This window comes from Acinetobacter sp. 226-1, from assembly GCF_030329325.1.
GTDB classification, from domain to species: Bacteria; Pseudomonadota; Gammaproteobacteria; order Pseudomonadales; family Moraxellaceae; genus Acinetobacter; species Acinetobacter sichuanensis.
On the sequence record NZ_JACANU010000003.1, the window covers coordinates 115,344 to 230,686 of the forward strand.

At 38.1% G+C, this 115,343-nt stretch carries 122 protein-coding genes (2 of these 122 cut by a window edge); 61 read left to right on the top strand and 61 right to left on the bottom strand.

The window, feature by feature from the left end:
• The 8 genes from HX124_RS06530 to rdgB all read left to right on the top strand — a co-directional run.
• On the top strand, positions 1-461 hold the 3' portion of the coding sequence (locus HX124_RS06530; RefSeq protein ID WP_286382701.1) for a Fe2+-dependent dioxygenase. Its footprint begins 223 nt before the window's first position; the window shows 461 of its 684 coding nt (coding positions 224-684); its start codon lies beyond the left edge, outside the window; the stop codon is at positions 459-461.
• Complete coding sequence (locus HX124_RS06535; RefSeq protein WP_286382703.1) at positions 458-1,561, top strand: alpha-hydroxy acid oxidase; 1,104 nt, start codon at positions 458-460, stop codon at positions 1,559-1,561. The genes HX124_RS06530 and HX124_RS06535 overlap by 4 nt, the downstream gene beginning before the upstream one ends.
• 279 nt (positions 1,562-1,840) lie before the next feature.
• Positions 1,841-3,538, top strand: coding sequence for a 2-isopropylmalate synthase (leuA, locus tag HX124_RS06540; protein ID WP_286382705.1), 1,698 nt, complete (start codon positions 1,841-1,843; stop codon positions 3,536-3,538).
• Positions 3,539-3,918: 380 nt separating this feature from the next.
• The gene (metX, locus tag HX124_RS06545; protein WP_286382706.1) at positions 3,919-5,079 is read left to right on the top strand and encodes a homoserine O-succinyltransferase MetX; all 1,161 of its coding nucleotides are present in this window, start codon (positions 3,919-3,921) and stop codon (positions 5,077-5,079) included.
• Positions 5,079-5,672: a methionine biosynthesis protein MetW gene (gene metW / locus HX124_RS06550; protein ID WP_107006761.1), complete on the top strand. Its 594-nt coding sequence runs from the start codon at positions 5,079-5,081 to the stop codon at positions 5,670-5,672. The genes metX and metW overlap by 1 nt, the downstream gene beginning before the upstream one ends.
• Positions 5,669-6,262, top strand: a complete 594-nt coding sequence (locus HX124_RS06555; protein ID WP_107006762.1) for a tetratricopeptide repeat protein — start codon at positions 5,669-5,671, stop codon at positions 6,260-6,262. Before metW ends, HX124_RS06555 begins: the two co-directional genes overlap by 4 nt.
• Positions 6,263-6,482: 220 nt before the next feature.
• Positions 6,483-7,658, top strand: a complete 1,176-nt coding sequence (locus tag HX124_RS06560) for a zinc-binding dehydrogenase (RefSeq protein ID WP_286382708.1) — start codon at positions 6,483-6,485, stop codon at positions 7,656-7,658.
• Positions 7,659-7,821: 163 nt separating this feature from the next.
• A complete protein-coding gene (gene rdgB, locus HX124_RS06565) occupies positions 7,822-8,448 on the top strand; it encodes an RdgB/HAM1 family non-canonical purine NTP pyrophosphatase (protein ID WP_107006764.1) in 627 nt (208 codons plus the stop codon).
• A gap of 109 nt (positions 8,449-8,557) precedes the next feature.
• Here rdgB and HX124_RS06570 read toward each other — a convergent pair whose 3' ends face one another.
• Positions 8,558-9,433, bottom strand: a complete 876-nt coding sequence (locus HX124_RS06570) for an AEC family transporter (protein WP_286382710.1) — start codon at positions 9,431-9,433, stop codon at positions 8,558-8,560.
• 163 nt (positions 9,434-9,596) lie between these two features.
• Between HX124_RS06570 and tatA the strand changes: the two genes are divergently transcribed.
• The 4 genes from tatA to HX124_RS06590 all read left to right on the top strand — a co-directional run bounded on the left by tatA (position 9,597) and on the right by HX124_RS06590 (position 13,426).
• Positions 9,597-9,818 (top strand): Sec-independent protein translocase subunit TatA, encoded by a 222-nt coding sequence (gene tatA, locus HX124_RS06575; RefSeq protein WP_107006765.1) that lies wholly within the window; start codon positions 9,597-9,599, stop codon positions 9,816-9,818.
• An 18-nt stretch (positions 9,819-9,836) separates the two neighbouring features.
• Positions 9,837-10,301, top strand: a complete 465-nt coding sequence (gene tatB, locus HX124_RS06580) for a Sec-independent protein translocase protein TatB (protein ID WP_107006766.1) — start codon at positions 9,837-9,839, stop codon at positions 10,299-10,301.
• The gene (gene tatC / locus HX124_RS06585) at positions 10,298-11,077 is read left to right on the top strand and encodes a twin-arginine translocase subunit TatC (RefSeq protein ID WP_286382713.1); all 780 of its coding nucleotides are present in this window, start codon (positions 10,298-10,300) and stop codon (positions 11,075-11,077) included. Before tatB ends, tatC begins: the two co-directional genes overlap by 4 nt.
• A gap of 153 nt (positions 11,078-11,230) precedes the next feature.
• Positions 11,231-13,426 (top strand): PhoX family protein, encoded by a 2,196-nt coding sequence (locus tag HX124_RS06590; protein WP_286382715.1) that lies wholly within the window; start codon positions 11,231-11,233, stop codon positions 13,424-13,426.
• Between the two features lie 86 nt (positions 13,427-13,512).
• On the opposite strand, the gene HX124_RS06595 is transcribed toward HX124_RS06590, so the two are convergent.
• Positions 13,513-14,277, bottom strand: a complete 765-nt coding sequence (locus tag HX124_RS06595) for an NRDE family protein (protein ID WP_286382717.1) — start codon at positions 14,275-14,277, stop codon at positions 13,513-13,515.
• A 105-nt stretch (positions 14,278-14,382) separates the two neighbouring features.
• On the opposite strand from HX124_RS06595, the gene lgt reads away from it, so the two are divergent.
• Positions 14,383-15,201, top strand: coding sequence for a prolipoprotein diacylglyceryl transferase (lgt, locus tag HX124_RS06600; RefSeq protein WP_107006770.1), 819 nt, complete (start codon positions 14,383-14,385; stop codon positions 15,199-15,201).
• Positions 15,202-15,263: 62 nt separating this feature from the next.
• Here the strand turns inward: lgt and HX124_RS06605 are convergent, their stop codons facing one another.
• Positions 15,264-16,094: a YwqG family protein gene (locus HX124_RS06605; RefSeq protein ID WP_286382719.1), complete on the bottom strand. Its 831-nt coding sequence runs from the start codon at positions 16,092-16,094 to the stop codon at positions 15,264-15,266.
• 101 nt (positions 16,095-16,195) lie between these two features.
• On the opposite strand from HX124_RS06605, the gene HX124_RS06610 reads away from it, so the two are divergent.
• Positions 16,196-16,579, top strand: a complete 384-nt coding sequence (locus tag HX124_RS06610; protein ID WP_286382721.1) for a hypothetical protein — start codon at positions 16,196-16,198, stop codon at positions 16,577-16,579.
• A 2-nt stretch (positions 16,580-16,581) separates the two neighbouring features.
• Entirely contained in the window at positions 16,582-16,956 is a 375-nt protein-coding gene (locus HX124_RS06615) for a hypothetical protein (RefSeq protein ID WP_286382723.1), read from the top strand.
• A 64-nt stretch (positions 16,957-17,020) separates the two neighbouring features.
• On the opposite strand, the gene HX124_RS06620 is transcribed toward HX124_RS06615, so the two are convergent.
• Together HX124_RS06620 and HX124_RS06625 are read right to left on the bottom strand one after the other, a co-directional pair.
• Positions 17,021-17,563 (bottom strand): hypothetical protein, encoded by a 543-nt coding sequence (locus tag HX124_RS06620; RefSeq protein ID WP_353619597.1) that lies wholly within the window; start codon positions 17,561-17,563, stop codon positions 17,021-17,023.
• Between the two features lie 306 nt (positions 17,564-17,869).
• Positions 17,870-18,670 (bottom strand): YwqG family protein, encoded by an 801-nt coding sequence (locus tag HX124_RS06625; RefSeq protein ID WP_286382725.1) that lies wholly within the window; start codon positions 18,668-18,670, stop codon positions 17,870-17,872.
• A 157-nt stretch (positions 18,671-18,827) separates the two neighbouring features.
• Between HX124_RS06625 and thyA the strand changes: the two genes are divergently transcribed.
• The 5 genes from thyA (at position 18,828) to msrA (ending at position 22,552) form a co-directional block, all read left to right on the top strand.
• Entirely contained in the window at positions 18,828-19,670 is an 843-nt protein-coding gene (gene thyA / locus HX124_RS06630; RefSeq protein ID WP_107006776.1) for a thymidylate synthase, read from the top strand.
• A gap of 102 nt (positions 19,671-19,772) precedes the next feature.
• Entirely contained in the window at positions 19,773-20,285 is a 513-nt protein-coding gene (locus tag HX124_RS06635; protein ID WP_286375935.1) for a dihydrofolate reductase, read from the top strand.
• A 28-nt stretch (positions 20,286-20,313) separates the two neighbouring features.
• Positions 20,314-21,378 carry an Lnb N-terminal periplasmic domain-containing protein gene (locus tag HX124_RS06640; RefSeq protein ID WP_286382727.1) on the top strand — a complete coding sequence of 355 codons (1,065 nt, stop codon included), beginning with the start codon at positions 20,314-20,316 and terminating at the stop codon, positions 21,376-21,378.
• 95 nt (positions 21,379-21,473) lie between these two features.
• Positions 21,474-21,902, top strand: coding sequence for an META domain-containing protein (locus tag HX124_RS06645; protein ID WP_286382729.1), 429 nt, complete (start codon positions 21,474-21,476; stop codon positions 21,900-21,902).
• Positions 21,903-22,021: 119 nt separating this feature from the next.
• Positions 22,022-22,552 carry a peptide-methionine (S)-S-oxide reductase MsrA gene (msrA, locus tag HX124_RS06650; protein ID WP_286382731.1) on the top strand — a complete coding sequence of 177 codons (531 nt, stop codon included), beginning with the start codon at positions 22,022-22,024 and terminating at the stop codon, positions 22,550-22,552.
• 79 nt (positions 22,553-22,631) lie between these two features.
• On the opposite strand, the gene HX124_RS06655 is transcribed toward msrA, so the two are convergent.
• From HX124_RS06655 to HX124_RS06675, 5 genes are all read right to left on the bottom strand, one after another.
• The gene (locus tag HX124_RS06655) at positions 22,632-23,036 is read right to left on the bottom strand and encodes an ExbD/TolR family protein (RefSeq protein ID WP_107006781.1); all 405 of its coding nucleotides are present in this window, start codon (positions 23,034-23,036) and stop codon (positions 22,632-22,634) included.
• Positions 23,036-23,656: a MotA/TolQ/ExbB proton channel family protein gene (locus HX124_RS06660; protein ID WP_107006782.1), complete on the bottom strand. Its 621-nt coding sequence runs from the start codon at positions 23,654-23,656 to the stop codon at positions 23,036-23,038. The genes HX124_RS06655 and HX124_RS06660 overlap by 1 nt, the downstream gene beginning before the upstream one ends.
• Before the next feature lie 32 nt (positions 23,657-23,688).
• Entirely contained in the window at positions 23,689-24,555 is an 867-nt protein-coding gene (locus tag HX124_RS06665; RefSeq protein ID WP_286382733.1) for an energy transducer TonB, read from the bottom strand.
• Positions 24,556-24,769: 214 nt separating this feature from the next.
• Positions 24,770-25,636, bottom strand: coding sequence for a formyltetrahydrofolate deformylase (purU, locus tag HX124_RS06670; RefSeq protein ID WP_107006784.1), 867 nt, complete (start codon positions 25,634-25,636; stop codon positions 24,770-24,772).
• An 85-nt stretch (positions 25,637-25,721) separates the two neighbouring features.
• Positions 25,722-26,414, bottom strand: a complete 693-nt coding sequence (locus tag HX124_RS06675; RefSeq protein WP_286382735.1) for a TetR/AcrR family transcriptional regulator — start codon at positions 26,412-26,414, stop codon at positions 25,722-25,724.
• A 112-nt stretch (positions 26,415-26,526) separates the two neighbouring features.
• Here HX124_RS06675 and HX124_RS06680 point away from each other — a divergent pair, with 112 nt between their 5' ends.
• The 5 genes from HX124_RS06680 (at position 26,527) to HX124_RS06700 (ending at position 30,804) form a co-directional block, all read left to right on the top strand.
• Positions 26,527-27,975 carry a coniferyl aldehyde dehydrogenase gene (locus HX124_RS06680; protein ID WP_107006786.1) on the top strand — a complete coding sequence of 483 codons (1,449 nt, stop codon included), beginning with the start codon at positions 26,527-26,529 and terminating at the stop codon, positions 27,973-27,975.
• Between the two features lie 165 nt (positions 27,976-28,140).
• Positions 28,141-28,377: a 50S ribosomal protein L28 gene (gene rpmB / locus HX124_RS06685; protein ID WP_000048256.1), complete on the top strand. Its 237-nt coding sequence runs from the start codon at positions 28,141-28,143 to the stop codon at positions 28,375-28,377.
• A 12-nt stretch (positions 28,378-28,389) separates the two neighbouring features.
• Positions 28,390-28,545, top strand: coding sequence for a 50S ribosomal protein L33 (gene rpmG / locus HX124_RS06690; protein ID WP_003654787.1), 156 nt, complete (start codon positions 28,390-28,392; stop codon positions 28,543-28,545).
• 147 nt (positions 28,546-28,692) lie between these two features.
• Entirely contained in the window at positions 28,693-30,411 is a 1,719-nt protein-coding gene (locus HX124_RS06695) for a cation:proton antiporter (RefSeq protein WP_286382737.1), read from the top strand.
• Between the two features lie 150 nt (positions 30,412-30,561).
• Positions 30,562-30,804, top strand: coding sequence for a hypothetical protein (locus tag HX124_RS06700; protein ID WP_286382739.1), 243 nt, complete (start codon positions 30,562-30,564; stop codon positions 30,802-30,804).
• A gap of 75 nt (positions 30,805-30,879) precedes the next feature.
• On the opposite strand, the gene HX124_RS06705 is transcribed toward HX124_RS06700, so the two are convergent.
• The 3 genes from HX124_RS06705 to HX124_RS06715 all read right to left on the bottom strand — a co-directional run bounded on the left by HX124_RS06705 (position 30,880) and on the right by HX124_RS06715 (position 32,221).
• Positions 30,880-31,158, bottom strand: a complete 279-nt coding sequence (locus HX124_RS06705; protein WP_107006789.1) for a hypothetical protein — start codon at positions 31,156-31,158, stop codon at positions 30,880-30,882.
• 111 nt (positions 31,159-31,269) lie between these two features.
• Complete coding sequence (locus HX124_RS06710; protein ID WP_107006790.1) at positions 31,270-31,773, bottom strand: DUF6586 family protein; 504 nt, start codon at positions 31,771-31,773, stop codon at positions 31,270-31,272.
• 193 nt (positions 31,774-31,966) lie between these two features.
• Positions 31,967-32,221, bottom strand: a complete 255-nt coding sequence (locus tag HX124_RS06715) for an RNA recognition motif domain-containing protein (protein ID WP_107006792.1) — start codon at positions 32,219-32,221, stop codon at positions 31,967-31,969.
• Between the two features lie 391 nt (positions 32,222-32,612).
• On the opposite strand from HX124_RS06715, the gene HX124_RS06720 reads away from it, so the two are divergent.
• From HX124_RS06720 to HX124_RS06740, 5 genes are read left to right on the top strand one after another with little or no spacing between them, the layout of a single operon-like run.
• Positions 32,613-33,056 (top strand): type IV pilin protein, encoded by a 444-nt coding sequence (locus tag HX124_RS06720; RefSeq protein ID WP_286382741.1) that lies wholly within the window; start codon positions 32,613-32,615, stop codon positions 33,054-33,056.
• Positions 33,050-33,541 (top strand): pilus assembly FimT family protein, encoded by a 492-nt coding sequence (locus HX124_RS06725; protein ID WP_286375943.1) that lies wholly within the window; start codon positions 33,050-33,052, stop codon positions 33,539-33,541. The genes HX124_RS06720 and HX124_RS06725 overlap by 7 nt, the downstream gene beginning before the upstream one ends.
• On the top strand, positions 33,519-33,944 hold the full coding sequence (locus tag HX124_RS06730) for a PilW family protein (protein WP_286382742.1): 426 nt from the start codon (positions 33,519-33,521) through the stop codon (positions 33,942-33,944). The genes HX124_RS06725 and HX124_RS06730 overlap by 23 nt, the downstream gene beginning before the upstream one ends.
• Complete coding sequence (locus HX124_RS06735) at positions 33,941-34,609, top strand: PilW family protein (protein ID WP_286382743.1); 669 nt, start codon at positions 33,941-33,943, stop codon at positions 34,607-34,609. The genes HX124_RS06730 and HX124_RS06735 overlap by 4 nt, the downstream gene beginning before the upstream one ends.
• Positions 34,610-34,620: 11 nt before the next feature.
• A complete protein-coding gene (locus HX124_RS06740; RefSeq protein ID WP_286382744.1) occupies positions 34,621-36,645 on the top strand; it encodes a hypothetical protein in 2,025 nt (674 codons plus the stop codon).
• Positions 36,646-36,698: 53 nt separating this feature from the next.
• On the opposite strand, the gene HX124_RS06745 is transcribed toward HX124_RS06740, so the two are convergent.
• On the bottom strand, positions 36,699-38,690 hold the full coding sequence (locus HX124_RS06745) for an ATP-dependent helicase (protein ID WP_286382745.1): 1,992 nt from the start codon (positions 38,688-38,690) through the stop codon (positions 36,699-36,701).
• Positions 38,691-38,799: 109 nt separating this feature from the next.
• On the opposite strand from HX124_RS06745, the gene HX124_RS06750 reads away from it, so the two are divergent.
• Positions 38,800-39,198 carry a hypothetical protein gene (locus tag HX124_RS06750; RefSeq protein WP_286382746.1) on the top strand — a complete coding sequence of 133 codons (399 nt, stop codon included), beginning with the start codon at positions 38,800-38,802 and terminating at the stop codon, positions 39,196-39,198.
• 121 nt (positions 39,199-39,319) lie between these two features.
• Positions 39,320-39,739 (top strand): hypothetical protein, encoded by a 420-nt coding sequence (locus HX124_RS06755; protein WP_286382747.1) that lies wholly within the window; start codon positions 39,320-39,322, stop codon positions 39,737-39,739.
• A gap of 55 nt (positions 39,740-39,794) precedes the next feature.
• On the opposite strand, the gene HX124_RS06760 is transcribed toward HX124_RS06755, so the two are convergent.
• The gene (locus tag HX124_RS06760) at positions 39,795-40,931 is read right to left on the bottom strand and encodes a glycerate kinase family protein (RefSeq protein ID WP_286382837.1); all 1,137 of its coding nucleotides are present in this window, start codon (positions 40,929-40,931) and stop codon (positions 39,795-39,797) included.
• A gap of 93 nt (positions 40,932-41,024) precedes the next feature.
• Here HX124_RS06760 and HX124_RS06765 point away from each other — a divergent pair, with 93 nt between their 5' ends.
• Positions 41,025-41,474, top strand: a complete 450-nt coding sequence (locus HX124_RS06765) for a carboxymuconolactone decarboxylase family protein (protein ID WP_286382748.1) — start codon at positions 41,025-41,027, stop codon at positions 41,472-41,474.
• A 133-nt stretch (positions 41,475-41,607) separates the two neighbouring features.
• On the opposite strand, the gene HX124_RS06770 is transcribed toward HX124_RS06765, so the two are convergent.
• The 5 genes from HX124_RS06770 to HX124_RS06790 all read right to left on the bottom strand — a co-directional run bounded on the left by HX124_RS06770 (position 41,608) and on the right by HX124_RS06790 (position 46,908).
• Positions 41,608-42,171: an HdeD family acid-resistance protein gene (locus HX124_RS06770; protein WP_286382749.1), complete on the bottom strand. Its 564-nt coding sequence runs from the start codon at positions 42,169-42,171 to the stop codon at positions 41,608-41,610.
• 217 nt (positions 42,172-42,388) lie between these two features.
• Positions 42,389-43,147 carry a hypothetical protein gene (locus tag HX124_RS06775; protein ID WP_286382750.1) on the bottom strand — a complete coding sequence of 253 codons (759 nt, stop codon included), beginning with the start codon at positions 43,145-43,147 and terminating at the stop codon, positions 42,389-42,391.
• Positions 43,148-43,248: 101 nt separating this feature from the next.
• Positions 43,249-43,695, bottom strand: coding sequence for an NUDIX hydrolase (locus HX124_RS06780; RefSeq protein ID WP_286382751.1), 447 nt, complete (start codon positions 43,693-43,695; stop codon positions 43,249-43,251).
• Between the two features lie 88 nt (positions 43,696-43,783).
• Positions 43,784-46,429 carry a type I DNA topoisomerase gene (topA, locus tag HX124_RS06785; RefSeq protein ID WP_107006806.1) on the bottom strand — a complete coding sequence of 882 codons (2,646 nt, stop codon included), beginning with the start codon at positions 46,427-46,429 and terminating at the stop codon, positions 43,784-43,786.
• Between the two features lie 29 nt (positions 46,430-46,458).
• Entirely contained in the window at positions 46,459-46,908 is a 450-nt protein-coding gene (locus tag HX124_RS06790; protein ID WP_107006807.1) for a hypothetical protein, read from the bottom strand.
• Positions 46,909-47,283: 375 nt separating this feature from the next.
• Between HX124_RS06790 and HX124_RS06795 the strand changes: the two genes are divergently transcribed.
• Positions 47,284-48,186 carry a hypothetical protein gene (locus HX124_RS06795; RefSeq protein ID WP_286382752.1) on the top strand — a complete coding sequence of 301 codons (903 nt, stop codon included), beginning with the start codon at positions 47,284-47,286 and terminating at the stop codon, positions 48,184-48,186.
• Positions 48,187-48,197: 11 nt separating this feature from the next.
• Here the strand turns inward: HX124_RS06795 and HX124_RS06800 are convergent, their stop codons facing one another.
• Together HX124_RS06800 and HX124_RS06805 are read right to left on the bottom strand one after the other, a co-directional pair.
• On the bottom strand, positions 48,198-49,199 hold the full coding sequence (locus tag HX124_RS06800; RefSeq protein WP_286382753.1) for a hypothetical protein: 1,002 nt from the start codon (positions 49,197-49,199) through the stop codon (positions 48,198-48,200).
• 138 nt (positions 49,200-49,337) lie between these two features.
• Positions 49,338-49,583: a SlyX family protein gene (locus HX124_RS06805; RefSeq protein ID WP_286375956.1), complete on the bottom strand. Its 246-nt coding sequence runs from the start codon at positions 49,581-49,583 to the stop codon at positions 49,338-49,340.
• Positions 49,584-49,619: 36 nt separating this feature from the next.
• Here HX124_RS06805 and HX124_RS06810 point away from each other — a divergent pair, with 36 nt between their 5' ends.
• The 4 genes from HX124_RS06810 (at position 49,620) to HX124_RS06825 (ending at position 54,536) form a co-directional block, all read left to right on the top strand.
• Positions 49,620-51,524, top strand: a complete 1,905-nt coding sequence (locus HX124_RS06810) for an ATP-binding cassette domain-containing protein (protein WP_286382754.1) — start codon at positions 49,620-49,622, stop codon at positions 51,522-51,524.
• Positions 51,525-51,675: 151 nt separating this feature from the next.
• Positions 51,676-52,188 (top strand): FUSC family protein, encoded by a 513-nt coding sequence (locus HX124_RS06815; protein ID WP_286382755.1) that lies wholly within the window; start codon positions 51,676-51,678, stop codon positions 52,186-52,188.
• Between the two features lie 210 nt (positions 52,189-52,398).
• Positions 52,399-52,608 carry a hypothetical protein gene (locus HX124_RS06820; RefSeq protein ID WP_286382756.1) on the top strand — a complete coding sequence of 70 codons (210 nt, stop codon included), beginning with the start codon at positions 52,399-52,401 and terminating at the stop codon, positions 52,606-52,608.
• Between the two features lie 317 nt (positions 52,609-52,925).
• Positions 52,926-54,536 carry a purine-cytosine permease family protein gene (locus HX124_RS06825; protein ID WP_286382757.1) on the top strand — a complete coding sequence of 537 codons (1,611 nt, stop codon included), beginning with the start codon at positions 52,926-52,928 and terminating at the stop codon, positions 54,534-54,536.
• 547 nt (positions 54,537-55,083) lie between these two features.
• Here the strand turns inward: HX124_RS06825 and HX124_RS06830 are convergent.
• The 12 genes from HX124_RS06830 to HX124_RS06885 all read right to left on the bottom strand — a co-directional run bounded on the left by HX124_RS06830 (position 55,084) and on the right by HX124_RS06885 (position 63,753).
• Complete coding sequence (locus HX124_RS06830) at positions 55,084-55,656, bottom strand: HupE/UreJ family protein (RefSeq protein ID WP_286382758.1); 573 nt, start codon at positions 55,654-55,656, stop codon at positions 55,084-55,086.
• A gap of 12 nt (positions 55,657-55,668) precedes the next feature.
• Positions 55,669-56,283 (bottom strand): urease accessory protein UreG, encoded by a 615-nt coding sequence (ureG, locus tag HX124_RS06835; protein ID WP_286382759.1) that lies wholly within the window; start codon positions 56,281-56,283, stop codon positions 55,669-55,671.
• Positions 56,284-56,331: 48 nt separating this feature from the next.
• On the bottom strand, positions 56,332-56,994 hold the full coding sequence (locus HX124_RS06840) for an urease accessory protein UreF (RefSeq protein WP_286375961.1): 663 nt from the start codon (positions 56,992-56,994) through the stop codon (positions 56,332-56,334).
• Positions 56,984-57,490, bottom strand: a complete 507-nt coding sequence (ureE, locus tag HX124_RS06845) for an urease accessory protein UreE (RefSeq protein WP_286382760.1) — start codon at positions 57,488-57,490, stop codon at positions 56,984-56,986. The genes HX124_RS06840 and ureE overlap by 11 nt, the downstream gene beginning before the upstream one ends.
• A 7-nt stretch (positions 57,491-57,497) precedes the next feature.
• Positions 57,498-58,079 carry a histidine phosphatase family protein gene (locus HX124_RS06850; protein WP_286382761.1) on the bottom strand — a complete coding sequence of 194 codons (582 nt, stop codon included), beginning with the start codon at positions 58,077-58,079 and terminating at the stop codon, positions 57,498-57,500.
• Positions 58,080-58,091: 12 nt separating this feature from the next.
• Positions 58,092-59,792, bottom strand: a complete 1,701-nt coding sequence (gene ureC / locus HX124_RS06855) for an urease subunit alpha (RefSeq protein WP_286382762.1) — start codon at positions 59,790-59,792, stop codon at positions 58,092-58,094.
• A 33-nt stretch (positions 59,793-59,825) separates the two neighbouring features.
• Entirely contained in the window at positions 59,826-60,149 is a 324-nt protein-coding gene (locus HX124_RS06860; RefSeq protein ID WP_107006819.1) for an urease subunit beta, read from the bottom strand.
• Positions 60,150-60,162: 13 nt separating this feature from the next.
• Positions 60,163-60,465, bottom strand: a complete 303-nt coding sequence (ureA, locus tag HX124_RS06865; RefSeq protein ID WP_130072125.1) for an urease subunit gamma — start codon at positions 60,463-60,465, stop codon at positions 60,163-60,165.
• A 47-nt stretch (positions 60,466-60,512) separates the two neighbouring features.
• Positions 60,513-61,136: a hypothetical protein gene (locus HX124_RS06870; RefSeq protein ID WP_286382763.1), complete on the bottom strand. Its 624-nt coding sequence runs from the start codon at positions 61,134-61,136 to the stop codon at positions 60,513-60,515.
• Between the two features lie 88 nt (positions 61,137-61,224).
• Positions 61,225-62,100, bottom strand: coding sequence for an urease accessory protein UreD (locus HX124_RS06875; RefSeq protein ID WP_286382764.1), 876 nt, complete (start codon positions 62,098-62,100; stop codon positions 61,225-61,227).
• Positions 62,101-62,181: 81 nt separating this feature from the next.
• Positions 62,182-63,171 (bottom strand): acyltransferase family protein, encoded by a 990-nt coding sequence (locus HX124_RS06880; protein ID WP_286382766.1) that lies wholly within the window; start codon positions 63,169-63,171, stop codon positions 62,182-62,184.
• Between the two features lie 30 nt (positions 63,172-63,201).
• Entirely contained in the window at positions 63,202-63,753 is a 552-nt protein-coding gene (locus HX124_RS06885; RefSeq protein ID WP_286375969.1) for an O-acetyl-ADP-ribose deacetylase, read from the bottom strand.
• Between the two features lie 121 nt (positions 63,754-63,874).
• On the opposite strand from HX124_RS06885, the gene HX124_RS06890 reads away from it, so the two are divergent.
• Entirely contained in the window at positions 63,875-64,810 is a 936-nt protein-coding gene (locus HX124_RS06890; protein WP_286382768.1) for an LpxL/LpxP family acyltransferase, read from the top strand.
• A 69-nt stretch (positions 64,811-64,879) separates the two neighbouring features.
• Positions 64,880-65,983 (top strand): glycosyltransferase family 4 protein, encoded by a 1,104-nt coding sequence (locus HX124_RS06895; protein ID WP_286382770.1) that lies wholly within the window; start codon positions 64,880-64,882, stop codon positions 65,981-65,983.
• Positions 65,984-66,081: 98 nt separating this feature from the next.
• Here HX124_RS06895 and HX124_RS06900 read toward each other — a convergent pair whose 3' ends face one another.
• Positions 66,082-67,527 (bottom strand): DUF2252 domain-containing protein, encoded by a 1,446-nt coding sequence (locus HX124_RS06900; RefSeq protein ID WP_107006828.1) that lies wholly within the window; start codon positions 67,525-67,527, stop codon positions 66,082-66,084.
• A gap of 402 nt (positions 67,528-67,929) precedes the next feature.
• On the bottom strand, positions 67,930-69,057 hold the full coding sequence (locus tag HX124_RS06905; protein ID WP_286382771.1) for an endonuclease/exonuclease/phosphatase family protein: 1,128 nt from the start codon (positions 69,055-69,057) through the stop codon (positions 67,930-67,932).
• A 186-nt stretch (positions 69,058-69,243) separates the two neighbouring features.
• Here HX124_RS06905 and asd point away from each other — a divergent pair, with 186 nt between their 5' ends.
• From asd to truA, 5 genes are all read left to right on the top strand, one after another.
• Complete coding sequence (gene asd / locus HX124_RS06910; RefSeq protein WP_286375974.1) at positions 69,244-70,362, top strand: aspartate-semialdehyde dehydrogenase; 1,119 nt, start codon at positions 69,244-69,246, stop codon at positions 70,360-70,362.
• Positions 70,363-70,510: 148 nt separating this feature from the next.
• On the top strand, positions 70,511-71,860 hold the full coding sequence (locus tag HX124_RS06915) for a type IV pilus assembly protein FimV (RefSeq protein WP_286382772.1): 1,350 nt from the start codon (positions 70,511-70,513) through the stop codon (positions 71,858-71,860).
• A gap of 55 nt (positions 71,861-71,915) precedes the next feature.
• Positions 71,916-73,307, top strand: coding sequence for a T4P machinery localization factor FimV (gene fimV / locus HX124_RS06920; RefSeq protein WP_286382773.1), 1,392 nt, complete (start codon positions 71,916-71,918; stop codon positions 73,305-73,307).
• A 63-nt stretch (positions 73,308-73,370) separates the two neighbouring features.
• The gene (locus tag HX124_RS06925; RefSeq protein WP_286382774.1) at positions 73,371-74,357 is read left to right on the top strand and encodes an asparaginase domain-containing protein; all 987 of its coding nucleotides are present in this window, start codon (positions 73,371-73,373) and stop codon (positions 74,355-74,357) included.
• Positions 74,358-74,365: 8 nt separating this feature from the next.
• Positions 74,366-75,163 (top strand): tRNA pseudouridine(38-40) synthase TruA, encoded by a 798-nt coding sequence (truA, locus tag HX124_RS06930; RefSeq protein ID WP_286375978.1) that lies wholly within the window; start codon positions 74,366-74,368, stop codon positions 75,161-75,163.
• A 97-nt stretch (positions 75,164-75,260) separates the two neighbouring features.
• On the opposite strand, the gene HX124_RS06935 is transcribed toward truA, so the two are convergent.
• Together HX124_RS06935 and HX124_RS06940 are read right to left on the bottom strand one after the other, a co-directional pair.
• Positions 75,261-75,881, bottom strand: a complete 621-nt coding sequence (locus HX124_RS06935) for an SMI1/KNR4 family protein (RefSeq protein ID WP_286382775.1) — start codon at positions 75,879-75,881, stop codon at positions 75,261-75,263.
• A 102-nt stretch (positions 75,882-75,983) separates the two neighbouring features.
• Positions 75,984-76,994, bottom strand: a complete 1,011-nt coding sequence (locus tag HX124_RS06940; RefSeq protein ID WP_107006836.1) for an AraC family transcriptional regulator — start codon at positions 76,992-76,994, stop codon at positions 75,984-75,986.
• Between the two features lie 229 nt (positions 76,995-77,223).
• On the opposite strand from HX124_RS06940, the gene infA reads away from it, so the two are divergent.
• Positions 77,224-77,445 carry a translation initiation factor IF-1 gene (gene infA, locus HX124_RS06945; protein ID WP_001284370.1) on the top strand — a complete coding sequence of 74 codons (222 nt, stop codon included), beginning with the start codon at positions 77,224-77,226 and terminating at the stop codon, positions 77,443-77,445.
• 43 nt (positions 77,446-77,488) lie between these two features.
• On the opposite strand, the gene HX124_RS06950 is transcribed toward infA, so the two are convergent.
• A complete protein-coding gene (locus HX124_RS06950; RefSeq protein ID WP_107006837.1) occupies positions 77,489-77,857 on the bottom strand; it encodes a lysozyme inhibitor LprI family protein in 369 nt (122 codons plus the stop codon).
• A gap of 153 nt (positions 77,858-78,010) precedes the next feature.
• Between HX124_RS06950 and HX124_RS06955 the strand changes: the two genes are divergently transcribed.
• Together HX124_RS06955 and HX124_RS06960 are read left to right on the top strand one after the other, a co-directional pair.
• Entirely contained in the window at positions 78,011-78,385 is a 375-nt protein-coding gene (locus HX124_RS06955) for a hypothetical protein (protein WP_286382777.1), read from the top strand.
• A 205-nt stretch (positions 78,386-78,590) separates the two neighbouring features.
• The gene (locus tag HX124_RS06960) at positions 78,591-78,902 is read left to right on the top strand and encodes a hypothetical protein (protein ID WP_107006838.1); all 312 of its coding nucleotides are present in this window, start codon (positions 78,591-78,593) and stop codon (positions 78,900-78,902) included.
• Positions 78,903-78,975: 73 nt separating this feature from the next.
• On the opposite strand, the gene leuB is transcribed toward HX124_RS06960, so the two are convergent.
• The 5 genes from leuB to HX124_RS06985 form a co-directional block, all read right to left on the bottom strand.
• Complete coding sequence (gene leuB / locus HX124_RS06965) at positions 78,976-80,055, bottom strand: 3-isopropylmalate dehydrogenase (protein WP_286382779.1); 1,080 nt, start codon at positions 80,053-80,055, stop codon at positions 78,976-78,978.
• A gap of 45 nt (positions 80,056-80,100) precedes the next feature.
• Positions 80,101-80,664 (bottom strand): hypothetical protein, encoded by a 564-nt coding sequence (locus tag HX124_RS06970; RefSeq protein ID WP_286382782.1) that lies wholly within the window; start codon positions 80,662-80,664, stop codon positions 80,101-80,103.
• A 92-nt stretch (positions 80,665-80,756) separates the two neighbouring features.
• Positions 80,757-81,407, bottom strand: coding sequence for a 3-isopropylmalate dehydratase small subunit (gene leuD / locus HX124_RS06975; protein ID WP_107006841.1), 651 nt, complete (start codon positions 81,405-81,407; stop codon positions 80,757-80,759).
• Positions 81,408-81,522: 115 nt separating this feature from the next.
• The gene (gene leuC, locus HX124_RS06980) at positions 81,523-82,956 is read right to left on the bottom strand and encodes a 3-isopropylmalate dehydratase large subunit (RefSeq protein WP_286382783.1); all 1,434 of its coding nucleotides are present in this window, start codon (positions 82,954-82,956) and stop codon (positions 81,523-81,525) included.
• 237 nt (positions 82,957-83,193) lie between these two features.
• The gene (locus HX124_RS06985) at positions 83,194-83,766 is read right to left on the bottom strand and encodes a hypothetical protein (RefSeq protein WP_286382785.1); all 573 of its coding nucleotides are present in this window, start codon (positions 83,764-83,766) and stop codon (positions 83,194-83,196) included.
• 136 nt (positions 83,767-83,902) lie between these two features.
• On the opposite strand from HX124_RS06985, the gene HX124_RS06990 reads away from it, so the two are divergent.
• Positions 83,903-84,157, top strand: a complete 255-nt coding sequence (locus HX124_RS06990; protein WP_286382839.1) for a DUF2061 domain-containing protein — start codon at positions 83,903-83,905, stop codon at positions 84,155-84,157.
• Positions 84,158-84,183: 26 nt separating this feature from the next.
• Here HX124_RS06990 and HX124_RS06995 read toward each other — a convergent pair whose 3' ends face one another.
• Positions 84,184-84,834: a UCP032817 domain-containing protein gene (locus tag HX124_RS06995; RefSeq protein WP_286382788.1), complete on the bottom strand. Its 651-nt coding sequence runs from the start codon at positions 84,832-84,834 to the stop codon at positions 84,184-84,186.
• Between the two features lie 440 nt (positions 84,835-85,274).
• Between HX124_RS06995 and HX124_RS07000 the strand changes: the two genes are divergently transcribed.
• Positions 85,275-86,132 carry a LysR family transcriptional regulator gene (locus HX124_RS07000; RefSeq protein WP_107006845.1) on the top strand — a complete coding sequence of 286 codons (858 nt, stop codon included), beginning with the start codon at positions 85,275-85,277 and terminating at the stop codon, positions 86,130-86,132.
• A 58-nt stretch (positions 86,133-86,190) separates the two neighbouring features.
• Here the strand turns inward: HX124_RS07000 and HX124_RS07005 are convergent, their stop codons facing one another.
• Together HX124_RS07005 and HX124_RS07010 are read right to left on the bottom strand one after the other, a co-directional pair.
• Positions 86,191-86,439: a DUF2789 family protein gene (locus HX124_RS07005; protein WP_107006846.1), complete on the bottom strand. Its 249-nt coding sequence runs from the start codon at positions 86,437-86,439 to the stop codon at positions 86,191-86,193.
• A gap of 202 nt (positions 86,440-86,641) precedes the next feature.
• On the bottom strand, positions 86,642-87,292 hold the full coding sequence (locus tag HX124_RS07010) for an HAD family hydrolase (protein ID WP_286382791.1): 651 nt from the start codon (positions 87,290-87,292) through the stop codon (positions 86,642-86,644).
• A 183-nt stretch (positions 87,293-87,475) separates the two neighbouring features.
• On the opposite strand from HX124_RS07010, the gene HX124_RS07015 reads away from it, so the two are divergent.
• Both HX124_RS07015 and ptsP read left to right on the top strand, forming a co-directional pair.
• Positions 87,476-87,976 carry an RNA pyrophosphohydrolase gene (locus HX124_RS07015; protein ID WP_107006848.1) on the top strand — a complete coding sequence of 167 codons (501 nt, stop codon included), beginning with the start codon at positions 87,476-87,478 and terminating at the stop codon, positions 87,974-87,976.
• A gap of 82 nt (positions 87,977-88,058) precedes the next feature.
• The gene (gene ptsP / locus HX124_RS07020) at positions 88,059-90,359 is read left to right on the top strand and encodes a phosphoenolpyruvate--protein phosphotransferase (protein WP_107006849.1); all 2,301 of its coding nucleotides are present in this window, start codon (positions 88,059-88,061) and stop codon (positions 90,357-90,359) included.
• Positions 90,360-90,362: 3 nt separating this feature from the next.
• On the opposite strand, the gene HX124_RS07025 is transcribed toward ptsP, so the two are convergent.
• Complete coding sequence (locus HX124_RS07025) at positions 90,363-90,548, bottom strand: DUF7230 family protein (RefSeq protein WP_286382793.1); 186 nt, start codon at positions 90,546-90,548, stop codon at positions 90,363-90,365.
• Between the two features lie 313 nt (positions 90,549-90,861).
• Here HX124_RS07025 and HX124_RS07030 point away from each other — a divergent pair, with 313 nt between their 5' ends.
• Positions 90,862-91,056, top strand: a complete 195-nt coding sequence (locus HX124_RS07030; RefSeq protein ID WP_107006853.1) for a hypothetical protein — start codon at positions 90,862-90,864, stop codon at positions 91,054-91,056.
• Between the two features lie 228 nt (positions 91,057-91,284).
• On the opposite strand, the gene HX124_RS07035 is transcribed toward HX124_RS07030, so the two are convergent.
• Positions 91,285-92,961: an acyl-CoA dehydrogenase family protein gene (locus tag HX124_RS07035; protein ID WP_286382796.1), complete on the bottom strand. Its 1,677-nt coding sequence runs from the start codon at positions 92,959-92,961 to the stop codon at positions 91,285-91,287.
• 80 nt (positions 92,962-93,041) lie between these two features.
• On the opposite strand from HX124_RS07035, the gene HX124_RS07040 reads away from it, so the two are divergent.
• Together HX124_RS07040 and HX124_RS07045 are read left to right on the top strand one after the other, a co-directional pair.
• Complete coding sequence (locus HX124_RS07040) at positions 93,042-93,671, top strand: TetR/AcrR family transcriptional regulator (protein ID WP_286382841.1); 630 nt, start codon at positions 93,042-93,044, stop codon at positions 93,669-93,671.
• A 252-nt stretch (positions 93,672-93,923) separates the two neighbouring features.
• Positions 93,924-94,946 carry an SEL1-like repeat protein gene (locus HX124_RS07045; protein WP_286382798.1) on the top strand — a complete coding sequence of 341 codons (1,023 nt, stop codon included), beginning with the start codon at positions 93,924-93,926 and terminating at the stop codon, positions 94,944-94,946.
• Positions 94,947-95,079: 133 nt separating this feature from the next.
• Here HX124_RS07045 and katG read toward each other — a convergent pair whose 3' ends face one another.
• Complete coding sequence (katG, locus tag HX124_RS07050; protein WP_286382800.1) at positions 95,080-97,269, bottom strand: catalase/peroxidase HPI; 2,190 nt, start codon at positions 97,267-97,269, stop codon at positions 95,080-95,082.
• A gap of 313 nt (positions 97,270-97,582) precedes the next feature.
• On the opposite strand from katG, the gene HX124_RS07055 reads away from it, so the two are divergent.
• Complete coding sequence (locus HX124_RS07055; RefSeq protein ID WP_286382802.1) at positions 97,583-98,065, top strand: thiol-disulfide oxidoreductase DCC family protein; 483 nt, start codon at positions 97,583-97,585, stop codon at positions 98,063-98,065.
• Positions 98,043-98,444: a DoxX-like family protein gene (locus HX124_RS07060; RefSeq protein WP_286382804.1), complete on the top strand. Its 402-nt coding sequence runs from the start codon at positions 98,043-98,045 to the stop codon at positions 98,442-98,444. Before HX124_RS07055 ends, HX124_RS07060 begins: the two co-directional genes overlap by 23 nt.
• A gap of 140 nt (positions 98,445-98,584) precedes the next feature.
• Here the strand turns inward: HX124_RS07060 and HX124_RS07065 are convergent, their stop codons facing one another.
• From HX124_RS07065 to hcaE, 8 genes are all read right to left on the bottom strand, one after another.
• Positions 98,585-99,703 carry an MBL fold metallo-hydrolase gene (locus tag HX124_RS07065; protein ID WP_286382806.1) on the bottom strand — a complete coding sequence of 373 codons (1,119 nt, stop codon included), beginning with the start codon at positions 99,701-99,703 and terminating at the stop codon, positions 98,585-98,587.
• Positions 99,703-100,644: a cation diffusion facilitator family transporter gene (locus HX124_RS07070; RefSeq protein ID WP_107006861.1), complete on the bottom strand. Its 942-nt coding sequence runs from the start codon at positions 100,642-100,644 to the stop codon at positions 99,703-99,705. Before HX124_RS07070 ends, HX124_RS07065 begins: the two co-directional genes overlap by 1 nt.
• 197 nt (positions 100,645-100,841) lie before the next feature.
• Complete coding sequence (gene hcaD, locus HX124_RS07075; protein ID WP_286382808.1) at positions 100,842-102,071, bottom strand: 3-phenylpropionate/cinnamic acid dioxygenase ferredoxin--NAD(+) reductase subunit; 1,230 nt, start codon at positions 102,069-102,071, stop codon at positions 100,842-100,844.
• Between the two features lies 1 nt (position 102,072).
• Complete coding sequence (locus tag HX124_RS07080; RefSeq protein WP_286382810.1) at positions 102,073-103,041, bottom strand: 3-carboxyethylcatechol 2,3-dioxygenase; 969 nt, start codon at positions 103,039-103,041, stop codon at positions 102,073-102,075.
• A gap of 326 nt (positions 103,042-103,367) precedes the next feature.
• Positions 103,368-104,183: a 3-phenylpropionate-dihydrodiol/cinnamic acid-dihydrodiol dehydrogenase gene (gene hcaB / locus HX124_RS07085; RefSeq protein ID WP_107006864.1), complete on the bottom strand. Its 816-nt coding sequence runs from the start codon at positions 104,181-104,183 to the stop codon at positions 103,368-103,370.
• Between the two features lie 2 nt (positions 104,184-104,185).
• Entirely contained in the window at positions 104,186-104,512 is a 327-nt protein-coding gene (hcaC, locus tag HX124_RS07090) for a 3-phenylpropionate/cinnamic acid dioxygenase ferredoxin subunit (RefSeq protein WP_107006865.1), read from the bottom strand.
• On the bottom strand, positions 104,512-105,030 hold the full coding sequence (gene hcaF, locus HX124_RS07095; protein ID WP_286382813.1) for a 3-phenylpropionate/cinnamic acid dioxygenase subunit beta: 519 nt from the start codon (positions 105,028-105,030) through the stop codon (positions 104,512-104,514). Before hcaF ends, hcaC begins: the two co-directional genes overlap by 1 nt.
• A complete protein-coding gene (hcaE, locus tag HX124_RS07100) occupies positions 105,027-106,394 on the bottom strand; it encodes a 3-phenylpropionate/cinnamic acid dioxygenase subunit alpha (RefSeq protein WP_107006867.1) in 1,368 nt (455 codons plus the stop codon). The genes hcaF and hcaE overlap by 4 nt, the downstream gene beginning before the upstream one ends.
• Before the next feature lie 281 nt (positions 106,395-106,675).
• Here hcaE and hcaR point away from each other — a divergent pair, with 281 nt between their 5' ends.
• On the top strand, positions 106,676-107,581 hold the full coding sequence (gene hcaR / locus HX124_RS07105; protein ID WP_107006868.1) for a DNA-binding transcriptional regulator HcaR: 906 nt from the start codon (positions 106,676-106,678) through the stop codon (positions 107,579-107,581).
• 296 nt (positions 107,582-107,877) lie between these two features.
• On the top strand, positions 107,878-108,549 hold the full coding sequence (locus tag HX124_RS07110; protein WP_286382815.1) for a DUF1345 domain-containing protein: 672 nt from the start codon (positions 107,878-107,880) through the stop codon (positions 108,547-108,549).
• 394 nt (positions 108,550-108,943) lie between these two features.
• Here HX124_RS07110 and HX124_RS07115 read toward each other — a convergent pair whose 3' ends face one another.
• Positions 108,944-109,801, bottom strand: coding sequence for an alpha/beta fold hydrolase (locus tag HX124_RS07115; protein WP_286382818.1), 858 nt, complete (start codon positions 109,799-109,801; stop codon positions 108,944-108,946).
• Between the two features lie 238 nt (positions 109,802-110,039).
• Positions 110,040-111,281, bottom strand: a complete 1,242-nt coding sequence (locus HX124_RS07120) for an OprD family outer membrane porin (protein WP_286382820.1) — start codon at positions 111,279-111,281, stop codon at positions 110,040-110,042.
• 507 nt (positions 111,282-111,788) lie between these two features.
• Here HX124_RS07120 and HX124_RS07125 point away from each other — a divergent pair.
• Positions 111,789-113,132, top strand: coding sequence for an amidohydrolase (locus HX124_RS07125; protein ID WP_286382821.1), 1,344 nt, complete (start codon positions 111,789-111,791; stop codon positions 113,130-113,132).
• Between the two features lie 155 nt (positions 113,133-113,287).
• Positions 113,288-114,475 (top strand): porin, encoded by a 1,188-nt coding sequence (locus HX124_RS07130; protein ID WP_286382823.1) that lies wholly within the window; start codon positions 113,288-113,290, stop codon positions 114,473-114,475.
• A gap of 247 nt (positions 114,476-114,722) precedes the next feature.
• On the opposite strand, the gene mhpD is transcribed toward HX124_RS07130, so the two are convergent.
• On the bottom strand, positions 114,723-115,343 hold the 3' portion of the coding sequence (gene mhpD, locus HX124_RS07135; RefSeq protein WP_286382825.1) for a 2-keto-4-pentenoate hydratase. It continues 189 nt past the right edge of the window; only the last 621 of its 810 coding nucleotides appear in the window; its start codon lies off the right edge, out of view — the gene reads right to left on this strand; it ends in the stop codon at positions 114,723-114,725.

Here is a 115,343-nt window from a genome sequence, read left to right on the forward strand (position 1 = left end):
CACTGCCTAAACATATTTTAAGACCTTTAATTAACTGCTACCAAGATGTAGGCAATTATGGCAATCATGTTGATAACGCAATCCAAACATGCTCAGACACAGGGCAACTTATTCGTACAGATGTATCTCTTACTTTATTTTTATCAAATCCTGAAGAGTATGAAGGCGGTGAATTAGTCATTGAAGATCATTATGGAACACACGAAGTTAAACTGGATGCAGGCGATGCTATTCTCTACCCTGCAACAAGTTTACACCGTGTCGAACCTGTGACTTCAGGAAAAAGATTAGCTGCATTTACATGGATGCAAAGCATGATCAAAGATGATTGGCAACGTAATACGATGTTTAACCTAGATATGACCATCATTAAACTACGCCAACAGCTTGGTGATTCTGAAGAAGTGTTAAGTTTAACCAACCATTATCATAACCTATTACGTCAATGGGGCGAGTTATGATCAACAAACCACCATTAACAGCACTCACACAAATTCCTCCTCATTTACAAACCATTGCAGATTATGAACAACAGGCTGAATTACATTTGTCTGAAAATACTTGGCACTACTTACAAGGTGGTGCAATGGATGAAAAAAGTGTCCGCAACAATTTAAGTCAGTTTGATGAAATTCAACTCGTTCCACGATTACTCAATGATCTGACTCAAGGCTCCACTCAAGTTGAAATTTTAGGGCAAACATTTCCACATCCGATTTTTCTGGCACCGATTGGGCACCAACAACAATTCCATCCTGAAGCAGAAGCAGCAACTGCACTTGCTGCTGAAGTTCTAGGCAGTAACTTACTCCTCAGTACCTTTACCAATACTGACATTCGTCAGTTAAAAAAAGAAAATCCATTGAAATGGTTTCAGTTATATTGGCAAGGTGATCGTGAAAAATCATTGGCTTTGGTACGACTTGCAGAACAGCAAAATTTTCAAGCCATTGTGATTACAGTTGACTCACCACATACAGGCATTCGCGACCGTGAACGTCGTGTGCATTTTCAACTGCCTGAAGGTATGCAACATCCACATACACCAACGCACATTCCTCTACCTGAACTCAGAGCAGATCAACACCCTGTTTTTGAAGGTTTAATGCAGATTGCACCGAAATGGGCAGATATCGAGTTTATTATTGCCAACACTGATTTACCTGTGATTTTAAAAGGTGTGTTACATCCGTTGGATGCAAAAAAAGCAGTGGAAATTGGTGTCAAAGGGTTAATTATTTCCAATCATGGCGGACGGGTTTTAGATACCACCATTTGCCCCTTGCATGCTTTACAAAATATTAAAGCGATTGTGCCAAATGAATTTCCACTGTTACTTGATGGTGGCATTCGGCGTGGTACAGATGTATTTAAGGCTTTGGCAATGGGTGCATCCGCAATACTCATTGGACGCCCCTATATTTATGGTTTGGCTGTAGCAGGGGCTTTAGGTGTAGCGCATGTCATTAAAATTTTAAAGGAAGAATTTGAGATTACGATGGCTTTAATGGGAACATCTACCATCCCCGAGATTAATAAAGATTATATTTCTCAAAAATAGATGTTTTTATGAAAATATTTTTCTTATTGTTATAAATTGATGTAAATTAAGGAAAATATTTCCAGAAGCTCTGTTTTAGAATTAGTCTTAAGTTAATCCATTTACAAGCGTCAAAGGCTGACTTTATGTCGTGTTACATCCACACATAATTTAATGCCACTTTAGGCGAATATACTCCAAAAACGACTTGTAAATAGAACGCATAGACACAATCTATATTTGTAGTAAGTTGCCTTTATCCAAGAAACGAGCAACGACAACTACACAAGGAGTTACCTCATGATGTTGGCTGATCCAAGTAAAAAATACCGTCGCATGTATCAACGTGTAGACTTGCCTGACCGTCAATGGCCAGATAAAGAAATCAATAAAGCACCAATCTGGATGAGTACCGACCTACGTGATGGTAACCAAGCAATTTTTGAGCCGATGAACATTGAACAAAAATTTAAAATGTTCCAAATGTTGGTGAAAATTGGCTTTAAACATATTGAAATTGGCTTCCCTTCTGCATCTCAGGTGGACTTTGACTTCACCCGTAAATTGATCGAAGAAAATCATATTCCTGAAGATGTGTATATCGAAGTTTTGGTTCAAGCACGTGATCATTTGATTCAGCGTACCTTTGAATCTTTACAAGGTGCAAAACGTGCCATTGTGCATATCTACAACTCAAACTCTCCAACCTTCCGTCAGAAAGTCTTGAATGTAGATGTTGAAGGTGCCAAACAATTGGCAATCAATGCTGCAACCAAAGTCAAAGAATATGCAGCAAAACAGCCTGAAACAGATTTTATTTTCCAATACAGCCCTGAATGTTTTACCGCAACAGAATTAGAAGTTGCTAAAGATGTGTGTGATGCTGTGACTGAAATCTGGGAAGCATCTCCTGACAATAAAGTGATTTTGAACTTGCCTGCAACGGTTGAAGTGTCGGGTCCGCATGTCTATGCCGACCAAATCGAATGGATGCACCGTAACTTACAACGTCGTGATGGCGTGATCATTTCTGTTCACTGTCACAATGACCGTGGTTGTGGGATCGCCGCTTCTGAATTGGCAATCATGGCAGGTGCTGACCGTGTCGAAGGTTGTGTGTTTGGTAATGGTGAACGTACAGGTAACGTTGATGTTGCCGCGATTGCCTTGAACATGTACACCCAAGGTGTTGCACCTGAATTGGATTTCTCGAACATCAACGAAATCATTGCCACTGTTGAAGAATGTACAGGTTTGCCTGTACACCCACGTCATCCGTATGCAGGTGACTTAGTCTTTACTGCGTTCTCAGGTTCACACCAAGATGCAATTAAAAAAGGTTTTGAGTTCCAAAAAGACCAAGAAATCTGGGATATGCCTTACTTGCCAATCGACCCGAAAGATTTAGGTCGTGACTATGACGCAGTGATTCGTGTCAACTCACAATCAGGTAAAGGTGGTATCGCTTATTTGTTAGAGTCAAACTATAACGTGGTTTTACCGCGTCGTTTACAAGTTGAATTTTCACAAGTGGTACAACAAGTTGCTGACGATGAAGGTGTAGAAGTCTCTGCACAACAAATCTGGACTTTGTTTAAAGATACTTATGTTGCGGCAAAAGATGCGCATTATTCAGCAAAAAACTATAAATTGTCAGATGACAATGGCAATCAAGTGATTGAACTTGATGTGGTAGTCAATGGTGAAACTCAGCATTTGCGTGGTGAAGGTAACGGTCCAATTTCAGCCATTTTAAATGCACTTCAATTGCCGATTGATGTCTTAAACTATGAAGAACGCAGCATTAGTGCTGGTGCGCATGCAAAAGCTTTGGCATTGATTGAACTTCAGGTTCAAGGTACAGGCAAATCCGCATTTGGCGCAGGTGTGCATGACAATATTGTCACCTCTTCTATTGAAGCAATTATTGCCGCGACCAACCGTTTGATTGATCAAGGTGTATTAAGCACAGATCAGGTCATTGCCGCTGCTGTTTAAACAGTTGCTTTGCAAATAAAAGACTTTAGAAAGGATGCCCCAAGTGGTATCCTTTCTTTTATGTATTTATTGAATAGAGCACTTTCACACATCAAAAAATGAACAGCTTTACAGATTAAAGTGCTATTAAAATCGTTATAAAAGTCCTTTTTCTCTGAGCAAAACAAAGCACTGCTTTGTTGAAATACAAAACGTAGTGGAGAAAATTAGGATGAGGGTAAATCTCAAATGATGACCTCATCCTTACCCTCTCCTACAAGGAGAGGGAACTTTTTTGCGAAATATAGCGAAGTTCAAATGATCAAAATCTGCCATTTTCTGATCAAAAAAACGGTTAATGAAAGTTATCTATTCCTCAAAATTTAAGGCGAACATTTCCTGTGTCTTTTCCAGCTGATTCTGTGGGGCTTGTTACTCCGCAAAAGTTTGAATTTGAAGAACCTTTAGAACTTGAATGTGGTCGAGTGCTGCCACGTTTTGAAATCATGATGGAAACCTACGGTACGCTCAATGCGGACAAATCCAATGCGATTTTAATCTGTCATGCGCTTTCAGGTCATCACCATGCCGCAGGCTATCATCATGAAGATGATAAAAAAGCGGGTTGGTGGGATGCCTGTATTGGACCAGGAAAAGCCATTGATACTTCAAAATTCTTTGTGGTGGCACTCAATAATATTGGCGGATGCAGTGGTTCAACAGGACCGATCTCACCCAACCCTGAAAATGAAAATCGTCCTTATGGTCCAGACTTTCCTTTGGTGACTGTGCGTGATTGGGTAAAAACTCAAACTATGCTTTCTGATCGCTTAGGGATCGATGTCTGGTATGCTGTTATTGGCGGCTCACTAGGTGGAATGCAGGCATTGCAATGGTCGGTGGATTATCCTGACCGTTTAAAAAATTGCGTGATTATTGCTTCAGCACCCAAGCTTTCAGCACAAAATATTGCCTTTAACGAAGTGGCACGTCAGTCCATTTTATCAGACCCAGACTTTCATCATGGTCGTTATCTAGAACAAGACAGCTATCCAAAACGTGGCTTAATTTTAGCGCGTATGGTGGGTCATATTACCTATTTGTCTGAAGAAGCCATGAAGCAAAAATTTGGTCGTGATTTAAAATCTGGCAAATTTATGTATGGCTTTGATGTCGAATTCCAAGTCGAAAGCTATTTGCGTTATCAAGGTGAGCAATTCAGTCGTAACTTTGACGCTAATACCTATTTGATCATGACCAAAGCTTTGGATTATTTTGATCCATCCCGTGAATATGAACACTCTCTGACCAAAGCATTATCAAATACTCAATGTCGTTTCATGGTGGTGTCATTTACCACAGACTGGCGCTTCAGTCCTCAGCGTTCGCAAGAAATTGTCGATGCCTTAATTACCAATCATAAACCTATCAGCTATTTAGATATTGATGCTGAACAAGGTCATGATTCATTTCTATTCCCTATTCCGCTGTACGTTAAGTCCTTACGTGCATTTTTAGGTGGCGAAGAACACCTTAAAACCACACCGAAGGAGGCAATCTAATGCGTATTGACCAACAACTTGCTGAAAAATGGATCAGCCCTGGGGCAAGTGTGCTCGATTTGGGTTGTGGTGATGGCGAATTATTGTCACAAATGAGCAAAAAACATCAAATTCGCGCTTATGGATTAGAAATTGATCAAGAAAAGATTGCAATTGCCGTAAGCAAAGGGTTAAATATTATACAACAAGACTTGAACCTCGGTTTGGAACGCTTTGCAGACCAGTCTTTTGACTATGTGGTTATGGCACAAGCTTTACAAGCTGTAGATGCACCTGATGTGCTTCTGCGCGATATGGTGCGTGTAGGGAAACAAGCCATTATTACATTTCCTAATTTTGCACATTGGAAGACTCGCTCTTTCCTTGCGCTTAAAGGGATGATGCCTGTTTCTGATGCATTACCGTATATGTGGTACAATACACCCAATATCCACCTATGCACCTTCCGTGATTTCGAAGCACTGTGTGCAGAAAATCAGATTAAAATTATTGATCGACTCGCTGTAAATGGGAATCAACAAGGCAGCTTTTTAAGTAAAGCTGTACCAAACTTGTTTGGCGAAGTCGCGATCTATAGAGTGAGCGCTATATGAAGAAAATCTTATTAGGCAGTACCCTATTTTTTGGGCTGCTCAGTTTTCAAGCCCATGCGGACTATATTCCTCAACAACAAAAATCAACGTCTGCATTAGCAGCACAATATGCGCAAATGAACGTTGCTGATTTAGAAAAAGCGGCTAAGTCAGGACAAGCTGCTGCTCAGTTCTATTTAGCTACACGTTATCAATCAGGTACAGGTGTTGCAAAAGATTTAAAACATGCTTTTAGTTTGTTTAAATCTGCGGCTGACCAAGGTATTTCTGCGGCTCAGTTAAATGTAGGTCGTATGTATGCTGATGGTCTTGGGGTATCTAAAAACGAAACAGCAGCACGCCAATATTTTGAGAAAGCTGCAAGTCATGGTGATAACCGTGCTAGCTTTAATTTGGCAGTGATGGAAGAGCAAAAGAAAAATTACATTGGTGCTTATCAGTGGTATGAACTTTCAACGCGTGATGGCATGTTAGACAATAAAGTCATTAATATGTCTGAAACTAAAAAAACAGCTTTAGCTGCAAACTTAACACCTGAACAAATCCGTACTGCGCGTGACCGTGCTGATCGTTGGATTCAAACTCAATAAGTTTTATTTGTCGTTATATAAGGAAGCACCATAAGGTGCTTTTTTTTATTGTTTGAAAATATAACTATGATGATGACAATTTAAGAGATTTTAATTCAGCTAATTTAATACAAAAAAATTACTGGCATCTTTACAGCTTAGAACCACGATCACAGCCATATTTTTATACGACTAGAACTGCAATGATCAACAAGAGTCAAATAAAAACAGGGGGTATTCCATGAAATCTGTAGTTTGCCAAAATGCTGAATTAAGAATAGAAAAACTAGCTGAACTTGTACCCTCAAAAGGTCAAGTGCTACTTGAAGTTGTTCGGTGCGGGATCTGCGGTAGTGACTTACATATGCAACATAACTGCGACCACATGCATAATCTTGCAGCAAAAGTTGGGTTTCAAGGTATTGCCAAGAATGCTGATCAATTTGTTATGGGACATGAATTTTGTGGAAAAATCATAGATTATGGTCCCAAGACACGTAAAAAATTCAAAAAAGATACCTTAGTCTGTGCGATGCCTTTATTAAAGTTTGATGATTTAGGCTACCAATCTACAGGGCTTTCACCCAATGCTTCAGGTGGCTATGCAGAACAAGTTCTAGTTCAATCTAGCCTGATGTTTGAAGTACCAAATGGTTTAGATGTTGATAGTGCAACAATGACTGAACCTATGGCAGTTGCTTTACATGCTGTTCGACGTAGTCGGATCAAAACCAATGAACCTGCGATTGTCATTGGCTGTGGTCCTGTTGGGCTTGGCATTATTTTAATGCTAAAAGCAGCAGGTGTTAAAAAAGTCATTGCCAGTGATTTCTCTGCTAATCGTAGAAAGTTGGCTGAGCGCTGTGGTGCTGACAGTGTCATTAATCCTGCAAGCAACTCCCCTTTCGAAAACTGGAAAGAACTGGGTTTATTGGGCAATGCTGCCGATGCACTCAATTATGGTTTGGATATTTTTGACAAAATTCAAGCCACTGGAATGCCTTGGTGGCATGCATGGCGAGTTGCAGATAAATTGGGTGCATTGCCAAAACGTGCAGTAATTTTTGAATGTGTTGGTGTACCAGGAATTCTGCAACAAATCATTGATGGTGCACCATTATTTTCCAAAATTATTGGTGTGGGTGTATGTATGCAAAGTGATCGCATTGAACCTGCACTTGCGATCAATAAAGAAATCGAAATGCAATTTGTTTTAGGTTATACCCCTTTAGAGTTTCGTGATGCCTTACATATGATTGCAGAGGGTAAAATTGATTGTTCTCCACTCATTACGGGAATTGTTGGCTTGGATGGCGTAACGAATGCTTTTTCTGCACTACGTGATCCTGAGCAACATGCCAAAATTTTAATTGATCCAAAGAAAGTTGGAACTGATATTACGATGATAAAAAAATAACTTATTTTAAATCTCTTTGATCAAAGCATCTTCGGGTGCTTTTTTTATTGGGGAATAAAATTAAAATAATCTCGATTAAATTAAACTGATAAAACTCATCTTCTCAAATGATGTACATAATCAGTTAAAATACCCACCAATATTCAAAATCAGAGCAATTGCAATGTCTGCACAAGATTGGTTATCCCAAGGAACACTAGTACTCGCAAGTAATAACAAAGGCAAAATTGCTGAATTTGAAAAAATGTTTGCTGAGTTAAAGCTACCAGTCGAAGTGATTCCACAAGGAAAACTCAATATCGAAGATGCCATAGAAGATGGTTTAAGTTTTATTGAAAATGCCATCATCAAAGCACGTCATGCTAGCCGTATTTCTGGCAAACCTGCAATTGCAGATGATTCAGGCATTTGCGTTCCTGTTCTTGGTGGTGCTCCTGGCATCTATTCTGCACGTTATGCAGGTGAACACGGTGATGATGCTGCCAATAATGCAAAACTATTAGCTGACCTAAAACCTTTGCGCAAAGATGGTCAACCAATTGATGGTATGTTCGTTTGTGTATTAGCTTTGGTACAACATGCTGATGACCCACTTCCACAAATTTTCCAAGGGATTTGGGCAGGTGAAGTCTTAGAACAAGCACGTGGTGAAAATGGTTTTGGTTATGATCCACTGTTTTTGTTGCCTGAACTCGGTATTTCAAGCGCTGAAATGAGTAAAGAAGAAAAAAATAAAATCAGTCATCGTGGGCAAGCAATGCAATTATTTAAAGCAAGTTTGGAAAAATAAGTTTCTATAAAAAGTCCCTCTCCTTTTTCAAAAGTGAGGGGCTTGTTCCGCAAGGGAAGGATTCAAATCCATGATCAAAAAAGATTTACGATGATTTGAATGACTACAACTACGATAAATGCACTACTGCGCCATACAACACACAGATCACACAACTGACAATTGTTCCTGAAGCAATATATTTGGCTGAAACACCAGTGCCTTGATAATGTGTTTCCAAAGCAACAATATTAGCAGCAGGAGGTAAGCAAAATAATAAAAACATCACGCCAATATATTCGTGAATATTTGCAATCGCTAAAAAATAATAAGCAAAGCTACAAAAAACCAAGCCACAAAAAACTTTTAATAATGCAATTTTAAAGCTATAAATCAAATCAACCCAATGAACTTTTGTTTTACGTAACCACATGCCTAAAACAGACATTCCTGTAAAAACCATTCCCCACTTAGAAAACTGATAAATAGCATCAATCCATTGATGATCTTCTAACGCCTGTAACTGTAGAACACGAAATAAAGCTGCAAGTAACAAAGCCACGACAGGAGGAGATTTTAAAACTTTTTTGAACATATCCCCTAAAGCCAAAGGTGTCGTACTCACAGAAGCAACTGCCCAAACATTACCAAAAATTGAGCCACCTACATAAATTGCAATCATTGCTGAACTTATTTCTTCACCAAATAAAGCAATCGCGATCGGAAAACCTAGCCAAGCCATATTGGTATAGCTAAAACATAGTGCCTGTAAACGATCCTTAGACAGCAGAAAATAAATAAAAAATAATAAAATGGCAGAGAAAAAACTAAAAAGCATCAAACTTAAACTGCCAGCTTGATAAAAAACCATATTGTAAATAATCACAATAGGAATAAATAAACGTGATAAAAAAGCAGAAAAAACAGCTCTAAGCTGAGGAGAAAATGAACTGTTTGCCAAAATTAAGCCACTAAAAAACCCTAAAAGCGGTAATAAAGCCGACACACGCATTCACCTAAAATAATTTCCTGAAATATTAACACGTACAAGCTTTACATCGCTTTGAAAATATCAAGACTGCACATTGTCTTTAAATTGAAATATAGACGTCACCTTTTTGTCATAGATACCTGTTGAGATAGGCTGTAATAAAAGAGGAGATTTTATCATGGCTGGATTATCGATTTGGCACGTACTGATTTTTGCAATTGTGGTCATTTTATTGTTTGGTACATCTAAACTTAAAAACTTAGGCAAAGATGTAGGTGGTGCAGTAAAAGATTTTAAAAAATCAATCAAAGATGATGATGCTACCAAAGCAGCAATTGCTGAACCTCGTACTTTAGAACATCAAAATACCAGTGATGTGAATTCTACAGTAAAGCACTAACACGCGGAGAGATTAGTCATGCTCGATGTGGGTTTTTCTGAATTACTGGTTTTTGGCATCATTGCTTTATTGGTTTTAGGACCTGAAAAGCTTCCTGTAGCTGCACGCTTTGCAGGAAAATGGTACTCCAAAATAAAACGTACTGTAAGTAATGTTCAAAATGACATTGATCGTGAACTTCGTCTCTCAGAACTACGAGAACAAATGCAGCTCGAGATGAAACGTATTGAAGAACTTGAGCAAAAAATGCAAACTCAAATGCAAGAGTTACAACAACAATCTATAGCCGCTGAAGAAAAACAAAAACATACAGCAATGACAGACAATAAAAGTTTGATGTGTACGTATGAATTGGTCAAAACATCTATTCCAAGCCCTTATATCTCAGAGGTTTGGCTTAAACAATTAAAATTTGTCGTACACCCCATTCAGCGACTTGAAACTCCAGTTTTTGAGCCGTCTATCTTAAAGGTTGCAGTATGAACAGCTCTTTTAGCCCTCAAATTCAATCACCTGAACCTAACCCTCAGCCTGAATTAGAGTCCATGCCGATTACTAAACATTTGATCGTTTTAAGACGTCATTTATTTAAAATCATGACATTGTTAATTCTTTTATTTTTTTGCTTACTGCCCTTTGCCAATAAAACCTATGTTGCCTTATCTGAACCTTTAAGAGCACAACTGCCCGCAACATCAACCATGATTGCGACTGATGTCACCGCAACATTTATGGCACCCTTTAAGTTGAATTTTTTCATTGCTTTAATGTTGGCAATGCCTTTTATTATTTATCAAATTTGGTCGTTTGTTAAACCTGCGCTGTATGCCAAAGAAAAAAGTTTAGCACTGCCCTTGCTCATCGGTAGCATTAGCCTGTTTTATGCAGGAATTGCTTTTGCATATTTTGTGGCTTTGCCCTCGATTTTACATTTTTTTATTAGTGTATCGCCTGAAACAGTAGCACCCATGACGGATATTAATAGTTATCTGACATTCTGTTTAAAGCTATTTTTAGTCTTTGGATTAACCTTTGAAATTCCGATTATCACTTTACTGCTGATTTTAATTGGTGTGGTTTCAACGCAAGACCTTGTCGAAAAACGTCGCTATATTATTGTGGGCTGTTTTTTTGTCTCTATGTTTATTACGCCACCCGATGCTATTTCAATGATTATGCTTGCTATTCCAATGTGGTTACTCTTTGAACTCGGTTTGTTTTTTGGCAAAGTCATCGAAAAAAGACGAGCAACAACATAAAGTTGCTCTTTATTTGACTTATATTGTGATTTTCATCATTTTGACTTTTTATCTTCACCAGACTGTCACCTTACTGTCAAAGCTTCGTCATATTTATTATCTAAGTTAATAACAACTTTTGAGAACCATCAATTAACTTTAGGGAATACTTCCATGACCGAGCTGACGCCATATCATGAAGATCAAGAACTTGATAATAACACTTCAGACAATATACATTTTCGTGATATTTTAGAACAACATATTACTCGTCGTAGCTTAATTGCAAAAACTGCAAGTGGTGCAGCAGCTCTGGCTTTAGCGTCAACTTTGACTGGTTGTGGCAATGACAAAGACTCATCAAATAATGTCACTCCACCAACACCAAACCCTGAACCAACAGACCCAAATAAAAAACCTGAAAAATTAACCTTTAAACCTGTTGCTAAAAACCTCAATGATATTGTGACTGTACCTGAAGGTTATGAAGCAACTGTACTCTATGCAATGGGTGACTCGATTAACCCTGCTTATGCAGAATGGAATGATAATGCTGTGCCTTCTGGTCCAAGTTTCCAGTATCGCTCAGGTGACTGCCATGATGGTATGAGTTATTTTGGTTTAAATACAACAAATAAAAACTATGATCCAAAAGCATCTGAAAATGGCTTATTGGTGATGAACCATGAATATATCAATCCGACATTTTTACACCCTAAAGGTCCAACGAAAACCGCTGATGGTCGCCGCCCTGAAGATGAAGTGATTCGTGAAATGAATGCTCACGGTGTTTCAATCATTGAGTTGAAAAAAGATAAAACGACACAAAAAGTTGAAATTGTTAAAAATTCACTCTTTAACCGCCGTATTACAGCATCAACAGTGATGGATTTTGCAGGTGTTGTTGCAAACTCAGCTTTAGTCACCACCAAGTATTCACCAGCAGGCAAGCAAACGCGTGGTACCCATAATAACTGTGGTAATGGTTATACACCTTGGGGAACCTATTTAACGACTGAAGAAAACTATATTGGTTACTTTATCCGTAACAAAGGTGATGATGAAAAACGTACACCAGAAGAAATCATTGCTTTAAAACGTTATGGTTTAAAAGATGGTGCAAGCTCACGTTACCAATGGGAAACAGCGCTTGGCAAAGTTGAAAGCCAAGACTTATACGATCGCTGGAACTCGTCAGTTACGGGTGCTTCTGCTGCACAAGACTACCGTAACAGTGCCAATACTTTTGGTTGGATCGTTGAAATTGACCCATTTGATGGTCGTCAAAATCCTGTAAAACGTACATCTTTAGGTCGTTTTGCGCATGAAGACTGCCGTGCAAGTCGTTTACGTGAAGATGACAATTTAGCGTTCTATATGGGCGATGACTCACGTGGCGAATACATCTATAAATTTGTATCTGATGCAAAATGGTCTGCAAAAGATATCAATGGTGGCTATAAAGCAGGTGATAAATATATGAACTCAGGCAAACTTTATGCTGCTAAGTTCAATAGTGATGGTACAGGTCAATGGATTGAATTGGCTTATGGTAAAAATGGTTTAAATGCATCAAGTACAGTTTATCCATTTAAATCACAAGCGGAAGTCACAACTTTTGCTCGTCTTGCAGGTGATGCAGTCGGTGCAACAAAAATGGATCGCCCTGAATGGGTTGCTGTAAACCCTGAAAATGGCGAAGTCTATGTGACTTTAACCAATAACTCAAATCGTGGTACAGCCTATCCAACAGATGCCGCTAACCCTCGTAACTATGAAGATCCTGAGGGTGGTAAAGGTAATGTGAATGGTCATATTATTCGCTTCCATGAAGATGGTGACACTACAACTGCTACCACATTTAAATGGGATATTTATCTCTTTGGTGCTGAAGCGAAAATGGCAAGCAATATCAACCTTTCTGGCTTAAATGACAATAATGACTTGTCTTCTCCAGATGGTATGTGGTTTGACCCACGCGGTGTGCTTTGGATTCAAACAGATGATGGCGCTTATACTGACGTTACCAACTGTATGATGCTTGCAGCTCTACCAGGTAAAGTCGGTGATGGTACCAAAGCAAAAAGCTCTACAGGACAAGAAACCATTGTTGGTGCAAAAATGACGGATGATAATCTACGTCGTTTCCTCACAGGTCCAACAGAATGTGAGATCACAGGTGTTACGATGACACCTGACCACAAAGCAATCTTTATTAATGTACAACATCCAGGTGAAGACTCTGAAAGCTATGACAAGCCAACGAGTCATTGGCCAGCTACGCAAAAAGATAGCAGTAATAAAACAGCACGTCCGCGTTCAGCAACGGTTGTTATCACCCGTAAAGATGGCGGTACGATTGCAGGTTAATTCAACCTTATTTATCGTATAACAATGATCCACAAATGTTTCTTAACATTTGTGGATTTTTTATCATTTCATTTTTATAAAAAAAGCTAAATCTTAACTACCTCTCCCGCATGCTCACCCTGCTGAGTTTTCTCAAACCAAGAAATTTCTGACTGACTTATTCTTAAAAAATTTGAACATCGTGTGCCATAAACAGGACTTTGAATAAAAGTTGATGACAATAAATGCTCCATCTCTTGATTGATTCCTGTTTCAGGCAATAAATCAACAATCACTTTGCGTTCATCTTCTAAAATATCCCAAGCTGTGTGTTCTAAATCTTGTTCGGGTATAGATGGCAGTTGTAACATCGGTAAAAATTCTTGCGTAAAACGTTTACGTAAATGTTTGGTCTTTTCCCAATCTTCAGACATCAATCCATTAGAAACAACAAACACACCTTTGGCTAAAACTTGCGGTGCTTCACCACGATTACTTAAATATACTGCCTGTTCTCGATCACCTAAAAATAAATTAAACCCTGCATAGTCTCTTTGTTTTTCTTCAAGTTGTTGTGCAAAACGAATAGGTGTTTGTTCAGATTCTAAAAAAGACTGAATCAAATGTCCTCTGGAAGTTGGATATAAATTTTTATCCTGCCCTTCTCTGAAGTTGGTGACAATTGCCCAGCGACCCTGTGCTGTTATCCCCATCCATGTGCCCCCAGATTGTAAATCCTGCCCTGCAATAATTGGGCTATTTTCCCAGACCTGTAATTGCGATGCGGGTCGATGATAAAACTCATCTCGATTTGAAATTAAACACAGTGATACATCTTCCAAGACTTGCCATGCTAAAGCCACAATACACATATTTTTATTCCATAGCTTATTACTTTAAGTTTACACATTGAATGTACAACATTTTTCATGTCTTTCAGATAAAATCTGTGCAAAACAGAATACAAAGGAAGAGCGATGCTGACCTACCCAAATATAGACCCAGTTGCAATATCACTGGGACCACTCCAAGTGCATTGGTATGGAATCATGTATCTTCTGGCATTTTTATGTGCTTGGGGGCTTGCAACTTATCGTGCTAAACAACGTACAAACTGGAATTCGGAAATGGTTTCAGATCTTGTATTTTATGGTGCTTTGGGTGTGGTATTGGGTGGACGTATTGGTTATGTCCTATTTTATGAGTTTAGTAAGTTCCTTGCAGATCCAATCTGGTTATTTAAAGTTTGGACAGGTGGAATGAGCTTTCATGGTGGCTTCTTAGGTGTCATGATCGCCATGCTTTTATGGTGCCATAAATATAAGAAAACATGGTTTGAAACTTTAGATTTTATTGCACCTTGTGTCCCTACAGGTTTAATGTTTGGTCGTATTGGTAACTTTATTGGTGGTGAACTTTATGGTCGTCAAGTTTCCGATCCAAACTTTGCTTTGGGTATGATATTCCCAACTGATCCATTACACTTAATACGCCATCCTTCACAAATTTATCAAGCACTGTGCGAAGGCTTATTATTATTTCTTATTCTTTGGTTTTATAGTGCAAAACCACGTCCACGTTATGCAGTATCTGCAATATTTTTAATGGGTTATGGCTGTGCTCGCTTCTTTATGGAGTTCTTCCGCGAACCTGATGCAGATCAAGGCTATATCTTATTTGGTTGGATGACCAAAGGGCAAATTTTATCTTTTCCAATGATTTTGATTGGTTTATGGATGATTTGGTATGCTTATCAAAAGAAAATTTTCGATTGGGGACCGCATAAAAATACCTAATTAAACCCTGTCAAAGCGGATGATCACTCATCCGCTTTTTTATTTTTCAGCTCTCAATTAACTCAATGACATGCCCACAAAAAAACAACTTTAGAAAAATCTCTTTTTTTCAAATCTTGGGGGGCAATATACCACTGCGCAACTCCACCATCACACCATTCCAAACCCTCATCTGTATCTAACTGCATTAACAACACATAGTCTTCAATTCCAAATTCAGTTCGGTTATCTGTAGAGTGTAGATAATTTGCATATCCTCCGATACGATGCCCACCTTCATACTGAAATTGTTCTGTATACGGTTTTTCATATTCGGTATAAGCCCACATTAGATCATCATAATCTTGGCTTAAAGCAACTTGCTCACGCCCAAATATGAGGGGTGCAAAACGATAATCATGAAATGTCATATATTGCTCAACTTTTTTAAAAGTTAAACCACATTCTTCAACCCATAATTGCTGCTCATCCTCAGAAATTTCATAAATTTTTTTCAATGTTTCACGAGTTTTGAGTAAAGTTTCATCTTCTTTTACTTCAGGAAAATACAGCACACGATGATTAAATTGGATGTGTTCAAGGCTTTCATCCACTCCCAAATCCAACTCTTTCATATTCAAATAAAACTGTAAAATTCCTTGTTCAGGAAAATCAGTTAAATGCGGCATTTCAGCAAAATTGATTTGTGCTAAAAATTGCAAAGGTTCATTGCTCAGCTTAGAGCAAGGATATTCACCCTCTAAAGGAAAATAAGGCGACATACCTAAATTACTTTGCCATAAATCCACATGACTTTTTAACTCCCGATCAAATTCAACACAGGTTTGTAAGGTAGATTCGATGGTTTGGATGAAGGGAAAAAACTGTTCTGGCAATTGCGTTATTTTTGACATTATTATGTTCCCATCTTATTTTGCATGACTATGTAACTAAAACTCATCTTTTCAACAAGTTCATTTATACTGCAAGCATCCTTTGAATATATACCAACATTATGCTTGAATTTTGGTTTGATCCACAAACACCTATCTTCAAAAAGATATTTATCTTCATTGCGATTGCCATTGCAACCATCTTGTTATATCGCATGCAACCCTTAGCATATAGCGCGATTTTAATGTTTGTCGCAACAGGTGTGATCTTCCTGATTTGTCGTTACTGTAAGCTCCATTTTGCAGCAAAAAACCCAACTGGAATTGTATATCGTATTTTGACATGGGTACCCATCGCACTCTTATTGGCGTTGATTTTTAAAAATATGACACAAGGTGAAATTTTAATTCCGGGAGCACAAGGCATCGGATTTATGGCATTGGCTGTTTGTTTATTTTCGCCTTTGTCTTTACTTCATCAAAACAACACGAAACAAGTCTCTTAATCATGTTAGATTTTTGGTATTCAGAACGCTGCACTCGTCAAGTTAAGCTGATCGTCAGCATCATGCTCTGTATTGTGATTTTTTATTGCTCTAACATTGAAAAACTCAGCCCAATTTTTGTAGGTATTGGTTTAGTTTTAGGTATGGCATTACATGTGCTGTATCGGGCTGCAAGTCAACAGGCAGCACAAAATCCTCAGAAAAAATGGATGAAAATTGCAGCAGTTTATCTTCCTATTTTTATTCAAATCACGATCATTTACTGGTTTTTAAAACAATCGAATTTTGTCTATTTAGCCATTCAAGCTTTAGGCTTTATGATGCTTGGACTTGTGCTGATTTCAAATTATCAAAACCGCAGTAAACGCTCAGATTAAAAAGGAAGGTTTTTTGTTCAAGCTTCCTTTTTAATCGTCTGCTTTTTGACACATAGAAGACAAATCAACCTAAACGATAGTATTTATAAGTGACATTACTATCTTTATAAACATCATAACTACGTTGTTTAAAGTCAGAAACCCATTCTGAACCTGTATAACCTGCAATATGCCCATAACGATGTTTACGAGTACGGTCAATAATATAAATATCTCCTTCTTGTGGAGCATCAAAAGCAGGTTGTATTTGTTTATAACCAATTTCTTCTAAAGTATCGCCCCAATCTGCTGCTGCAATGGGATGATCAATAAACTTTGCACCTGCTGTTTGTAATGCAATACGAATACTACGTGCACAACGTGCTGAGCTTGTACGTGCTGAAATACTATCTAATTTATTGATAAATTTATCAATATCAATTTGAAAAGCATTCGTTAAAGAAAAATTATTGGCTTGGGCTTGTTTTAATTTATTTTGTTGAATAATCGCTGTTGGATTAAAGTCCTGTTTTGGGTAAAAAGATCCATTTTCATTTTGAAAAATGTATTGACTAACAGATACGCTATTGACGTCTTGTACAGGTTGAGTATTTAAATCAACAATCATTGCTCAACCCCAAACTGACTCACTAAACTCTGTCTTACCATACCAAAGTACCGCTACCATAAATTACGAAGTTGCAATACTAAGCATACATTCTTAAAATTTGTTTAACGTAAATGTAATAAAATTTGTGATTGTAAATGAGAATCTTTTAAGTTGCTCTTTCTTGGTTTATTTTTAAAATAAAAAATCAATATCACTTTTAATTATATATTTATAATTTTTTATGCAATAGATTAATAACGTGAAGCCTATCACAAAAAACCCATTCTATCGAATGGGTCTTTTATTTCATAAGATGATCTAATTTTAAGAACAATCCCAGTTATAAAGCACTTTAGAAAAATCTCTTTTCTTTAAATCATCAGGGTGAATAAAGAAATTGGCAACACCGCAATCACCCCATAAAATTTCAACATCTTCTTGCCCTGAACTGTCCAGTTGAAAGAGTAAAATATAGTCCTTAAAACGACTCGTGCTTCGAGGGTCATCTTGCGTGAAATATGGATAGCCGCCTAAATGATGCCCATTTGCTGAAAATGCATCATCATATTCATCATAGATGTCTTCTGCGGCATCATCTTCCATTTCATAAGGATCAAAAATTTTATCAGCAAATTCATGATCTCCCATAGAAATATAACGTTCTGACGCAACAAATTGCACAGCATATTGCCCTGTTACAGGGTTCATATCATGATCTAAATCTTGTGTAGGAAATGCTTGTAGCAACTGCGTTGTATCTTCAATCACTTGATCATAGTAAATGACCCGAAAGTTATTTTGCTTTTGTGGTTCGTCAAAATCTAAACCCCATAAATCATCTTCAATATCAATAAAAAACTGTAAAATTCCTGTACTTGGATAGAGCTCATTTTGAGGCAGTTCAGCAAAATTGATCTGTGCTAAAAGCACCAAAGGTCGCTCTTCAGCATTGTGCGGGTATTTAGCCGTTAAAGGTAAATAAGGCTCACCCCCCACTTTGCTTTGCCACAATGATAACGTCTGTGCAGGGGACAAATTTAACTCGATTGCTGACTTTTTTGTTGCTAAAATTTGTGCTTTATATTGCTGAATAAATTCAGAAAGTTCATTCCAGTTGACTTGCATCTTTCTTCTCTCTTGTTATCTCTAGTTAAAATAAATCAGTGTTTAGTATAAACTGAGAAGTTCAGTAAAAATATGACACGCTCAAAGTTAAACGTCATGAAATGTCGTGATCTACGTCACTTCAAAACGGACATGATGAGCCTAATTTGGAATTAATATGAAAGCGTATTTAGACCTTCTACAACATATCCTCGACAATGGTGGCGATAAAGGCGACCGTACAGGCACAGGAACTCGTTCTGTATTTGGTCATCAAATGCGTTTTGATTTGTCCAAAGGTTTTCCTCTTCTAACCACCAAAAAAGTTCACTTCCGTTCAATCGTGATAGAACTCTTATGGTTTTTAAAAGGCGACACCAACGTTCAGTATTTAAAAGACAATAAAGTCAGTATCTGGGATGAATGGTCTACGGCTGAACAAACTGCACGTTTTGGTCGTCCAGAAGGCGAGCTTGGACCTGTGTATGGTCATCAATGGCGTAATTTTGGTGCAACAAAACTGGAAAATGGCTTATATGAACATGATGGTTTCGATCAAATTCAATGGCTCATTAATGAAATTAAGACCAACCCAAACTCACGTCGTTTGATTGTTTCAGGTTGGAACCCGCAAGAAGCAGGTCAAGTTGCATTACCACCTTGTCATACGTTATTTCAATTTTTTGTACAAGATGGAAAATTATCTTGTCAGCTTTATCAACGTAGTGCAGACGTATTTTTAGGTGTACCTTTTAATATTGCAAGTTATGCCTTACTAACGCACATGATCGCGCAAGTATGTGGTCTAGCTGTGGGTGATTTTGTTTGGACAGGTGGTGACACACATTTATATGCAAACCATTTTGAACAAGCTCAATTGCAATTAACACGTCAACCTTTAGCACTTTGTCAGCTTAAATTAAACCCTGAAATCACAGATATTTTTGATTTTAAATTTGAAGATATTGAAATTGTAGGTTATGAATCACATCCTGCGATTAAAGCCCCTGTTGCGGTTTAATTTTACAAAACCACTTTCAATAAAGCCCCTAAATTCCCCCTTTCAAATATTCGCCTCTCTTTAAAAGGAGAGGTAGAGAGGAATTAAAAAAATGAGCTCACTATGACATTTAAAAATTTAGAAGTTGTTCATGTTGTTGCAATGGATCAACAACGCTGTATTGGTAAAGGTAATGATCTTCCTTGGCATATTTCAGCCGACCTAAAACACTTTAAAGAAATCACTCAAGGCGGTGTTGTGGTGATGGGACGAAAAACCCTCGAATCGATGGGACGTGCTTTACCTAAACGTGTTAACTGGGTCATTACTCGTGATCCAAACTGGTCTTTTGAGGGTGTTAAAACAGCAACCAGTATTGAACAGGCTTTAACTTTAGCAATTGCTGATGTTCAAGCTTCAGAAAAACCTGAAACTCTATTTATTATTGGTGGTGGTGAAATTTTCACACAAACCATTGCTATTGCTGATCGCTTGGAGCTTACTCATGTAGAGCTTAATGTACAAGGAGATGCACATTATCCAGAAATTCCAAATGAATTTAAGAAAATAGCGTCTGAGCAACATATTGATGACAAAACTGGGATTGCTTTTGAGTTCGCAACTTATCAAAAATAAGCTTGATCTCAGTTTATAATTTAAATATATGCAAAAAATTAAAAAAAAATCGCTTTTTCATGCACTTGGAATGGGGCTAATCCATTCCATTTTTAGCATTTTTGTCATTTTTTCTTCTATTTGGCTGTGCTGTGCACTTTGGTTTCAAGCACCTTTTGGTCTGTTCAGTCGTATTATGATTGGTCTTTGGATTTTATTTGCTTTCAGTATTTTAGGCATTTATATCAAACAAAATCTTTTTAGCCGTCATAAAGATATTCTAATTTATATCCTTGCATTTTTGTGTAGTCTACTTTGGTACTTTAATATTCCTGCCAAACAAGACCGTGAATGGAACCCTGAAGTAGACCGTCTTTTTACCTATAAGAAACAAGATAATATTGTCACCATTCATAATATACGTAACTTTAATTGGCATACAGAAAATAAATACGATGTGCATTGGGATACCCGCAGCTATAACCTAGAGCATATTACAGGCGTCAATATTATTACTTCTTATTGGATGGGACCACAAATTGCACATACGCTGGTTAGTTTTGATTTTTCTGATCAAAAACCCTTAGTATTTTCAATCGAAATTCGCAAAGAGAAAACGGAAAGTTTTTCTGCAATTAGTGGCTTTTTTAGAAAATATGAATTAAGTCTGATTGCTGCTGATGAAAAAGATTTGATCTATACACGTAGTAACATTCGAAATGAACAAGTGTATTTCTTCCCTGTCAAAATGCCAAAAACTGAAATGAAGGCTTTATTTGCAGAATACTTAGAAAAAACCGATGAACTTGCTCAACAAGCCAAATGGTACAATACACTCAGTAGCAACTGTACAACGCTAGTTTTTGACATGGTACAAGCGATTTCACCGCATGAGTTACCTTTGGACTATCGCTTATTGGCTTCTGGCTATCTGCCAAACTATTTATATGATTTAGGTGCTTTAAATCAGCAATGGACAATCAAGCAATGGTATCAACGTGCGCATGTTAATCCTCGTACAGACCAATTCAAACATTTTGAATATCAAAGCAGTGAAAACTACTCTAAAGTCATTCGTGAAGGTTTAACTGAAAATATCCACAACGGTTTATGATTTAAGCATTTTTTTAATGCTTAGATACATTGTTAATCTAGTGATTTGCATCATTTTTTGCTTATATAGACCCAATTTATATTTTTGAGAAAGTCATGTTAAAAAATATTTTGTTGATCGGTTTAATTCCAGCAACACTTGCAGTTGTTAGCTGTACAACAGCTCCAACGGTTAAACAACAAGAAAATTTAAACCTCTTACAAAATAAAACGTGGGTACTGACACATATTGGTAGCACAGAATATCCAAGTCAAACAAACTCACCGATGATTCAATTTAGTAGTGACTTACGTGTGAGCGGCTCAGATGGCTGTAATCGTATTATGGGCAACTATGCAGTTAAAGATCATCATCTAAACTTAGGCTCACTCGCATCTACAAAAATGTATTGTCAGGATATGACACTCGTAGAAAAATATACGACTGCTTTGCACAAAGTCACAGGCTATCAAAGTTATGATCGTACACTCAAACTAGTCGATCAATATGGTAATGTTGTTTTACAATATAAAACTACGCCATAACATCTTGTATTTACTTTAAAATAGATAAAAACCTGAAATCTCAGGTTTTTTATTCCATACAATTGATTTACTTTAAGATGGTTTTTTCTCTAGAAAATAAAATAGAAAGGAGGTCTTCGATGCAACAAGCATTATTTGGTGGCGGTTGTTTTTGGTGTACGGAAGCAGTATTTCTTCAACTTAAAGGCGTTGAAAAAGTAACGAGCGGTTATGCTGGTGGCAATACCCTACAACCCACTTATGAACAAATTTGTACAGGTACTACTCAGCATGCTGAAGTCATTTTGATTGATTTTGATGACAGTCAGATCAGCTATGCGCAACTTCTGCATGTATTTTTTACCACACATGATCCAACTACACTCAACCGTCAAGGCAATGATATTGGCACACAATATCGCTCGGTGATTTATTATTTTAACGATGAACAAAAAGCACAAGCTGAGCAACTGATTAGCGAATTAAAAGCACAGGACTTAGATATTGTCACAGAGCTATCTCCTGCTCCAACGTTCTACGCTGCTGAAGAATATCATCAAAATTTTTATGCAAAAAACCCATCACAAGGTTATTGTAACTTTGCCATTCCACCAAAATTAATGAAATTACAAAGTCAGTTTAAAGACTTGCTTAAAGAAAGCGAATTGTAAAATAAAAAATACTGAAAAAAACCATAAAAAAAGCGATCTATCAAGATCGCTTTTTAAATTTTTAATGCGTAATTAACGCTTAATTATCGCTCATAAAGGCAAGATCGTTCAGTCCGGCTTCACTGGCACGAGACATGACTTGAGCAACTGTGTCATAACGAGCATCTTGATCTGCTCGTAACTGCACAGCAGGTTTTACAGTTTGCTGAGCCGCTTCACCAAAGCGCTTTTCTAGTTCAGGTAAACCAATCACCTGATCATTCCAAGCCACTTCACCCTCTTTATTAATACTGATTGTGATTGCTTCAGGTGGAGGATCAATAATTTCTGCTGTTGTTTTTGGTAAGGTTAATGGTATTGATGGGTTAGCAACGGTTGCAGTCACCAAAAAGATGATCATCAATACCAACATAATGTCGATGAGCGGAATGAGATTCATCTCATTCATGCCAGCATCGTTGTCTTCACCCAATTGAAAAGCCATTAAGCTTGACCTCCAACTAAACCTTTTTGTGTTGTTTGCGCTTCAACTTTCACAGTTGAATCTTGTTGCAACATGGTGTCAATCAATAAACCGTGTGCTTGATCTTGTAGCTCATTTGACAAAGTACGATTAAAACGTACACAAATGTTATAAGCCAATACAGCAGGAATCGCGACTGCTAGACCTAAACCTGTCATGATCAATGCTTCACCTACAGGTGTTGCTACTTGTGCTAAACCTGCTTGACCACTTTTGCCCACAGCAACCAAAGCATGGAAAATCCCCCAAACAGTACCAAATAAACCGACAAATGGTGCGATTGAAGCGATTGTACCGAGTACAGATACCCCTTTCTCAGCATTGGCTTTTTCAACCGAGATTTGACGTAATAAAGCTTGTTCTGCAACAGCTTTACGTTGATCAAAACCTAAAGGCGCTAATTTTGCTTTCAGTTGACTCAATGCCTGAGCAAGGTGAGCTTGAGCTTGCTGTTTAAGTTGACGTGTACCCATCAAACGTAGAATGAATACTGTCCATGTTGCAATAGACATTGCCAACAACACGAAATACAGTGTTTTACTGATGGCATCAGCATGTTGCCAATAAACGGAAAAGTTCATACTCGAACTCCTAATTATGTTAGCCGGTTAAATTATTGCCCAGAGGTTTGAAGATTTACAGGTAAGTCAGCAACCATGGCACGTCCATCATTTGACGGATTCATTCTTGCAGAACGTACAGCACTTCGCACTTCACGATCAAGGTTAGGCAATCCACTCGATTTAATCACAGTGACATCTGTAATTTTACCTGCTGGATTAATTTGAATACGTACAACCAACGATCTAGCTTGATTTCTCAGTAGGTCGTCGTCAAACTCAAAACTTGGACGATTTTTCCAAGAAATCTCACCTGCTGTTAATTTACGAGGTTGATTTGCTTCTTCTTGCTGACGACGTTGTTGTTCTAAACGTTGTTGCTCTTGACGTTGCTGTTCTTGCTGCTGACGCAATTGCTCTTGACGCTGCTGTTCTTGCTGCTGACGCAATTGCTCTTGACGCTGTTGTTCTTGTTGCTGACGCAATTGCTCTTGACGCTGCTGTTCTTGCTGCTGGCGTTGCTGTTCTTGTTCACGTTTAATTTTTTCATGATCAATCTTTTCTTCAGGCTGTTGAATTGCTTTCTTTTCAACTACAGGCTGCTTTTGAGTAATCAATTTTGGTTTTTCAATAGGTGGCGGCGGAGGTATCACCTTTTTTTCCACTACAGGCTTAGGCTCAACTTTAGGTTTAACTGGTGGAGGTGGCGGCGGCGGTGGAGGCGGTGGTACATCCTCTTTAATCTGTACAAATTTGACCTGAATAGGTTTCTTTTCAATTGGTTGCAATTCAGGAGTTTTTAGATGACTCAATGCCCATAAAGCACCCAAATGTCCTACAAGAACGGCTATTACAGCAGTAATCACCTTTTTCTTCATTGGATTTGGAGCCTGCATATTTGAAGTGGAAGATTGACTCATATGAATCTAAATACCTAAATCTCTGAGAGAATCACATACAAGATGGCTTGCTTAGATTAAACTCATCGGATAGAACAATTAAAGTGCAACAATAATAAATGAGAAGTGTTTTCATTTGCAACTACTTTTTAGAGAGTTTTTATTGATTTTATAAATTAAAAATGCAAAAAGGATGCCTAATTGCATCCTTTTTACTGATTAAAGCAAAGACAATTTATTGGAAAACAACCGTTTTATTTCCATCCACAATAATACGATCTTCCAAATGCCATTTTACTGCACGTGCTAAGACATTACGTTCCACGTCTTGACCTAGTTCACGCAATTGTTCAACTGTAAAGTCATGGCTTACACGCTCTACATCTTGCTCAATAATCGGACCTTGGTCTAAGTCAGCAGTCACATAGTGTGCCGTTGCACCAATCAATTTCACACCTTTTTCATGTGCTTGTTTGTATGGATTTGCACCCACAAATGCAGGTAAGAAAGAATGATGAATATTAATAATCTTCATTTCCCATTTAGAAACAAATTCTTCATCTAAAATCTGCATATAACGTGCAAGAACAAGTAAATCATCGCCTTGAACTAACTCATCAATTTTTGCATAAGCTTCACGTTTATTTTCTTTATTTACAGGTACAACATGGAATGGAATACCAAAATTTTCAACTGCGCTGCGTAAATCTTCATGGTTCGAAACGACTTGTGTAATTTGGCAAGCCAAACCACCACGCGCATGACGCCAAAGCAACTCAAGTAAAGCATGGTCGACTTTTGAAACCAAAATACCGACTTTTTTCAAATCACTTACAAAAGCAAGACGCCAATGCATCTCATAACGTTCAGCGACATTTTGCGAAAAAGTTTGCAATAACGTTTCTTTACGGCTTTGCAAATTTTCAAGTTCAAACTCAACACGCATGAAATACCGTCCGCCCTGAGCTTCAGTTGCATATTGATCAAGCGCAGTAATATTTGCTCCTTGATGATACAAAAAGCTCGATACAGCTTGCACAATGCCTGGTTTATCTTCACAAGTAATCAGGAGACGTGCTGTGTTGGCAGTGGTCATGTTCATTTAATTGATATCACTTATACGTTAAATTGAAAAACAGCCAAATATTCTAACGCTTTTTAAAAAGCTTTCAATGATTGTGCGCTATTCAATCATGTTTTAATGTCGATAAACTCGCAAATAGCTCAGAAGAACCAAAACTTTCCAATAAGCGCTCATAAGTTTCTCGACTTTCACCCCGTAAATATGGACCTTCTAAAAATACCATTTGACGTAATGCTTGCCAGATCCATTTTTCATCTAAATGATTTGAATTACTCAAATGCCCTGACATATATAAAAAATTTGTCCAGTTGGTTAAAACAATCCAAATATTAATAATTAAAGCTTCAATTTCTGAGGCTGTCATTTGCATTAAACCTGCATCGACAAAGGCATGATAAATTTTTTGCCCTTGTTGCATCACTTTTCCTGCAAAGCGCGGGTAAATCTTTCTAAAATCATCATTATTTTCAATTAAATGGTAAACATCACGGTGTAAAAAACGATATTCCCAAAGTTGACTGCTCAAAACTTGAAAATAACGAATTTTATCGTTGGCATTGACTACACGGTCATCGGGTAATGCGAGCATGTCTAGCGTTTCTTTTTGATAACGCTCCATGAGCTCTTTAATGATCTCTTGTTTGTTTCGAAAGTGATAATACAAATTCCCAGGACTGATCCCAAGCTCAGCAGCGATATGGTTGGTCGTGATTGAACGCTCGCCACGTTCATTGAACAACTGCAAGCTGATTTGCAAAATTCGATCTTTGGTTTTTACCGTTTTGGAGTGCGACATCCTAATACCATCTTTCAGCGTTAACATAGGCTAACATATAAAGTGACTTGACTAATTAGAGCTTTTACTCTAAAAATTATCATAAATCAGCTCCTCTCTAAAGGTGTTCGAGATGAACAGTCAAACAAAAACAAATTCAATGACTTCTTATTCCCCTGAAGTTCAACATTTACATGATACGCTCACTCAGCAAAAACAAGCGTATCAACGTTATCCCGTTCCAACTGCGAAAGAACGCATTGAACGTTTAGCACGTCTAAAAAAAGTGTTACTAAAATATCAAGATCAAATTGCAGAAGCAATTAATCAAGATTATGGTAATCGCTCTATTACTGAAACAAAAATCGGTGAACTCATCACCTGTTTAGAACAAATCAAATATTATAGTAAAAATCTAAGTACATGGATGAAGCCATCTAAACGTCATGTTGGCATCATGCATCAACCTTCAAAAGCGTGGGTACAATACCAACCTTTAGGGGTCATTGGTATTATTGCACCATGGAATTACCCATTAGTTCTTTCCGTTGGTCCGCTCATTTGTGCCTTGGCTGCGGGTAACCATGCCATGATCAAAATTTCAAGTTCATCAATGAATTTTGGTTATGTGTTGGAAAATGCACTTTCAGAAGCATTTCCACGTGAATTGGTTTCTGTAGTCACAGGCGGTGGCGTTATTTCTGATGCCTTTTCACATTTAGCTTTTGATAAAATTATTTTCACAGGTTCAACCAATATCGGTAAAACTGTGATGGCGGCTGCGTCAGAGAACCTAGTGCCTGTCATTTTAGAACTTGGAGGTAAATCACCTGCTATTGTTCATCCATCTACCGATCTCAAAGACGTTGCTCAGCGTTTAGCTTTTGGAAAGCTATGGAATGCTGGACAAACATGTGTGGCTCCTGACCATTTATTTTTACCTAAAGGCACAACTGCTGAGTTTGTTGAACAATTCAAAACTATTGTCAGTTCAATGTATCCTCATCTTGCACACAATCAAGATTACACATCTATCATTAATGATAAACAATTTAATCGTGTGCAAAGTTACTTAGAAGATGCTCAAGCACAAGGTGCTCAACTGGTAGAAATCAATCCTAAACATGAAGACCTCAACCAAGTCCGTAAAATTGCACCAACATTAGTCACAGGTGTAACGACTGAAATGGACATTATGAAAAATGAAATTTTTGGTCCTGTATTACCGATTATGGAATATGATCAAATTGATGATGTGATTGACTTTATTAATAGCAGACCTCGCCCACTTGCATTATACTATTTCGACTTTGACGATGCGCGAGCACAATATGTCGCTCAGCGTACCCATTCAGGGCACTTTGGTCAAAATGCATTATTGACCCACGTTGCACAAGATGACCTACCATTTGGTGGTGTTGGTGCATCAGGTATGGGGAAATATCATGGTCCAGAAGGTTTTTTCAACTTGTCGCATGAACGCTCTATGATGTCTATGCCAAAACTATTTAGCATAAAATTCATCCTACCGCCATTTGGCGGCGCTGTTCATAAAATTTTAGAGAAAACTTTTATCCGCTAAATGATCAAGGCATGATCTATCGTCAAAGATCATGCAGTGTTTTCACCGATTCCGCTTGTCTTTTAAGCGGAATTTTGGTATAAAACGCCCCTTGAAAGAATTCAATCCGTTTTATTTTGACTGGCCATACAGATTTGCTGTTGGCTAAATCAATGGAGTTACACCATGTCTAAGGTTTGCCAAGTTACCGGCAAGCGTCCAGTCGTTGGTAACAACGTCTCACACGCCAACAACAAAACTAAACGCCGGTTCGAGCCGAACCTGCACCACCACCGTTTCTGGTTAGAAAGCGAAAAACGTTTTGTACGTCTTCGTTTAACCACTAAAGGTATGCGTATTATCGACAAATTGGGTATCGAAAAGGTTGTTGCTGACCTACGTGCTCAAGGTCAAAAGATCTAAGGAGTCCGAACCATGCGTGATAAAATTCGCCTAGTTTCTACTGCTGGTACAGGTTATTTCTATACCACAACTAAAAACAAACGTACTATGCCGGAAAAAATGGAAATCAAAAAATTTGATCCAAAAATCCGTCAACACGTAATTTTCAAAGAAGCTAAAATTAAATAATTTTAGTTTTCTAAAAAATACGACCCTTTTGGGTCGTTTTTTTTGCCTTTTTTTTATGCAAATTGTTAAAATTGTCCCACTTTATCTTTGGCACTCTTTGTGCTTTTCCTTTTTATTTACGTTATCCCATCTTTCAAGGAGTGTTTAGTGCCTCATGATGTAGACTTGATTATTTTACTCGCCGTGGGTTTTGGTATTGCCCTCATTTTTGGCTATATCGCTGCTCGATTACGCCTCCCCCCTCTGATTGGTTATCTGATTGCTGGCATTATTATTAGTCCAAATACGCCAGGCATAGTGGCAGATCTGGCACTTGCTAACCAACTTGCTGAACTTGGTGTCATGTTTTTGATGTTTGGTGTTGGGATGCATTTTTCATTAAATGATTTAATGCAAGTACGCCGCATTGCCTTACCGGGTGCGATCTTACAAATTACTGTTGCCACATGCTTAGGCATGATCGTATCTCATTTTTGGGGCTGGAGTTGGGGTTCATCTCTCGTTTTTGGTTTAAGTTTATCTTGTGCAAGTACTGTCGTTTTGCTTAAAGCACTTGGAGATAAAGGCTTACTTGACTCCGTCAACGGTAAAATCGCAGTAGGTTGGTTACTTGTTGAAGACCTTGTAATGGTTTTAGTCTTGGTACTTTTACCTGCGACAGCGGTTTTATTAGGTGGACATGCGCTTGCAGGACAAGCATCAGATGAAAATATTTGGCTCACCCTTGGTATTACTTTATTAAAAGTTTCAGGCTTTATTGCTTTCATGCTCATCATTGGGAAACGTCTGGTTCCAATGATCATGCAATATGTTGCTCGTTTGGGTTCTAGAGAGCTTTTTACGCTAACAGTCGTGGCAGCAGCCGTTTCAATTGCTTATGGCTCATATGCGATTTTTGGCGTATCTATGGCACTTGGCGCTTTCTTTGCGGGCATGGTTGTTAAAGAGTCTGATTTTAGCCATCGAGCAGAGGAAGAAACGCTACCTTTAAGAGAAATTTTCTCTATTTTATTCTTTGTCTCTGTCGGGATGCTGTTTGATCCTCGTATTATTATTGAGCAACCTTTACATATTTTAGCTGTGATTGCCATCATCATGATTGGTAAAACCATCGCTGCAATGGCATTGGTTTTATTCTTTCGTTATCCAATGAATACAGCATTGACCGTCGGTGCAAGTTTAGCGCAAATCGGGGAATTCTCTTTTATTTTAGCAACATTGGGATTGTCACTGGGTTTGCTTACTCCTGAAGCACAAAACTTGATTTTAGCAGGGGCTTTATTTTCAATTACCTTAAATTCATTTTTATTTTCGGCAATTGAACCTGTACAAATTTGGATTCGAGAGCATTCACATCTTGCTCGTTTACTAGAACGCAGTGGCGACCCTCTGGCGATGTTACCCGATGAAGTGGATCAAGATTATCTACGTGATCAAGTCGTTATCGTTGGGCATGGTGAAGTTGGACGTCGTATTACTAAAACCCTAATGAATGATGGTATTAAAGTCGTTATTGCTGAAGAAAACCGTGAAATTGTTGAAAATCTGCGTGAAAAAGGTATTGCTGCTGTTTCTGGTCGCGCCACTGAACCCAGTGTACTCATTCAAGCTCATATTCAACATGCTCGTTTGTTGGTGATTTCTCCAATGGATATCTTAGATATTCATAAAATTGTCGATACGGCAAAACTACTCAACCCTCAAATTCAGGTTTTAGTTTGTGCTGAAAGCAAAGAAGAAGCTGAAATTATTCGTCGAGATCAGATTGGTCAGGTTTATTTTGCTAAAGAAGAAATGGCGAAAAATATGAGTAATCATATTTTAAATCAGATTCAAATTGCACATCATCACGAACCAACACATTGATTCATTCCAACAGACTATCAAATATGGTAGTCTGTTTTTGCTTGATTAAAGTCATGATAAACAGAAATCACAACTTCATAAAATACGCTTTACTCTGCACACTTTAATGATAAATGTAATTGAAATATAAAAGATCAATAAGAGGACAACATGTTTTTATTTTATTTTGGGCTACTCATTCTCGTCATTGCTTCGATTGGCTTTCTCATCGCTGCATTCAAAGAAAGTATTTGGTGGGGCTTAGGCTGTTTATTGCTTTCTCCAGTTTCTCTGATTTTTCTCATCTTGCATTGGCATCAAGCTAAAAATCCATTTTTTCTACAACTGATTGGCTTAGCCATTATATTTGCAGGTGGATACTTTTTTGCGCCACAGCCTCTACCAATGCATTAAAACCTCAAAACTCATGTATAAAAAACGCACTTAAAAGTGCGTTTTATTCTAGATTAAACTGAAAAATACAATCTTTTAACTCATAAATTTAGGTTGTTCATCAACAACTTCAGCATGCCATTCATCTGCTTGTTTTTCTAATAAAGCAAATAGAGCAGCTTGAATCATTTGTTGAGCAATTGCAGGCGTTTGATCTCCTAATAATGCTTTCACTTCTTCATTAAATTGAATTGTGACTAATGGTTCTTTTTCAGATCCCGCATTACGCAATGCTAACTCTCCACCCTCAAGTTGAACCAACTCTAAAATGGCTTCTTGATTTCCAAATAATGCTTTTAACTGTTCAATAGACATAAAAACCCTCCATGCTCAACCATGGGGCAAAATGCCGAATGCATTTTGCATCTTGTAACTATTGTATATAGTCATTTAAAAATAAATTTCAAGTAAAACCAATCAAATTGATCAGAATTCAACCATTTCGTTACGAAAACCATCAATAAGCTGCGTTAAATCACGATGCCATTCACGTAAAATTTTGGTATCAGGCAGCCAAGCTTGTGGTGTTTGAGTGACTTTAATAATTAAATTTGACGATGTTTCTGCTTCAGGCTCTGGTGTACTTGGTTCTGGTGCGTATTGGCATAAACGATAGGCTCTTTTTAACTCTGCAATAAATCCATCTTTAGCAAGCTTTTGCATCACCAATACTTCAGGTGAAACTTGTCCTTTTGCAGCCATATGTTCTTCAATAGACTTAAGTGTTGGTGCTAAATCATTTAAACGGTAATAACGTACTAATTCTTGTAGAAATGCCAAAATAGTTCCATGCAAATGAAAAACGGCTGCTTCACGATGTGCTTGTGCTTGCTGCACATGTTCCGTTTGCTCTGCTTGTTGGCATGAAAGTCGTGCGAAATACAGTTTTTGATTAGTGCGATCTGCATGAAAGCGAGCAACTCGTGACATGATATAATTTCCTAAATTTTGGCGTCTTTTATGAGACTAAGAGTAAACTTTCTTTTGTCTTCTGCACAACAATATTTATAAATGATCTAGCTCAATAAAATAGATTTTTCGTCTTCACAATAGATAAAGCAGGATATAGTTTTTTCATATTGACCCATAAAAAAGGAGCAATCTATTTGCTCCTTCTTCACTTTTACTCAGCTTTTGGCTTATCTTCCGCGGCTTTGACACGGATACCAGCACCTTTGACTTTCAGTGTATTTAAACCTTTGATCGCTTTGATGGCTTCACGTGCATTTGGCATTTCAACAAAACCAAAACCTTTAGATTTTTTGGTTTCAGCATCCATCACCACAACAGCGGATTCTACTGTGCCATAAGGTTTAAACAATTCAAGTAATTCTGCTTCAGTTACTGAACGCTCTAAGTTACGCACTAAAATTTTCATGATCAAACCTTTAATATCTTCCTTATAGTTTAATCTAGATCAAGTTCAAAATCTAAATTAATCGTGTGATCTTTAATTCAAGTCATTTCATCAAATCATTTACTGAATTTTTTATTCTAAAATCCATATCAAGCTGTGGTTTTTATCTTACTAACTCTCTCTAAAAATCATCCAATTTATACTGTTTTGAACTTTATTTAGCAGTTTATTGCTCAGCAACTCATCCTTGATAATCCACCTTTTGTCGGATTTCATGCCTCATTTTAATCTTTAAAATGCCAAATCATTCACCGATATAATCCAGTTTTGAGAGACGAAAAACATTGCTTTGTTTAGTACATGTTAAAATTAAGCCTTATTATTTAATTTTTTTAAATTCTCCCAAAGTAATATGTACTCCGTTAAAAAACCTTTTATTTTTCAATCAGGTTTCACCCTTATTGAAGTCATGGTTACGGTGGTGATTGTCGCAATTTTAGCGGCAATTGCAATGCCTTCGTACACCCATTATATCCAACGCGCCAATATCAAAGCGGCTCAATCTGACCTTGTTGCACTCGGCTTGGTCTATGAAAATTTCTATCAACGAAATTTAAGCTATCCAAGTACAGACTATAGCTCTACCAGTGCATTAATAAATGCAACAACAGGGTTTCCACAATGGTCTCCAACAAAGCAAGATGTTTTTGAGTTTTCAGCAGCGCATACTGAAAATAACAAAGGCTACACGCTCACAGCGACAGCAAAAAGTTCAAGTAACTTAAATGGTTGTTCTTTTAGCATCAATGAAAAGAACATAAGAACCATCAATAACTGTCATGGTGTGACATGGTAAAAGTGCAACAGTTTCAAACAGGCATAAGTCTCATTGAACTGATGATTACGATTGCCCTACTTGCCATTTTAGCGACTACAGGTTCTGCCTTTACAGCGCAATGGGCAAAACAAGCAGAACTCGATAAAGCAACAATGTCCTTTAAAAGTGCCATTGCTTTAGCCAAATCAACTGCGCTTCGTAATGAATATGCGACACAGCATGATTTACCGATTAGTCAGCTTTGTTTCGATGCCAATACCAGTGAACTCACCGTTCGTAAAGCCTCAAGCACAGGTTCTGCAAGCTGTAATAGTCCAGTAATTTTTAGTGCATTTTTAAAAAGCTCAATTGAAATTCAGCATAGTTTGACAAGTTCACCATTTAAATGTTTTGCCTTAAACAATTATGGTCAAGTCATTTCTGAAATTACGGGCAATTGTAAAACACATGTAGCTGTAACCATCAGCAATGGAACATTAAATGAAAAGCTTAGCTTCAATTAGTCACAATCAACGTGGGGTTGGATTAGTCGAAGCCCTAGTCTCTGTTGCGCTCTCGAGTATTGTTATTTTAGGGGCTGCTTATGCCACTGGGAAAATGCTCACCAGTCAGCAACAATCAAATTTGCAATACATTGTCATTAATGAACTGCAAGCTCGCTTACAAAATGCCACTGTTGAACAGAAAAAATCTTGGTGTAACAAAACAGAAATTCCCACTATTTTGCTGCCAAAAGAAAAAGATGTCACAAAGATTGAGGTCAGTTGTGATGACGTCAATGTGACGATCAATAATAGTGCCAATGCTACGCATAATCGTACTATTTCAGAAAGCCAACCTGTGAAATTTGAAGTGAATAGTCCTCTTTTAGGTGGAAAACTGACTGTAGGTGAAGCATTAAAATGAAACATCAAGCAGGTGTAACTTTAATCAGTTTATTGATTGGTTTGGTCATCGCAATGTTATGTATGATTGCGGTACTGACGACCTATCGAACAGTTGCAAAAACAGGTGCTGAGTCTAGAGTTGCTTCAAGCCATGACACTCAGTTACAAATGGGCTTAACCAATGCACAAATGTTATTACAAAGTGCGAGTTTTGGCTTAGAAGGCAATACTCATTTTAATGCAAATGCGACAATTCGCGTGCAAAGTGATGGCAAAACACAATCCATTAAAGCCATAGTTTGGCGTTATCAAGATGATAATGAAGTTGTATGCCAAGGCTTAGCTGATCTTGAACATCCAAACCATAAACAACGTCAATTTGCATTACTCAAAGGCACAACAGATGGAAGTCATTGTGATGCAACACAAAATTTAAGTAACTTGACATGGACGGTACAGAGTAGCCTTGCCAATTTACAAGATTATTCATTAGATCAATCCAACCCTGCACAAATTACATGGCTTCAAAGTAACGCGCCATGTACACCTTATGGTTCAGGCAAAATTGATGAATCTACAGCGCATGCTGTCATCACCCTATCTGCAAAAACCAGTACACAACACAGTGCGAATTTAAGCCCTGTAAATGTTGCTGTGTGTTTATTAAATATCTCTACGTCATAAAGGCAAATTTTATGAATTCGACCTCACAACATTTTGCCTCATCACAACGAGGTTTTGCCACCATTTTGGTTGTACTCTTGGTTGGGCTGGCTTTGGGTGCTTCAGTGCTTGGAACCGCCTATTATCTAAAAAGTTCACAAAAAAGTTTGGTTGCAAGTCATGCTTTAACCAATGCTCAATCAGGTGCATGGACAGGTGTAGAAATTTTTCGGAAATATCTGAATGATTTAGATGGTGAAACAATTCTAAGTTTAAACAATCAGACCTTACACTTAAATGTTCAAGCAGGACGTGAATTAACAGTCAGTCAAATTCAAACAGCACGTGTTAGTACACATCCTGAAACTTATCAAGTTGCGGCTCAAATTCAAAATATGAGTACAACATCTGAAGCATCCTCAACCATTGGTATAGTCTATGAAGTGACACCAGATGGCGCAGCAACGCCTGGAGAAGATAAACCCAATGGCAGTACATCCTTTCCAGAAGCAATGAACTTTTATGGAGACTTAGATGCCAAAGGAGGCATTTACTTATCTAATGGTGATAACGAACGTGCTGTCATTAACGTTGCAGGAAATTTTACAGCGAATTCTATTACAGGCATCAAAACACTCAATGTCATTGGTGATGTCAATATTAATGGTGCAGGTATTCAAGGTTTAGAAAACATTTTTACCAATAGTAATGTCAACTTAACAGGCAGTGGAACTGTCAAACTCATTTCGGCAAAAGGAAAAGTGACCACAAGCGGTGCATGGGCAGCCGACAATATCTATGCTGATCAAGATGTCACGATTGGTAGTAGTAATAATTTCAAAAGTATTGATACAAAAATGTCGCTCTCCGTCAGTGGAAATTCAACCATTAACAATGCCACTGTAGGGCAAAAAATTACGGTGACCAATGGTTCTATTCAAAAATCTGTAGCAAATTCAGATATTAAATATAGTGTCTGGAATGAGTTAAATAGCGCCCAAAGTGGTGGAGTATTTAGCTGTGTCGGTACAAGTTGGAATAAGTTTTCAATGCTTTCAGCAACTGGTTTTTCTAACTGCCCAAACCTACCTGAAAAAATGAAATTTCTTCCTACAGGTACTCAAGTCGCTTTTCCATCTGGAGCTTTAGCAACTGTTACTATGACAGGTAAACCGCTGGTCAATGCTTACGTTTATGAGCAACAAGCTAACTATGTATTTGATGTAGACAATCAAAATCGAATTACCGTCTATGTACGTCATGTTGACGGTATTGTAGATGGGCAATATTTTTTAGCAAAGAAAAATGATCGTTGGGGAGCATTATGTCAAAGTGTTGAGGCTGATTCTGGTAAAAAACAAACTGAAGTGACGTGTGCTTCAGAAAGTATTACAAACTTACAGCATCAAAATTTGACATGGTTTAAAAAAATTATTTCCTATGAGTCAGGAACATGGAAATTAGAAGACTATCAAACGCAGATTTCTTCTATTGCACCTGGTATTATTTTATTTAAAGGGCATGTGAGCATTCCTCAAGGTAAATATAGCAACACGATCATTGCAACAGGCAACATCAATTATGGTGGTAGTGTTATATTAAATGCGCCAAATCCTGCGGGTGCTGCTCAAGTATGTAGTGCAAATTACTTTAAAATGCCAACAAACTTATGCCGTTCAAAATCAGAATTAATACCTGCAAATATTGGCAATATTGCATTACTTTCAGGCTCTTGTAGTGACTCATCTTCTTTAACAACATGTGAGTCATCTTATTTTGGGGGCAATATCACACTGGGAGGTTCTGCAACAATTAACGGGAATATTATTGCAGGAAATAAACTCATTACAGGTGGCTCAACTAATATTAAAGGCTCGATTCTGGCTGCTGCTCATACATCTGATAAAAAATCATCTTTAGGGGGTTCAACCAATATTGATTTTGATGGCAAAGATGAGGATGACACAACCATTACGCTGCCAGGTGATGAAGTTGAACAACCACCAACCACCAGCAATACAGAAAAAGCTAAAATCAAATGGTCACGATATATTTAATCTAGATTAAATCAAGGGTAGTTTTCTACCCTTTTTTATATGCAATTTTTTAACTAATCCAGATCAATGCCAAAATCTAAATGAATCGCCTTGCGTTCAATCAAAGCACTTTTCACCGTTTGCTCTCGCTGACGATAATGCGTTTCAGTGGTACATAAATTGCGTGTTAAATCATTCAAAAAATAACTTTCTACTTTACGTCCTCGTTCATCAATTTGGCTCTGTGCCCAAAAACTTAGATTTTGCTTGGTCAAAATCAGTTCATTTTGTGCACGAGTCAGCGCCACATAAAGTACACGACGTTCTTCCTCAACTTCATCAAAATTGCCTTGCGCACGGGCATGTGGATATTGCCCTGCCGATACATTGGCAACATAACAGACTTTTTGTTCTGTGCCTTTTGCAGAATGGATGGTAATTAAAGTCACTACATCATCTTGTGACTGACGCTCAATTTCGGAAATAGAGACAGGATCAAGTACATATTCTTCAAGAAACTCACTCAGTTGAGAATGCTTAGACGCCAACTGTTTCACCAGATCAAAATCACCCACGCGTTTATGCCAGTCTTTCTTGGCATAGTTTTCTTCGAGTTGATTAATAATCGCTTCGACGCCCAATTTGACACAGGCTTCAACTTCGGTTTTTAGCACGGACATTTGCTTCATGATCAGCAAGGTGTTGTCAGGAATACGTCCAAACTTTTCCAGTTTTTCAGCAATTTTGTCCAGATCAGGATCGGTTAAAAGTTGCTGTGCGAGTTTACTTGCACCGACATCACCGACACCATTCCACAGCGTTAAAAAGCGCATCCATGCAATATCATCCAATGGATTGGCGATCACACGCAGTAAACTCAGCAAATCTTTAACATGCGCTGTTTCCAGTAGTTTCATGCCACCAATAAAACGATATGGGACATTGGCTTGAATAAATGCCGCTTCAATATGGCGTGCAGCAAAAGCTGAACGCACCAAAACCATGTGATCATTCCACGCTGCGGCTTCAAGTAAATGACGCTCTTTAATATCGATGGCAATCCATTTGGCTTCATCAAACTCATTGGGAAAGACATGCATGCGTGGTTTTATGCCATCGCCGCGATAAGCTTCAAGTTTTTTATCGTATTTGATGGCACTTTGATCCAACAACCAATTGGATAAGTCTAAAATTTCCTGTGTAGAACGATAGTTTTTTTCGAGTTTAAAAATCTGTGCATCAGGCACACGTTGTTTAAAATGGTGAATATTTTCAAAATCTGCGCCACGGAAGCCGTAAATTGACTGTGCATCATCCCCTACACAAAACAAAGAGGTTTTGTCTTTGAGTGGTTCTAGAATTGCCCATTGCAGTGGATTGGTATCCTGCATTTCATCCACCAACATATGCTGACACAAGCTTGCAACATAGTCCGTCAAGCCTTCTGATTGCGCCAAGCCTGAAGCCACCACCGCCAAAATATCATCATAATCAAGAAAATGACGTGCCTGTTTGCGTGTCTCGTACTCTTTCATGATTTCGGCAATTTGATCTTTATATTCTAAAAACTCAGGCAATTGTTTTTCTAAAGCCAAGCTGAGTTTTTGACGAGTATTTCGAGCGAAAGAATATAGATCACAGAGTTGTTGCGGTTTTGGTAATGCATTTGGATTTTTCTTATCATCTTTACCACGAATCAGGCGGAATAACATGAGTTGATCATCACGATCAATAATTGAAAATTGTTCTAATCCAAATGCTTTTGGCACACGGCGCAGGAGGTACATACAAAATGTATGAAAGGTTGATGCACGTAAACCTTTCGCAGCATCACCTAAGGCAAGTTCCACACGCGCCACAATTTCACTTGCTGAACGACGAGTAAAAGTTAGGATTTGGATTTGATTTGCCGGAACGCCTTGATCAATCAGGTAAGCTGCTCGTGCCACGATGGTTTTGGTTTTGCCACAACCTGCCCCCGCAAGGACTAGACTGTGCTTGGTTTCAGTCGTAGCTGCTTGTTTTTGCTGAGGGTTTAATTCGTTGATCAGGTTGGCTAAACTCATGGGTACTCATCGTTTGGTGGATGAGTGTAGTTTAGCAGAGCTATAGATAAATTATGTGTCTTTGACTTAGAATCAAGTCATGAAATGACGTTCAATTGAATAACCAAAAATGCAGAAAAATACCATTTACCAGATTTTTAATTTTCAGGCTGAAGGTAATTACTTTTACCAACTCATTCGAACAAAAGGTTTTGATAAAGAAAAAGGGATTAAATTCAACCCTTTCATAAAAGAAGAATACGATTATAAAAGCGAAGTCGTCATGTATTCTCATGATGACTTTGATATTTATCCAAGTTTTGACTTGATTCGTTTCGACAAGATACGTTGTTTAATTCGGATCTATTCATTACGGTTTGGGGAGAGTTATATCCTAGATCATCAATTTCTGTATGTTGATGCCTTAGATATTTTAAATCGTTTTGGCAATGAATGCTTTGAAACAGTAACCAAATTACTCATCAGAAAATATGGCGTAAAACCTGATGAATATTGGACGGATGAATGAATTTTAAAATTAATTAAATCAAATACAAAACTTTATGTATAAAAACTCATTGAATAACGAAGTCTTATTAACCTTACATGCCAAATGTATCCATTTATCAGATGAATACCAAAGTTGGCACATGGAAATCCAAAGCAATAATTACTATCTCATTACAAAAAATGGAAATAAGCATCAAGTATTTGGAGCAAAAAATCATGATCTTGATTTAATCATCAATTTAAAAAGTCATATTGAATTCTTGATTGATCTCGTCTTAGAAATAAAAGCAAAGATAGATCAATCGCAAAACTTAACAAAGAGAACTGAATCTATAAATCAAATACTTAATTTAGTATATGAACAAGATAAAAACTCAACGCCAATACCATGGATATCTTATTTTGAAGGTAGAGATCATGTTTCAGGTTCAAGTTTCATTATGACTCCGAATGAAGATATTGAAATCTGTGGCATTAGTATTGAAAATCAAGATTTTATTGCTGAATCTAGAACAAGACTTCCATCCCTTTTACAAGAAATAATGATGCTATCCACTTAATGGTAAAAATATTTCCTTCCCTTTGGGAGGGACTAAGGGAGAGGAAAAAGCCAATTTAATGACCAATCAATCTCACCACATTCTCACAACATCGTTCCAAATTCTTCTCACCATTTTTCAATGCTGTCGACAAATCACAAGCACCATCAACAATACCAAAAATTGCAGTAAAACCTTCCGCATAAAGTTCTTCAATACCATCTCCGACATAGCCTGCAAAAGCAATTACAGGTTTATTCAAACGCTTCGCCACTTGTGCCACGCCATACGGGGTTTTACCAAACTTAGTCTGAAAATCAATCCCGCCCTCACCTGTAAATACATAATCCGCTTGCGCAATTTTTTCAGTCAGTTGGGTTTCTTCAATCACAATCTCCACACCTGAACGGATGGTTGCCCCTGCAAATGCCATTAAGCCAAAACCCAAACCACCTGCTGCACCCGCACCTACAATATTTCGAAAATCCCCACCGACTTGCTGCTCAACCAAATCAGCAAAATGACTCAGGTTTTGATCCAATATTTCCACCATTTCAGGGCTTGCACCTTTCTGTGGTGCAAAGACATACGATGCACCATTTTCACCACACAATGGATTATTCACATCACTCGCAATGATGATTTCAGTCTGTTTTAAACGAGTATCCAGTTGTGAAAGATCAATACGATGAATTTGATTCAATTGACCACCACCCACCGCAACAGGCTGACCATTCACATCCAAAAATCTTGCCCCCAACGCCTGTGCCATGCCCGCACCTGCATCATTGGTGACGCTCCCACCAAGCCCAATGATAATTTTGGAAACCCCACAATCCAATGCCGCACGAATCATTTCACCCGTGCCAAAAGTTGAAGTGAGCATCGGATTACGTTGCGACTTTTCAAGCAGATGAATACCGTTGGCGAGTGCCATTTCAATCACAGTAGTTTGATCATTTTCAATCAGACCAAAATAAGTTTTTACTTTTCTATGTAGCAATGAATTGCAAACTTCAATTTCGACTTTACGCCCCTGTCGAGCTGAAATCAAAGCATCTACAGTTCCCTCACCACCATCCGCCATGGGCACATGTATGCAAATAGCATCGGGCATGATTTTTTGAATGCCACGTTGCATGGCTAGACATGCTTGTTCAGCCGTCATACTTTCTTTAAATGAGTCAGGGGCGAGTACAAAGGTTTTTACCATCACTTTACTTTTATTCATCTTTTCTGAAATCTAACATAACCATTTTTATCTATGCATTAAACTATTTCTTTAAAAAATAAAGAAGTGATCACTATGCAACGTATCAACCTTAGTAAAACAGCACCTGAACTTTATAAAACTGTGATTGAACTTGAAAATTTATCTATGCAAAAAGTTCAACAGGCAGGAATCGAAATTGGTTTTTCGCATCTGCTAAAATTAAGAGCTTCGCAAATTAACCAATGTGCTTTTTGTGTACGTATGCACACGCAAGACGCCATTAAAGTCGGTGAATCTCTTGATCGGATTGCGTTGATCAGTGCATGGCGTGAAAGTGAATATTTCTCTGTAAAAGAACGTGCTGCTTTGACTTTGATTGAAGAAATTACCCTGATTGCACAGCAGCATTTTCCAGATGCAGCTTATGAACAAGCAGCAAATGTTTTGTCGAGTGATGAAATTACTGCGATTGAATGGATTGCGATTGTGATTAATACATGGAACCGAATTGCCATTTCAAGCCAATATAAAGTCGCGCCTTGAGTGAGTTTAAAGCACTGCACTGCTTTAAGTGAAGCGCAAGACGTAACGAAGTGGTGTAGAGCCTAAAATCCTCTCTCCCAATGGGAGAGAGTTAGAGAGGGGGAAAATATATTCTTCTCTTTTATTTCAATAATTAAGAACTCGCAGGTGGAATCTTTTTAATCGCTGCTGCAAAAGTCAGATAATTCACCCCTTGGAATAAAATATCCACACCTAAAAATAACCCTAACACCCAAAATGGTGAATCAGGAGAAGCCAAAATAATTGCACCTGTAGCTAAGGTCAAAATCCCTGAAAATAGTGTCCAACCCCAACCTGCTGTAGGTTTGAGCATAAAAGCATTAAAAATACGGATAAAACCACCAATCAACAAAGCAATTGCAAGTAAACTGGTTAAAACCACGGCTGTCTTGATGGGTGAGTTAAACGCATAATAACCTGCGATCAAATACAAAATACCAAACAATGCCCATAACCACCTCAAACCACCATCAAAGATTTTAAATGCAGCAATCAGATGCAGAACACCACCGATCATCATCAGTACGCCAAATAGAACGACCACTGTCATGGTCGCAAAAAATAACGAACCCAATAAAACCAATCCAAAAATGACCAGTAATGCCCCCAACAACACATACCATTTACGATTTTCATGTAACTGATGCCGAACTAAATCATTTCCTACAGTACGCATAATCTTCTCTTGGTTGTTATTCATTCATTTGATTGTTGATCTAATTCAGTTTTTTGTCTGTATAAAATCTGCATCTTGAGCGAGAACAAAGCATCGCTTTGTTCGAAGCGCAAGACTAGCGTAGCAATAAAAAAATGCATTGCTTTGTTCGAAGCGCAAGACAAACGTAGTGATAAAAATAAAAGCTTATCCAGAATTGAAGAGCAATGAATAACTTTTATTTCACCCAACCAATTTCCTGAGCGGTTAAATCACTGATCATAGTATCTTCCAAATTATCAGGAGTTTTACTTTTCGTTGCGCTCAGTGGAATATAGCCACCCATGATTTCAGCATATTGTTGCGGATATCTTGGATTTTGCTCAGGATGTGCATATCCCAATGGAAAAATCGGCTGTCCTGTGTTCAGATCATATTTATCCTTTGCACCAAAGGTATGTAAGAGTTCATGCACTAAAACGACTTTATTGCTTTCGCTCTGCTTTTTGGAAGCAAATAAATTGACTGAGCCAATACGACCTTTTTCAAGTGCCGTTGAGTGTTTTAAACTTTGTATATTTTGGGGATCATAATAATTTAAATAGAGCGTTACAGCAGGCGCACCATCACCATTTTCATGTTGTTTCCAAGCATAAAACCTAAACTTTAGACTCCATAAAATACTATTGAACAGACTTGGATTTTCTGGAACTTTAGGTGGAATATTTTTAAGTTCTCGTCCGAGTTGAAAATAGACTTGAATAGGCTGTCCACGAAATTGTTTCGACTGTTCCATTAAATATTGTTTTGACTCATCTAAATCATCAATCGAAAGTTGCTGAATATAATGCTCAGTTGCCGTTTGCCCATCCGCATTAATCGGATGAAGCAGCACAATAATGGCTTTATTCCAGTTTTGATTCATATCACGCCAAGTATTCACTGCAACAACCAATAAAACAAATAATAAAATGACCACTCGGATTTTTTTCCACATCGTTTTATTCCCCCCAAATTTTGATATCACACTGCATTTTTAAATATTTCTGCTTTTATATTAAACACATCTATCTGATGAATATTTCTTTTATTTTCATTTCAATAAATTTGTAATAATGGCTCAGGTTTATTTTCAACAAAATTTTCCCACACAAAATCATAAAGCTTTCTTTGGTTTGAAAATACCACTAAAGCTTTCGCTTCTGGCAAGCTGCACCAACGATATTCAGTATGCTCTTTATTTAAAACAACGGTTTGCTCATCCTGACAAATGGCTACAAAAGCAGGGATCATTTCAATAACATTTGCACTCGGTTCATAAAACTGTTCAATATAATCGGCACTAAATAAATGTTTTGGCTGAATATTTGTTTCCTCTCTTATTTCTCGGAGAATGGCTTGGCTTGCTGTTTCCTCTAGTTCAACTTTTCCTGCGACATGACACCAAAAACCGCCTTTCACACGTTTCATCAATAAAACTTTAAACTCACCTTCAATTTTTGAAAGTAAGACTGACGATACAACAACAGAACGAATTGGAATCATTGAAAATCTCTATTTATATTTAAAATATTTAAGTTTTTCGAACATAAAAAATGCTAACCGAAGTTAGCATTTTCAAATGAATTAAAACTTAAGCTTCAACCCATTTTCCATCTTGATAAACCAATGACCATTTGGTTTGCTTACCTTCTGGTGTCTCTGAACCAATATATTGCGCTTGGTTTTTACGGCTAAATTTCACCAGCGTTGGATTACCCTCTGGGTCTTGATCAGGTGCCTGTAAAATAAACTGATACTTTGGATCAATTTGATCTGCAACTGTACGCAACTCAGCAACTTTAGGTGCACGTGTTTCACGAACTTTCGGAAACTTACTTGCTGCTAAGAACAGACCCGCTGCACCATCACGTAATACAAAATAATCATCATGTTTGGTTGAGCGTAAATGTTCCATTTTAATCGGATCTACACGTGGTGGTGCAGGTTGACCATTTTTCAACATTTTGCGGGTATTGTCACAGCTTGTACATGCGAAATAAGGACCAAAACGTCCTGTTTTCAACTGCATTTCACCATCGCACTTGTCACACGGAATGGTTGGACCATCATAACCCTTGATTTTGAACTCACCTTCTTCGAGTTCATAACCATTACAATCAGGGTTATTACCACAAATATGTAGCTTACGACCACCATCGATCACGTAGCTATCCATTGCTGTACTACAGACTGGACAGCGTTTTTTCGACATTAAATCAGCTGTTTCAGCACCATCATCATCAGATAAAACTGCGAGTGATTCAACTGGTGTGAGATTTAGAGTACCTTTGCAGCGTTCTTTTGGTGGCAAGTTATAGCCTGAACAACCAAGAAATACGCCTGTCGTTCCTGTGCGGATCTGCATAGGACGCTCACACTCTTTACAGTGCACCGCTTCCACTTCCACAGGTAAATTACGGCGCATGCCGTTTTCACCTTGTGCAGTCGTTAATCGTTTTTTGAAATCGCTATAGAAACTGTCTAATAGTTCTTTCCAATTACTTTCACCATCTGCAACCTTATCTAACTGCCCTTCTAAATCCGCTGTAAATGCGTAATTCATGAGGTTGTTAAAGTTCTCATCCAAACGATCAGTGACAATTTCACCCATCTTTTCAGCGAATAGACGACGGTTATCTAACTTGACATAACCACGATCTTGAATGGTTGAAATAATTGCAGCATAAGTCGATGGACGACCAATCCCACGTTTTTCTAACTCTTTCACTAAAGAAGCTTCAGTAAAACGTGCTGGTGGCTTGGTAAAATGTTGTGATGGATCAAGTTTTTCTAACTTGAGAATTTCCCCAACTTTTACAGCAGGAAGTAATACATCATCATCTGATTTGTTTTGACCACGAACTTTGGTGAAACCATCAAAAACTAAAGTACGACCTTTGGCTTTGAGTTCAACGCCATTAGCATCGACTAAAATGGTCGAAGACAAATATTCTGCTGGTGTCATCTGACAAGCAACGAATTGACGCCAAATCAAATCATAAAGGCGCTGAGCATCACGTTCTACACCCACAAGCTGATCGCCTGATAAACTCACAGTAGATGGTCGAATGGCTTCATGCGCTTCTTGAGCACCTGCTTTATTGCCATAACGATTGGCTTTTGCAGGTAAGTATTTTTCACCATATTCAGTTTGAATATGATCACGCACCATGCTCACAGCATCATCACTTAAAAAAGTCGAGTCTGTACGCATATAAGTAATAAAACCTGCCTCATACAAACGCTGTGCCAACATCATGGTTTTCTTCACAGAAAAACCTAAACGTGTGCTCGCTGCTTGTTGCAATGTCGACGTAATATAAGGCGCGCTTGGATTTACCTTTGTCGGCTTGTCTTCACGTGTTGCAACTTTGTATTCAGCTTGTTTTAAAATACTTAATAAAGCATCTGTTTGTACTTTATTTTTTAATTTTAAGGTTTTACCGTTTTGTTTGACTGCTTCTAAGCGAATGTCATCACTCGAAGATTTCGTGTCTGCAAAAACTTGCCAATATTCTTCAGGAATAAAGGCACGAATCTCACGCTCACGCTCAACAACCAGTTTGACTGCAACGGACTGTACACGACCTGCTGACAAACCACGTGCAATTTTTTCCCAAAGTAATGGTGACACCATAAAGCCCACTACACGATCAAGGAAGCGACGTGCTTGTTGAGCATTAACTTTATTCGTATCTAAGCGAGAAGGGTGTTTAAATGCATCCTGAATGGCATTTTTAGTGATTTCATTGAAGACTACACGTTGATAACGTGAATCATCACCGCCTATCACTTCTTTTAAATGCCAAGCAATCGCTTCCCCTTCTCTATCCATATCCGTTGCAAGATAAATTTCGTCAACCTGAGAGGCTAGTTTTTTGAGTTCAGCAACAACATGTTCTTTTCCAGGAAGTACCTCATACTGTGCCTTCCAGTCATGCTCTGGATCGACACCCATACGATTAACCAATGCTGTTTGTGCTTTTTCAGCCTTCTGCGCATCTGTTAATTTAGTACGTGTAACAGGTTTTTTTTCTGCTGTTTTGCTTGAGCCACCTGTTGGCAAATCACGTACATGACCTACCGATGACTTCACAATGTAATTTGAGCCTAAGTATTTATTGATGGTTTTCGCTTTTGCAGGCGACTCCACAATCACTAAGGCACGTTTTTTACCAGCATCAGGAGAGTCTGCTGTCGTACTTTGGTTTGTTGTGGACCGAGGAGCTTTCGCCATAATGAATCGTTTATCCTATTCTTTATAAGTTAAATTTCAGCCAAAGAAAGTAAAAATGCTTTCATTTCATCTAACTGCGTTGCTCTGAGATCTGTTTCTTCATCCCAATAAAGCCCTACACAGTTGGCTTGCATATCAATAGCATAAATCCCTTTTAATGCAATGGGAAAATCATTAAATTTCTGATCACCTTGAATAGGTTTCAGTTTCTGATCTTCTACTCTGGCACGCATTAAAGGTAAGCGAGCTTCTGGTATTAACACACTATAGTAAGCCACCATACTGGCACGTTTTTCTGTTGCCATTGGAACTTTTGTCCAATCGGGTGCTGCCACCAAACGTGGATGTAATCCCATTTTTCGTGCTTTCTCACGCATCAAACCTAAAGCTTTTTCTCGAGGACTGACGCGCAAGCCCAAAATTGAACCCATTATGAAAATAACGATAAGGAGCGCAACCCAAAGACCAATGTGTTCCATAGTTCACCTTTTTATTCCTATATTAGAGTTGCATAAGCTGAATATAAAACGCAAGATTAAAATTTAATTTGTCTATTGAAAAGGGGCTTTTTTTCTCTTTATATCATTCATGTTAAATAATTTATTTATTATCGATAACCTTTTTACATGAACAATTTAGTATTATTGAAATAGATAATAAAGGAAAATATACCCAGATTTTCTATATTTCATTCAAATCAACTTCCACAAATATAAAAATTTAACCTATAACAAAACCATGACAATCATATTTAAAAAATACTTTTTTATGACTAAATTGCGACATTTTCAGCCTTGTAAAGGGGTGGTTTCACTAGCAAAATCATCCCATCGTTTTACTTTTTTATAAAAATTATGGATACAAAATTACTCGTAAAAATAAGTAATATTATTGGTTTAATTTCGATCATTTTATTAATGTATTGGGTTTTTAGTTTTGTTTTGATTGAAGTCTTTGGTTTAAAAGTATTTCGTCAACAAATGACAGAAACTTTTTTATTTAGCATTTTAGGTATTTTGGCACTCATGGGAGGCGCATTAATATTAAATATCATGTTAAATCTCACTCGAATTGCTGAACGTGGAGCAGAAGTAAAATATAATAAAAATACCCAAAAAATCATTGTAGGTTTAATTTCGATTTTTCCTTTACTCGCAGGTATTTTATTTACAGGTGACTACTTAAGCTCTAAGAAAAAACAAGACATTTTTGTAAAATCTGCTGAAAATATGATCTCAACACAAAACGGACGCTTACAACAATTGAGTCAATATCAATTTTCTATTCCATACCTTTCCCAAGCGCAAAAAAATTTAGATTTCTTAGCATTATTAGACCGCTCATTTAATGAAGTTCAGGTGATTGTTCCCGACACCATTGACAAAAATCCTGTTTATTTAAGTATTAACCAATATAATACTTTTAGTTCAAATGAGATGATTTTGACACAGGAACAAGCAAATAAGCTCAATCAGAGTGAACAAACTGATAAAGATCAAGCTTTTGAAATCAAAAATAAAAATTTTATTCAAGCCAATGTATGGAACAAAATCAGTGTCAATAAAAAGAGCTATGTAAAACAATTAACTTTAGCTCAAAAAGAATATCTTAACCAAGTTTTTCAGCACAATTCAAAACAGATTCGCTTTGAAGCACATGATGGTCAATATGAATTGTTTTATCCATACCGCTATCAAAACAAGACCATTGTTTTGTATTTTACCGACCGACAAAACTATGGAAAACTGGGTAGTTAATGTCTAGTTTTCTAATTTAGATACATCTCATGGCTATAAATTACATCGTGCCCATTCCAATAAATATAACCTTTTTCAATCAACTCTTTCAGCAATAAACGCACATCAGATTGGGGAAACATTTTTTCTAGCAAATCACGCAATGCATAAATATCTTTAGGTTTATTGGTTTTTAATTCATTCAGTTTTTGAATCACTTCCCATTGCACAGGATCAATTTTTTCAAAGTTTGCAGTGAATGAATCATCCGTATTTTGCTGTTTCTTGATTTCAGCAATCACCTGTTGAGCATCTGAACTTAGTTTTTCTAAAATATCATCAACTTTTAAGACTTTACTCTCTTGTAAAGCATCTTTACGGTCTAAATCAAGTTGCGACCATTGCTTTAAAAGTTTTTTACGGAACCACACTTGTTCATCATCTTTTTTGACAATTTTTAAATTAATCAACATACCCAATAAACGTTGTGCTTTTTCAGGCACAATCTGCAAACAATTTACAATCGAATTTTTTAACTTTTCAACTGTATTTGGCTTCCCTGTCATTTTTGCAACAGCATCACAATATTTTTTAACAAGCTGTAATGCAGGTTTATTTTTTATTGTTTCAATACTTGGAACTTGATGCTTAGATGGACTGAGCGATAAATTTTTTGATTGCACTTGAGTTAAGTTACAACTCAAATCTGAGCTTCTTAACATATCTATTAACATGTCTGCTGTTGCCATCGCTGAAATAACTTCAATTTGCGTCTCAGGCTCAAGCAAAGCTAAAAGTTGCCCCACTACAACAGCATATTCATATTCTTTTTCAGTGGTTTCTGGCACATCTAAAATCACAACCTGCCCACTGGTAATCCAAGTCGCAAGTTCAGTTAAATCATCTAAAGGAAATTCAAAATGACCTGTACAATTAAATAAATATACTGTTGGATAATGTTCAATAATATCCTGTAACACTTTGAAGGTAGGCATATTATTTTCAATATCAAGAAGGATGACTTTATTGTGCATGATCAATTTTTAACACCATAGGAATACTGCATTACACCGAGCTTTTAAATAAAGGTCAAATAAATTTAACACTTTAATTTGAAATATTAAATATTGTTTTCATCACTAAAAGTGATATAAACCAAATGATAAGTACACTTAATAATGCGGCGGACGATTGGTCATTGGGTCAAAAGCCGCAATGCCTTCCGATAAATCCGAAGATTCAATCCGTTGGTAAATTAAACGCATTTGCTTTTTCAAATCGGCAATTTCGGCATTTTGTCGAGCGACTTGATCATTTAATTGTTCGACTAAATCATCTAAAAATGTAATTCGCACTTGCAAATCTTCTATGGGTGCGGAAAATGACGCCTGATCATCTAAATTTTTTTGTTTAGTCACTTTTTAAGTCCTCATTTGGGATGTTTAGGAAACACTATGGCCTATATTACTTTAAGGGATGTCCAACTTGCGTTTGGTGGACCAGCCCTGCTCGATGGCGCAAACTTCAATTTAGAACGTGGCGAACGAGTCTGTTTGATTGGTCGTAACGGTGAAGGTAAGTCTACTTTACTTAAACTGATTGAGGGAAGTTTATTACCTGATGCAGGTGAGGTTTCACTACAAAATGGCATCACCATTTCCATGCTTGCGCAGGACGTTCCAATGGACTCTGGCAAAGTTGCTGACATCGTTGCTGACGGTGCAGGCGAAGCTGCTTCAGTCTTAAAAGCATATCATGAAGCGAGCGATGCTTGTGTACTTGGTGATATGGAAGCCTGTGAACGCATGGGCAATTTACAACATAAAATGGATCAACTTGATGGTTGGTCACTTGAAACCAAAGTCAATGCAATTTTGAGCAAAATGGGTTTAGACCCTGAAGCAGACTTAGCTGATTTATCGGGTGGTCGTAAACGTCGTGTACTTTTGGCACGTGCTTTACTGACTCAGCCTGATGTGTTGTTACTAGACGAACCAACCAACCATTTGGACGTTGAAAGTATCGAATGGTTAGAAAAATTTTTATTGGATCAAAACAATTTAACTTTACTGTTTATTTCGCATGACCGTTCATTTGTTGACAGTATTGCAACACGTATTGTTGAGTTGGATCGTGGAACTTTGCGTAGTTATGAAGGTAACTATTCACGTTATTTAGAGCTAAAAGAACAGCAAATGGAAGCCGAGGAAAAGGCAAATGCGCTGTTCGATAAAAAGCTTGCCGAAGAAGAAGTCTGGATTCGTCAAGGTATTAAAGCACGTCGTACCCGTAATGAAGGTCGTGTCCGTGCCTTAAAAGCATTACGTGAAGAATCAAGAGCACGTCGCTCACAGCAAGGCAAAGTGAGTATGGCAACTCAGGATGCCAACCGCTCAGGTAAAGTGGTCTTTGAGATTGAAAATCTCAGCGTTACTTTTGGCGATAATGCACCGATCATCAAAGATTTCTCAACCTTGGTCTTGCGTGGTGATCGTATTGGCTTAGTCGGTGATAATGGTGTGGGTAAAACCACCCTAATCAAAGCCATTTTAGGTGAGCAAGAACATACAGGGAATGTTAAAACAGGGACACAGCTTGAAGTTGCCTATTTTGACCAACTCCGTAATGCGCTTGACTTGGAAAAATCAGTCAAAGATAACGTATCAGAAGGTTCTGACCATGTGGATGTAAATGGTTCACGTCGTCATATCTATAGTTATTTACAAGACTTTTTATTCTCACCTGAACGTGCCCGCACACCTGTAAAAGCGCTGTCAGGTGGTGAACGTAACCGTATTCTTTTGGCTAAGCTTTTACTTAAACCATCCAACCTGATTGTCATGGACGAACCGACCAATGACTTGGATATGGTGACACTTGAGCTACTCGAAGAAATGCTCGGTGGTTATAAAGGCACATTGCTCTTGATCTCGCATGACCGTGCCTTTATGGACAATGTCGTGACCTCGACCTGGGTCTTTGATGGTAAAGGCAATATTGATGAATACATCGGTGGTTATCAGGATTATCTTGAACAGCGTCCTGATCAAACCGTTGTGGATCAAAAGAGTGCAGTGAAAAAAGCCGCAGCAAAAGCTGAAGCAGCAACGCAAACTACGCAACCGAAAAAAGTAAAGTTAAGCTATAAAGACCAACGTGCTTTAGAGCAACTTCCCGCTGAAATGGAAGCATTGGAAAAAGAGCAAGCTGAAATTAATGCACAACTTGCAGATGGTTCACTGTTTGTTTCTGACAATGCCAAAGCCATGAAATTATCAAATCGCTTAACGGAAATTGATGATGAATTGCTTGAAAAAATGGAACGCTGGGAAGAACTTGAAGAAATGAGCAAAGGTTAATTTTTTCGATTTCGATTTTGAATTAAAAACTCCGCTTCGTGCGGAGTTTTTATTGAATAAAAATATTGAGTGATTTAAGTTTCATTCAAGTTAGACCCATTTATAATTCAGCCCTTTTCAAATATGCTTATTGATGATTTTGGATGTAAATATGAATCAAAATCCTTATTCTAATGCCTTATATATTTTTAAAATATTAGCATGTGCTGTCATTATTGTTCTGCTAGCATTGTGCTTTGATAGTAACAAAGATACAAATTTCTTTTTATGGGCTTCTCTAACTGCCTTCTTAACACTACAAATTGACCTCAATAAAAAATTAAATTTAAATCAACTAGTTGGAAACTTTATTGGCTCAGCTGTAGGTATCCTAATCTGGTTAGCAATGGATCATTCTTCTTTCATTCATAGCTATAACGTAAATCTAGAATACCTATTTTTAATCTTGGGCATTTTTATCACAACAACAATTTGTGTGCTATTTAAATCAAGTACTTATACAGGAATTGCTTTATCTAGTTTCCTAATTGTCACTATTTATGATGTTGGTCATCGTACTGTAGATGGAGCACTATTACGCATTGCCTACTGTTTTATTGGTTGTATCATTGCCTATCTAATCGAATATTTATCTACATTGTTATTTAACAAAATATCGAAATAAAAATAACTTTTGAAGGTTCATAAGTCTGATTAAAATTAAATTTTTCTTAAAAATTTTATAGATTTACGATAATACTTAGATTTTATGATTCTTTATTTCAATACTGCTATTTGTCATCAACATAAGCTCCATTATTTTTTCATCGAAAAGTCTCAATATATCTCTATCGAATCCATTCCGACATTCGAATGATTTAGAAGAGAGAACATCATGAAAAAAGTTACATCAGTCCTATTGGCAACATTTACGAGCATCGTTTTTGCAAGCTCAGCCATGGCAGCAACACCAACACACCATGTATCGCACCAAGCAAAAACACACCATGTATCTACCCAACAACCATCTGTAGATAAACACACAGGTTTATTAAAAACAGAATCTGACGCAAAAATAAATACGAAAACTGCTACACTCAAATAAAAGTTTAGACGTTCACTCTTATGCTCATAATGCCGCGACAATAACTCCAGATATTTGTAGCGGCATTGTTGTATGTAAAAGTGATTATTTATAATTGTAAAGTGCTCAAAAATAATTCACTGTGCAACACTATAAGTCATATTTTTAAATTATCTTTTCTTTTAAATTTTGTCTATTGTGTAAACTTAAACACAAAAAAAACTATTATTTATCAAAAAAATCAAGCAATTAAAATCTATTCAAGTTGTTTTATAAATTTGGCATCTATTTTGCAAAACATCTGACAAACACAAAATTAAAATTTAGGAGTGTTTGCGATGCATAACCCATCCACAACAGATACTTTTGAGGATAAAGCCACTTCCTCAGCTGCAAATGAAACACTAGAAGACTACACATTACGTTATGCACCACATAGTTTTCGTCGTTGGAGTCCTAAAGTTGTTGCAATTACTGCATTAGGCGGTATTGCTTATTTGGCTGATTTCTCGATTGGGGCGAGTATTGGCATGACGTACGGCACAACCAATGCGGTTATGTCGATCATCTTCGCTGCGATCATTATTTTCCTGACAGGTATTCCGCTTGCTTATTATGCCGCTCGCTACAATATTGATTTAGATTTGATTACTCGTGGTGCAGGTTTTGGCTACATTGGTTCAGTATTGACGAGTATTATTTTTGCAAGTTTTACCTTTATTTTCTTTGCGCTTGAAGGTTCAATCATGGCGCAAGGTTTACTGCTTGGGCTTGGTATTCCACTTTGGGCAGGTTATCTGATTTCCACGGTTATGGTCATTCCCCTTGTGATTTATGGCATGAAAGCACTAAGTAAATTACAAGTATGGACCACGCCGATTTGGTTAATTTTGATGATTGGACCTGTGGCATATTTAATTCATAAAGAACCGAGTTTGGTCAGCTCTTTTACCACCTATACAGGCACAAGCGGTTATGCGCCTATGGACATGGCAGCGATTATGTTGGGTGCAGGGATTTGTTTGTCGTTGATTATGCAAATTGGTGAACAAATTGATTATTTGCGCTTTATGCCTGCAAAAACCAAAGAAAACAGTAAATCTTGGTGGATTGCGGTGATTTCAGCAGGTCCGGGTTGGGTCATTTTGGGTGCAATTAAACAAATCATTGGTGCATTTTTAGGTTTTTATTTACTGACAAAAATTCCGGGTGTCAATGCAACTGAGCCTGTACAACAGTTCAATGCAGCTTTCCATGATATGTTACCGGGTTGGTTGGCGCTGTCTTTAGCCGTGATTTTAGTGGTGATTTCACAAATTAAAATTAATGTCACCAATGCTTATTCGGGTTCTTTGGCTTGGACGAGTGCGTATACTCGCATCAGTAAACATTATCCGGGACGCATCGTTTTTGTCATTGTCAATCTTGTCATTGCCCTTGCATTGATGGAAGGCAACATGTTTGCGGTCTTAGGTAAAATTTTAGGTTTCTATTCTAACTTTGCCATTGCTTGGGTAGTTGTGGTTGCAACGGATATTGCCATCAATAAATATGTTCTTAAGCTGTCACCGAAAGAGCCTGAGTATCGTCGTGACATGTTGTATAACGTTAACCCTGTTGGAATGGTTTCATTCCTTGCGGCTGCAGGTCTGTCCATTGCTGCATTCTTTGGCTTGTTTGGGGATTTCCTTGCTGCCTACTCTCCATTGATTGCCTTGGTTGTGGCATTTGTACTGACTCCTGTGATGGGCTTGATCACCCAAGGAAAATACTACATCAAGTCTGAAAATGATGGCATTAAAGAACCACGTTATGATGCTGAAGGTACACCTGTTGCGACGGTTTATCATTGTGTGTCATGTCATGAAAATTATGAACGTCCTGATATTATGTATTCACATCAACATAATGGCGTGATCTGTTCATTGTGTAAAACTATGGAAAAATAATAAAACTAAAATAAAAATAGTTTGGTTAAATTTAAGGCTTCATGTGAAGCCTTATTTTTGGCGTTCTAAAATAATACCAATCTGTTAAATTAACTTTATATAGCTTAGTCGCTTTTGTTTTTCAGCATCAATTGATTTAAACAGGGTGATGCTATTGTGAGGCGACAGGGATGTCGCCATTGGACAAGGGTGATATGGATATCCCCTTTGTCCAATAAAGGATTTTTGTCACCTTGCGGAATATATTCCTCATCACTTCAAAAGTGAGGCATCGACTACGCAAAGCAATTTAAACCTTTCAATATATTTCGAGTCTGTGCAAACTTTTAATTATATTATCTAACTTTAATCAAATGGTATAAAACGCTTACAAAAGTCAAAAACAAACAATGGTTGATAGAAAATGAATATTGAAATTTCCTTCTCTTATGCCATATATGGCTCAGTAATAATGAGTAATTTCAGTATGTTGAGTATTTTTATATAAAATAATCAGGTACAAAAAACCCCATATTTTCATACAGGATTTTTTGAAATGTTCTACACATTAAGCCAAAGCAATAAAGGCAACAACTGCTGCAAAAACACCCACGATTTTTTTACCATAAGGCACGTAGTCAGTAATCACTTTCCCTAACAGTAAACCCACAGCATAAATCAGTGACATTGCCACCACCATACCTGCAACCAAGCCTACGACATGCCCTGCACCACCCAGTTCAGCACCATGCGCAATGCCATGAAAAGTAACCAACATCGCCGTTGCCACAGGTAAAATCATGTTTGACTTCGACCATAATGCAATCGCAACCACCATCAGCGAAGCCACAATGCCATATTCTGCAAATGCTTCAGGTATCCAATGTGCTGCCCCTATTATAAAACCAACGGCCAAAGCCAAGACCATACTGATCATGCCGATCGCATTCCATTTTTTAGCAGCCGAATAAAACAAAACCCCCAAAGCAATCGCCATCATCATATGGTCAAGCCCTGTGAATGGGTGTGTAAATCCTGCTGCAAAACCTGAGTGAGTTTGATCATGCCCGGGATGTGCCATGGCAAAAACAGGACTCAAGGATAAGAAAAATAAAATACTTTTTTGCCCAAATTTTGTCATTTTCATCGCTCCTCAAGCTTTAAATAAACCTTGTTTTTCAATAAATAAAATAATTTCAGCTAAACCATCTTCAGTTTTCATATTGGAAAAAATAAAAGGTTTATCACCACGCATGCGTTTTGCATCCTGATCCATCACCTCAAGATTTGCACCCACCATTGGCGCTAAGTCTGTCTTGTTAATAATCAATAAATCTGACTTGGTAATGCCCGGTCCACCTTTACGAGGAATCTTTTCACCCCCTGCAACATCAATCACATAAAGGGTTAAATCGGATAGCTCAGGGCTAAAGGTTGCAGCTAAATTATCGCCACCGCTTTCAATGATAATCAGCTCCAAACCCTCAAACTTTTCACATAAATCATCAATTGCAGCAAGGTTAATTGAAGCATCCTCACGAATCGCAGTATGTGGACAACCGCCTGTTTCCACCCCCACAATACGATCAGGTGACATGGCTTCATTGCGGGTTAAAAAGTTAGAATCTTCTTTGGTATAAATATCATTGGTGACCACTGCCATATTATATTTATCACGTAATGCACGACATAAATTTAAGGTCAATGCCGTTTTACCTGATCCGACAGGACCACCAATTCCAACACGTAATGGACTACGTTCTGACATGATTTTTTCCTTTATTTTGTGTGAATACTAAAGTTAAATGTTGTTGATTTAAGAACGGAATAATCTTGAATATTGCGTTTCATGTTGCATACTGAGCATGGCGTACTGTGGCAAACTACTGCTCATTTCATCATCCTGTAGTGCCATTGCTTTCTCTACCGCAGCAGGAACCAAGCCATGCAAATGCCATAAAATCCGTTGACCGCTCATTTGACCCAATGGGATGGTTTTAACCGCAGCCAAAACCTGATTTTCTAAAACAGAAAAACTATAAGCAGTTAAAACATCCGCCTCGTTTAAGCCCAAACGACCACAAAGCTGTGCATAAACAGGCACAAAACCAAACTGTTTTTTCACCGTGACATCAAGCAAAAGAACATCTTTGATCCATGCATTTAAGGAAAATGCCAACTGTTGTGACTCAGCCAAGAGTTCCTTACTTTCACGACTCGCCCGATATAAATGTGCCCAATATAAAAATTCATTTTCCTGTGAAAAATGCTGCATTAAGCGTTGCAAAATAGGTAGCTCAAAACGAAGCAACAGCATTTCCAAAACATCTTCAAAATAGGCTTTGCTGCTGTTTTCATCATAGATCAAGCCTTTTTCAATCGCACTTTCCACACCTTGTGAATAACAATAAGCGCCCACAGGCAAAGCGGTTGAAGAGAGTGTTAAAAGCTTGAGCAGTTGCGCGGCATTAATGGACATGGTGTAAAGACTTGATCGGACTTAAACGATGACTTTCTGCTTTCGATAAACGTTCATGACTGTGTGCATGCTGCGCATAAGCACCACTTTCAGGCTCAAAGGGATGATGAACCTCTATGACAGCCAAGCCTAAGCCCTGCACCATTTCCGCAAGCACATGATCAGGCTCAAAATACAAAGCGGTCGGTGTCAACATCAGTGGCACATGCCGATTACCCAAGTGATATGCAGCTTTTAACAGCTCAAACTCTGTCTTTGCTGTGACTTGCATCAAATGTTCCGCTTTGGCATTGACCTTTAAAATCTCGCCTTGTTCAGTGGCAATCAATGCGCCACTTCTTAAAATACCTGTACGTGGTAAATCCACGCCAATATCATCGCCATTGTCCAAAGTGGCACGAAAACGACTTTTTTGACGAGTGTCGAAAGTCAGAGCAACCGTTTCAAATGCCTCTTCAGTTTCCGTCTGCTCCAATCGTTGGGTAAATATTTTCATCAGCATCCTACTTATAAATAAAAAATTCTGTATTTTTAATGGGTTGATGCAACATATTGTGGCGAAATGCTTGCATTAATTCGGCTGAAACTGCCTGCGGTTCAGTCATTAACATTTTAAATAACTGTAAAAATTGACCATGACTAAACACCATCAAGTTTTGATCTAAATAACGTTGTTGTTCTCGATCAAGAAATGTGAATAAAGCTTCAACTCTTTGATATAAATCTCGAAAAGATTCAGCATCCGAGGCATCAACATAGTCCACATCCGCCAACTGCCAATAAGCATCTACCCACGGTTTACGCTGTGATAAAGTTGTACCTTTGCATTTCACATCGGAAAGATAAGAAAATTCTTCAATTGGTAAAATTTCAGCGCTTAATTGATCCCGATCAAGCAAGGGTTGAGCTGTTTGTAAAGTTCTTAAAAAGGGTGAAATAATGACATGATCAGCCTTCGGCAACTGTGCTAAAAGCTGTCGTGCTTGTAAATGCCCCAACTCAGTCAATGCAATACTTGCATGTGATTCTGTTTGACCATCAACATTTCCCACACTTTCTGCATGTCGAATCAAATAAATTGCCATCAAACCCGTCCCTTAAAATAAAAAATAGCGCTGTGCCATCGGTAACACTTCGGCAGGTTCACAGGTCAAATGTACGCCATCGGCTTTCACTTCATAAGTTTCAGGATGAACCTCCATCACAGGGCAATAGCTATTGTGCTTCATGTCCTTTTTGGTGATTTTTCGCGTATTTTTTGATGGGGAAATAATCTTTTTAAGCTGTAATTTTTCTGCCACACCTGCATCAATTGCCACTTGTGAAAGAAAAGTAATACAGGTGTTATGTACACCACGCGGAAAAGCCCCAAACATCGGACGATAATGCACAGGTTGAGGCGTTGGGATCGACGCATTAATATCGCCCATCGGTGCGGCTGCAATCATGCCACCTTTAATGATCATGGACGGTTTAACGCCAAAAAATGCAGGCTTCCATAACACCAAGTCTGCCAATTTTCCTTCTTCAACCGAACCGACTTCATGGCTTAAACCATGCGTAATGGCAGGATTAATCGTATATTTAGCGATATAACGCTTCACCCGTTGATTATCACAATGCGGTGAATCCCCTTGCAATGCACCACGCTGCACTTTCATTTTATGGGCGGTTTGCCACGTCCGAATGATCACCTCACCAACCCGACCCATCGCTTGCGAATCCGATGACATCATCGAAATTGCACCTAAGTCTTGTAAAATATCTTCTGCGGCAATGGTTTCACGGCGGATTCGACTTTCAGCAAAAGCCACATCTTCGGCAATGGCAGGGTCTAAATGGTGACAAACCATGAGCATATCCAAATGTTCATCAATGGTATTGACCGTATAAGGACGGGTTGGATTGGTTGAAGATGGCAATACATTGTCCTGACCAATCGCTTTTAAAATATCAGGTGCATGCCCACCACCTGCACCCTCAGTATGATAGGTGTGAATGGTTCTATTTTTAAATGCAGCAAGCGTTTCTTCCAAAAAACCACTTTCATTTAAAGTGTCGGTATGAATCGCCACTTGCACATCATATTCATCTGCAACACTCAAACAATTATCAATCGCTGCAGGTGTCGAGCCCCAATCTTCATGCAGTTTAAGTCCGACCACACCTGCTTTAATTTGTTCTGCAATCGGTTCAGGTTGACTCAGATTCCCTTTACCCAACAGCCCAATATTCATCGGCAAATCATCAATCGCTTGTAACATAGTGGCAACATGCCAAGGACCTGGAGTAACCGTAGTTGCTGATGTCCCTGCCGCAGGACCTGTTCCGCCACCAATCATGGTTGTGGTTCCTGCCATCAATGCGGTTTCCACTTGTTGCGGGCAAATCCAATGGATATGGGTATCAATTGCCCCTGCGGTCAAAATCTGCCCTTCACCTGCAATGACTTCGGTTGCCGCGCCCAAAGGAATGCTAATATTCGGTTGAATGTCAGGATTACCTGCCTTGCCAATCTTCCAAATTCGCCCATTTTTCAGACCGATATCGGCTTTGATAATGCCCCACCAATCCACAATCAACGCATTGGTAATGACGGTATCTGCAACGTCATCTGCCAAAAGTTGTGACTGTCCCATGCCATCACGGATGACCTTGCCACCTCCAAATTTAACTTCTTCACCGTAGGTGGTCAGGTCTTGTTCTACTTGTATAAATAATTCGGTATCAGCTAAACGGACACGATCTCCAACCGTAGGACCAAACATTTCTGCATAAGCACGACGTGATATTTTCATGGTTGAATACCTTAATTTCGTGGATGTTTTAAATTATGTACCTGACACATCATCAAGTTTTCCCATGACTCGTCCTGCAAAACCATACACTTCACGCTTGCCTGCCAATGCCACCAATTCAATACGACGACTTTGCCCCGGCTCAAAACGAATGGCTGTCCCTGCCGCAATATTGAGGCGATAACCTTTGGTTTGCTCGCGGTCAAACTGCAAAGCATCATTGGCTTCATAAAAATGAAAATGCGAACCGACTTGAATCGGACGATCTCCCATATTTGCCACATTGATACTTAAGGTTTTGCGTCCCACATTGAGTTCAATCTCTGCTTCAGGGGTAATGACTTCACCGGGAATCATGCGTTGCTCCTTATTACAGAATGGGTTGATGAACAGTCACCAACTTTGAACCATCAGGAAAAGTGGCTTCGACCTGCACTTCAGCAATCATGTCTGCCACGCCATCCATCACATCATCTTGTGTGAGTAGTGTGGTGCCGTAATGCATAAGTTCACTGACTGTCATCCCATCACGTGCGCCTTCCAACAATGCCGCAGAAATAAATGCAATCGCTTCAGGATAATTGAGTTTTAAACCGCGAGCCTTGCGACGCTCTGCCACCAAACCTGCGGTAAAAATCAATAATTTGTCTTTTTCTGTGGGATTAAGTTCCATAACATTTTCCTGTTTTTCTAATTCATGCAAAAATCGTGCTCATTTTTCTAATCACGATGATCTAAAATATAGCGCTTGAGTTCTAAGCCCTGTGTACAGGCAGGATCTGACTTGCCATAAACACAACTCATAATCAGTGCATCTAACGCTTTATCATAGGTTTCTTTCGAGTTATCATTCTTAATTAACTCAGCTGCATACATTGTGCAGCCCCAAGGATCATTCCAACGGCATGATTTTTCAAATGTCCTTGTAATACATTGTTTTCGCTCTAAGCTTAATGTGTCCATAAACGTCATTACACCCGCTGCTCGATTGGTACATGCCGATGCGACACCTAATTCACAGCCTCTTTGAAATAATTGCTCAGCAGATTGTGCTTGATGCGCTTGCTGTAAATTCAATGCTGTAAAATAACAAGCATGCCCTTGATCATGCTCACATTTTTTATAGCATGCTAAAGTGTTTTTCTGACAATATGCAGCCAAAGCAGTATCGTTTTGTAAGAGCTTGGCTTTTTTATTGGGTGATGTATCCGCTGGACATCGTTCTAAATTATTTATAAATATCGGATTTTTTGACATATCTTGCTTGATTTCGAAAATGTCATTTTCAGGCATCGCATAACAGAACAAAGGCATTAAACAACAAAATAATATTAATATTTTCATTAACTTATCTTTTTATGGCTGTATTTTTAATCAGTTTATCGAGATATTCTTCACATTACCATCTAAAAAATAAATCATATTTAACAAACTAAGTCCGCCAAATTCTTGGAAATTCTTCCTCTAAATCAAACCAATAACGTCTAAGTCTTGCCCGAATCGCTGCAAAAGCATCATGACATTGTCTAACATCCTGTCCTAAATAACGTGCACAAATGACATCACCTAAAATGGTCAACGTCACAGGCGTATTCATCCGCATAATCAACTCTCGGATCAAATCAATGTGTTCATCCAAATATAGATTTGAGCGAAATTTCTCAGGAGGTATAGCCCAAAAACTGCCCATCACAGCGCAACCATTCATACCTAAACAAGAACTCAACCAACGATCATTCCCCACAAAATTCAGTGAATCTGCAACTAAAAGTGTTTGATTTCGATAAAGTTTAAAATGATTTTGATAACGCCCCTGCTCAAATTTTTCTTGTTGTGCCTGACGCCCCAAGACCAACAGATCCCAACCGATAAAACTTGCGGTCTGATCTAAATGAACAATCGTTTCAGAGTTGGCATTTGCACCATTAAAGAGCATGGTTTCCTGTGGCAACCACTCCAATATCGCATGATTTTTGACATGAATATGAATATGCTGAAAGGCAGGCTTACCATTACTTTTGTACCATTTTCCTGCACCGGGCGTTGTAACCACGGCATGAGCATACTGCTCAGCATCAATTTGAAAACTTAAGTGATCGCCCCCTGCAATGCCCGCAGGTGGATGTACAATAATGGCATGGCACACGCCTGTTTTTTCAGGCCACAGCATTTTTTGCACCCGAACAGGTCCAAAATGTTTGCGATGATGCAAAACGGTGCGTTTTTGATCACATTTAAAACCTAACTCCAATTTGGCGTACCAATATTGGGCATTATGCTGCGACTGACTCAAAACTAAATGATTCATCTCAACGGATTTTGCTGTCTTTTGATTAACTTTAAAAAATTAAGCAAAAAATGCACCAAGACTTGTCATTTACTGCATTTTCTATTTTTTAACAGGTAATAATTTTTGGGTAGGCTGCATCAACCATAACGATATTTTCCTTAAAACACGATCAAAAACAGATTGTTGCAAAATATAACAAGTCAAAACAGAAAGCACAAAACAAATGCTCATTGCTGCAAAGACATTAACATCCAACTTCCAATAACGTGCAATCAATATCACCACAAAACCATGCAGCAAATACACAGGCAAGGTATAAATCCCTAATTTCAACCATTTTCCCTGAAAAAAATGCATCACGGAGAATAATGCAAGCACACCCACAGTGGATAACATCAAACACAGAATTCGTGTGAATATTCCATCAAAAGCACTGACTTTTAATTGGGCATAACTCAAACTTCCATATAACCAATATTGATTGATCTGAATAAAATACATCAAGATCATACAGACAAATAACCCAATTACTCCCCACCATTTGACAGTGATCGATTGTTGAATTTTTGCAATTACTGCTTTGCCATACAGTGCACCCAAAATAAAAAATGGAAAAAATACAAAAATCCGACCGACTGAATATAGATAGTTATTCCAAGGACTTAAACCAATAATAATGGACAATAAGAGACATACAAACAAAGCAAACCGATTCGATATTTGAATAAGAAAATGAGTCAGTGCAGTCCATACCATCATGCCAAGCAAATACCAAAGCACCCAATAAGGCTTAATCAATACATTCCAGTTCCAATGAAACTGTCCTGACCATAAACTCTCAAATGCGATAAATAAAAACTGAAATGGAATATAAAGTGATAGAAAAAATAGAATATTTTTCAGCCAATTTTGATCTTTATAAAAAATACCTGATACAAAAATAAAAGCAGGCATATGAATCAAATAAATCGTTGCCAACACTGTGTGGCTGATTGGATCATGCCAACCGATCATACGCTCCAGAAAATGCCCAAAGACCACCAAAAAAATCAAAACTGCCTTACTGCTGTCAAGAAATGAGTTGCGCATCACGGCTTATAAATCAAAAAATTTTAGAAATTATATACCTAAAATCTGCACATCCGTCATTTCAAATTGTGCCAATCGCTGACGATAAATTTTAAAATTTTCAATATCAAAACACACAAAATTAATTTCTTTCACAAATTCGGAATTTTGTAAAAATTCAACACTGTTTGAAATAGCAATATCAGCCGCATTATATTTAGGAAAACGATAAATCCCTGTAGAAATATTTGGAAATGCCAAAGTCTGTAGTTGCTGCTGTTCTGCCAATTTTAAGCTATTTAAATACGCATTTTGCAATAGTTCAGCTTCTCGATATTGACCATTTTGCCATGTCGGTCCCACTGTATGAATGACAAAGCGACTTGATAATAAACCACCTGTGGTCATCACTGCCTCCCCCACGGCACAACTCCCCTGTTTAGCTCGAATTTGCTCGCACTGTGCTAAAATTTCCTTACCTCCCTTACGGTGAATTGCACCATCCACTCCACCGCCACCCAGTAAAGACGTATTTGCAGCATTAATAATTGCATCTACTTTTTGAATGGTAATATCTCCCTGAATCAACCGAACCACTTTCATTTTATTTCATCCCTGTCTGTGTATTACGCTTTGCAAGATTATAAAACAATGCTTTAAGTCTTTAAATTGAGTTCATGTTACACTTTAATTTGTCTCAATCTGCCTACTCTCTCACATTCCTATGAGTCAAAAGCATCAATACCAATCTGGAAAGTTTTATTGGGCATTCCTGCATCCCAAATACTGGGGAATATGGCTTGCCATTGTATTTTTGATGTTACTTGCAATTTTACCTTGGGCATTACAACATCGTCTGGCGACTTTTCTAGGAAATGTTGCATTTAAGCGACTGAAATCACGTCGAAAAACGACAGTACGTAATCTGGAAGTATGTTTTCCTGAATGGACACCTGAACAAGTACAAGACAATGCACGTCAAGTTTTTGTGGATATGATGATCGGTGTTTTTGAAACCTTAAATGCTTGGTATTCACCGCAGTGGTTCAAAGGGCGAGTAACTGTTGAGGGACTGGAACATATTCAAAATGCGCAAGCTGACGGTAAAGGCATTTTGTTATTAGGAACACACAGTACTTTACTCGATGCTGGCGGTTATTTATGTGCGCAATATTTTGAGCCAGATGTAGTCTATCGCCCACAAAACAATCCTTTACTTGATATGCTGATTTATCGTTGCCGTGGCACGATTTATAAAGCACAGATTGATCATGATGATATGCGTGGCTTAATTCGTCATTTAAAGGAAGGTGATGCCATCTGGTATAGTCCAGATCAAGATTTTGGTTTAAAACAAGGGGTTATGGCACCCTTTTTCGGCACACCTGCGGCGACAGTGACGGCACATCGTCGTTTATTGAAAATATCTAAAGCGGTCGCTATTCCCCTGTATTTTTATCGTCATGGTGATATTAAAAATCCACAATACCGAGTGTTGATTGAACCTGCACTAGATCATCTGCCAAGTGATGATGAACTAGATGATGCGATTCGTGTCAACAAAATCATTGAAAATCAGTTAAGAATAGCCCCAACCCAATATATGTGGTTCCACCGTCGCTTCAAAACCCGTCCTGACGGCTATGAAAAGATTTATTAATCTGTTGCAAAAAGTGCGATTACACCGTTCTAAACGCTGCACCAACCTCACAATGACAAGGAAAAACGTATGAAAGTAATGCAATTGCTTCCCGAATTAAATAGTGGTGGTGTGGAACGTGGTACATTAGAAATTGCCAGAGCATTGGTTGCTGATGGACATCAATCATTGGTTGTATCCAATGGCGGACGTTTAGTGCCTGAGCTAGAAGCAGAAGGAACAACCCATTTAACCCTGCCTATTCATAAAAAAGCCTTGTCCAGTCTGTGGCAAATCCGACCACTACGTAAACTGATTGAGCAACATCAACCTGATATTGTGCATGTGCGTTCACGAGTGCCTGCGTGGCTGACGCATTTTGCCCTCAAAGGCATTGCTGTAGAAAAACGTCCGCATCTGATCAGCACTGTACATGGCTTTTATTCCATTAATCGTTATAGCGCCATCATGACACAGGCTGAAAAAGTCATTGCTGTCTCTGACAGCGTGGTCAAATACATTACAGATCATTATAAAAACTGCCCACCTGAAGATATTGTCCGTATTTATCGTGGGATTGATCCCAAAGCATTTCCACATGGTTATCAACCCCCTGCACAATGGATCAATAAAACTTTTCAAGATTTTCCACAATTAGAAAATAAGTTTTTAATTTGCTTGCCTGGGCGTATTACTCGCCTTAAAGGTCATGAAACCCTGATAGAACTGATGGAAAAATTGCGTGATCAATACCCACAACTGCATGCTATTGTAGTCGGCGGCGCAGACCCGAAAAAAGCCGCTTATTTAGATGAGCTAGAAAACACCATTAAAAGCAAAAATTTAACTGATCACATCACCTTTATGGGTCATCGTTCTGACATTCGTGAATGGCTAGCATTTTCTGAATTGGTGCTGTCTTTGTCTAATCAAGCAGAAACTTTTGGTCGCACTGCACTAGAAGCACTTTCTGTCGGTACGCCTGTCGTTGGCTGGGACAGAGGTGGTGTCGCTGAAATTTTGGCAAATGTCTATCCACAAGGTAAAATTGCGGTAGATGACAAGGTTGCACTTTTGAATGCTGTAAAATTACATATTGATCAGCCACAACAGGTTGCGCCTGTCACACAGTTCAGTTTAAAAGATATGTGTGATCAAACGATTGAGCTTTATAAACAAGTATTACAGCGATAAATAAACTTGGCGAAGCATTGCCTGCTTTTGTTCATACATAATAAAAATGCCTTTGATTAAGTAAAGGCATTTTTATCTGCTGTAAGACTTAGATCATTTTAAAGAACCTCATCCCCTGCAACGTCTATTTTCCCATTTTCAATTTCTTGTAAAAATTGTGCATAATCCGCTGCATTTCGTTCGGCATATTGAACTGCATATTCTTGAATAACTTTGACAATTTGCTTACCTTCGCCCAAATAGCCCATCAAGACATCGGCATTACCTGCTTTCGCATGCGCATGTGCCAAGGCTAAACCACAACTATCCGCATATTCATAAAGATACACATCGTCCATATCTTCTAAATCTATAGAAACTTTCATGTCACGTAACTGACGAACATAAAACTGTTGATGCTCCTGACTATACGATGCAAAACCCAAGAAAATATCATTTGCTGCTTGCATTAACTGTTGCCCTGAAATGACACGTTCGCCTTCATGTTTGGCTTTTTCAAGAAATAATGGACTTAAAATGGAAGGATTTGCTTCTTTCATTTGTAAAATTAAAGGTTCACGATCTGCATCTTCAAACAAAGCAATCGCTGCACGTGTACCCACACTCCCCACACCAACAACTTTTAACGCGATATCGGTACAACGATAACGGTCAAATAACACCTGACGATCAGACTTTAAAGAATCACGATAACGCTTAAAAAATGCTTTGGAATTTTTCGCAAAAACTTCACCTTTTACAGGATGGCGCAGCAAGGGTGGTTCATCAATAAAACAACGATGTCCTGTTTCTGCATCATAATCCGTAAGTTTCGGCAATACGGACGCAGAAGTACGACGATGCGCTGTCGCTAACTGTTTTTCACGCTTTTTACGAATTTTTTGATCTTCGGTATGTTGTAACAGTACCGCTGCATCTACTTTTTCATACCAAGTTTGTAAGGGTGATAATGTTCTAAAATGTTGTAGATGCTGCCGATAAGCATTAAGCATGACTTCAATGGCTTTTAAACCCACTTTTTCACCGAGCTTAATTTCACTTGCTGCAATGATAAAACTCGTTGCTAGACGTTTTAAGTCCCATTCAAAAGGAGCAACTAAAGTTTCATCAAAATCATTAATGCCAAATAATAAATTACGCTCAGGGCTAGCAAAACCACCAAAATTTAACAAATGACAATCACCACAAATTTGCTGCATCAAACCTGAATGACTTTTTTCCCATACTAAATCATACAACATCAAAGATGGCATACCACGAAAATAAGCAAATGGCGAAACACTCATTCGTTTTGCACGTACAGGTTTTAAAATATCTACACGCCCTTGATTACTCCAATGATAAATCGTTAGTGCATCGACTCCCTTTGGGCGCTCTGAGAGCTGACTCAGTTCTGAACGTGAAATAATTTTTCGTTGAGCTTTACCCAACTCAAAACCTTGCTCCTGATTCAAGAGTTTATTTTTATATTGATGTGAGGTCAGGTCGATACTGGAATCTGCCCATAAAAATTGTGGCAATTCAGGTGAATTTTTTTTGTGCATAACCAATTTTCTAATTTTGTTTGTGATCAGAAATCATAACATTGGCTTTTTTATCTTGTCATCATTTGTCTGATGTTCATTTAAATCGCTTTTAAATAACTTTAGCTTTGAGTGAAATATTTTTGCTCACCCTAAATAAGCATAACCCGAGTTCTGCATCCTGCAAAACTCGGGTATATGAGGTTGTGCTTTCAAGTTGCTTTTATTTTTATTGTGTTTGGTTGTCCATTCCAACATCATATCCATGATGATTTTCCATCAGCTTCGTCTTCCTTAATTGGGACTCTTCCTTTCCCTATTCCATGTGCTGATGTGATCATATTAAAGCCTATTCATAAAATTGCCTATCCGCTATGTACCTAAATTGACGTAAGCATTTTCCTACAAATATTAATTTTATATTTAAGGTATTTTTCCATTATCTTTATAATCTTGGGCAATTTCATCAGTCACTATTTTTTCTTCACGCTCTGCTTTTTCAATTCCTTCTTGAATCGCTTCTTGTGCTTCTTGCTCATCAGCATCGGTTTGTTCTAGCTCTTCTTGAATCGCTTCAAATTCACGTCCTGTTTGCAAGACAACATAAATAGGAAAATGGTCTGAACCCACATGTGGCAAACGTTCCATATGTACCAAAGCAAAGTCTGTACTATGAAATAAATGGTCAAGTGACCATCTTAAAAGCTTATAATCTGCATGAAAAGTATTGACATATTTGCGCCCAACACGTGGGTCAAGCAAACCACTTATTCGCTGAAATAAACGCGTTGTTCGAGACCAAGCGACATCATTTAAATCACCCATCACGATACAGCTTTCATCCAAATCTTTAATTTGATCCCCGACAATCAGTAACTCTGCATCACGTAAGGTAGAGTCTTTTGCTTCAGTTGGACTCGGTGGTTTGGGATGTAAACAATAAAGCTGCACAGGTTGTCCTGAGTCTAAAATTACTGTTGTATGAATAGATGGAATTTCATCACTTAAAATAAATTTGACTTCAGTATCAAGCAATTTCAGCTTGCTATACAAATGCATGCCATACAAATTATCTAAAGGTACGGGAACACGATAAGGATAATCCTTCTCGATGCTCGACAATTCATTTTGCCAAGTTTGATCTGTTTCTAACGTTAATACGATGTCAGGTTGATGCTTTTTAATTTGTTCAATTAACAAATGATATTGATCGTTAGGAGTCAACACATTAGACACAATCACCGAGATTTGCCGTTTAGCATCAAGCTGTTCTGGACGTACTTGCGCAACTTGTTTTTTCCAAAGAAAAGTATAAGGCAGCACCATTTTTAACTGATATGCCAATGCAACAATCAATAAAATAAAAATAATTTCTCGTTTTAAATCCCATTCACCTTGCCAAAAAATCAATAAAAAAAATGCGATGACGCCCAACGCTAAGATTTGTAAGCGTGGAAAATCTGCACCACGAAACCACCATTCATCTCGTGGAATCAGTGACCAAAAACTCAGCCAAATCACCACACCTGCAAGAATTTCGATCCAAAACATAATTTACACTCTTATATTCTTAATTTTTTATTGATTCATAAATTTATATCAGTTTTGCATGTAACATAAACAAGATATATTGCACAATATTGTTGATGTTTTGATTATGTAGCTATTGCAGTTACATATCCTTTTGATACACTCGAATCCCCCTATTAATTTTTTAACGCACCGAGGCGAAGTGACATGAAAGTAGGTCTGGTCGGTTGGCGCGGGATGGTTGGTTCCGTCCTTATGCAACGTATGGTTGAAGAGAATGATTTTGCTCATTTTGAGCCATTCTATTTTTCTACCAGTAATGCAGGTGGTGAAGCCCCTGCTTTTGGTGGTAAGACTGCCCCAGCACTTATGGATGCATCAGACATTAACAGTCTGAAGCAAATGGATGTCATTATTACCTGTCAAGGTGGCGACTATACCACTGAAGTTTTTCCAAAACTTAAAGCTGACGGTTGGAATGGCTACTGGATTGATGCTGCATCAACCTTGCGTATGGATGATGAAGCGATCATCGTACTTGATCCAGTGAACATGAATGTCATCAAAGATGGTTTAGTCAATGGAACTAAAACATTCGTTGGTGGAAACTGTACAGTTTCACTCATGTTAATGGGCTTAGGCGGTTTATTCCAGAACAATCTTGTGGAATGGGCAACCTCTATGACTTATCAAGCAGCTTCAGGTGCAGGCGCGCAAAATATGCGTGAACTGATCACAGGCATGGGCTACTTATATAACAATACCAAAGATTTACTTGATGACCCACGCTCACCAATTTTAGACATCGACTCTAAAATTGCACAATTACAACGTGGCGAAGGTTTTCCATCCGCAAACTTTGGTGTGCCTTTAGCAGGTTCACTCATTCCTTACATTGACAAACAGCTTGAAAGCGGTCAGTCAAAAGAAGAATGGAAAGGTCAAGTCGAAACCAACAAGATTTTGGGCAATGCGCAAATTGTTCCAATTGATGGTCATTGTGTGCGTATTGGTGCAATGCGTTGCCATTCTCAAGCATTGACTTTGAAATTGAAAAAAGATATTCCTTTAGATGAAATTGAAGATATCTTACGTAATGCAAACCAATGGGCAAAAGTTGTTCCAAATACTCGTGAAGCATCAATGACTGATCTTACACCTGTAGCTGTAACTGGAACTTTAACTGTGCCTGTAGGTCGTCTACGTAAACTCAATATGGGTAAAGAATATCTTGGTGCTTTCACTGTAGGTGACCAATTACTTTGGGGCGCTGCTGAGCCTTTACGCCGTATGTTACGTATTTTAATTGACTATAAAAATGCGTAAATTTAAAAATTTATTTAAATAATGTAAAGCCGAACTGTAAAGTTCGGTTTTTTTATGTAACTATACGGTTAAAAATTTATTTGGGGCGATAACTAAGCAAATCCATGCTTGGTTAAATGACGATAATTTCATTAGAGCAATGAAAGCGATGACCGTATATAACAAACTAAAAATTGCCATATTAGCTATTATTGCATCACAATCTGTATCTGCAATTCAAATTGATCCGATTCAAATTCAATCTGGTTCAGGAGATTTGCTTTATGCAGAGATGAAATTTAGCAATTCAAATCCAAACGAAAAAATTGATGTAGATCTGGCCTCGGCAGAAGACATGGTGGACTTACGTTTATCACATCAACCCTCTGGACATTTGAACTTCTTTACACGCCGTTCAGGTGACGGAAATGGTGTGATTGTGATTACATCATCACGTCCTTTTATTGAGCCTGAACTCAATATTCTGATTAGAGTCAAAGAAGGCAGTGCCACTCATATTCAACAAGTCAAAGCAAGTTTAACACGCACTAAAACGCCTGCGGCTTCGCAAAATATTACAGCAAATGAAAAAGCATTAACGCCTCAAATGATCGTGAGCGAAAAAGAGATTGCTTTGAGTCTGCCAGAAAGTGCTTCACAGCAAGTGGTTGCAACTGAGACAACATCAAGCAATTCTGTGACAGCAAAGAGTTCTGATGGTAATAATTTAGCAATTTCTGCAACAAGTTTGCCTGAGCTTAAAAACAACCAGATCACGTTAAATACACAAACAAATGCAACAACAAATACGATATTAAAAGAAAATGCCGAAGCAACTAAAGCGGCTTTCTTAAAGTATCATCCAAATGCCCAAGTCAAAGAACAAACGGCATCGGCTGTGCAAAAGCCACCGCAAAACACGCAAAAGCCAACTCAAACAAATGTAAATACTCAACAAAAACCTGCTCAACAGACGAGAACCAATAAAGGTTCATATACCGTACAAGCCAATGAGTCGTTATGGTCTATTGCAAATAAAATTGCAGCCAAAACAGGACGAAATGTTGCAGATGTTATGCGTGAGTTACAAGCAGATAATCAAAATGCATTTATTCAAGGTGATCCAAATCGGATACGTCAAGGCATTGCTTTAAACCTGTCACAAGCTCTACCAGCAAATCCTCAACAAAAATTTAAACCTGCTCAACCTACAACTGAGCAGAAACCTTCAGCAAAAACAAAATATCGTTTAAATCAAGCTGAAATGAGTATTGTTGCAGATCAGAAAAAAACGACAAATCTAGCAACTGAACAAAAAAATAGTCAACAAAATCCAACTTCTGCGGAATTATCCACAAAAGTTATGACAGCACGTGAAAAAACAGTTAAATTACAAAATAACGTGACGCAACTGAGTTTAGCGCTAAATCAAAAAAACAATCGGATTCAGCTACTCAATGCTCGACTTGCACAGATTCAGCAACAATTGCAGCAGGCTGACGCAAAAAAACCGAAGTAATTCACGTATTTTCTTAAATTAAGGTTCATTGGATACAATGAAGGGGTAACGGAACATGTTGTTGTATATCATTCCTTTTGTTTTACTATTGGTCGTCGCAATTGTTTTAAAAAAACGTGAAAGCAGCAATAACGATGCAGGCACTGGAAAAACAAATAAAGCCACCAATAAAAAAACTGCAAAAAAAAATGTTGCTAAAACTGCACGCTCAAGTCAAAGACAATCTACAGAAGTTGTAGAAACACCTGTTGTGGCTCAAGAAAAGTTTGTAGAAATTAGTTCAGACTTAAAACAAAAAATTGAAAATCTGATCAAAGAAAAAAACTACTCAGCCGCTGAAGCACAAATCAACCTCGCCCTAAATCAAGACAACCGTCAACATTCGCTATATCTTTATTTATTAGATATTCATTTAGCGCAAAAAGATGATTTTGCAGTTAACCAACTCATTCAATTTATTGGTAGTTTAGGTTTAGAGGATATTTTAAAACAAGCTGAAGAAAAAAGAGCGCTTGTTTCAACACAAAAGATTGATGCGATTGAGTTTGAACCCTCTACAACACCTGTTATTCCTGTGACTGCTGCACCAATTGAAAAAAGTCCCGTTTCTTCTGATGCTTTTGATTCACTGGTTGATGTTAAAACTCAGACAAATAACAGTTTTGATTTATTACAAAATGAATATAGTCCAAGTACAAAAACAGAGGCAGCGCCTACTACTTTAGATTTCACTCCAAGTTCAGCACCTACTATCGAAGTAGCACAACCGACTGAAGTATCTACAGAAGTTGCTGATTTAGACTTTACACTTGCACCAGTAGAAAAAAAGGACAGTGCAGAACAATCAACTGCTCATGAAGCATTAGATTTTTCATTTGGATTAGATACCACTACACCAAGCACACCTGAACCTGTTACTGAAAATACGGTAACAACAGATAGCACTCCACTTGAGTTTAGTTTTGATCTTAGCCCACAAACAACACCTACACCTGTAGCAGAAGCTAGTCCTCAAACTCCAGACCGTTCACCAACAGAAATGCTGACTGAATTCAAAATGGATTTTGATGCACCCACTCAAGAAGCACCAAGTGTTGAAGCAAGCTCGCCAACGCTTGAGTTTAAATTAGATCACACTAATCTTGAAGATAAACCTAGTTTTAGTTTTGATGCAGCAGAACCAAGTCCTGTAGAATTGGCACCGCAAACCATCGAAACCTTACATACAACTGATACACTTTCTTTCAGTACAGATGATCCTTTAACACAAGCATTTCCTGAGTTATTAGAAGTCAATGAACTTGCTTTAAATTTAGATCTTGCAGAACAATATATCGATCTGGGTGCATATGCTTCAGCACGTGAGATTCTTAGCCAAAATGCTGACCAGTTTTCACCTACACAACGTGAACAATCACAAAGTTTACTTAACCGCATAGCATCTTAAAATTATTCGTTTTAAGATAAAGCAGTCATTTATGGCTGCTTTTTTATTGTGAACTAGAGAATCATGAACACAAAAATTGCTTTGATTTATATGGGCGGAACCTTTGGATGCGTTGGTGAACCTTTAGCACCTATGCCAGAGGTGGAGTTTATCCCCAAACTACAACATATTTTGCCACCACAATTTAAAATTGAATGTTTTAAAGCACCCAATATTAAAGACAGCAGTGCCTGTACTGCTGTTGACTGGTTGAAGCTGATCCAACAGATTCAAACGCTACAACTGCAAAATTTCCAACATTTCGTTGTTATTCATGGTACAGATACCCTCAGTTATGCTGCTGCAACCTTGTCACATTTTTTAGGAGAATCTTGTCATGTGGTTATGACGGGTAGTCAGTATCCGCTTCTGAATATTCAAGGTGACGATACACGTGAATTTACTGATGCTGTCGACAACTTAAATACAGCACTTGAAGCTGTCAGCAAACTACCTGTCGGTGTCTATTTGGCTTTTTACCATCAAGTCGTACATGCCAGAACAGCACTCAAAGCCCACAGTACTGCACTTGATGCATTTCGTGGCTCTAAAGCCGATCAAGATATTCAAATGTTGCATTCTGTGATCAATGTCCAACTCAAACATATTGAAAAAGCACAGCATTTAAATATTGTGAATTGGATGATGGTTCCCATGGAACTTGCTCAATTCAATCAAAATCTGCAATCGCTGATTTCAAATGCACCGCATTTTTTAATTTTACAAGCGTATGGTGTAGGCAATCTTGCTGTAAATGCCTCAATCATTGAAAGCTTCAAAGCATTACAACAACAAGGCTGTCAAATTGTGCTTTCGACCCAAGTCCCACTGGGCGGAATGGATCAACGCTATGCCATCAGCCAATGGATCAAAGAATCTAAAGTTTTAATCAGTGATGCACTCAGCCAAGCCGATCTTTATGCCAAAATTCTAAAAATTTATTTACAATACCCAACTCCAGACCAGTGGCATACACATTGGTATGATCATTTTAATCATTCACCTGAATAGGGGTATTTATGCAACGCTTTGCAATTGGTATTGAGTTTTGTGGCATTCGATATAAAGGTTGGCAAACTCAACAGCCTGGCGTACGCAGTATTCAGGAAACAATGGAAAAAGTGCTGAGCACCATTGCAGATGAAAAGATCATTTTGCATGGCGCAGGTCGTACTGATGCAGGCGTGCATGCGACCAATATGGTGGCGCATTTTGATACCAACGCAATTCGCCCGATGCGTGGTTGGTTGATGGGGGCAAATAGCCAATTACCTAAAGATATTTCGATCCAATGGATCAAAGAGATGGATCATGACTTTCATGCGCGTTTTAAAGCGCAAGCACGTCGTTATCGCTATGTGGTGTATCAATCAGCGAACCGACCTGCACTCTTGCATAAACAAGTCACTCACGCTTTTTATCCACTGGATGTCGATAAAATGATTGAGGCTGCGAAAAAGTTCGAAGGTACACATAACTTTGAAAGCTTCCGTGCAGCAGCATGCCAGTCTAATCAACCCATACGCCATGTCAGACACTGCCGTTTGATTCGTCACGGCAACTATCTTGTTCTCGATATCAAGGCAGATGGTTTCTTACATCACATGGTTCGTAATATTATGGGTTGCTTATTAGAAGTCGGTAAAGGCATGTATGAAATCGACCATATCGATGAAATATTTGCTGCCGAAGATCGTAAAGCCGCAGGAATTACAGCACCACCTGATGGCTTATACTTTATTCATGCCGATTACCCTGAACAGTTTGAACTCCCTCAAATGCCTTTAGGACCACATTGGCTGAATATGCCTGAGTAATATCACGAACCGTTTTTAATCCTCCTTACTTAGAAAGTCTGTTTTTATCTTTTAAAGGAGGATTAAATCAACATCATTTTACAACAATATTTTCGATTTACTTCACCGCCGCCTCATGTAAAGACTGATCTAACCAACGCTCATACCAGTTTAAAAAAGTGATGCGCTCACGATTACCCAGCTCTTGCGAAGGATAAATACCACCATCATTGGCACGATCATCTGTCCATATATGACCATACTCTGCCCCATTCACCACAAGATTTAAACTTACACCGCAGCCATAATTACAAATTGCAATTACACCATCCATTTGATGTTGATGAAATTCAAAATACTGTCGTTCAAATTCTTGTTCATCATCTTCATCACAATTGGCATTAAACGCTTCATTCCACGCTTTTTGATGTGGAAAAGGCAAATCGGGATGCAGTAACTGCGCTGAGTTTGGTCGATCTAAATCGACAAAAAGAACATGCTCAAATGGCTCAAGCCCTAAAAAAGGACCTGCACCACCATTACCAATATGCATTAAAAACTGGACATATTCATCTGGTAAATGGATACCATATCGCTGCTCAAACTGTTGAATAAGCTCAAGTGATACAGGTGGATTTAACTGATATTGGTGCCTTTTAGCACCGAATAAATCTAAATGAGAATCTTGGATTTTCAACTGTGCTAACTTTTGTTGAATGCGTTGTAATTGTTCATGCATTTCTTATTCTCAAAAAATAATCAATTTATAATGATATAGATACAATTAAAAAGCCTCGAATTTTACAACTCGAAGCTTTTGCTCACTGAAATTTAGAAGATATTAACGCTGCTTACGCTTTCTATATTCTACTGGTGTTTCATTGGTCCAACGTTTAAATGCACGATAGAACGTACTCGGTTCAGAAAAACCTGTTAAATAAACAATTCTCTCAACGCTTTCAGTGGTATTTGCCAAAAGTTTCTTCGCCAAACGACAACGATAATCCGACAAGATTTGCTGAAAACTGGTATTTGCTTCAGAAAGCTGTGTACGCAAACGACGCGGTGTAATATTTAACTGTGCGGCAACCGTTTCTAGTGTTGTTTCACCACTTTCTAAAGTTGAACCTATCGCACGGCGTACTTCACCAACCAAATCATAACGTGCTAACTCTTGGAGTTTTTCAATGGCTAGCTGTTCATGTAACTGCAACAGTTCAGGTTCAGCTTGCCACAATGGATACTCCAAAATGGACGGATCGAAATACAAACGCGTTTCTTTTTGCCCTAAACTCACTGGACAGCCATATACCCGAAAGTATTCATCATCTGGCGCACCTTGAGCAAAGTTAAAATCAATATAGATCGGCTCAAAGCGCCCTTCTGTAATAAATTTAAAAAAGCGTAAAATGCCTGAAATCGCACATTCAGAAAAATGACGATTGACAATATTTTCACCCCATGGCTGTTCACCATTAGTGAGATAACAACGCCCCTCATCATCAATGATGAGTTTGGCATGAAATGCATCACTAATTAAACGCTGATAAGCCAACGCTCGTTTTAACCCTTCACCAAAGTTTTCACTAGAAATAAAGAGATGTTCAATGACTTGCCCACGATAAAGTGGTAAGTGCTCACCTAAGTGTAGACCAATATCGGGATCACGACTGACTTCCTCTGCTGCAATCCAAAAAGCATATTGCGCACTTAAAGGTGTACGTGCATTTTGATCGATTTGATTTAATGCCACACCTGCTTTTGATAATAGTTCTTCAGTTGGCAATCCCGCACGACGAATCGCTTGATAGCCTAATCGCAAAACAACCGAAGCATCAGTTAGCTGACTCACGCAGTGCCCTTCCTTGTATCTTATTCATTTATACTTAAAAACATCGTTTTTAGATTACAGTCGATTGACCAAACTGACAACATGTATAAGCAACTTTTTGTTGAAAAAATTTATTTCTTTGTTCGCCTATTTTGACTACATTTGCAATGCTATCTCCTGCCTACATCTTGTTTTTTTCTAAAATTCTGCCTATAATTTGCGCCTTTCCAATTTGATCATCAGGTAGGCTATGGCCAATAAAGAGGAACTTATCGAGTTCGAAGGCGTTGTCACCGAAACGCTTCCTAATACTATGTTCCGTGTACGTTTAGAAAACGGTCACGAAGTGATTGCACACATTTCTGGTAAAATGCGTAAACACTATATTCGTATTTTAACTGGCGACAGTGTAAAAGTGGAAATGACTCCATATGACTTAACTAAAGGTCGTATTACATATCGTGCACGCTAAGTTTTAGCAAGCAAAAAGCCACCATTGTGGCTTTTTTAATGTTTTAATTCAGCGTACTATTTTTACAACCCACTGTATCACACTCACGGATTCGCTCTCTTAACCAAGCATTGCGTTCCTGTGTTTTCTCTAAATTACAGTTCACAAAAACTGTACGCTCTGCTTCATCTGAACATTGTGCATCACGCTCTTTAATCCAAGAAACTTGAGAACGTTTCAAAATTGTTTTTTGATTCGTTGTGAGTTTACTTCTGAGCAATTGATAATTTTTATTTAACTCAGCATCTGCGCTAGCATAAATTTTATTACTACAATAAATATCGTCATAAGCATTACGTGCATTGTCACAATTATCTGCAAATGCAAAACTTGACAGGCACATCATACCCAAACCTAGCCAAATCTTTTTCATTGTCTAATCCTTATCATGTTTGATTTTTGTTTTTCATGTTGTCTAACCAATTATCTAATTTATCAATCAAACAACACTACATCATGAAAATTTTTACTACACTCACAAGGAATGTCAATATCAATCGTGTGTTGACCATGAGGGAGAATATTCATGAAAAAAATCATGTTTTGTGTCGGGCTTTGCTCTCTAGGATTGAGCTTAACAGCCTGTCAAACTGAGCTTAATCGCCCTTATGACCTCAATGCGTATTTACATAACTTTCTTGGTCAACCTAGTCAAAGTATCCAAGATAACTTAAATTTTAAAAAATTAGGCTATCAGAGCAAATCACCCCAAATAACTGAATCACAAATAATTTATACTATTTACCGCCCTTTAAATATTCCAATGCCACAGGGTGATGTAGGTCTAGGCAAAGTGCAATCTGGTGCAAGTAGTTATGATATTAATTTTCAATGTAAAATCATTTTTGAGTTAGAACAGAATATTGCAAAAGCTGTAAATTATTCAGGACGAGCATGTTAACTCTCTTATTCCCTTTAAAACTTGTATTTTTATTGCGAAATACAATGACTTTATTTAACTGAATAAAATTATACTTACATCTCGATAACATTTTAGACAACTTAAATAAAAAATGAGAATTCACAATACCTTATTATGCTTATTTGTTAGCACAGGATTACTCTGTGCTTGCTCAACAGTCCATCAAAAGCGTAACCAAACGTTAATGCAAAAGTTAAATACTTATCAAGGGCTGAGTGCTGAAGAAGTACAGCAGCAAATCAATTTAAAAGATATTGGTATTCAACTAAAATCACCACCTAAAATCAATGAACAACAGCTTGTATATACTTTTGAACGTCGTGTTTATACGGCTATGTCATCTCAACTTCCTATTGCGGATGCACGAGGACGCTTTATTCCAATGCAAATGGGAGGTTCAAGTGAAACCTACGCCAACCAGATGTCCTGTCATATCATTTTCAAATTAAAACAACAACATGTCACCGCAATTCAACTTAAAGGTCGTGCTTGTTAATTTGCCTTTTTTCCTTAAATGGGCATAAAAAACGCAGCCTAAGCTGCGTTTACATGACATCTAAAATAAAATATTAAGCGAGTGCCGCAACAACTGCATCACCCATTTCAATTGTACCGACTTTATTCATGCCTTCTGACATGATATCCCCTGTACGTAAACCTTGATCTAATACATTACCTACTGCATCTTCAATGGCTTTAGCAGCAGTTTCTTCACGGAAAGTATAGCGCAGCATCATTGCAACAGACAAAATGGTTGCAAGTGGATTCGCCACGTTTTGACCTGCGATATCTGGCGCCGAACCATGACATGGCTCATACATCCCTTTACCATTTTCATCCAAAGATGCTGATGGCAACATACCGATTGAACCCGTTAACATTGCAGCTTCATCAGATAAAATATCACCAAACAAATTACCCGTTACAATGACATCAAACTGTTTTGGTGCACGTACCAACTGCATTGCAGCATTGTCGACATACATATGTGACAAATTAATTTCTGGATATTGCTCTTCTTTTAAAGCAGTTACAGTTTGTTTCCAAAGCTCAGTGACTTCTAAAACATTGGCTTTATCGACTGAACAAACTTTACCACCACGTAAACTTGCCATTTCAAAAGCAACTTTAGCAATACGTTTAATTTCAGATTCTGCATAAACGTCAGTGTTATAGCCTTGCTTTTCGCCATTTTCTAACTCACGAATACCACGTGGTTGACCAAAGTAAATACCACCTGTTAACTCACGAACAATGAGAATGTCTAAACCAGAAACAATTTCAGGCTTTAGACTTGAAGCATCAGCAAGTTGTGGATAAAGAATAGCAGGACGTAAATTTGCGAATAAATTCAATTCACTGCGGATTTTTAACAAGCCACGTTCAGGACGAATTGAACGCTCAATCGTATCCCATTTTGGACCACCAACTGCACCTAACAAAATTGCATCGGCTTTTTTTGCTTGCTCAGCAGTAACAGCAGGATACGGTTCGCCATGTGCATCAATGGCTGAACCACCCAAAAAACCATGTTCCCAAGTTAAACCTAAATTAAATTTTTCATTGACATGATTTAAGACTTTTTCTGCAGCAGCAACAATTTCAGGACCAATCCCATCACCAGCCAAGATCAAAATTTGTTTAGACATTTGTGTTTCCATTTATATTGTTGGCAGCCATACTGCCAAGTAAGTTTAAATTTTTTGCTCTATATATTCGCTTAAACCAGTTTCTGCATTATAGGGGCGACAAAAACGACGAATCACTTTTTGCCCTTGCAACATGTCCACACATAAAGGTGACGGAGCTGAAACATTCAACAAACTCCCTGAGCTTTCTGATCGTTTTCGATACATTTTAAAGGTGTAATGCTGATTTGCTTTAAAACGATGAATAACATGGAAAACTTCTGCATGTTGTTGAGATATAGGATAAAAACGAATTACCAATTCATATTGATTTGCAGGTACTGTCAAATAAAGTGAAGTTTTTTCACTCTCTTTTTTTGACAATTTTAAATAACCTTGTTTAATCGCAACAGGATTAATACGATGTGTATCCGCATCAATTAATACCATATTACCGAGACGACCAAACTCACAACTTTCCGCTCCTGTACAATAAAGCGTGACATTATTCAGCGGATTGTGAGGCTTATTTTCCGCTGTTTTAACGCGTAAAATATCAGTTGTCTGACAAGCGCTGAGTGCTAAACTCAGCACACCTATCATGATGCGATAATCAAAGACCTTAATCATTGTTTTGGTCCAACCCTAGTCACCTAAAACATTCATTTTTTTATGCTTCATATGTTAACAAGAGTTGAACTTTCACGCTATCTCTTATCTAACTAAGCTTGAATTTCAGCAAAAACCCAAGGACGTGCTTGTTTGGTCTTTTCTTCATACGCACGAATGTCATCTTGCGCCTGTAAAGTTAAACCAATGTCATCCAAGCCGTTCAATAAACAGTGTTTACGGAATGGATCAACTTCAAATTTAAATGCTTCACCATTTGGTGTACGTACTTCTTGCGCTTCCAAATCAATGGTCAACTGATAACCTTCATTGGCAAAACATTCTTTGAATAATTGATCGACAATTTCCTCAGACAAAATGACAGGTAACATGCCATTTTTAAAACTGTTATTAAAGAAAATGTCTGCATAGCTTGGTGCAATTACGGTACGGAAACCATATTCTTCCAACGCCCACGGCGCATGCTCACGACTTGAACCACAACCAAAATTGGCACGTGAAATCAAGATTGAAGCACCTTGATAACGTGGCTGATTCAAAGCGAAATCAGGATTTTTAGGACGTTTGGAAATATCTTGTCCCAAATAGCCTTCATCTAAATAACGCAATTCATCAAATAAGTTATCACCAAAACCTGTACGTTTGATCGACTTCAAAAACTGTTTTGGAATAATTAAATCTGTATCAACATTGGCACGGTCTAATGGTGCAACGATACCTTGTTCAACGGTATATTTTTTCATTTTTAATTCCTGAAAAATATCATCACTTTAAATCTCCCCTACCCCCTCTTTAATAAAGAGGAGAACTTCTCCCTTTTACAAAAGGTGAAAAGCTTTGCTTCGCAAGAGGGGGATTTTAGAAACTGCGTACATCCACAAAATGACCTGCGATTGCTGCTGCCGCCGCCATGGCTGGACTCACCAAATGGGTACGACCACCATTGCCCTGACGACCTTCAAAGTTACGGTTTGAGGTCGATGCACAATGCTCACCCGGTTGTAATTTGTCAGCATTCATTGCCAAACACATTGAACAACCTGGTTCACGCCATTCGAATCCTGCTTCGATCAGGATTTTATCCAGACCTTCAGCTTCAGCTTGTGCTTTAACTAAACCCGAACCCGGCACAACCATCGCTTGTTTAATACTTGAAGCGACTTTCTTACCTTTCGCAACTTCAGCCGCAGCACGAATATCTTCAATGCGTGAGTTGGTGCAAGAACCAATAAATACACGGTCTAATTGGATATCTGCCAAAGCCTGACCTGCATTTAAGCCCATATAGCTATAAGCACGTGTCCAGTCATTACGTTGTACATCATCTTTAGCTTGTTCTAATGTTGGCACAGCTTGAGAAACAGGAATCACCATTTCAGGAGAAGTTCCCCAAGACACTTGTGGCTCAATCTCTTCGCCTTGTAAAACGACAACAGTATCGAAATGTGCATCTTCATCAGAAACTAAAGTATTCCAATAAGCGACCGCAGCATCCCATTGTTCGCCTTTTGGTGCATATGGACGATCTTTGACATATTCAATGGTTTTATCATCGACAGCGACCATACCAACACGCGCACCACCTTCGATTGCCATATTACATACAGTCATACGACCTTCGATTGACATATCACGGAACACTTGACCACCGAATTCAATCGCATGACCTGTACCACCCGCTGTGCCGATTTTACCAATGATTGCTAATACCACATCTTTTGGTGTTACACCTTGACCTAACTTGCCATCAACACGGACAAGCATGTTCTTCATTTTCTTTTGAACTAAGCACTGGGTTGCCAATACATGTTCAACTTCTGAAGTTCCAATACCATGTGCCAAACAACCAAATGCACCATGCGTTGCAGTATGTGAGTCACCACATACCACAGTCATTCCTGGTAAAGTTAAACCTTGCTCAGGTCCTACAACGTGTGCAATGCCTTGACGGACATCATTGATGTCAAACTGAACTACATTAAAGGTTTTACAGTTGTCATCTAAAGTTTGTACTTGGATACGTGAAGTATCATCTTCGATCCCTGCAATACCTTCAGAACGTTCTTTACTTGAAGTTGGAACATTATGGTCAGGTGTTGCAACGTTGGCACTTAAACGCCAAGGTGTACGACCTGCAAGTTGCAAGCCTTCAAACGCTTGAGGCGACGTTACTTCATGCAATAAATGACGGTCAATATAAAGAAGTGAAGAGCCATCATCTCGTTGTTTTACTAAGTGGTCATCCCACAATTTATCATACAATGTTTTTGCTTTTTGGTTTTCGCCTGCCATGTCGAGGTGCTCCACTGGACTGGGTAATTCTTTCATTAACTTCGATTATAACCACGTTTTCACATAAATCTAATTTATCATTTTTATTAATTTAAAAACTTTTAAGAATGATTTAAATCTATTGAATATTGTTAAAAATATCCACTCACTATTCAATCTAGCAGTTTTAAATCAATAACAAACTCTTGCATCCGATAAAAATATTTCGGTTTTTCTAATTGTCGCTTGCTCAAACCATCAAACATAGGCATAGAAAACATGCGTTGATTCAGGGATTTTAAAATAACGATCTTTTTTCAATTTTGCAGGATGAAAGAAATACAATGTAACACTTCCTATTAAAGTCAAAAGAATCACTTGGCGATAATCAAATTCATGACCTTGTAAGCCATAAAGCAAGCTCGTCACAACTAATGCAAAAATTAAAATAGCAAGCAGGGACTTTTCTAAAAAAGTTTTAAAATCGATGAGTTGTGTAGAAGTATGTAAACGAGGATCAATATAAAGAATCTGATTTGAAGTTTTTAAAGCCAGAAGTTGTCCTTTTTTTACATCTTCTGGCATAAAAATCACCGCTTCTACAGGTTCATTTTCTTTAAAACTTAATTTTGTAAAACAACCATCTAGTTCAATTCCATCAATCATTGTGTGAAAATAATTGACGTCAAATTCAGGGGTTCCGTGTTTATACGCATGTTTATAAATATTCCAAGATAAGCATGCTTTATGTGTGATTTGAATCTGCTGAATTGTTCCTGATATTTGATATACATCATTTTTTTGTGCTGTGATATTGATCTCATTCAACATACTTCTATTCACTTTCTTTCTTATTCTCAAACTATAGCGGATATATTCACAAAACCAATCATCACAAATTAAAAATTCTCTTTTACATTTCAAATGATAATGATTATTATTTATTTAAGTTAAAACATTAGTGGTGATTCTCATGGCTCGTATTCAAAATTTTGTACAAACCAATCAGCGTATTTTCAAAAAAACCTTAAGCTATTACATCATGCATATTACCGTTGCAATGTTAGTTGCCTATATGGTGACAGGTAATTTATGGATGGCGATCACGTTGAGCTTGCTTGAACCTACTGTACAAGCTTTTGCATTCTTCTTTCATGAAAAAATCTGGAATAAAAAAGACCAAGCTGCTTTAGCATCACAAAAAACGACCGTTGATGCTTAAAAATTAAAACCAAAAGTTGTGGCAACTTAATCACCACCTCCGCCACAGCTACTACACGAAGAATCAGAACTCGAACCACTATCTAAATTTGAACTCCCCTCATGATCTGAACAAGAGTGAGTTGTACGACTCGATGACCCTGAACAGGATGATGAACAAGCTGTCGTACCTGATGAACATGAACTATCGGTAGGGACAGGCATGTGTGAACTGACCGTCAAGAGTTGAACATACATAGCAATGAGTAAAGGTAATTTAAAATAAATACCATTTTCCCATTTTACCTGCGTATCAACTTGAAATAGACGTGGGAGAATTGACGTATTTTTCGGATTTAAATGCTGAATCTGACAAGCCGCTTGCCATGTATTCATGAGTTGTTGCTGTTGCGCTGCTTTTTGCATTCGTGTTGGCTGAGGGGCATGTGGTTGATGTTTAAGTTCATAACCCAAAGTATTTTGACATATCAAAAAATAAAAACCTTGAAACTCTTCAATCAAAAGATGCCACAACGCATCGACAGCATGTGAAGGCATGGCATAAGCCTTTTTCTGCCATAAATGTAAGGCAAAATAATCTTTAAACCCTTCTTCAATCTTCACTTTTGAAGACAAACTCACATTTGGATGACGCCGATAAAAAGCCTGCCAAATATAATCAGGAATTTGTATTGCCATTAATTTTTTTAATTTTTGCTGATGTTGTATGCGTATAAGCGCCCAAAAAAATACAAAAATAATGCTAAAAATCAGGAAAAAATAAAGATTAAAATAATAGAGAAACATACTGCCCAATAACAGTAAAATAAAGCTATAAATCAAAAATCTATCCCAAGAAAACTTAAAGACATTTCGGTCAAATGTTCTAAAATGCTTTAAAAAATGATGATGTTGTTTATACAAATACAAGCTACCTTTTTATTGTTTTTATCGTATTCAATATAAATAAGTATCCTATTTTTTGTACAGCGAAAAGTTGTATGCAAATTTTTCTTAAAGAATAAAAAAACTCAGTAAATTTATTCGTCCTTTAAAAAAAGTAAAAATTGCTTTGATTAATTCTTAAAATTTCTGAATAATGAATTACGCATAAAAATTCTTTATGGATGGAAATTATCATGAATCTTGCTGCCTTTGAAGCTTTTGTAAAAGTAATGGAAACTGGGTCTATTTCGATGGCAGCAGAACAACTGTTTATTACCCAACCTGCCGTCACCAAACGAATACATAGCTTAGAAGATTATTTTGGTGTCAAACTTTTTGAGTCCGCAGGTCGTGGCGTACAAGCAACTCATGCCGCTAACTCATTGCTTCCTAAAGTTAAAAATTGGTTAAATGAACTAGGTGATATTCATCACACGCTCAGTCACGAACAAGGGCAAGTACAAGGGAAGTTAAAAATTGGCACGAGCCATCATATTGGTTTGCATCACTTGCCTATACATCTCAAAAAATATGTACAAGATTTTCCAAATGTGACTTTAGATGTGCATTTTGTAGACTCAGAACAAGCACATGAACAAGTCTTAGCAGGTGACTTAGAACTTGCCTTTCTCACTTTACCGCCACAAGGTGATGAACGCCTAAAATATGTGAAAATTTGGAATGACCCTTTGGTTTTTGTCGTTGCACCATTTCATCCTTTAGCACAAAAAGAAAATCTAACACTTGAAGACTTAATTGAATATTCAAGTTTAATTCCTGCTTCCCAAACATATACCAGTCAAATCACTTTAGCTGAGTTTGAAAAACAAGGATTAAAACCAAAAATTACCATGAGTAATAACACACTGGAAGCCATTCGTATGCTTGTATCCATAGGTTTAGGTTGGTCTGTACTCCCTAAAACTTTATTAAACCCTGACCTTAAACAGCTTGATATACCTGTCAATATGTATCGCCAATTAGGGATGGTTTGGCATCCTGCACGTAGTCAATCTCGTGCCGTTTTAGAACTCATTGATATGATGAAATAAATAAAAAAGCTCTCCTACATTTTATTGAGGAGAGCTTTTTTTTAAATGAATGAATCATTTAGTTTTGTTTTACTGAATCTTCATGTAATGATTCATTTAACTGATCAACAATCGTTGCCCATTCACCGTCTGAACTGAGTTTTTCAGCTAAAAATTGACGTTGTGATTCTGTCCAAATATTCGCTTGTACAATGCTTGTTTCTGCATCTAACTGATGTGTTTCAATAAATTTTGAAATTCCTGCTTCACTTGAATCTAAGCCAAGTTGTTCAAATAAATTGGTCATTCTTGGACGTGTTTGGCTCATTTTATTTTCTCCAAATAGTTTTAAAACTTCTCATTTCAACATAACATTTTTAATTTTAAAGTGAAGTATCAAATCTTAAATATATGAAAATATTTACAAAGTTAAGACATAGACGCGATATACTCACAATGTTGATTATTTGCAAAATATGACTAATAAAAAACAGCACCGAAGTGCTGTCATTCATCTAAGTTAAAACCAATCAAATCGACCAGTCTTGAATTTCCCAACCCTGTTCTTTGGCTAAAACTTCTAAGCGATCATCAGGATTGATGGCAAAAGCATGATCAGCATATTCTAATAAAAAACGGTCATTGATCGAGTCTGAATATGCCCAAGATTCAGTGACATCGCGTCCTTCTAACCATTGATCTAAACGTGCCAATTTACCCTTTTGATAACACGGAATATTGATGACTTTTCCCGTGTATTTTCCATCTTTTACTTCAGCATTAGTGGCAATAATTTCCGTGATTCCAAACTCACGAAAAATCGGTGCAGTAATAAAGTCCGAAGTTGCCGTAATCCCAACCAACTCATGCCCTGCTTCTTTATGTCTTTGAATTGCTTCAAAACCTTGAGGGCGCATTTGTGGGCGAATGACTTTTTGCATAAATAACTGGTGCAACTCGGTCAAATAATCATGGTTATGTTGTGTTAAAAACTCAAAAACAAATTCATTATAAGCAATTGGGTCGAGCTGCCCTGCTTTATAATCTTCATAAAATTTATCGTTCATTGCTCGGTGTCGAATCGGGTCAACCAAGCCTTCATTGACTAAAAACTCACCCCAAGAATGGTCAGAGTCGGTATTTAATAAGGTGTGATCTAGGTCAAACAACGCCAATTTCATGAAAATACTCGTGCAAACTGAAATTTAAGAAAAAAAATGTAAATCTATCTCCGCTTGTCGATAGAAATTCGTTAAGATCATAGCAATTTTACAACATTATTACTTTGACTTTGTCGAGTTGGATAAAAAACTAAATATCCCCATATACAAAGTCAATGAAATTCACAATTTTTAGGTAGCCAAATGATCGATTCAGAAGGTTTCCGACCCAACGTCGGGATCATTTTGGCAAATGATATTGGACAAGTCTTATGGGCAAAGCGCATTGGTCACAATGCATGGCAATTTCCTCAAGGAGGTATCCAGTTTGGAGAAACTCCTGAACAAGCACTTTTTAGAGAACTTCATGAGGAAGTGGGTCTCTTACCTGAGCATGTCCAAATAATTGCGCAAACCGAGGGTTGGCTGCATTATCGTTTGCCACTTCGATACATTAGATCGGACTCCGATCCTGTATGTATTGGACAAAAGCAAAAATGGTTTTTATTAAAATTGGTAGCATCAACGAAACATATTCAGTTGAATCTATCTGATCCACCAGAGTTTGATCAATGGCAATGGGTCAGCTATTGGTATCCACTTGGACAAGTGGTGAATTTTAAACGTGATGTTTATCGTAAAGCAATGATGGAGTTGTGTATGCAAATGCCACAGTATTCACCTGAAAATGCCATAAAAATGTAAATGATTTTTCAGAGAGGTACTGCTATAAATAATGGGTCATCTTGCAACTCAAGCACCATCTTAATTTAAGGAGCTTATATTCATGTCAAACATGCAACTAGACACGCTAAGACGTATTGTCCAAGAGATTAATACCTCTGTCAGCTTGCATGAATCTTTAGAAATTATGGTCAATCAAGTTTCTGAAGCCATGCACGTGGATGTCTGCTCCATTTATTTATTGGATGAGCGTAATCAACGTTTTGTGCTCATGGCAACCAAAGGGCTAAATCCAAACTCTGTTGGAACAGTATCTTTACATACCAGTGAAGGTTTGGTTGGCTTAGTTGGGCAACGTGAGGAAATCGTCAATTTAGACAATGCATTTAAGCATGAACGTTTTGCCTATTTTCCTGAAACAGGTGAGGAAATCTATAATTCCTTCCTTGGTGTACCTGTGATGTACCGCCGTAAGGTAATGGGTGTGATGGTTGTTCAAAATAAAGAACCACAAGATTTTAGTGAAGCTGCTGAATCTTTTCTTGTTACCCTCTGCGCCCAATTGTCTGGTGTCATTGCCCATGCTCATGCTGTAGGGAATATTGATGTTTTTCGTAAACCCAATAGCGCACCCACCTATAAAACTTTTCAAGGTATTTCTGGGTCAGGAGGTATTGCTATTGGTCGTGCTGTCATTTTATATCCTCCAGCAGATTTAGCAGCAGTACCTGACCGTGAAGCTGATGATATTAGTGAAGAATTACAACTTTTAGATCATGCAATTGCATCTGTACGTCATGAAATTCAGTCCTTAGATGACAAAATGCAAGATGCTTTAATGGCAGAAGAACGTGCTTTATTTAGTGTGTTTTTACGTATGCTAGATGAAAATGCATTACCGTCTGAGATTAAAACAGAAATTCGTGATGGTAACTGGGCACAAGGTGCTGTGCGTATTGTCATCGACAAACATATTGCGCTGTTTGCACAAATGGAAGATGACTATTTACGTGAACGTGTCTCAGATTTAAAAGATTTAGGTCGCCGTATTTTAGCTTATTTACAAGAAGCTGATGCGAGTCATCGTGAACTCACAGATGAAAGCATTCTCATTGGGGATGAAATTTCTACTGCGGCATTGGTTGAACTGCCAGTTGATAAAATTGCTGCCATTGTCACCACTGAAGGTGCAATGAACTCCCATATGGTGATTGTCGCACGCGCACTTGGCATTCCAACTGTGGTTGGTGTGACTGAGCTGCCAGTAAATGCACTCGATGATGTAGAAATGATTGTTGATGCGCATCAAGGACGTGTTTTTATCAATCCACCACGTCGTTTACGCGCACGTTATAAAGAAATTCAAAAAGAAGAAGAACAAATTGCAAAAGATTTAAAACAATATGAAACCAAAGATGCAATCACGCCCGATGGTGTTGCAGTCAATCTCTATGTCAACACAGGTTTAATGATTGATGTCGTGCGAGGTGTACAACGTGGTGCTAAAGGCGTTGGATTATACCGTTCTGAGATTCCATTTATGTTGCGTGAACGCTTCCCAGGTGAAGAAGAACAACGTGCTATTTATCGTCAACAACTCAGCCACTTTGCCAACAAACCTGTTGTAATGCGTACCCTCGACATTGGCGCTGATAAAGACTTACCTTATTTCTCGATTGAAGAAGAAAATTCAGCATTAGGTTGGCGTGGTATTCGGTTTACCCTTGATCATCCTGAAATTTTTTCTTCACAAATTCGTGCCATGCTCAAAGCCAGTATTGGTTTAAATAACTTACATATTTTACTGCCGATGGTCACAAGTGTCAGTGAAGTTGAAGAAGCTTTATATTTATTAGACCGTGATTGGCATGCAGTTCAGGAAGAAGAACAAGTCAAAATTACCAAACCTAAAATTGGTATTATGGTAGAAGTTCCGAGTGTACTTTTACAAATTGACGAATTTGCGCCTTTGGTTGACTTCTTTTCTGTGGGTTCAAATGATTTAACACAGTACTTATTGGCAGTCGATCGTAATAATCCTCGTGTCGCGAATGTCTATTCTCATGCACATCCTGCTGTATTACGTGCACTGACTCGTTTAGTTCAAGAATGTCACAAGTATGATAAACCTGTCAGTATTTGTGGCGAAATGGCGGGCGATCCATTGAATGCGATTTTACTCATGGCGATGGGTTTTAATACTTTATCAATGAGTTCGAGTAATATTCTACGGGTACGTAAGGCAATTTGTCATGTACCAATGCCTGATGCTAAAGAGCTACTTGAACAAGCCTTAAAAATGAATAATCCGTTAATGGTCAAAAGCTTACTTGAATATTATTTTAAGACGCATGGTCTAGATGATTTAATTAAAAGTACAACGCGTGTGGTCAGTTATAGTTAAAAATTAAGCACAAGCTAAAAAGCAAAAAGGTCGATAATCATCAGAATATCGACCTTTTTTGTGTTTAGAATAACCACGTTTTTCATTTTTCTTTCGATCTACAAAAGTCTGGCTTTTGTTAAAATCGTTCATGTGTTTTGCCACAAAGTTGTGAATCACAACTTCTGGCGTAGCTTTTTTCTTCGCCATTTGATTTTACCTTTTATATTAAAAACATCAGCATGATGTGAAGCATATAATGCGCTTTTTTGTGCAAAATACAAGCGGATAAAGTACTCATTTGATATAAAAATGTTATTTTCCATCACTGATATTTCAATAATAGCTTTAGAAATCAGCAAACTTCTAACTTATTTTCATAAACAACTCAATGTCTTAAGTATTGAAAATCATAATTTAACAATTTATTAAATATTTTCAACAAGATAAATTTGCTTTATTTTAAAAACATATATATATTGTATATACATTTTTGATCATCACCTTTGGGGATAAAAACGTTATGGCTGAATTACCCAAAAAAACAAAGGTGAATAAAAAAGATGGACAGCTCTTAATTCGCATTAACAGTGCTGAGCGCGATGAGTTTTTACAGCTCTGTGAGCATCTGGATACCAGTGCAGCACGTGAATTAAGAAAATTTATCCGTAGTTTTATCAAAAAACATCAGCCAACGGATCCTCAATCGAAGGAGTAACATGATGTCAAAGCAAGTTAAATCTTTAAAGAAAAAAATCAAAGCACGTTTGGACAAAATTTCAAAACACGAAGGTAAATTGAAAAAGCTCCAAAAAAAGCTAAAAAAACAAAAGTAATTGCGATTACTTTTCCAAGCTTGAATCTTAATCAAAACGCTTAAAATGAAGGTCATCATAAAATGATGACCTTCGTGTTTCAAACTGATCTGTTTTGAATCTCTAGATGTTTAGGCAGCCAAAGCTCTTTCCAACAACCTTTCCACATCTACAGTTTTCGCATCTACCATGCCCACCACACGCCCATGAAACTCACTATAACGGGTTTGAATAAATGCATCAGCCACAAAATCAGGCGCATACTGTTTCAGTAAAATTGCCTGAGCAAGAATCACCAAACGACTGACCAAACTACGTGCCATAAACTGCAATTCATCTGCTTGTAAACTGCTGAACAATTTAAATAAATTCTGCAATTCATTTTGTAAAATCACATCTTGCGAAGCAATTTCAGCAAAAGATTTGAACAACACTTCTATAGATTCACGATCCCGCTGAATGGCACGTAACACGTCCAAACACATGACATTGCCTGAACCCTCCCAAATGGTATTTACAGGCGCTTCTTTAAAAATACGTGCCATGATGCCTGTATCGACATAGCCATTACCACCAAAGACTTCCATCATTTCACCTGTCAGTTCAACGGTACGTTTACACACCCAAAACTTCGCCGCAGGGGTCATGATCCGTTTCCAAGCCTGAGACAGGACATCATCATGCTCATAGCAATGTGCTAAATGAAATGAGAGTTGCATTGCCGCTTCAGTTTCCAAAGCCAAATCGGCAAGTACCGCTTGCATTAAAGGCTGTTCAGCCAAATGTTTACCAAAAGCTTTGCGCTGACGGGTATAGGCGATGCACTGCACCAATGCCTGACGCAGCATCGCACTCGAACCGACAGAACAGGTTAAACGGGTATAATTCGCCATTTCAATAATGGTCGGAATGCCTCGCCCTGCCTCACCAATCATAATGCCCCACGCATTTTTAAATTCAACTTCCGAGCTTGAATTACTGCGGTTACCGACTTTGTCTTTTAGACGTTGCACGTGAATATTATTCTTGGTGCCATCCTCCAACCAACGTGGCACAAAGAAACACGCTAAACCGTCATGTTCAGTTTTTGCCACCACCAAATGTGCATCACACATCGGTGCTGAAAAAAACCATTTATGCCCTGTCAGTAAATAAGCTTTGCCACGACCTGATTCAGCCACAGGCACAGCAAAAGTTTCATTGGCACGGACATCCGAACCACCCTGCTTTTCGGTCATGCCCATACCGAGCCAAATGGATTTCTTCTGAGCAATAGGCACATCTCGTTCATCATATTCATTGGACAATAATTTTTGTCCGACTTTTGCCCACAGTTCAGGTTCATTTTGAAGCAGTGGAATACTGCCTAAAGTCATCGAGTTGGGACATAAATTTCCACATTCTACCTGTCCACTCAGAAAGAAACGTGCTGCCCAATCGACCCATTTTGAAGGAGATTGTGGATGGTTAAATGGATGTGCATGAGTATTGAAGTGACGATTTAGTCCCATCCATTTATGCCATGCAGGATGAAACTCTAGAAAATCTTTACGGCGACCTCGGGCATCAAAACTATGCAGTTCTGGTGTATGCCGATTGGCTAAATCTGCATATTGATAGTATTCAGTTGAACCTGCAATCTGTGCCAATTCAGTCAGTGTTTGTTGATCTTGACTGCCATAACGCTGCAAAATTTCCTGTAAAACCTGATCTGTGCTGAATAAATTGTAGTTTTGCAGTTCATCAAACTGATTGTTGATCTCGTGGGTTTGCCATGCTGTGATTGCCTGAGTTTGTGCTGTATTCATTTTCAACTCCTGTCTTGTTGTTTTGTCCGATTACATTCAGTATAGAAGAAAATTCAGACTTGGATGTTCGGATTATTTCTATGGCTTTAGCAAGCATCAATGTACGGCGTAAGCCCCGTCAATCAAGGGCACGTATGACTCAAGAAGCGCTGATGGAAAGTTTTGTTCGGCTTTTGCATGAACGTGCTGCACATGAAATTACCATTCGGGAAATCACTGAGCTTGCAGGTGTGGGTTTGGGGACGTTTTATGAGTATTTTTCCAAGAAGGAAGATTTGATTGCCTTGTTGATTCATCAGCATGTGAAAAGTAATGCTGAATCGCTAAAAAGTTATGCACAAAGTCTGTGTGAGTTATCCACAAAATTAGACTTGGGTGATTATTTACAGCAAGTGATTCATTTTCAGTTACAAGAAATGCAGGCGCAACAATTTTTATGGGCACAGTCTTTTTTGCTGGAACGGCAGATTTCGAGTATTGAAATTTATCAGAAAAGTTATGCCATGATGGTGCAGATGTGGCGCAGTATTCTTGCGCCTTTTGTACAGGATGATGAGCAACTACAACGTATGAGTTTAAATGTGCAACGGATTTGCTATGGTTTTATTTCCCAGACCTTACTGATTGAACCTGAGTTTAAGGATTGGGAGGTTTTGGAGGGGGATATTTTTCGGTTTTTGCTCAATGTGGATGATTGCACTTCACTGTAAATGAAATAGCTAAAAGGAAACGAATTGTTTCAAAAGCTCTTTTGGGGTGATGAGTGGTGACTTTCATAAGATTTAAGTTATTTAAATATATAATATTATTGACTTATTTATAAAATACAATTTATAAACCAATCTTCAGGTAAACATAAATTATGTTATTACTATTTACAAACATGAATATTATAAGTAAGCCTAAATTTAAATTTTTATCTGTTAACATTGTACGATTAGACACATACTAAAATTACCAAGATGAAAAAGAATTTATTCAAAATATTATTATCATTGAGTTTATTTTGTTCAATAAACGCAGCTTACTCAAATTCTCAAGATAGAGATGTTATTCAGTCATTTGCTCAACAAGGAGATCCAAAGTCACAATATAACCTTGGATGGATGGATGCCAATGGTCAAGGTCTAACCCCAAATTATAGTAAAGCCTTTGAATGGTATAACAAAGCTGCTGAACAAGGAGAGCCTAAATCACAATTTGCCCTTGGTCTGATGTATGCCAATGGTCAAGGTATCACTCAGAATTATAATAAAGCCTTTGAGTGGTATAGCAAATCCGCCGAACAAGGGAATGCTGCTGCACAAAATAATCTTGGGAATATGTACCTTGATGGTCGAGGCGTAACTCAGAATTATCGCAAGGCATTTGAGTGGTATAGCAAATCCGCTGAACAAGGGAGTGCTGATGCACAAAATAATCTTGGATTTATGTATAACTACATTCAAGGCGGAATTCAAGATTATAGCAAGGCTTTTGAATGGTATAGTAAAGCTGCCAATCAAGGATATGGCGAGGCACAATTTAACCTCGCCTTGATGTATGCTAATGGTCAAGGTATCACTCAGAACTATAGCAAAGCTTTTGAATGGTATAGTAAAGCTGCCAATCAAGAACATGCCGAAGCACAAAATAGTCTTGGCAGTATGTACTTTGATGGTCAAGGCATAACTCAGAATTATAATAAAGCCTTTGAATGGTATAGCAAAGCTGCTGAACAAGATTATATATATGCACAGTACAACCTTGGATTGATGTACGATACTGGTCGAGGGGTAATTCAAAATGATAAAAAAGCTGTTGAATGGTATATCAAAGCTGCTAATCAAGGGCACGCAGATGCACAATATTTTCTCGGACACATGTATGAAGATGGCAGAGGGGTAATTCAAAGCAATAAAAAAGCTGTTGAATGGTATATCAAAGCTACTAATCAAGGGCATGAAAAAGCTAGAATTAAACTTGCTAAGCTTGAACAGTTATAAGATATATTAAAATTAACATAATACGCCTTATGCGAAATGCAATGCATAACTTGAATTAAATCAGTGCTTTACATGAAATTTCAATATTCCACAAAAAACCGCCCTCAGGCGGTTTTCTTATATCTTAAATGGATTACTTCACATCAAAACGGTCTGCATTCATCACTTTCGTCCATGCCGCCACAAAGTCTTTGACAAACTTCTCTTTGTTATCATCCTGAGCATACACTTCAGCATAAGAACGCAGAATCGAGTTCGAACCAAATACAAGGTCTACACGCGTTGCTGTGTACTTCGTTTCGCCTGTCGCACGACTCACGATGTTATAAGAGTTCTTACCCGTAGGCTTCCAGTTATATGACATGTCAGTCAATGTCACAAAGAAGTCATTGCTGAGTACGCCTACTTTATCGGTAAACACACCATGTTTCGAGTCAGCATAGTTCGCGCCAAGTACACGTAAACCACCAATCAACACCGTCATTTCAGGAGCAGTTAAACCAAGCAATTGCGCACGATCCAACAATAACTCTTCAGGCTGAACGGCATATTCTGCTTTAACAAAGTTACGGAAACCATCTGCTTTAGGCTCAAAGTCTTCAAAAGAATACGCATCAGTTTGTTCCTGAGTTGCATCACCACGCCCTGCAAGGAATGGAACTTTGACGTTCACACCTGCATCTTGTGCTGCTTTCTCAACGGCTGCTGTACCACCCAGAACAATCAGGTCTGCAATGCTGACTTTTTTAACCAATGTACCCTGAATTTCTTCGAGTTTCGCCAAAACTTTCGCTAAACGTGCAGGTTCATTGCCTTCCCAGTCTTTTTGTGGAGCAAGACGGATACGGGCACCATTGGCACCACCACGATAGTCCGAACCACGGAAAGTACGCGCACTGTCCCAAGCCGTTGCAATCAGTTCAGCAGATGTTAAACCACTGCTTAATAATTTGGCTTTAATATTCGCGACATCGACATCAGACAAGGTGTAGTCTGCTTTTGGAATCGGATCTTGCCAGATTAAATCTTCAGCAGGAACGTCAGCACCTAAATAACGGGTTTTTGGTCCCATATCACGGTGCGTCAATTTGAACCATGCACGGGCAAATACATCAGCCAGTTTGTCTGGGTTGTGATAGAAGTCTTCTGCAATTTTGCGGTATGCAGGGTCAAATTTCAGTGCCATATCAGCATCTGTCATCATTGGGTTACGGCGTACATTCGGGTTATGTGCATCAACAGGTTTATCTTCCTCTTTGATGTCTACAGGTTCCCATTGTTTTGCACCCGCAGGACTGAGGGTTTTTTCCCATTCGTAAGTAAACAATAAATATAAGAATTCATTGTCCCATTTGTCAGGATGAGTTGTCCATGCACCTTCAAGACCACTGACCATGGTATTGCCTGCATTGCCCGTGCCTTCTGAGTTGTGCCAGCCTAAACCCTGAAACTCAACATCCGCGCCTTCAACATCTGCGCCAAGGTTTTCAGCCTTACCATTACCATGTGCCTTACCAACGGTATGACCACCTACTGTTAATGCAACAGTTTCTTCATCATCCATACCCATACGGTCAAAGGTCACACGCATGTCCTGCGCGGTACGCAATGGATCTTGTACACCATCCACACCTTCAGGGTTCACATAGATTAAACCCATTTGCACTGCGGCAAGTGGATTGTCTAAAGATGAGCGATCCTGATCATCTTTATAACGTTCTTTGGTTGGCGCCAGCCACTGACGCTCTTCACCCCAATAAATGTCTTTTTCAGGTGCCCAAATGTCCAGACGACCACCACCGAAACCAAAAGTTTTTAAGCCCGCAACTTCATAAGACACCGTACCTGCCAATACAATCAGGTCACCCCAAGACAGTTTATTGCCGTATTTTTTCTTGATTGGCCAAAGTAAACGACGACCTTTATCGGTATTGACGTTGTCAGGCCAACTGTTCAATGGTGCAAAACGTTGGTTACCAGTATTTGCGCCACCACGACCATCTTGTTTACGGTATGAACCTGCCAAGTGCCATGCAGTACGTACAAACATACCAATATAGCTACCATAATCAGATGGCCACCAGTCTTGACTACTGTTAATGAGTTCTCTTAAATCTTGTTTAACTGCTTCTAGATCTAGTGATTTAAATGCTTTGGCATAGTCAAAATCAGGATCAAGCGGATTAGTTTTGCTATCGTGTTGTGAAAGAATGTCTAAATTTAGTGCATTTGGCCACCAATCAGTATTATCTGTGCTGGCTACGCTGGTTTGTCCACCTGCTTGATGAAATGGGCAACCTGAAGCTGGCGTGTTGTTATCCATAATTATTCTCCGCATACAATTATAAAATAAAGAGATAAAGCAAGTTTTGTTGAATGGTTTACCCCTAAGAACATAGCTGTTTTTTTTGATAAATTACAGTGAATTTAACGAATTAAAACAATCGGATAATCCTATTTAAAATATTAAAAATAAATGACTTTTTTATTTTCAAAGGGATAGATTTTTTTTATTTTATGTTACACAATTACACTGAATATTTTTAAATTCGAATGTTATTTTCGATTTTTCCAATATAAATTTTCTATGGTCAATAAATCAGTTATATTTAAAAAAAGTCTCTGAAACTTAATCTATGTATAACAATAAATCGCTAAGTTTTGATTCACATCAAATTGCCAATATCATCGAGCAACACAATATTATTCTGTTTGATGCAATCTGCGTCATTTGTAATCGTTGGGCAAAATTTCTGATTCAATATGACCATGCTGCTTATTTTAAACTCGCTTCGGTTCAGTCGCCTCTAGGGAAAGCCATTTTAAAATATTATGGAATGTCAACAACTGACTATACAACGATGGTCGTTATTCATCATGGGCAACGTTATATTGAATCTACGGCATTACTCAAAGTCATGCAGTCTTTAGGTTTGCCTTTTTCTTTGATGCAAGCAGGCTATTTTATGCCACGCCCATTTCGAGATTTTTTATATCGTCGTGTTGCGCTAAATCGTTATCAAATTTTTGGTACAACAAATGACTGTATACTTCCATGTGCCGAAAATCAGCAGCATTTTTTGGAAAACGTTATTTATGCAAATAGAAAAGAAAATTAAAAATATACTGTTAACACTACATTTGGGTTTAGCAATTTTATGGATCTATCAAGGGCTGGTTCCTAAAATCATTGCTAAATCTGTTGATGAACAACGTTTTTGGGCAATATTTTCTCTGCCTGAACACATCATGTTTTTTTTAATCAACATCGTGGGGCTTGCTGAAATATTATTTGGACTCTGCTTTCTTTTACTCAAAAATAAATTATTAATTTCATTACATTATTTAAATTTATTCGCAATGCTAGGATTAAGTATTTTTGTGGTTATTGTCCATCCCTTATATTTTACTGCTGCATTTAATCCTTTTGTAATGAATGTTGCGATGGCTACGCTTTCCCTCGTAGCAATTCAAGTCTTAAAAATACAAAAAATCTGAATGAGTTTATCATCCGATTTTGCAATGATTGATTTAAAAGGCAACAAAAGTAGTAAAATCATCTGTTCTAATTCATGTATTGCAGTCTACTCCTGAATTATCAAGATCATGATTTAGCTACTTTTATTACCAGTATTTATTTAGACAATTAGTTTTCGTCCCTCTTTAATACAATAGAATGGATTCATCAATTTCGATGAGTTTTTCATTGCATTTTGTAGGTCTTGCTCAGGCTGTTCTCGACTTTCATCGGTTAACTGAAATGTCCGATAATGGATCGCTAAAGAACGTTTAGACTGTAAATCAATATGTGCTTGAAAAGCATCCTGCGGATTCATGTGCATATATTTCATTAACTGACGCGGCTCATAAGCACCGATTGGAATCAAGGCAATACGTGGTGTACCTAAACGCTTCTGAATCTCTTTAAAATGAGAGGAATAACCTGTATCACCCGCAAAGAAAAAATGACCATGTTGCGATACGATCGAAAAGCCACCCCATAATGCAGCATTTTGATCACGTAGACCTCGTCCTGAACCATGTTGTGCAGGTGTATAAACGATTTTTAAATTTCTAAAGAGTGCCGATTGCCACCAATCCATTTCAATCACATGCCAATCATCGGGTAAATAATGACTATTGCCTAAACCCGTATAAATTGGCATTGCAAATTTATTGTGCAACCAACGTAAACTTGCCAAGTCCATATGGTCATAATGATTGTGACTCAACAATACCGCATGAATTGTAGGTAAATGCTCTAATGCTATTCCCATTGGAATAACACGTTTTGGACCACGTCCTTGCTTTGGACTAACATGATCTGCCCAAACAGGATCGGTTAAAAAGTTATAAGGTCCGATTTGTAATAAAACCGTTGCATGTCCAACAAACCAAACTTGCCAATCATTTTCAGGTGCATTGGGTCTATTTTGTGGTAAAGCACGTGGTGTTGCATAAAACTCAGCAGCTTCTTTCGCTGAATCTACATTCCACGTTGAAGACTTTCGAGTGCTGAGCCATTTCACTAAATCCCAACGCCGATTACCTTCAGGTCTACGGACAGGATTAAAAAATTTCTCTCCATTATGATGATCTGAAGCGAGCACTCTAAATACAGGTCTATACCATGTATGAGCTAAACATGTTTCAGTCACTAAACGATAATGGAGTTGTTTGGTCGTTACAGTTGTAACAACTTCCGAAGTTTGTAAAGTACGATCTTCAATTGGATCCTGTTCAATCTCTTTTGACATTACGACTCTAAACGCCCTTTCATTCTTTCTAACCACATTTGTTGTGTTTGCGGTTTAATAAATAACGCAATAATTTCAGGATGAATGTGTTTAATCTTGGTTTCAATACGATTAACACAAGCTTCTATTTCATCTGAAGTTAAATTATCTTTAAATTCCAAACTGAGTGAAGCAATCACTTGGTGTGCTCCCATTTGTTCAGTCAAAACGCCATTCGCATAATGTACAGCTGGATCTTCCTTCGCCACTTTTAACACATTTTGACGCAATTGTGGATCAGCAATTTCACCTAAAAGTAATCCTTTGGTTTCTCTTGCCAATAACAATGCTGAAACTGCCAAAACAATCCCAATCAAAATGGACGAAATTCCATCAAGAATAGGCATATTCAGTTGATGTGCTAAGAATATCCCGACCAATGCAATGAATAAACCTATTAATGCAGCAGAATCCTCAAAAAGTACAGTAAATGTCGTCGGATCTTTACTTCGTCTAAATGCTTCGAAGTACCCCATATTACCTTTTAGTTTTTTAAAAGATCGTAAGGCAACAAACCAAGAACTTCCCTCACAAAGAATAGCAACACCCAAGACAATATAATTCACATAAGGTGACGTCATTTCCTCAGGATGCAAAACATGTTGAATGCCTTGATAAATAGAAACAACCGCACCTAATGCAAAAACCAATAAAGAAACAATAAATGCCCAAAAATAAAGCTCTCGCCCATATCCAAAAGGATGCTTTGCATTTGCTGGTTGTTGCGATTTTTTGATGCCATATAAAAGTAAAACTTCATTTAAAGTATCTACAACAGAATGAATTGCTTCACTCAACATTGCAGAACTATTTGTTATATAAGCAGCAATAAACTTCACTAAAGCAATCACAAGATTACCAAGAAGTGCTGCATATACAACAATTTTATTTGAATCTGACATTTATTGTCCTAATTTTTATCATCAAATACAGTCATTTGATTTTTATCTGTATTTTAAGCCATATTGTCTTACTTACTTGTAGTTTTCCTTTATTTTTTGTTGTTTTTCATCTTTGCCTGTTGCTTTAGCATGTATCTTTCTCAAAACATAAAAAAGCCCAAGTTTAAACTTGGGCTAAATGGCGTCAAAATTAAATTTTATTTAACCAGTTTACGTAAGTCTTGTGTTAAATCGAGATATTTTTCCATCTCAAATACTGATTTTTTACTGATCAACTTTTTGAGATGACGCATATCTTTAGCAGCATTTACTGTAATTCCAGCAACGATTTGACTGTCACTGACACCAAACATCACAAAAGAATTTTCAGAACCTTGAGCAACATCCATTTCACCACGAATATGCCATTGCGATGCAGCCATGTCGCCAACAAATTGGAAGTTAATCTCCAATTGGTCTGTCCAGAACCATGCAGGATTTGGCGTAGGATGTTCAACATTCATCACATGACGGGCAAAAATACCTGCTTGTAGATTAGCATTTTCCCAAGTTTCCACACGAGCATATTGACCATTGGCACGTAACTGAGTCGCCACATCGCCTGCCGCATAAATATCAGGATGTGAAGTTTGACAGTTTTCATTGACTTGAATGGCAAAATCGACGTTTAAGTTTGCATCAATTGCAAGCTGTGCATTTGGAATAATCCCAATACCATAAACTACCGCATCTGCACGAAGTTCTTCACCATTTTCAAGGGTGACCACAACTTCTTCACCATCAAGCTGACAACCAGCAATCTTGGTTTCAAGACGGACGTCAATGCCTTTTTGACGATGTTGTGCAAGCAAAAACTCACTGAGAATAGTTGGTGAGCAACGTCCCATTACCATTGAACCCATTTCAATCACAGTCACCTGACAGTCTTTGAAACGTGCTGATGAAGCCAGTTCTAAACCAATCACGCCACCACCAATCAAGATGATACGACGACCTGCTTGTAATACAGGAACCAAAGCTTGTGAATCTTCCAGATTACGCAAGGTATAAACGTGTTTACCTAATGCATCGAAATTCGGTAAACGACGTGCTGCACCACCTGTAGCAAGCAATAATTTGTCATAGACAATTACATCACCATTTTTCAATTCGATGCTATGCGCTTCAGGGTTAATTTTCACCACGCCATTGCCACGAATAACATCGACATTCAACTGCGCCAGTTTCTCTGCTGAAAGAATCTCAATTTTGGTGTCTTCAGGTTTAAGGATCACATCTTTCGAAAGCGGTGGACGTTCATAAGGCAAATGTGCTTCATCCCCAACAAGGATGATTTTACCTTCATATTGATGAGCACGCAGTTCAATGATGGCACTTGCCCCTGCTTGTCCTGCACCTACAATGACGATGGTTTCGATGTTACTCATATCATTCACCTTTTAATTCTGCCGATACAATGCCAAAACCTGAAATCCATTCACTGATCGCTTCATAGCAATGAATCGTCATATCGTATTGCCCTAACTCAGCAAGTGCTGCAAAAGCTGCCATCCAAGAACGGACTTCTTGACCGCCACGACCACCTTCTTTACGAATATCATCTTCAGTCATTTTTTCAATACTTGCAAAATCAGCATGTTTGAATAATTCAAGTAGGCTTGCATCCCATTCAGGATTTAAGGGTACTGAAACAGATTTATCACCTGCTGCCAAACGCTGACCCACTGAAATGATTTTTGCCTGACGTGCTTGGCGTGCTTCCGCTGTTGGATGGCGACCACAAATCAAAAATTCTTCCACTTCAGCAGGCACTGAACCCATTTGTGGTGTAGGTGGATCATGTGATAAACCACCCGTACCAAGAATAAGAACACGTTCATTTTCAAGGTTCAAAGATTTGATAAACTGCCCTACAGCACGTCCTAAAGCCAAAGTACGTTTAGTTGTTGGCATTGGCGCTGCTGCACCATTGATAAAAATTGGAATCGTTGGATAACGATCTAGTTTCCCATCGCATAAAAAATGTAAAGGTTGAGTCACACCATGATCTGCTTGCATACGATATGAATAAGCAACATCGACACCTTCATCCAAAACTTTACGTACTAGACCTAGCGCAGTTTGTTCAGGCACATCAATTTTGGCATGGTCTTTACCATAATCCCAATCCCCTGCTGCTGTGGCACGTATACCCACACAGAACGATGGCATCAAGTCATAAAAGAAACCATTAAAATGGTCAGGACCAAAAGTAATGATTAATGTCGGATTATAGGCTTGAACTTCGGCAGCCAAATTTTCAAATGTCGCACGAACCACTTCTTCCTGACGTTTTTCGGCAGGTGAAGCAAATTCCATTAATGGGCTATGCGAAGCACAAATAAGTTTAACGGTCATGTTGGACTCCGAAAGAGAAGTAGTGGCAATACTTCTTAATCTCCCCTCTTGCACAGCCATACTGTTCATATTTTAAAAAGAGGGAAACTAATACACAAAAGTGAATTTAATTTATTAATTAGACTTATTACGTAAACCATAAAATGTTCAGATTTTAAATTTGAGACATATTTAAAAATGTCTCGGGCGTTCCTTCTCCCTTCGGGAGAAGGCTAGAATGAGGAGCTCTAAAAAAACCTCTCCCTAACCCTCTCCTAACAGGAGAGGGAACACTCAATATTGATCTAAATCAATCTGAAAATTACTTTAGTGATCTAGTAAACCCATCACTCATCAAAAAAACCTGCACGTGGTTGACGCAAACCACGAATTCCCAAACCACACTCAGCATTAATTAAAACACCTGTAAGCGGTCGGTTATTAGCACGAGATGCAAGTAAGACATATGAACCTGTCATATCTTCAGGTTCAGGTAAAAAGTTCAGTGGCATACCACGTGCAATCTTTTCAGGGTCACGTGCATCTAACAAACCAAGATTTTCCTGACCCAAAGACGCAGCACCTTTGATATTGACGTTCATACCTGATGGTGCAACCGCATTAACACGCACTTTCGGTGCAAGTTCATATGCCAATTCTTTCATCACACCTACACCTGCATGTTTCGATGCTGTGTAAATTGGTCCACCACCTGCGGAATACAGTGCAGAGTTAGACAGTGTAAAAATGATTGAACCTTCAGATTTGACCAACTCATCTAAAGCTGCTTTTGCACCTAAAATCAAAGATTTGGTATTAATGCCCATAATTTCATCAAAGGCTTTTTCCAACTGTTCACCGCTCATATTCACGATGTCAGCATAGTGATCCCAAATACCTGCATTACCAATAAAGCAATCCAGTTTGCCAAATCGCTCAATGGTGGCATTCACTGCTTTTACATTATCTGCAAAGTTGGCAACATCGCCGACGACAGTGACAATCTGATCCCCAAAGCGCTCATTCAGTGCATCCACTTTAGCTTGTGAACGTTGTAATACCGCTACTTTTGCACCTTCTGCAAGGAAACGCTCCACCAAAGCCAAGCCTAGACCTGAACCGCCCCCTGTAATCAGTGCAACTTCACCTTCGAGCCAACCCATGCTTATTCTCCTGACATTTCCACGTATAAGGCACCATCTTCAACAATCACAGGGAATGTTTGAATTGGATCTGTTGCAGGCAAGCACAGTGCTTGACCTGTTTTCAAACAGAAACGTGCTGAATGTAATGGGCATTCCACTGTGCCATCATCTTCAAGATAGCCTTCAGACATTGACGCATTACCATGTGAACAACGGTCATTCATCGCAAAGAAATCACCGCCATTGTTGAATACTGCAAGTGCTTCAATGCCATTTACACCACAATCTACTTTGAGTGCTTCGCCTTCATCCAACTCGTCGATTTGGCATACAAAAATTTTGTTCATTAGAAAAAGATACTCAAGTTATGTGAGTTGTAAGTTGCTTGATCTAGCATGATCTTACGATTAAAGATTTGGAATCCTAAGCCATTTTCCACTTTACGCAGTTTGTCGTGACGCTTACCGCAGTAGATGGTGACATCTTTTTCTTTCTGCGTGCGGTAAAGTAAATACGTCACATAAACATCGTATTCATCTGCAATATCAGTGGCTTCAATGATGACATTTGACACCATATGCGTTGTACGTGAAGGTGGTTCTTCTGCCCAAGCCATCCCCGTTTCTAAACGGGCAACACGGCGTTCTAACAAATCTTTAGTGTCGTTAAATACCCATGTTGTTGGTGGCTCAACTGAACGACGACGGTCACGGGTTTGTGCATTTGGAGTAGTACGTAGCGTATAAGAAATATCTTCAGCTAAAGTAGCTAACCAATCGCGGAATTTCCAATCATCAAGCAACTTCGCTTCACGATAAAGAAACTGACTAATTTGATGTTGAAGTTCTAAACTGATCTGACTCATTTGATTAGCTCCTTCTCATATTCGTCAGCGGCTTTTTCCACGTCTTCCCATTTTTCATGAATGAGTAAATCTGCCCAACGGCGGTACATACCACGCGCTGCTGTTTCAGAGAAAATATAGTTGGTAATCCCCGGAATACCATCTTCACGGACTTTCTCATTCCCTTTACCCATTTCCATGATTAAACGGTTTTGACGCGCTTTATAACCACGTAATACTTTTTGAATTTCGATCCAGTTTTCTGAGTCATCTTGCTCAAGAAAACCTGCAGGACCGAATGCACGTGTTGCTGAACGCTCAAATGCTTCTTTGACTTCTTGTGAAGCTTCAGCATCTGCAATACAGAATGCCCATACTTCTGTTTTATTTGGACCACGTGGATGCCAGACACGAAGTGTCGCTGTACCGTTCAACCAAGACATCGTTGGGAACATCGTGTTGTGACCTGCTAAACGCAAAGCACGCACTTCACCTAAACGTTCTTTTACTTCTTCATATGTTTCACGGAAATAGTTGGCAACTTCACCATCGACCCAGACGTTTGCATCTGGTTTTTCTGTGAAGAAAAAGCCTGAACCATGACCACGTGAACCATACTGGATAGCGTCTTTAGCCGTTTCCCAAACTGGACGAGCGGTTTGAGCTGCACCTAATTTTTTAGATGAGTCATCATCTGGTTTTGCACCCAAAACCTGAATCGCAGATGCATGTGAAAACAGCGCATGGTATTGGTCAGATGCGAACTGTTCCGCTGCAAATTTCCAATTACACTCGATTTCCCATTTGTGTACACCGCCAATGATTTCTGTCCCACCTGAACGGCGGTCAACGACACCATCTAAATACCAAGCGATATCACCCATGTATTCTTCGAGATCAGGAGTGGTTTCATCCCAACATCCGAAAATTAAACCTTTGTAAGATTTAACACGGTTGACTTCAATCAAACCCCATTTTTCTTTACATGCACCTTGTGGAAAAGCTCGGTCTTCTAATGGAATATCTTTTAAAGAACCATCTGTGCCATATGACCAACCATGATATGGGCAAGTAAATGCACGTGTATTACCACAGTCTGCAAAACTCACACGCATAGACCGATGACGGCATTGATTTAATAATGCTTTGATTGAACCATCTTTTTGACGAACCACGATAATTGGATCTTCACCCATGTAGGTATTGAAAAAATCACCTGCCTTTGGAATTTGGCTTTCATGGCAAAGGAATAACCAAGTACGACCGAAGACTCTTTCGAGTTCGAGTTCATACAATTCTGGATCTGTATAAATGGATGGCGAGATACGTCCATTTTGTGCATCGACTAAAGCGTCGATTTCACGCACATCTATTTTTCCACTCATGAAAGCTCTCCTGCGACAAACGTGGGGTCACACACAAATTGACTCAACTTGTAAAAATCATCGCCGTTTGGAGCACTTTTAGGGAAATATTTATTTTGTTTTAATTAATATGTTTTATGGATTATTGAGTTAGGCTTTTTCTATATAAAATGACTGATCACTTCGATTTCGTCATTTATTTTCTAAATGATGCAATCATCTTCACCTCTTAGTTGTTTATAGATTATACTCAAGTGAATTCGTAGTAAGACATTTTTTGGATTACTCTTTGGAAAAGTTATATGGAATTACGACACCTTAGATATTTCATTACTGTTGCTGAAGAACTTAACTTTAGTAAAGCAGCTTTGAAACTTTATACCGCCCAACCCTCTCTAAGCCAACAGATTAAAGACCTTGAAGAAGATGTCGGTGTTCGACTACTCAACCGCACTAAACGTAAGGTTGAACTGACTGAAGAAGGTGCTGTTTTTCTTGAACAAGCACGTTTAACTTTAGCCCAAGCAGACAAAGCAATCGCTATGGCACGCCAAGTGTCCAAAGCCAAACAACAATTGCTGCGTATTGGATTTGTTCCTGTCGCAGAAATGAAAGTTTTTCCTTATGTATTGCCTAATTTACGTGTACAAAATCCAGAGTTAAAAATTGAATTACTCAGTTTAAATAATCTTGAACAAATGCGTGCAATCCAAAAAGGTGAGCTTGATGTTACCTTTACGCGCCATAATTTTCACAATGATGAAATTGAAAGTAAATTTGTTTTAAGAGAACCTTTAATCTTCATCTTACCTAAAGATCATCCCTTAGCAAAATATGAAAGAATCCCTGTTAAAGCATTGAATGGTATTGATTTTATCATTCCTGCTGAAGAGCAATCAGGGACATTACACAATGCGATTTTAGACTTTGCTAAAGCACAAGGAATTGAATTTAATATCGTGCAAAAAGCCGATAATATTTTGTTTAATATCAATTCAATTGGGATGGGTTTAGGCTGCACCATTCTTCCTGGTTATATTGCACCACTCACCATGAATAATACGGTGATTCGTCCTTTAGATGTTGAACTGCCTTATCTTGATTTGTATGTCAGTTATCGTAAAAATGCCAGTTCTATTTCTGTACAGAAGTTTATTGAACTGCTGACCAAGGTTTTTTACTTAGACATTAATCGAACAGATGATTAGCATTTAAGCTGACTGCCAATCAACGCATCCATTGACTATTTATTTAAAAAATGGTGATGCCAATAAAATAGAGAACTTATTCACACTTTATAAAAACAAAAATAATTGAATAAGGGATCGATTATTTCGCATCAAATACGGTTTTCAAGGTTGATTATTTTTTCATCCACGACTTAAAATAAAAAATCCATAAAAAATAACGTACTTTAGCTACAACTTAAGTCTAATGCATGTAAAAATACCCCTTAAAAGAAATGTAAAGAAAAATATCAGCTCATAGTGCAATGAGGTTTTTCATGATTAAACATCGCTTGCAAGGTATAAAAATTGGGATCCAATCTCGCTTCTACTTCTTTATCACCTTTTTACTCACTGCAATTTTATTTATTTTTCTACATTTTACGACGCATTGGGCATGGTCAACTCAGATTTTACTCAGTTGGAATGTGTCTATTTTATGCTATTTAATCTTCACAATTCGTCTCTTATGGCGCACAGATCGTCACCATATTTTAAAACGCGCACAACAGCAAGATGCCAGTAAATGGATCATTTTATTGTTGGTATTTTTCACTTTAATTATGTGTTTTATTGCGATTGTGATTGAACTGAGTCATTTCCCTCATCATGGATGGATTAAATCAGGGCATTTAGCCTTAAGTATATGTACCATTATTTTTGCGTGGTTATTTATGCATACTGTATTTGCGATACATTATGCGCATGATTTTTATTTGGCTATAGCAAGACATGAAGATGGCGGCTTAGATTTTCCTAAAACACCAGAACCAACTTATCCTGACTTTTTATATTTTAGCTATGTCATTGGCACCTCTGCACAGACTGCTGATGTCTCTATCACTTCACGTTCAATGCGTATTTTAAATATTTTACATATCCTTTTGGCTTATGGCTTTAACACCACAATTTTAGCGATTTGTATTAATGTAGCAGCGAGTTTTATTTAAATGAAATGTAATGTTATTTCCTATTCTATCAATCAATTCGAAGCCTTCAAATCCCTATATTTAGTGCTTTTGCATTTTACGTGAATTAACCTAATCTGGTGGTGCTATCGCAGGGCAACATGGATGTCGCCGTTGGGTGAAGGTTCATGGACGAACCCCTCACCCAACAAAGGGTTTTTGTTCCTTTTCATCCCTGAAAAGGAAGGCATTGCCTACACAAATAAATCTAAACTTTCGGTGGTATATGCGGCAGTGCAAATAAACTTACTATTTAAAAACTCATATTTCACATCATTTAAACTCCTAATTTTATTTACACGACGTTAACTTCCATCAATAAAAAAGGACAGCTTTCACCATCCTCCATTTACTACACACAAAGTATTAAAAATACTTATACACCACGTGCAGTTAAATAATCTTTAATTACCGTATTAAATTCTTCAGCTTTCTCAACTTGCGACCAATGACCACACTGACTGAAAATATGTGCATCTGCATGTGGAACAATATTTAAAATATCCCATGAACGAGAAACAGGAATCACCACATCTTGCACACCATGAATCAACAATACAGGCACTGTAATGTCTTTCATTTTTTCAAAATCGAGTGGGAAATCAAAACGATCACGATCACGTGCGCCAACCACTTCCATCAAACGATCAGAAGCATAGTCATTTTTTGCAGCCTCATAACGCACTTTCACTAACTCATCTGTAATCAAATCTTTGTTCACAACGAACATAGATAAAGTTTTTTTAATGCCTTCTTCTGTCAAAACAGGGTTTGCATGTGCTTTGAGTGCAGCAGTTTGTTTTGCACCACCAGTACCCATTGAAACAATACCCAGTACACGCTCAGGATAATCAAGTGCCAATTGAAAAGACAACCATCCACCAAGAGAATTTCCAACGAGCCATGTTTTTTCAATACCTAAAGCATCTAAAGTACGAATAGCATGATCCACCCATGCACGGATACCATAAGCAGTATTTGGTGCAACAACAGTTTGACCATAACCAATCGTATCAATCGCGATGCAACGTGCTTGCTCACCAATGTGTGGTAAGTTTAACCACCAGTTTGCAGCGGCAGAAACACCCGTACCAGAACCATGTAAAAATAGGATAGGCGTACCTTCCCCCACTTCATGATAATGCGTTAATTCACCTTCAGCAGTTTCAATCCATTTATCTTCTAAAGCAAAGAATGAATCAGTTTTATAATCGGGGATTTGCACAGTGCTCATACTTATTCCTCGTACAGCCTAATCGATGGGTTGAATCCATTTAAAACACATCTATACAGATTCAAATTGCCTAATTTACAGCTTTATATTACATGCTTCACAAGCACAAACTGATACTTATTAACGATGACAAACTACAAAATAACGATAATTTAAATATTTGTTTTACAACAATTTTAATTCAATATAAAAAATAAAATCGCACTATTTCAACAGCACGATTTTTTAAAATGATAAATTAAAAACGATAAGTATAAGTTGTTGCAAAACGATACTCTTTTAAATCTGTTTTCCAATCATAATCGACATCAATATACATCGCTTGGAAGCCCAGACCTTTCATTTTCCCTTCAGGTACGGTGTAATTTACAATCACATTGAGTTCATCAGAATCCTGATCTTTTTTACCTGCCACTTCTGCATTTGAACCCATGAAATACATCGCTGTGGCATTTAAACCCTGAGCACCCAGTTCGGAAAAATCATAACCATAGGTCACGCCCCAAGATTTTTCATTTTTATTGGTAAATGTCGCAACACCCCAGTTCACCAAATAGGGTTGTGGTACCCAACCTGCTAAGGTTGGAAAAGCATTTTCACCAAACATTTGCTGATAACCCAAGCCAAAAGTATGCGCAGCATAATTCACTTTGGCACTTGCAGAAATCGCTTGGTTATCAATCGTGCCATACAACTTGTCGCCTGATTCTGAATTGTCAAAATAACGCACATAGCTGTCTAATTTTACTTTTTCAGAAAGTTTTGCTTTATAGCTTGCACCTACATAATGTTGTTGGTAAAGATCACGAACATCGGCATACCAATAACTTCCGCCAATTTCAGAGCTAAATTGATGATCAATTCCAGCGATATACATACCATCTGCTGCTTTTGCTGTGGTTGGATTATTATTTGGAAATAAACTCAAATCTTGAAACTGGTTGTCATAACGCGCATTGATGCCGTCTATATATGCCAAAGTTAATTTGGTATTTTTAACATCTTTAGATTCTAACCATGCACCGCTATATGTGGTGAGTAATTGACGAGATGGGTCAAAAACCAATACAGGAGAAACAGGTAAAATTTCACCCACTTTCAGCTCAGTTTGAGACACTTTGGCTTTTAACGTTGCGCCAACTTTACCAAAATGATCACGTGATTTTTCCCCATCATGTGCTAAGACCCAGTCAGCATTTTGATCACGCCCATTGAGTTTAACTGCATGTTGTACCAATAAGTCAGCACCCACTTGAATGCCTGCCCCAATGTCTTGATAACCAGATTTTGCATCTAAGGTCACGCCCTGTGACCAACTACCCCAATTATTTTGTGGTAGATCTGCATACTGGCGATCTAAATAGAAGTTTTTAAACTTAAGTTGAACTTGGCTATCGTCGATAAATTCTGCATTCGTTGCAGTTGTACCTAGTGTTGCGATTGCAGCACAGATTGCTATCCATAATGATTGACGAGGCATCGTTGTTTTTCCAATTAAAACGAAAATCGATGACAACATCATGCAAAATGAGACAAATAGAAAAAATCAGACCACAGTATAAGAATTTTGAGCGAATATCTTAGAGAAAAATTATCATCATTTTTTGGCTATTTTTTTAATATGTTTTAACAATAACTCATTATGCAAGCCAGTTTCACTCAGAGATTCTCGTACAAATTTTTAGAAGAATTCATTCTCAATATGACCACCTAATTATCAATATATGAAATCTATTAGTGTTTTTTTGTTTAAGTTATTTATTCACAGAGCAAAAAGCTTTTATTTTTTTATAATGAATAACGTTTACAAGAAACTTTTTTTCTATATATCCAACGCAAAGCGGTATAAAACTCAACCAAACAGATTCTAATTGTTAACTTTTTATACAAGTGCATATAAAAATACCTATAAAGTATTTGGATCCAAAGTCTCCTACCTGTAAATTTGCCTAACTTTTTCAAAGACCATTTACAGGACGTAAACCACATGAAAGGACTTAAAACTCTATTCTTAGCCACTGCCCTATTTTCAGTCAATCAGATCAGTTTTGCTGATTGGATCAAGGATGCAGCGCTTCAAGTTGAACCTCAAACCATTCAGTTACGTCATCAAATTCATCAAAATCCAGAATTGGGCAATATGGAGTTCAATACTTCAAAATTAGTCCAAAAAGAACTTAAATCTTATGGCATAGATGTACGCACAGGCTATGCTAAAACAGGTGTGATTGGCGTTTTAAAAGGTGATCTTGCTGGTCCAGTCATGGCGTTAAGAGCAGATATGGATGCCTTACCTGTTGAAGAAAAAACGGGCTTAAGCTTTGCCAGTAAAGTCAAAGCACTTTATCAAGGTAAACAACAACCTGTCATGCATGCCTGTGGACATGATACACATACCGCTATGCTTCTCAGCGCAGCTAAGGTACTCGCTAAAAATAAAGATAAACTTGCGGGTACAGTGGTATTTGTATTCCAACCTGCTGAAGAAGGTGCAGCAGACCTCGACAATTTTACTCAAGGCGACCAGATTGGCTCACGTAAAATGATTGCAGATGGTGCTTTAAAACAGCCTGCACCTGAAGTTATTTTTGGTATGCATGTGATTTCAGGTATGCCAAGTGGCAATATTTTCTATAAAGGCGGTGCTATTTTAAACAGTGCTGATGAGTTCCGTATCAAACTGAAAGGTCAGCAAGTGCATGCGTCTATGCCTTGGGCAGGTAAAGACCCGATTGTGACTGCTGCACAAGTTATCAACAACCTACAAACCTTAGTCAGCCGTCAGTCAAATTTGACTAAAGGCATGGGTGTGGTGAGTGTCGGACAAATTGCAGGTGGTACAGTCAGCAATGTCATTCCAGATGAAGTGACCATGGCAGGCACCATTCGCACCAATCATGAAGACATTCGTCAAACTATTTTAAAACAGCTTCCAAATATCGTGAACTCAACTGCGCAAGCCAATAATGTCAAAGCCGAAATTGACTTATCTTCGTATGCAGGCGTTACAAGCAATGATAAAACCTTGACTGAACTGACTGCACCAACGTTAGAAGCCGCAGTGGGCAAAGAACGTCTACATCTAATGGAAAACAATGCCAGCCCAAGTGAAGACTTTTCTTACTATGGCAAAATCATGCCTTCTTTATTTGTCTTTTTAGGTGCGACACCTGAACATGAAGATATGAACAAAGCAGCGCCAAACCATAGTTCTGAATTTATTGTAGATGATGCCACACTGAAAACAGGCGTTGAATCACATGTTCGCTTTATCATGAATTATCCTAGCATTGCAGCAAAAGTCCAATCCGACTGGAAAGCAGCACATTAAAACTCTCTAGCAAAGCGAGTTTGCCTTAACACCATCTTATTTTAAAAGTCAGTCCATCATGCCCCCAATTTCCATCTGTGAAGTTGGGTGTACTCCCCTTGTCTATTTTCAGACAAAGCCTCTTTAAAACATCTTAAAACAAAGGATTTATTAAGATGAATAAAACCATTCAACTTATTGGTTTAATGACAACGCTATTCACTGCAAATCAGGTATTTGCAGAAGCTTTAACATTTGGTGATGCAAAAACAGATGCAGGGGCTTTAAATGTTTCTGGTGCGATTCGTGGTGCGTATCTCTATAAAGATTATGCAGAACAAGCCAATGAAGGTACAAAAAATGGCACGATTAAGTTTCTTGATACCAAAGTCATTTTAAATTATGAAAATCCGAATTGGCTCGCCTCTATGGATGCGCGTTGTTATCAGTATGATCGTTTATGTGATGCGATTTATGTCCGTGATGCATGGGTCGGTTATAAACTCTCTGAAAATAGCCGCATTTCAGCAGGTCAACAAGATATTGAGTTTGGTTTTGGACGTCTGTGGGGCAACACCAACTATGGCTCGATTTTTTCAGCCACAGGTCTAGAAGACGTGCAAAATATCGGCTTAAAATACAATTTAAACCAGCAAGACTATCACTTTACCTTGGGCTACTACCCTGTAGATGGTGCTAACTATAAAGGTTTAAGCAAAGACTCCAGTCGCTATGGGGTAAACTATGTAGAAGCAGATGAACTGGATCAGGGCACACATCTTGAAGAAAAAAATATGTGGGTCACTCGCCTGAGCAAAACTTTTCAGATTGATCCCGACCAAGGTTTTAACACCGAAATTGGCGCATCTTATTGGCACTCAGACTTAGACAACAAAATCACAGGAAAAAGCGGCAACCGTGATGCCTATAATATTTTTGCCACCACCAACTATAATCAATGGCAATGGTTAGTATTGGTAGGAGAGCAAAAAGTTGATAATGCTGACCAATTATTTCCACATGACTCAACCATGGGTTCACGTGATTTTTCTTACCAAGTTGCCAATGATGGTAAATATTTACTCAATGAAATCAATTACACCATCAAACAACCCTTCAAACATGTTCCTGAAATGAAGCCGTATTTATCTTATGGCAAATACTATAAAGATCAACAAGGTTATCTTGATTCAGAGCGTTTAAATGCAGGTGTATATTTCTTCTATAAAGATATTGGTATTCAGGCTGAATACATTATCAGTAAAAATGACCCTGCTGTAGGTAGCAGTGCCAACTCGCTTGCCAAAGGAGACAATAACGACATCAATAAACTGTTTGCTTTAGCAGTCGGTTATTTCTTCTAAAGTTTAAAACTGCCATCACTATTGTAAAAACAAAAAATAAGTACAGGAACATTGCCTGTACTTATTTTATTAATAAGAATATTTTTGCTTTTATAGGTCGAAAATTTACCACTATTTCCTTATATTTGACGTTCAAACTCTTAATCGATCCACTTAGTAAGAAAAACCGCTTTTATCAAATACTTTTCTTCTTTATTAAGAGGAATATCCATCTGTAAAGGTGATCAAAGCGGTCAATTCAAACGTCTTATTCAGCAGCGAAAGTAGCCATCACTGAACCAAAGCCTTCTATTTCAACCACAAATTCATCACCTGCATGAGCTACAACCATTGGACCAAGCGCACCTGTGAGAATGATATCACCTGCTAATAAAGGACGACCACGACGTACCATTTCATCTGCTAACCAAACCGCAGCATTGAGTGGATTTGAAAGGCAAGCTTTACCTACACCTTGAGAAACAACTTCATCACCACGCTTCATGGTCATTTTGCAATTTACAAGATCAAGGTTTTCAAGTTTTACAGGACGTGAACCTAAGACATAAGCGGCTGAAGAGGCGTTATCTGCAACCGTATCAATCAGTGAAATCTTCCAATTTTCAATACGGCTATCAACCACTTCCACCGCAGGCAAAGCATACTCAGTTGCACTGATAATATCTGCATAGGTATGTTTTTCTTGGGTTAAATCTTTATTGATGATCAAGGCTATTTCAGCTTCAACTTTAGGCTGAATCAATGTACCAGCAGGTATCGCTTCGCCATCGCCAAAAGCCATATCGGCAAATAGCATGCCGAAATCTGGTTGATCTACGCCTAATTGCTTTTGCACTGCAATTGAAGTTAAGCCAATTTTACGACCAAC

Excerpts from the sequence above, each read along its gene's own strand:
- HX124_RS06535 (WP_286382703.1), top strand. The coding sequence starts at position 458 with ATGATCAACAAACCACCATTAACAGCACTCACACAAATTCCTCCTCAT.
- leuA (WP_286382705.1), top strand. The coding sequence starts at position 1,841 with ATGATGTTGGCTGATCCAAGTAAAAAATACCGTCGCATGTATCAACGT.
- metW (WP_107006761.1), top strand. The coding sequence starts at position 5,079 with ATGCGTATTGACCAACAACTTGCTGAAAAATGGATCAGCCCTGGGGCA.
- HX124_RS06555 (WP_107006762.1), top strand. The coding sequence starts at position 5,669 with ATGAAGAAAATCTTATTAGGCAGTACCCTATTTTTTGGGCTGCTCAGT.
- HX124_RS06560 (WP_286382708.1), top strand. The coding sequence starts at position 6,483 with ATGAAATCTGTAGTTTGCCAAAATGCTGAATTAAGAATAGAAAAACTA.
- rdgB (WP_107006764.1), top strand. The coding sequence starts at position 7,822 with ATGTCTGCACAAGATTGGTTATCCCAAGGAACACTAGTACTCGCAAGT.
- tatA (WP_107006765.1), top strand. The coding sequence starts at position 9,597 with ATGGCTGGATTATCGATTTGGCACGTACTGATTTTTGCAATTGTGGTC.
- tatB (WP_107006766.1), top strand. The coding sequence starts at position 9,837 with ATGCTCGATGTGGGTTTTTCTGAATTACTGGTTTTTGGCATCATTGCT.
- tatC (WP_286382713.1), top strand. The coding sequence starts at position 10,298 with ATGAACAGCTCTTTTAGCCCTCAAATTCAATCACCTGAACCTAACCCT.
- HX124_RS06590 (WP_286382715.1), top strand. The coding sequence starts at position 11,231 with ATGACCGAGCTGACGCCATATCATGAAGATCAAGAACTTGATAATAAC.
- HX124_RS06595 (WP_286382717.1), bottom strand. The coding sequence starts at position 14,277 with ATGTGTATTGTGGCTTTAGCATGGCAAGTCTTGGAAGATGTATCACTG.
- lgt (WP_107006770.1), top strand. The coding sequence starts at position 14,383 with ATGCTGACCTACCCAAATATAGACCCAGTTGCAATATCACTGGGACCA.
- HX124_RS06605 (WP_286382719.1), bottom strand. The coding sequence starts at position 16,094 with ATGTCAAAAATAACGCAATTGCCAGAACAGTTTTTTCCCTTCATCCAA.
- HX124_RS06610 (WP_286382721.1), top strand. The coding sequence starts at position 16,196 with ATGCTTGAATTTTGGTTTGATCCACAAACACCTATCTTCAAAAAGATA.
- HX124_RS06615 (WP_286382723.1), top strand. The coding sequence starts at position 16,582 with ATGTTAGATTTTTGGTATTCAGAACGCTGCACTCGTCAAGTTAAGCTG.
- HX124_RS06620 (WP_353619597.1), bottom strand. The coding sequence starts at position 17,563 with ATGATTGTTGATTTAAATACTCAACCTGTACAAGACGTCAATAGCGTA.
- HX124_RS06625 (WP_286382725.1), bottom strand. The coding sequence starts at position 18,670 with ATGCAAGTCAACTGGAATGAACTTTCTGAATTTATTCAGCAATATAAA.
- thyA (WP_107006776.1), top strand. The coding sequence starts at position 18,828 with ATGAAAGCGTATTTAGACCTTCTACAACATATCCTCGACAATGGTGGC.
- HX124_RS06635 (WP_286375935.1), top strand. The coding sequence starts at position 19,773 with ATGACATTTAAAAATTTAGAAGTTGTTCATGTTGTTGCAATGGATCAA.
- HX124_RS06640 (WP_286382727.1), top strand. The coding sequence starts at position 20,314 with ATGCAAAAAATTAAAAAAAAATCGCTTTTTCATGCACTTGGAATGGGG.
- HX124_RS06645 (WP_286382729.1), top strand. The coding sequence starts at position 21,474 with ATGTTAAAAAATATTTTGTTGATCGGTTTAATTCCAGCAACACTTGCA.
- msrA (WP_286382731.1), top strand. The coding sequence starts at position 22,022 with ATGCAACAAGCATTATTTGGTGGCGGTTGTTTTTGGTGTACGGAAGCA.
- HX124_RS06655 (WP_107006781.1), bottom strand. The coding sequence starts at position 23,036 with ATGGCTTTTCAATTGGGTGAAGACAACGATGCTGGCATGAATGAGATG.
- HX124_RS06660 (WP_107006782.1), bottom strand. The coding sequence starts at position 23,656 with ATGAACTTTTCCGTTTATTGGCAACATGCTGATGCCATCAGTAAAACA.
- HX124_RS06665 (WP_286382733.1), bottom strand. The coding sequence starts at position 24,555 with ATGAGTCAATCTTCCACTTCAAATATGCAGGCTCCAAATCCAATGAAG.
- purU (WP_107006784.1), bottom strand. The coding sequence starts at position 25,636 with ATGAACATGACCACTGCCAACACAGCACGTCTCCTGATTACTTGTGAA.
- HX124_RS06675 (WP_286382735.1), bottom strand. The coding sequence starts at position 26,414 with ATGTCGCACTCCAAAACGGTAAAAACCAAAGATCGAATTTTGCAAATC.
- HX124_RS06680 (WP_107006786.1), top strand. The coding sequence starts at position 26,527 with ATGAACAGTCAAACAAAAACAAATTCAATGACTTCTTATTCCCCTGAA.
- rpmB (WP_000048256.1), top strand. The coding sequence starts at position 28,141 with ATGTCTAAGGTTTGCCAAGTTACCGGCAAGCGTCCAGTCGTTGGTAAC.
- rpmG (WP_003654787.1), top strand. The coding sequence starts at position 28,390 with ATGCGTGATAAAATTCGCCTAGTTTCTACTGCTGGTACAGGTTATTTC.
- HX124_RS06700 (WP_286382739.1), top strand. The coding sequence starts at position 30,562 with ATGTTTTTATTTTATTTTGGGCTACTCATTCTCGTCATTGCTTCGATT.
- HX124_RS06705 (WP_107006789.1), bottom strand. The coding sequence starts at position 31,158 with ATGTCTATTGAACAGTTAAAAGCATTATTTGGAAATCAAGAAGCCATT.
- HX124_RS06710 (WP_107006790.1), bottom strand. The coding sequence starts at position 31,773 with ATGTCACGAGTTGCTCGCTTTCATGCAGATCGCACTAATCAAAAACTG.
- HX124_RS06715 (WP_107006792.1), bottom strand. The coding sequence starts at position 32,221 with ATGAAAATTTTAGTGCGTAACTTAGAGCGTTCAGTAACTGAAGCAGAA.
- HX124_RS06720 (WP_286382741.1), top strand. The coding sequence starts at position 32,613 with ATGTACTCCGTTAAAAAACCTTTTATTTTTCAATCAGGTTTCACCCTT.
- HX124_RS06725 (WP_286375943.1), top strand. The coding sequence starts at position 33,050 with ATGGTAAAAGTGCAACAGTTTCAAACAGGCATAAGTCTCATTGAACTG.
- HX124_RS06730 (WP_286382742.1), top strand. The coding sequence starts at position 33,519 with ATGAAAAGCTTAGCTTCAATTAGTCACAATCAACGTGGGGTTGGATTA.
- HX124_RS06735 (WP_286382743.1), top strand. The coding sequence starts at position 33,941 with ATGAAACATCAAGCAGGTGTAACTTTAATCAGTTTATTGATTGGTTTG.
- HX124_RS06740 (WP_286382744.1), top strand. The coding sequence starts at position 34,621 with ATGAATTCGACCTCACAACATTTTGCCTCATCACAACGAGGTTTTGCC.
- HX124_RS06745 (WP_286382745.1), bottom strand. The coding sequence starts at position 38,690 with ATGAGTTTAGCCAACCTGATCAACGAATTAAACCCTCAGCAAAAACAA.
- HX124_RS06750 (WP_286382746.1), top strand. The coding sequence starts at position 38,800 with ATGCAGAAAAATACCATTTACCAGATTTTTAATTTTCAGGCTGAAGGT.
- HX124_RS06755 (WP_286382747.1), top strand. The coding sequence starts at position 39,320 with ATGGAAATCCAAAGCAATAATTACTATCTCATTACAAAAAATGGAAAT.
- HX124_RS06760 (WP_286382837.1), bottom strand. The coding sequence starts at position 40,931 with ATGGTAAAAACCTTTGTACTCGCCCCTGACTCATTTAAAGAAAGTATG.
- HX124_RS06765 (WP_286382748.1), top strand. The coding sequence starts at position 41,025 with ATGCAACGTATCAACCTTAGTAAAACAGCACCTGAACTTTATAAAACT.
- HX124_RS06770 (WP_286382749.1), bottom strand. The coding sequence starts at position 42,171 with ATGCGTACTGTAGGAAATGATTTAGTTCGGCATCAGTTACATGAAAAT.
- HX124_RS06775 (WP_286382750.1), bottom strand. The coding sequence starts at position 43,147 with ATGTGGAAAAAAATCCGAGTGGTCATTTTATTATTTGTTTTATTGGTT.
- HX124_RS06780 (WP_286382751.1), bottom strand. The coding sequence starts at position 43,695 with ATGATTCCAATTCGTTCTGTTGTTGTATCGTCAGTCTTACTTTCAAAA.
- topA (WP_107006806.1), bottom strand. The coding sequence starts at position 46,429 with ATGGCGAAAGCTCCTCGGTCCACAACAAACCAAAGTACGACAGCAGAC.
- HX124_RS06790 (WP_107006807.1), bottom strand. The coding sequence starts at position 46,908 with ATGGAACACATTGGTCTTTGGGTTGCGCTCCTTATCGTTATTTTCATA.
- HX124_RS06795 (WP_286382752.1), top strand. The coding sequence starts at position 47,284 with ATGGATACAAAATTACTCGTAAAAATAAGTAATATTATTGGTTTAATT.
- HX124_RS06800 (WP_286382753.1), bottom strand. The coding sequence starts at position 49,199 with ATGCACAATAAAGTCATCCTTCTTGATATTGAAAATAATATGCCTACC.
- HX124_RS06810 (WP_286382754.1), top strand. The coding sequence starts at position 49,620 with ATGGCCTATATTACTTTAAGGGATGTCCAACTTGCGTTTGGTGGACCA.
- HX124_RS06815 (WP_286382755.1), top strand. The coding sequence starts at position 51,676 with ATGAATCAAAATCCTTATTCTAATGCCTTATATATTTTTAAAATATTA.
- HX124_RS06820 (WP_286382756.1), top strand. The coding sequence starts at position 52,399 with ATGAAAAAAGTTACATCAGTCCTATTGGCAACATTTACGAGCATCGTT.
- HX124_RS06825 (WP_286382757.1), top strand. The coding sequence starts at position 52,926 with ATGCATAACCCATCCACAACAGATACTTTTGAGGATAAAGCCACTTCC.
- HX124_RS06830 (WP_286382758.1), bottom strand. The coding sequence starts at position 55,656 with ATGACAAAATTTGGGCAAAAAAGTATTTTATTTTTCTTATCCTTGAGT.
- ureG (WP_286382759.1), bottom strand. The coding sequence starts at position 56,283 with ATGTCAGAACGTAGTCCATTACGTGTTGGAATTGGTGGTCCTGTCGGA.
- HX124_RS06840 (WP_286375961.1), bottom strand. The coding sequence starts at position 56,994 with ATGTCCATTAATGCCGCGCAACTGCTCAAGCTTTTAACACTCTCTTCA.
- ureE (WP_286382760.1), bottom strand. The coding sequence starts at position 57,490 with ATGAAAATATTTACCCAACGATTGGAGCAGACGGAAACTGAAGAGGCA.
- HX124_RS06850 (WP_286382761.1), bottom strand. The coding sequence starts at position 58,079 with ATGGCAATTTATTTGATTCGACATGCAGAAAGTGTGGGAAATGTTGAT.
- ureC (WP_286382762.1), bottom strand. The coding sequence starts at position 59,792 with ATGAAAATATCACGTCGTGCTTATGCAGAAATGTTTGGTCCTACGGTT.
- HX124_RS06860 (WP_107006819.1), bottom strand. The coding sequence starts at position 60,149 with ATGATTCCCGGTGAAGTCATTACCCCTGAAGCAGAGATTGAACTCAAT.
- ureA (WP_130072125.1), bottom strand. The coding sequence starts at position 60,465 with ATGGAACTTAATCCCACAGAAAAAGACAAATTATTGATTTTTACCGCA.
- HX124_RS06870 (WP_286382763.1), bottom strand. The coding sequence starts at position 61,136 with ATGAAAATATTAATATTATTTTGTTGTTTAATGCCTTTGTTCTGTTAT.
- HX124_RS06875 (WP_286382764.1), bottom strand. The coding sequence starts at position 62,100 with ATGAATCATTTAGTTTTGAGTCAGTCGCAGCATAATGCCCAATATTGG.
- HX124_RS06880 (WP_286382766.1), bottom strand. The coding sequence starts at position 63,171 with ATGCGCAACTCATTTCTTGACAGCAGTAAGGCAGTTTTGATTTTTTTG.
- HX124_RS06885 (WP_286375969.1), bottom strand. The coding sequence starts at position 63,753 with ATGAAAGTGGTTCGGTTGATTCAGGGAGATATTACCATTCAAAAAGTA.
- HX124_RS06890 (WP_286382768.1), top strand. The coding sequence starts at position 63,875 with ATGAGTCAAAAGCATCAATACCAATCTGGAAAGTTTTATTGGGCATTC.
- HX124_RS06895 (WP_286382770.1), top strand. The coding sequence starts at position 64,880 with ATGAAAGTAATGCAATTGCTTCCCGAATTAAATAGTGGTGGTGTGGAA.
- HX124_RS06900 (WP_107006828.1), bottom strand. The coding sequence starts at position 67,527 with ATGCACAAAAAAAATTCACCTGAATTGCCACAATTTTTATGGGCAGAT.
- HX124_RS06905 (WP_286382771.1), bottom strand. The coding sequence starts at position 69,057 with ATGTTTTGGATCGAAATTCTTGCAGGTGTGGTGATTTGGCTGAGTTTT.
- asd (WP_286375974.1), top strand. The coding sequence starts at position 69,244 with ATGAAAGTAGGTCTGGTCGGTTGGCGCGGGATGGTTGGTTCCGTCCTT.
- HX124_RS06915 (WP_286382772.1), top strand. The coding sequence starts at position 70,511 with ATGACCGTATATAACAAACTAAAAATTGCCATATTAGCTATTATTGCA.
- fimV (WP_286382773.1), top strand. The coding sequence starts at position 71,916 with ATGTTGTTGTATATCATTCCTTTTGTTTTACTATTGGTCGTCGCAATT.
- HX124_RS06925 (WP_286382774.1), top strand. The coding sequence starts at position 73,371 with ATGAACACAAAAATTGCTTTGATTTATATGGGCGGAACCTTTGGATGC.
- truA (WP_286375978.1), top strand. The coding sequence starts at position 74,366 with ATGCAACGCTTTGCAATTGGTATTGAGTTTTGTGGCATTCGATATAAA.
- HX124_RS06935 (WP_286382775.1), bottom strand. The coding sequence starts at position 75,881 with ATGCATGAACAATTACAACGCATTCAACAAAAGTTAGCACAGTTGAAA.
- infA (WP_001284370.1), top strand. The coding sequence starts at position 77,224 with ATGGCCAATAAAGAGGAACTTATCGAGTTCGAAGGCGTTGTCACCGAA.
- HX124_RS06950 (WP_107006837.1), bottom strand. The coding sequence starts at position 77,857 with ATGAAAAAGATTTGGCTAGGTTTGGGTATGATGTGCCTGTCAAGTTTT.
- HX124_RS06955 (WP_286382777.1), top strand. The coding sequence starts at position 78,011 with ATGAAAAAAATCATGTTTTGTGTCGGGCTTTGCTCTCTAGGATTGAGC.
- HX124_RS06960 (WP_107006838.1), top strand. The coding sequence starts at position 78,591 with ATGCAAAAGTTAAATACTTATCAAGGGCTGAGTGCTGAAGAAGTACAG.
- leuB (WP_286382779.1), bottom strand. The coding sequence starts at position 80,055 with ATGTCTAAACAAATTTTGATCTTGGCTGGTGATGGGATTGGTCCTGAA.
- HX124_RS06970 (WP_286382782.1), bottom strand. The coding sequence starts at position 80,664 with ATGATTAAGGTCTTTGATTATCGCATCATGATAGGTGTGCTGAGTTTA.
- leuD (WP_107006841.1), bottom strand. The coding sequence starts at position 81,407 with ATGAAAAAATATACCGTTGAACAAGGTATCGTTGCACCATTAGACCGT.
- leuC (WP_286382783.1), bottom strand. The coding sequence starts at position 82,956 with ATGGCAGGCGAAAACCAAAAAGCAAAAACATTGTATGATAAATTGTGG.
- HX124_RS06985 (WP_286382785.1), bottom strand. The coding sequence starts at position 83,766 with ATGTTGAATGAGATCAATATCACAGCACAAAAAAATGATGTATATCAA.
- HX124_RS06995 (WP_286382788.1), bottom strand. The coding sequence starts at position 84,834 with ATGGCAATACAAATTCCTGATTATATTTGGCAGGCTTTTTATCGGCGT.
- HX124_RS07000 (WP_107006845.1), top strand. The coding sequence starts at position 85,275 with ATGAATCTTGCTGCCTTTGAAGCTTTTGTAAAAGTAATGGAAACTGGG.
- HX124_RS07005 (WP_107006846.1), bottom strand. The coding sequence starts at position 86,439 with ATGAGCCAAACACGTCCAAGAATGACCAATTTATTTGAACAACTTGGC.
- HX124_RS07010 (WP_286382791.1), bottom strand. The coding sequence starts at position 87,292 with ATGAAATTGGCGTTGTTTGACCTAGATCACACCTTATTAAATACCGAC.
- HX124_RS07015 (WP_107006848.1), top strand. The coding sequence starts at position 87,476 with ATGATCGATTCAGAAGGTTTCCGACCCAACGTCGGGATCATTTTGGCA.
- ptsP (WP_107006849.1), top strand. The coding sequence starts at position 88,059 with ATGTCAAACATGCAACTAGACACGCTAAGACGTATTGTCCAAGAGATT.
- HX124_RS07025 (WP_286382793.1), bottom strand. The coding sequence starts at position 90,548 with ATGGCGAAGAAAAAAGCTACGCCAGAAGTTGTGATTCACAACTTTGTG.
- HX124_RS07030 (WP_107006853.1), top strand. The coding sequence starts at position 90,862 with ATGGCTGAATTACCCAAAAAAACAAAGGTGAATAAAAAAGATGGACAG.
- HX124_RS07035 (WP_286382796.1), bottom strand. The coding sequence starts at position 92,961 with ATGAATACAGCACAAACTCAGGCAATCACAGCATGGCAAACCCACGAG.
- HX124_RS07040 (WP_286382841.1), top strand. The coding sequence starts at position 93,042 with ATGGCTTTAGCAAGCATCAATGTACGGCGTAAGCCCCGTCAATCAAGG.
- HX124_RS07045 (WP_286382798.1), top strand. The coding sequence starts at position 93,924 with ATGAAAAAGAATTTATTCAAAATATTATTATCATTGAGTTTATTTTGT.
- katG (WP_286382800.1), bottom strand. The coding sequence starts at position 97,269 with ATGGATAACAACACGCCAGCTTCAGGTTGCCCATTTCATCAAGCAGGT.
- HX124_RS07055 (WP_286382802.1), top strand. The coding sequence starts at position 97,583 with ATGTATAACAATAAATCGCTAAGTTTTGATTCACATCAAATTGCCAAT.
- HX124_RS07060 (WP_286382804.1), top strand. The coding sequence starts at position 98,043 with ATGCAAATAGAAAAGAAAATTAAAAATATACTGTTAACACTACATTTG.
- HX124_RS07065 (WP_286382806.1), bottom strand. The coding sequence starts at position 99,703 with ATGTCAAAAGAGATTGAACAGGATCCAATTGAAGATCGTACTTTACAA.
- HX124_RS07070 (WP_107006861.1), bottom strand. The coding sequence starts at position 100,644 with ATGTCAGATTCAAATAAAATTGTTGTATATGCAGCACTTCTTGGTAAT.
- hcaD (WP_286382808.1), bottom strand. The coding sequence starts at position 102,071 with ATGAGTAACATCGAAACCATCGTCATTGTAGGTGCAGGACAAGCAGGG.
- HX124_RS07080 (WP_286382810.1), bottom strand. The coding sequence starts at position 103,041 with ATGACCGTTAAACTTATTTGTGCTTCGCATAGCCCATTAATGGAATTT.
- hcaB (WP_107006864.1), bottom strand. The coding sequence starts at position 104,183 with ATGGGTTGGCTCGAAGGTGAAGTTGCACTGATTACAGGGGGCGGTTCA.
- hcaC (WP_107006865.1), bottom strand. The coding sequence starts at position 104,512 with ATGAACAAAATTTTTGTATGCCAAATCGACGAGTTGGATGAAGGCGAA.
- hcaF (WP_286382813.1), bottom strand. The coding sequence starts at position 105,030 with ATGAGTCAGATCAGTTTAGAACTTCAACATCAAATTAGTCAGTTTCTT.
- hcaE (WP_107006867.1), bottom strand. The coding sequence starts at position 106,394 with ATGAGTGGAAAAATAGATGTGCGTGAAATCGACGCTTTAGTCGATGCA.
- hcaR (WP_107006868.1), top strand. The coding sequence starts at position 106,676 with ATGGAATTACGACACCTTAGATATTTCATTACTGTTGCTGAAGAACTT.
- HX124_RS07110 (WP_286382815.1), top strand. The coding sequence starts at position 107,878 with ATGATTAAACATCGCTTGCAAGGTATAAAAATTGGGATCCAATCTCGC.
- HX124_RS07115 (WP_286382818.1), bottom strand. The coding sequence starts at position 109,801 with ATGAGCACTGTGCAAATCCCCGATTATAAAACTGATTCATTCTTTGCT.
- HX124_RS07120 (WP_286382820.1), bottom strand. The coding sequence starts at position 111,281 with ATGCCTCGTCAATCATTATGGATAGCAATCTGTGCTGCAATCGCAACA.
- HX124_RS07125 (WP_286382821.1), top strand. The coding sequence starts at position 111,789 with ATGAAAGGACTTAAAACTCTATTCTTAGCCACTGCCCTATTTTCAGTC.
- HX124_RS07130 (WP_286382823.1), top strand. The coding sequence starts at position 113,288 with ATGAATAAAACCATTCAACTTATTGGTTTAATGACAACGCTATTCACT.